Origin of the sequence: Amycolatopsis sp. NPDC005232 (genome assembly GCF_040607795.1) — a bacterium.
GTDB lineage: Bacteria > Actinomycetota > Actinomycetes > Mycobacteriales > Pseudonocardiaceae > Amycolatopsis.
This window is the reverse complement of record NZ_JBEXHL010000025.1, coordinates 1-114,013: the sequence shown is the minus strand read 5'-3', so window position 1 is coordinate 114,013 and position 114,013 is coordinate 1. Positions and strand designations below refer to the sequence as shown.

Below are 114,013 nucleotides of genomic sequence, written 5' to 3'. Positions count from 1 at the left end.
CGGGCGGCGGCTTCGTCGGCGGTGAGCACCGGCATGCCGCCCGGGCGCACCTCGAAGTCGCCGGGTTCGGGGGTGGTCGCGTCGGTGGTCGTTTCGCGGCCTTCGGCGAGCCACGCTGCGTAACCGCCGTCGAGCACCGTCACGTCGGTGTGGCCGGCCCAGCGCAGCAACCACCAGGCCCGCGCGGCGACGGAGCCGTCGGCGTCGTCGTACACGATCACCGGGCGCCCGGCGCTCACGCCGGCTTCGCGCAGCTCACGCTGCAGGTCGGCGGGGTCGGGCAGGGGGTGGCGGCCGCCGCCGCCGGGCGGGGCGGCCAGCGCGGTGTCGAGGTCGACGAACACCGCCCCGGGCACGTGGCCGTCGCGGTAGGACTCGGCGGCGGGCGGCCCGGCCAGGCGCCAGCGGACGTCCAGCACCACGGGGCGCCGCGCTTCGGGCAGGGCGGCGAGCTCGGAGGGGGTGATCAACGGTCCCATACGCCCCATCCTGCAGGTCCGGGCGCTTCGCGCGCACCCGGGCCGGACTTTTCAGCCCGCCCGGCTTGTTATGTCGGCGCGTGCCGTCGCTGTCGGGGCCAACGACTACGATGAGCTACGCGGACGAAGGGGACAGCGTGAACGATCTCATCGACACCACCGAGATGTACTTGCGTACCATCTACGAGCTTGAAGAAGAGGGTGTCGTCCCGCTGCGGGCGCGGATCGCCGAACGCCTGCAGCAGAGCGGGCCGACCGTGAGCCAGACCGTGGCCAGGATGGAACGCGACGGGCTGGTGGTCGTGGCCGACGACCGGCACCTGCAGCTGACCGATCACGGTCGTGAGCTGGCCATCGCCGTCATGCGCAAGCACCGTCTCGCCGAGCGTCTCCTCGTCGACGTCATCGGGCTCGAGTGGGAACACGTGCACACCGAGGCGTGCCGCTGGGAACACGTGATGAGCGAGGCCGTCGAGCGCAAGCTGGTCAAGCTGCTCGACCACCCGACCACCTCGCCCTACGGCAACCCGATCCCGGGCCTCGACAAGCTGGGCGACGGCGACCCCGCGCCGCCCGCCGAGTCCGACCTCGTGCGCCTCGACGAGTTCGCCCGCACCGGCGGCGGCGACGTCGTGGTGCGGCGCATCGCCGAGCACGTGCAACTCGATGAGTCGCTGCTCACCGAGCTCAAGTCCGTCGGCATCGTGCCCGGCGGCCGCGTCACGATCGGCAAGGCCAACGGCGGCACCGTGACCATCGAGGTCACCGGCAGCGACTCCTCGGCACAGGTGTCCACCTCGGCGCTGCACGCCGTGCTGGCGCAGGCCAGGTGAGCGCCGCCGAAGACGCCGAAGGCGCGTTCCACCGGATCCACGGCCGCGCCCCGGCCGGGGTCTGGTCCGCTCCCGGCCGGGTGAACCTGATCGGTGAGCACACCGACTACAACGACGGCTTCGTGCTGCCCTTCGCCCTTCCCCACCGCCTCGCCGTGGCGGCCACGCCGCGTGACGACGGCAAGCTCAACGTCGCCACCCTCGGCGACGACGGCCAGTTCCAATACTCCGATCTCCTCGACATCGCTTCCCTCGAACCGGGTTCGGTCGAGGGCTGGGCCGCCTATCCCGCGGGCGTCGCCTGGGTGCTGCGCGACCACGGCCACGCCGCGGGCGCCGACCTGGTCATCGCCGGCGACGTCCCCTCCGGCGCCGGCCTGTCCTCCTCCCACGCCCTCGAGTGCGCCGTCACGCTCGCGCTGCTCGGCCTCGCCGGCGTCGAACTCGACGGCGAGCTGCCCGGCACCCCGACCCGCCCCGAGATCGCCCGCTGGGTGCAACGTTCCGAAAACGACTTCGTCGGCGCCCCGACCGGCCTGCTGGACCAGACGGCGTCCTTGTGCTGCCAGGACTCCTGCGTGCTGTTCCTCGACGTCCGCTCCGGCGAGATGGAACAGGTGCCGTTCCCGCTCGCCGAGGCCGGCGTCCGCGTGCTGATCATGGACACGCGCACCAAGCACTCCCACGCCGAAGGCGGCTACGGCGAACGCCGCCGCGGCACCGAGCGCGCCGCCGAACTGCTGGGCGTGAAGGCCCTGCGCGACGTCACCCTCGAAGGCCTGGACGCCGCGCTGGCCCAGCTGCCGGACGACCTCGCGCCGCTCGTGCGCCACGTGGTCACCGAGAACCAGCGCGTGCTCGACGTCGTGGCCCTGCTGCGCGAGGGCCGCCTCACCGACATCGGCCCGCACCTGGACGCCTCCCACGCCAGCATGCGCGACGACTACCGCATCTCCACCTCCGAACTCGACCTCGCCGTGGACTCCGCCCGCTCAGCCGGCGCCCTGGGTGCCCGCATGACCGGCGGCGGCTTCGGCGGCTCGGCCATCGCGCTGGTCCGCGACGCCGACCTGGAGCACGTCCGCTCGGCGGTCGAGCAGGCCTTCGAGGCCGCTGGGCTCCGCCGCCCCCGCACGTTCACCGCGGTCCCTTCCCGCGGGGCGGGCCGCGACGCCGTCTGACGCGGTCTCGGTTTCGGGTGCTTTTGGCTTCGGCGGCTTTGGCTTCGGCACTGCCCTCGGGACTTCGGTCTCGGGGGCAGTGCCGTGTCCGGAGCCCGCGCGTTCGCCGGCGGGGCCGGACCGGCCGCGGCAACCCCCGGGCGGCCGGGCGCGGCGCGGTGAGGGGAGACTGTGGCGCACAGTCACCGCCCACACCGGAAAGGCCACACCGTGACGGACCCGCAGAGCCCCCTGAAACTGATCGTCACGGGTGGCGCCGGCTACGTGGGCAGCGTGTGCGCCGCGCGGCTCATCGAAGCCGGTCACCAGGTCACGGTCGTGGACGACCTGTCCACCGGGCACGCCGACGCCGTGCACCCCGACGCGCGCTTCATCGAGGGCGACGCCGCCGCCGTCGCCGCCGACGTCCTCGCCGAGGGCTTCGACGGCGTGCTGCACTTCGCCGCGAAGTCGCTCGTCGGTGAGTCGATGACGGACCCGGCGAAGTACTGGGAAGGCAACGTCGTCACCTCCCTGCGCCTGCTGGAGGCCATGAAGGCCCACGGCACGCCGCGCCTGGTGTTCTCTTCCACCGCGGCCACCTACGGCGAGCCCGAGTCGTCGCCGATCCCGGAGACCGCGCCGACGCAGCCCACCAACACCTACGGCGCGTCCAAGCTCGCGATCGACCACGCCATCACGAGCTTCGCCCGCGCCCACGGGATCGCCGCGGTGAGCCTGCGCTACTTCAACGTCGCCGGCGCCTACCACGCCTTCGGCGAGCGCCACACCACCGAAACCCACCTCATCCCCCTCGTGCTCCAGGTCGCCACCGGCGACCGCGCCCGCATCTCCATCTACGGCGACGACTACCCGACGCCCGACCACACGGCCGTCCGCGACTACATTCACGTCGTCGACCTCGCCGACGCCCACCAGCTCGCCCTCCGCCACGCGACGCCCGGCGAGCACCGCATCTACAACCTCGGCAGCGGCACCGGTTTCTCCGTGCTGGAGGTCGTCGAGTCCTGCCGCCGTGTGACCGGCCACCCGATCCCCGCCGAGATCGCCCCGCGCCGCGCGGGCGACCCGTCGGTCCTCGTGGCCTCCAGCGAAAAGGCCGGCCGCGAACTCGGCTGGAAACCCGACCGCACCGACCTCGACGGCATCGTCTCCGACGCCTGGGCGTTCACGCAGTCGCGCCGCTCCTGACCGACCTCCCTCCGGCGGGTCCGGGCTCCTGGTGAGCCTGGGTCCGCCGGACGCGTTTTCCGTGCTGCGTCACCACGTTCCAGCCCATCGCCCTGCCAGTCGCCCGGGGTTGCGGCTCATGATGCTGCGGGCCGCGGCGACATCCGGGCCACCGCACGGCGCCGAATCCGTCGAAGCCGAGGCAGCCTCACCGTCAGGGCCCAAGGTCAGGCGGCGGATCGTCCACACTCAGTTCCGGTAGCGACAAGCCCAGGTCCACGGCGTCTGGCAGCGAAGCCAACCCGGCGAGTCGCGACGGGTCCATGCCGAGGTTCCAGGCCGCGTGGAGGAGCTGTGCCAGGACGTGCTCGGGGCAGGCGTCCAGGGCGTTGGTCAGGGCCATGCCCGCGAGGGCACCTTCGCTGCGCATGAGGGCGGCGTACGCGACGAGGGCGGCGGCGTCCGCGCGGTGGGGCGCGGGCAGCTCACGCACGAGCTCCAGCCACAGGCTCATCGCGGCCACGGCGACGGGCGACTCCGGCGGCACCGCCGTGGCGAGGCAGGCGTCGCGGACCTTCGGGACGCGCAGGGCGTGGGCGAGGTGCACCGCTTGGTCGTCGGACGGCGGACCTTCGGCCCGGCGGTGGCGGAAGAACGCCGCGCGTACCTCGGCGGCCGCCGCGGGCAGGTCGTCGGGATCCCACGGTGGGGCCGCGCGGGAGAGCAGGGCGCGGCGCCGCACCAGAGCCGAAGGAGAACGGGGCTCAAGCAAGGCCAAGACGTCGTCGCGGCTGGGGAAGGAGACGAAGCCGGCGTTGGTGATCGTCGCGGCCACCACCGTGTCGCGCGGATCCGGCAGAAGGCCGCCGCAGGTGGGTTCGCGGTAGCACGCCCACGGTGCCCCGGCCGCGATCTCCGGTGTCCACAGTGGATGCATCACGGGCAGCTCGTACTCCTTGAGCGCGCGGCTCAGTTCCCCGGCGAACTCGGCGTGGGGCAGCTCGCCGTCGGGACCGGCCCGGCCGCCGACGATCACCACGGTGACGCCCGTGTGGTCGTCCACGCGGAAGCGCGGCGCGAGCGCATCCGCTTGCTCCGCAAGGAGATCGCCGGGTGGCAGGTCCGCGCGCAGCATCAGGCCGATCCGCGTGCCGGGCGGGCGGTGCCCAAGCAGCACCACGGAGTCGGCGGGCTTGAAGCCGAGCAGGTACGGGAGCGCCGCGATGAGCTGCGCCGGGTCGGTGAGCAGGGCCCGGGCCATGCCGGGTGGGGTCGAGGTGGTCACGCACTCCACTGTGCGGCGGAAAACGGGCGGGGGAAGACGACGGCGGAAAAAGGCGGAAATCTGTGGACAACTGCGGCAGTTGTGGAAAACCCGGCCCAGCCGTGCGGGCTGGACCGGGTTCGTGTCGGTGCCGTGTGCTAGGCGCTCACCCGCAGTGCTCGAACGGGCTCGTGTAGGTGTCCGCACCCACCGAACCGCCCCACTTCACGCAGGTGGCGCCCGCGGTCTTCTTCACCGGCCCCGCGTAGTAGGTGAAGTTGCCGGAGTCGGTCGTGCGCGCCTGGCCCTGCACCTCCAGGAACGCCGACGTCGGGCTCGCGGTACCCAGCGAAACGGACTTCAGCGTCGTCACGCAGTTGGCCTTCGTCGAAGCGTTGTACAGCAGGTACGCGGTGCCGGACGAGCCCAGGCCCTGCTGGTCGATCACCGAGAACCCGGAGCCGCACACCTCCGTGGCCGAATAGGGGTTGCCGCCGCAGTTGTTCTTGCTCGTGAAGTCCTTCTTGCCGTAGTAGACGGCCGCGACGCCGTTCAGCACGGCCTTCTGCGTCACGCCGTTGAGGTTCTCCTCGAAGTGCAGGTGCGGTCCCGTCACACCGCCCGTCGCGCCCGCCTTGCCGATTTCGGCGCCCCCGCTCACCTTCTGGCCCACGGACACCTCCTGCGCGGACAAGTGCGCGTAGCGGGTCCGCCAGCCGCCGCCGTGGTCGAGCTCGATCCAGCGGCCGTAGCTGGTGCTGCCCTCGTTCTCGACGCGCGTGACTGTGCCGGCCACCGACGCGACCACGGGCATGCCCGTGATGCCGGTCTTCTGGAAGTCGACGGAGTTGGCGGGGCTGTGCCCGCTGAACGTCGCGGCCGTCACGGTGACCCCGCACTTGAACGGCACCTGGAAGTTCGGCGCGGCGGACGCGGGCGCCTGGGCGGCGAAGGTGAGACCGAGCGCGGGCAACACCGCGGCAGCGGCGAACACGGCGAGCCGTCGCAACCTGGACATGGTGCGTACCTCCTGTTTGGCGTGGATGACGGGAACCAGGAAAGCGACGCGAAGTACATTTTGCGTACATGACGGGCAAACCACCTGGTAGCAACGGCTGTCCCGACGGCGAACGGCCTCGACCGACCCTGTTTTCGACGCCGGCCCCGACGGCGGAAAACCATTCCGTGAAACGCATTCACACCCTGCGCCTGCCCACCACGCGAGGCGTCCTCCCGTACATTCTCCCTACAAGCACCGGGGAGGGACATGACCACCACGACCACCGGGAACCGCCGGCGGCTCGGCTCGCCCGACTGGGTCCGCTGGGGATTCGTGGTGTTCCCGTTGATCATCTCGATCCCGTACCTCACGGGGTGGTGGGCGTGGGTTCTGTTCGGCGTGACGCTGGTGGCGTCGGCGCCGTTGCTGCCCGCGACGCCGGCGTCGAGGCCGGCGTGGGTGTTGCCGGCGGCGATGCCGGTGGTGGTCGCGGCGGCGGGCGCGCTGTGGGTGCTCGAGCCGAACAGCTGGATGTCGGTGGCGATGTTCAGCACGACGTTCTACACGCTGCGGACGTTCGGCCGGGCGCTGACCGCGGTGGTGCTGGTGTCGAGTGCCGGCGCGATCGTCGCGTGGGCCGTGGTGCACCAGCTCGAATGGCTGAACGCGCTCGCGCTGTTCGCCATCCTCATCGTGATGGTGCTGCTCGCCGCGAGCCGGCGCGACCGTGCGGCGCGGCTGGAGCAGACGGAGCTCGCGCTGGCCCGCGCGCAGACCGCCACCGAGGAGCACGCGCGCGCTGCAGCGCTGGCCGAACGCACGCGCATCGCCCGCGAGGTCCACGACGTCCTCGCCCACTCCCTGGCCGGCCTGGCGCTCAACCTGCAGGGCGCCCGGCTGATGCTCGTACGCGACGGCGCCAGCCCCGAAGCCGTCGCCCAGATCGAACGAGCCCAGAAGCTGGCCTCGGACGGGCTGTCCGAGGCGCGCAAGGCCGTCGCCGCGCTGCGGGAAGACGCGGTGCCCGCGCAGCGTGCCGTGGCCGACCTGCTCGCGGGTTACCGCCTCGACACGGGGGCGCGCGCCGACCTGGTCGTGGAGGGCGAGCCGCGGGACCTCGACGCCGGCGTGACCACCGCGCTCGTCCGCGCCGTGCAGGAGGCGCTGTCGAACACGCGCAAGCACGCACCGGGAGCCGATGTGGACGTCAAGCTCGCCTTCGCGGAGTCACACGTCGAGCTGACGGTGCTCGATCGCCAAGGCCGCCGTCCGCCGGACGCGCCTGCGGCGGGATACGGTTTGCGCGGCATGGCCGAGCGGGTCGCGCTGCTCGAAGGAAAGCTGGACAGCGGGCCGGGAGAGGACGGATGGCGGATTCACCTGACGGTGCCGGCGTGAACCTGCGCGTGGTGCTGGCCGACGACCAGGCCGTGGTGCGCGAGGGCCTCGTGACGTTGCTGGGGTTGCTGCCCGGCGTCGAGGTGGTCGGCGCGGCCGCCGACGGCGACGCCGCGCTGGAGCTCGTCGCCGAGCACCACCCGGACGTGCTGCTGGTCGACCTGCGCATGCCCCGCCGCGACGGCGTCTCCACCACCGAGGCCGTCCGCGAGCGCTACCCCGCCACGGAGGTCGTCGTCCTCACCACCTACACCGACGACGAGTCCCTGCTCGGCGCCCTGCGCGCCGGCGCCCGCGGCTTCCTCACGAAGGACGCAGACGCCGAGGCCATCGCGCGTGCACTGCGCTCCGCCGCGGCCGGACAGTCCACAGTGGACGGCGAGCTTCAACGCCGCCTCGTCGACGCCGCCACGCGCCGGGCCCCCGTGCGCGCGGTCGAGGTCGAGGGCCTGACGGCGCGCGAGATCGAGGTGCTGCGCCTCATCGCGGCGGGCCTGTCGAACACGGAGATCGCGCGGGAGCTGGTGGTCAGCGAGGCCACGGTCAAAACGCACGTGAACCACCTGTTCTCCAAGGCCGGCCTGCGGGACCGTGCCCAGGCGGTCGCGTTCGCGTACCGGGCGGGGATCGCGGACTAGCGCCGTACAGCCTCGACGTACGGCCGCAGCGCGGCGGTGAAAGCCGCGTCCGGGACGGAGTCGGGGACGACGGTGTCGCCGACGACGCCGCCCTCCTCGAAGGCGAAGCGCTGACGGACTCCAAGACCGCCCACCAGCACACCCCCGCCCTCCTCGGGGGGCGTCCCCAGTCCCAGTTTACCGAGGTGAGGGGCCAAAATCGGCCGAGCGGAGAACTGTGGACAACTCCGGCAAGGCGGGGTCGGGGTGTGGACAAGTCAGCCGGGACCACCACGTCTCCGCAAAGGTCGCTCAGAACCCCAGCGCCGGCTTCTCACCCGTGACCGGCAGGGTCAGCGACGTGCGCGTGAGGTCCAGCGACAGCCCGGCTCCCGGGCGCGGCCGAAGGGTGTAGTCGTGGTCGCTGGAGGCCACGAGGAATTCCAGGCGGTGCCCGGCTGCCAGCACGTAGTCCTTCGGCATCAGGGAAACCCCGATGCGGTACGAAGTCCCGGGCACGATCGGCGAAGTCACCGAAGGCGAAACACGGTTCTGCGGGTCGGTCCAGCCGCGCGTGATCACGAAGGACTTACCGTCCGGGGCGCGGTCCAGCAGCGCCACCGTGACGTTGGCGGCGGGCCGGTCGAACGACAGTTGCAGGTCGGCCCGCGCGGTGCCCGAGAGGCGCAGCGGCGACTTCACCGCGGGAGTCCCGTATAGCAGGCGGTTGCCCGACGAAGCCGCGTCGGCGAGTTGCTGCACGGTCTTCGAGGCGTCGTCGGCCAAGACCTCCACTGTGGGACGGCCGGGCACGGCGACGGCGGAAAGCGTGCCCTTCGCGCGGCCGCCCGGCCACGGGTGGACCTGCACGTCACGAGTGCCGGGCGCGGGCCAGTCGGCCTCGTCGACCCAGGACTTGTCCTCGCGCTGGATCGTCGCCTTCGGTTCGCGCTCGATGCCGTTGTCGACCCCGTAGAGGTAGTGCGAGAGCCACTTGTTCAAAGTCACGAGCCACACGTCGCGGCGAAGCGACAGAGGGTCCGCGTGGCCCGACTGGTGCAGCCAGATCTTGTGCTCCACGCCGTGCGCCTTCAAGGCTTCGTACCACGAAGCGACTTGGTCGGTCTTCACGTTCCAGTCGTTCAGCCCGTGCACGGCGAGCACGGACGCGTGCACCAGCTCGGCGTCGTTGCGATAGTTCCGCACGTCCCAGAACGGCCCGTAGTCCCCGGTCACCCGGTCCTGGTCGGCGGTGAGCCCGTCGATCACCGGACGGCAGATCTGCCGGTCGGCGCGCGTGTAGACGTACTCGGCCAGCACGTCGGCGTCCTCGCCCTGGAAGCCGCCGGCGGCGACGACCGCGCCGTCGTTGCGGTAGTACTCGTACCAGTTCGAGATCGCGGCAATCGGCACGATCGTCTCGAGGCCCTCAACACCCGTGCTCGCGACGGCGTTGGGCAGGGTTCCGTTGTAGGACACGCCCATCATGCCCGTGTGCCCGGTGCTCCAGCCCGCCGTCACGGGCGCGCCGGCCTCGTCGCGGGCCGGGGCGCGGCCGTTGAGCCAATCGACCACCGACCGCGCGCCGACGGTCTCGTTCACATCACCGGTCGTCGGGCAGCCCGTGGACAGCCCCGTGCCCAGGGATTCCCCGTACACCACGGCGAAGCCGCGCGCGGTGAAGTAGTCCTGGTAGCTCCAGCGGATCGGCGGCGCCGCGTGCGGGCCGACGCCGGTGGCGGCAACCCGCGAGGAATCCGGCGCCGACAGCTCCACGTCCACGTTGTGGTTCGCGACGTCGTTGCCACCCGCGAAATACGGGCTCGCCTCGTAGACCACCGGCACCTTCATCCCGGCGTCCGTCGCGCGTGGTCGCACCACTTGCGCGTGGACGAGGTCGTCCTGCCCGTCGTGGTCGCTGTCCACCGGTGCGGTGACCCAGACGTCCTCGCGCACCACGTCGGCCGGGTCGAACACCGGCTGCGCCTGCCCGTCGGAGAACACCGGCGCGGGTGGTGGATCCGCCTGCGCCACCCCCGTTCCGAGCGGAAGCACGAGCACCGCAGCGAGCACGGACGCGATCCGAGCAGCTCCCACCAGAACCCCCAAGCCGGACGAAGCGGGCGATCACCCCCGACACTTCCGGCAACCGCGGCCGCCGTCAACCGACTAACGTCGGGGTCATGGATGCTCCGATCGTCGCCGTGACCGTCTACCCGCAGCACGCGCGGATCACCCGCCGCGGCCGGGCGAACCTGGCCGAGGGCGCCCGCGTGCGGATCACCGGCCTGCCCCTGGCGCTCGACACGGAATCGGTGCGCGTCACGGGAACCGGCGCCGCGCTGATCACCGGGGTCGACGTCGGTTACGAGCAGCACGCGGGCCCCGCCGACCCCGCGCTCAACGCGCTCGTCGAGCAACGCCGCACCGACCAGGCCGCGATCGACGCCGCCGCCGACGACGAAGCGGCCGAAGCCGCGAAGGTCGAGCTGCTCACGGGCGTGGCGAAACGCAGCGGGGCGAGCTTCGCGAAGGCACTGGCGTCGGGCGTCGCGGGCCCGACGCGCGTCGAGGAGGTCACCGAGGCGCTCGGCGGCCAGCTCGCCGCCGCGCTGCGCACGCGCCGGGCGCTCACCGAACGCCTCGAGCGGATGCGCGAAGACCTCGCGGCTTTGGAACGCCGGATCGCGAACCACAGCGCACAGTCCGAACAGGACAGTGCCGGCGTCACCATCGACCTCGAACCGCAGGAAGACACCGGAGAGATCGAAGTCGAACTGTCCTATGTGGTCCCCGGCGCCAGCTGGGAGCCGGGTTACGACGTGCGCGTGCGCGACACCGACGTCACCGTGACCTCTTTCGGCCTGGTCAGCCAGCACACCGGCGAGGACTGGCCGGAGTGCGAGCTCGCCCTGTCGACCGCGCGCCCCGCGAGCACCGTCGTGGTGCCGGAGCTCGACCCGTGGTTCCTCGACCGCGTGCAGCCGGCCCCGCCGGCCCGACCGATGGCCGCGTTCGCCGCGGCCGCGCCCGGCAGCGCCGCCGTGCGGGACAAGGCCGTTTCGTTGCGCCGCATGGCCCCGGTGTTCGCCGAGGCGGAGCAGGGCACCACCGCGGTCACCTACCGGCCGTCGCGCCCGGTCGCGATCCCGTCGGGCTCGCAGGGGCACCGGACCACGCTGGCACAGCTCGATCTGACGGCCGAGCTCGGCTACGTGTCCGCGCCCGTGCAGGCGACGGAAGCGTACCTGCGCGCAACCGTGGTGAACACCGGCGAGCACACGCTGCGCGCCGGGCGTGCGTCCGTCTTCCACGACACCGAGTTCGTCGGCACCACCCGGCTTGATCTGTGGGCTCCGGGCGAAGAACTCGAACTCGCCCTCGGCGTGGACGACCGCATCCGCGTGGAACGCGACCTCGTGCGGCGCACGGCGAGCAAGGCCACGCTGTCGGGCCAGCGCCGCCGCGAAGCGGAGTACCGCACCACGGTGACCAACCACAGCCCGCGCGAAGCTGTGGTCACCGTGCTCGACCAGGCACCCGTTTCCCGCGACGAAGCCATCACGGTGCGGGACGTGCGCGCGACGCCGGACCCGGTGGAGACCACCGACCTCGGCGAGTTCACGTGGCGGCTCACGCTCGCGCCCGGTGCGACCGGGACGGTCACGCTCGCCTACCGCGTGGACGTCGCCAAGGGGGTGGAGCTCAGCGGCTGGCGGGAATGACCCCGCCGGCCCTGAGAGACTCAGCCCTGCGCGATGTAGGCCTCGAGCTGCTCCTGGCTCTTCTCGAGCTGCTCGATCCGGGACTTCACCACGTCGCCGATGCTGATGATGCCGGCCAGGCGGCCGTCTTCGAGCACGGGCACGTGCCGGATACGGCGTTCGGTCATCAGCACGCTCAGCTCGTCGACCGAGTCGTCGGGCCCGGCGCTGGCAACCATCTTCGTCATGATGTCCGCGACGGGACCGTCGAGGACCATGGGGCCGTGATCGTTGAGCCGACGCACCACATCGCGTTCGGACACGATCCCCGCTATGGCGCCTTCAGGTGTCACCACCACCATGGCACCGACGTTGTGGCGGGCGAGCCCGGCGAGCAGTTCGGTCACCGTGGTCCCCGGAGCCACCGTGGCGACAGCAGCGCCTTTGGACCGGAGCAGATCCGCGATCCGCATGGTGTTCCCCTCTCCTCGTCGAGTTGGGTCACACCAGGTTAGGGCCCGGGTGCCGAGTGCGAAAGTCCGGCGAACCGCGTTCACCCGTGGTATGGAGTGCTCACACCAACCGTTCTGCCAGGCCTTCCAGCGCGGCGCGAATGCCGGCGGCGTAGTCGTCCTCGCCCAGCGCGTCGAGCGTTTCCCGGGCCGACGCGAGATGCCGGCGCGCGGCGTCGAGGTCACCGAGCTTGCGGTAGTCCTCGCCGAGGTTGAGGTGCAGCGACGGGTAGAAGCCGCGCACGGCGAGCGTCGAGTGGTACTGCTGCGCGCGTTCGTCGGTGAGGGAGTCCGCGGCAGCGAGGGCACGAAGGTCCCACTCGAGCTCTTCGGCCGGCTCGTCGCAGACGTCGGCGAGGTGGTGGGCCAGCGCGCAGCGGTGCAGCGGGTCGCCGTCCTCGCCGATCTCCTGCCACAGCGCGAGGAAGGTCTCGCGCGCGCCCGCGCGGTCGCCCGCGATGTGCTTGCGCAGGCCCGCGTCGATCGCCACCATCACGTCGTCGGTCATCGCACTCCCTCGTCGAACACCCGGCGCAGCCGGGCCAGTCCCGGTTCGATGGCCTCGGCCGTGATTGCACCGTAGCCGAACAGCAATCCGTGGCAGGTCCGGGTCATCGAGAAGTCGCCGAGGGACAACAGGCGTACGCCGGCGTCGCGCGCGTTACGGGCCACCAAGCTCAGATCGCGGTCGGCCGAAGCGCCCAGGTGCAGTCCGGCCGCCGCGGGTACGGGGTCGAGCACATCGCCGAATTCGCTGCGCAGACCGTCGACGAGGATGTCGTGGCGTTCGCGGTAGATCTTGCGCATCCGCCGGATGTGGCGCGCGAAGCCGCCTTCGTCGATGAAGTCGGCCAGCACGGCCTGTTCGAGCGCCGGCGTGTGCCAGTCGGCGAGGTACTTCGCCTTGGCGAGCGCGCCCACGAGCGACGGCGGCGCGGCCAGGAACCCCACCCGCAACGCCGGCGAGAGCACCTTCGACATCGACCCCACGTACACCACGCGGCCGCGGGAATCCAGGCTGTGCAACGGTTCCAGCGGCCGTCCGGTGTAGCGGAACTCGCTGTCGTAGTCGTCCTCGATGATCACCGCGCCCGTGCGCTCGGCCCAGTCGAGCAGTTCCTGCCGCCGCGCCAACGACATCGCGACACCGAGCGGGCATTGGTGCGAAAGCGTCACGTACACAACCCGCGTGCCGGCCGGGATCGCCTCGACGACAATCCCCTCGCCGTCCACCGGCACGCCCGCGACGCGCATGCCCAGGGTGCCGAGCAGCAGCCGCGGCGGCGGGTACCCGGGATCCTCCACGGCCACGAGGTCACCGGCCTGCAGCAGGACCCGCGCGACGAGGTCCACGGTCTGCTGGACTCCCGTCGTGACAACGATGTCCTCCGGGCGCACACGGACGTTGCGCGACACCCCGAGGTGGCGCGCGAGCCCCTCGCGCAGCCGGGGATCGCCCTGCGGCGCGCCGTACATGAGCAGATCGGCCTGCGACGCGCGCAACCGCTGCGTCATCAGGCGGCGCCAGGTGTCGAACGGGAACAGGCGCACATCGGGCACGCCGGAGCGGAAGTCGTACTCCGCCACGGGCCCGAACGAGCGCGGCGGGCGCGGCACCGCCGCCCACTCCGGACGCGGGCGCACGGCCTCCTCGGACTGCTCGGCCGCCGGCTCGGCGGGCCACGGCGCCGCACCCGACCGGACGAACGTGCCCGCGCCGGGTCGGGCGTTGAGGAACCCCTCTGCGGCGAGGCGCTCGTAGGCCGCGCTGACCGTGGTGCGCGAGACGGTGAGCCGCTGGGCCAGCTCGCGCGTGGGCGGCAGCGCGTCACCGTCGCGGATCCGGCCGTCGAGCACGGCCTCCCGGATCTGACGGTAGATCTCGTCGCGGTGGCCTCGGCGGCCGGTCAGGTCGATGTGCAGGTCCACCTCGCCAGCCTAGATTGGTCCACCGGAGTTCGGCTGGTTTTGGACCTTCAGCTGGTCCGCTGAGGCGGCTAGCGTCCGGGTATGACCACGTTCGAACTCGACCGCCAGTCTCTGCTCGTCCTCGACAAAATCGTGGCCGGAGCCACCGAGACGGACCTTTCCCGCCCCACCCCCTGCGAAGGCTGGACGCTGGCCGACCTGCTTCGCCACCAGGTCAGTGAAAACCACGCCTTCGCCGAAGCCCTGCGCCGCGGCGAAGCGGCCGACTGGGATGCCGGGCGCCTCGGCGAAGACGCGTACACCTCCTACGCCGCGTCGGTCGACGACTTCCTCGCCGCGTACGGCGAAGACAGTGCCCTGCGCCGCCAGGTGAAGATCCACGAGATCGGGCCGTTCGCCGCCGAGATCGCCGCGGCCATGCACCTCGTCGACACGGTCGTGCACGGCTGGGACCTCGCGAAGACCTTCGGCGTGGCGTACGAGCCCGTGCCGGAAGCTGTGACGGCCGCCCTCGGCTTCGCCGCCATGGTGCCCACCGACCCGGACGAACGCGCGGTGAGCGGCGCGTTCGGCGCGCTGGTCGAGGTGCCCGAGGGCGCCGACGAGCTCGACCGGCTGATCGGGCTGCTGGGACGCGACCCGGCCTGGAAGCTCAGCTGACCTTGTCGGCCGGCGCCGACCACGTGTTGCACGCGGCCGTGTTCTGGGCCGTGAAGCCGGCCTTCGCCCAGGACAGCTGGTGGGCGCGGCTGCCGTGGTCGTCGCTGTCGTCGGCGCGGCCGTAGTCGGCGACGGCCGCGTTGGCCGTGGCGCGGCTGATCGAGCCGCGTCCCTCCGCGGCGGCGATGAACAGCGCGCCGAAGCAGTTGGCCTGCAGCTCGATGCGCCGCACCAGCGCCAGGTCCGTGGGGCTGTCCTGGTCCGGTGAGCTCATGCGGTCGGCCGCCGCGGTCAGAATGCCGCTCTCGCTCTGCACGTGGTGGCCGTACTCGTGCGCAATGGTCGCGAGGTGGCGCGAGCGGTTCAGCCCGGCGTCCGAGAGCATCCAGTCGGTGGGGGCGTAGATCGTGGTGTCGCCGCCGCAGTAGTAGGCCACGGCCTGGTCTTTCGACGGCGCCGCCCCGCACGCGCTCACCTTCGGCAGCGTCACGGAGACGGCGACCTTCACGCTCGGCTCGTCCGCGCGGTCGAGCGCCGGGCGCCACGCCTGCTCCAGGCAGCCGCTGAGCGCTTCGTAGAACGCCGACAGCTGGGGCCCGGTGTCTCCCAGCTGCGGCAGCTCGCACGACACCGCGCCGAGCTTCACGCCGTTCGCCAGGATGGGGTTGGTCTCCAGCTCGGGCACCGCGCGGGGGTCGACGCGGGCTCCGTCGCCCGGCGACGCGTCGGAGCGGTGCACGGAGTTCGGCACGGCGATCGCGTGGCCGGACAGCTCATTCGGGACCACGGCCATGACCCCGGCCGTGGCGACCAGGATGACGAGCGCGATGACTCCGCCGACGACCCCGCCGTTACGGCGGCGCGGCGGACCGGACGAAACCGGTGCCCACGGATTCACGGCGGGTGGCCGGGCCGCCATCGGCGGCGGTGGCGGCGGCCCGGCCGGTTCCCTCGGCGGCACCCCGCCCGCGTTTTCACTCAAGTGCGCTCCCCCTGTCAACCGCGCGCTCCAGCATACGGAGCACCCGGCCGGGCGGGATCACGAAACGGGAACGCCGGACGGGTGGCCGGAACCCCCGCCCGGCGGAGAGACTGGGGCCATGAGTGACGAAGATCCGTACCTGTGGCTGGAAGACGTGACCGGCGACGAGGCACTGGACTGGGTCCGCACGCGCAACGCCGAGACGCTGGACGTGCTCACTTCCGGCGAACGCTTCGCCGCGCTGCGGGACGAGGTCCGCGAAGTGCTCGACGCCGGCGGGCGCATCCCCTACGTGACCCGCCGCGGGCCCAACCTCTACAACTTCTGGCAGGACGCCGAGCACCCGCGCGGGCTGTGGCGGCGCACCACCCTCGAGGAGTACCGCAAGCCCGAACCCGACTGGGAGCTGCTGCTCGACGTCGACGCGCTGGCCGAGGCCGAGGGCGAGAACTGGGTGTGGAAGGGCGCCGCGGTGCTGAGGCCCGGCCACCGGCTCGGGCTCGTTCAGCTCTCGCGCGGCGGCGCCGACGCGACGGTGGTGCGCGAGTTCGACCTGGACGCGCACGAGTTCGTCGAAGGCGGCTACTTCCTGACCGAGGCGAAAAACCGCGTCGGCTGGATCGACGAGGACCGCGTGTACGTGGGCACCGACTTCGGCCCGGACACGCTCACCACGTCCGGCTACCCGCGGCTGACGAAGGAATGGCGCCGAGGCACGCCGGTCGAATCGGCGGAGCTGGTGTTCGAGGGCAAACCGGACGACGTCGCGGTGGTCGCGTTCCACGACCCGACTCCAGCGTTCGAGCGCGACTTCGTGCACCGCTCGATCGACTTCTACCGCACCGAGGTGTTCCTGCGGACGCCGTCCGGGCTGGAGAAGCTCGACCTGCCCGACGACGTGGAGCTGTCGGTGGAGCGCGAATGGCTGTACGTGCAGCCGCGCACGCCGTGGACCGTCGGCGCCACCGTGCATCCAGCCGGCGCGCTGCTCGTGATCGGGTTCGACGCGTTCCTGGCGGGCGAGCGGGACTTCACCGCGCTGTTCACGCCGGACGCGCACACCTCGCTCGAGTACTACACGTTCACCCGCAACCACGTGCTGCTCGCGAAGCTGCGTGACGTGAAGACGGAGCTGGTCGCGCTCACGCCCGGCCCCGACGGCTGGACGGAGGCACCGCTGGGCGGGGCGCCGGAGTTCGGCAGCGCGGACATCGTGGGCACCGACCCGGACGAGAGCGACGAGTACCTCGTGGACTCGTCGAGCTACCTGCAGCCCTCGACCCTGAACCGGGGTGAGGTCGGCGGCGAGGTCGAGGTGCTCAAGCAGGCGCCGGGGTTCTTCGACGCGGCCGGGATCGAGGTCGCGCAGTACTTCGCGACGTCGGAAGACGGCACGAAGATCCCGTACTTCGTGGTGCGCCCGCCCGGTGCGCAGGACGGCCCGACGCTGCTCAACGGCTACGGCGGCTTCGAGGTTTCGCTGACGCCCGCGTACAGCGGCGTGATCGGCCGTGGCTGGGTCGCCCGCGGCGGCACCTACGTGGTCGCGAACATCCGCGGCGGCGGCGAGTACGGGCCGGAGTGGCACGCACAGGCCGTGAAGGAAAACCGGCACAAGGTGTACGAGGACTTCTCCGCCGTCGCGCGTGACCTCGTCACCCGCGGCATCACCACGGCCGCACGGCTCGGCATCCTCGGCGGCAGCAACGGCGGGCTGCTGATGGGAGTGATGCTCACGCGGTACCCGGAGCTGTTCGGCGCCGTGGTGAGCCAGGTGCCGCTGCTCGACATGAAGCGCTACCACCTGCTGCTGGCGGGCGCGTCGTGGATGGCCGAGTGGGGCGACCCGGACGTGCCCGAGGAGTGGGAGTACATCGCGAAGTACTCGCCGTACCACAACGTCCACAAGGGACGGACGTACCCGCCGACCCTGTTCGCCACGTCCACAAGGGACGACCGCGTGCACCCGGGCCACGCCCGCAAGATGATGGCGCGTATGCAGGAGCAGGGCCACGACGTGCGCTACTACGAGAACATCGAAGGCGGCCACGGCGGCGCGGCGGACAACGCGCAGCTGGCGTTCAAGTGGGGGCTGGTGTTCGAGTTCCTGTGGTCGCGGCTGGCCTGACGTGGTGGGGGCGCCGTGACCGGCGCCCCCTTCACCTCCCCGCCCTGCGCCAGATCACGACGGCGCCGATCACCAGTACCACCACCGCGCCGAGGCCGATCAGGCCCTTGACCAGCAGGTCCAGCAGCAGGTGGTGCAGCAGCTCGTCGCCGTTCACCGGTCGTCGAACCGGTTGAGCGCTTCCCTCGCCACGCGGCTCCCACGCCGGGCCGGACGCCGTCCTGCGCCTCGCCGCGCGCGACGGCTTGCCGGCCGTGTCACTGCGCTCGGTGGCCGCGGAGTCCGGCCTGAACATCGGCTCGGTCCGCCACTACTTCGACGGCCAGCGCGACCTCATGCGCTTCGCCACGCGCTCGACGATCGACCGGGTCACCGCCCGCCTGGAGCGCCGCCGCGTCTCGTTGCGGCCCCTTTCGGAGCTGACACCCGACGAGGCGGCCTCACAACTGACCGACTTCCTGGCCGAACTGCTCCCCCTCGACGCCCCCCGCCGCGCCGAAGCCACGGTGCTGGTGGAGTTCCTCGTCGCGGCCCGCGTGGACACCGACCTGACCGCCCTGGCCCACGAGGCGCTGCGAGGCACGCTGACTTTGGCCCGCCGCATCATCGAGGCCATGCGCTTGCCGGCTTCCGCGGCCGACCTGGAAGCCGAGCGCTTGGCCGCTCTGCTGGACGGCCTCACGTTCCGCTCGGCCCTCCAACCGGACGCCACCACGCCCCAGGTCTGCCGCGACGTCCTGCGAGTACACCTCGCCTCACTGGGGTCAGAGCAGACCCCGCGGCCGCGCCCGACGCGTGAACGGCCTCGTCGCCACCGGACACGTCCGTCCACCGTGGACATCCACGACCACCTGCTCGAACCGCCCCAGCACCCCCGCCGCGAAGGCGAGCCGCGTGACTCCGAGCGCCCCCAACGCCTTGCCATGATCGACTGTGACGGCCGCCAACGCCCCCAGCAACAGAATCCGCCACCCGCCGGCGACGATTTTTCCCTTTGCCCCGGGGAAAGCCCCTCTGAGCTGATCACAGTGGAACGGCACATGCCGCTCCTCATCCGCCAAAATCCTCGCCGCGACTTCCTTCGTGAGCGGATCGCCGGTGCCATCCCTCAGCGCCCGGTAGTAGCTCAGCGCCACGACTTCGGCGATCAGGAGCACCATCAACTCCAGCCTGAGCCCGAGCGCCCGCCTGAGCCAGACGAACACGGTGTCAGACCAGTGGTGGTGGATCGTCGCACTCCCCGCGGCCCTGAGGAGTTCGGACAGCAGCCGCGCGTGGTTCTGCTCCTCGGCCACGAACAACTCGACGGCGGGCCGAAACCGCGGGTCCGCCTTGGCGATCAGGTTGGCCCCGTCCCCCGACTCCCCCACCTGGAACCGCTGCACGCTCCGCACCACCAAGGGGTCCAGCCGCGCCCCGCGCCCCCACTCCGGCTCCGGCCGCACTCGCCGCCGTTGTGCTTCTTCCCTGAACTCCCTGAGCCACTCCACGCGCCCGATGCTGTCGCACCGATGTGATCCCCAGCGGGAGGACGTGTGGAGATCCTGTGCGGAAATCCGGTCGCCGGCAAAACAAAGCGGGGAGCCGGAAACCCGGCTCCCCGCTTCACCACTTCACGACAATCAGCTAGCTACAACCCGACGTAGCTCCACACCCTTCACAGGCGTAACACGACCCCGCGGGCCGCATCTTCGTGCCGCACGTCATGCACAACGGCGCGTCGGCGGCTTTGCCGAGGTGGAGTTCCATCAGTTCGGCCGTGGAGTGCGCGTCCGCGGCCGCGGGGGTGGGCGCGGCGGCCGAAGTTGTCGCGGAGGCCGGGGAGGAGTCGACGCTGGTGCGCAGATCTTCGAGGTCCATGCCGCCGTAGCTGGATTCCACTTCGGCCGAGCGTTCGTCGGCGGTGAAGATGCCAAGCTGCGAGCGCTTCTCGTACGGCAGGTAGTCGAGGGCCAGGCGGCGGAAGAGGTAGTCCATCACGCTGGTGGCGATGCGGATGTCCGGGTCGTCCGTCATGCCGGCCGGTTCGAAGCGCAGGTTGGAGAACTTCGAGACGTAGAACTCCAGTGGGATGCCGTGCTGCAGGCCCACGGAGATCGACATCGAGAAGGCGTCCATCACGCCCGCCAGCGTCGAACCCTGCTTGCCGAGCTTGACGAAGATCTCGCCGAGGCCGTCGTCCGGGTAGGAGCCCGCGTGGAGGTAGCCCTCGGCGCCGCCGACGGTGAACGACACAGTCTGGCTCGGGCGCTTCTTCGGCAGGCGGCGGCGCACCGGGCGGTACTCCACGACCTTCTCCGGCTCCGGCTCGGCTTCCTTCTTCTTCGCCGTGGACAGCGGCTGGCCGACCTTGCAGTTGTCGCGGTAGATCGCCAGCGCCTTGAGGCCCAGCTTCCAGCCCTGGAAGTAGATCTCCTCGACCTCTTCGACGGTCGCCGTCTCCGGCATGTTCACCGTCTTCGAGATCGCGCCCGACAGGAACGGCTGCACCGCGGCCATCATCCGCACGTGGCCCATCGGCGCGATGGAGCGCTCGCCCACCGCACAGTCGAAGACCTCGTAGTGCTCGGGACGCAGGCCCGGCGCGTCGACGACGTGGCCGTGCTGCGCCACATACTCGACGATCGCCTCCACCTGCTCGTCCTGGTAGCCCAGCACCCGCAGCGCGCGCGGCACGGTCTGGTTCACGATCTGCATCGACCCGCCGCCGACGAGCTTCTTGAACTTCACCAGCGAGAAGTCCGGCTCGATGCCCGTGGTGTCGCAGTCCATCATGAAACCGATGGTGCCGGTGGGCGCGAGCACCGAAGCCTGCGCGTTGCGCCAGCCGTGACGCGTGCCGAGCTCGATGCCGCGCTGCCACTCCTCGGTGGCCAGCGCGCGGACGGCCGCGTCGTTGGAGTGGTAGGTGCGGACCAGTTCGTTGGCCGCGGCGTGCTTGCGCATCACGCGCTGGTGCGGCTCGGCGTTGCGCGCATATCCCTCGTACGCGCCGACGACCTTGGCCATCTCCGCTGAGCGCCGGTACGACACACCGGTCATGAGCGACGTGATCGCGCCGGCGAGAGCGCGGCCGCCTTCGGAGTCGTACGCGTGGCCCAGCGCCATCAGCAGCGCGCCGAGGTTGGCGTACCCGATGCCCAGCTGGCGGAACTTGCGCGTGGTGTCGGCGATCGGCTCGGTCGGGAAGTCGGCGAAGCAGATGGAGATGTCCATCGCGGTGATCACGAACTCCACGGCCTTCGCGAACAGCGGCGCGTCGAACGTGCCGTCGTCAGCCACGAACTTCAGCAGGTTCAGCGACGCGAGGTTGCAGCTGGAGTTGTCGAGGTGCATGTACTCGCTGCACGGGTTCGACGCGCTGATGCGGCCGGACTCCGGGCAGGTGTGCCAGTCGTTGATCGTGCCGTCGTACTGCACGCCCGGATCGGCGCACTCCCACGCGGCCTGCGCCATGGTGCGGAACAGCTTCTTCGCGTCGGTGCGCTCGATGACCTCGCCCGTGAGGCGGGCACGCAGCCCGAACTCCGTGCCGTTCTCCACGGCCTGCATGAACTCGTCGGACACGCGCACGGAGTTGTTGGCGTTCTGGTACTGCACCGACGCGATGTCCGCGCCGGAGAGGTCCATGTCGAACCCGGCGTCGCGGAGGACCTTAATCTTCTCCTCTTCGCGCGCCTTGGTCTGGATGAACTCCTCGATGTCGGGGTGGTCGACATCGAGCACGACCATCTTCGCCGCGCGCCGCGTGGCGCCGCCGGACTTGATGGTGCCCGCGGACGCGTCGGCGCCGCGCATGAACGAAACCGGGCCGGACGCCGTGCCGCCGGAGGTCAGCAGTTCCTTCGAGGAGCGGATGCGGGAGAGGTTGAGGCCCGCGCCGGAGCCGCCCTTGAAGATCAGGCCCTCCTCGCGATACCAGTTGAGGATCGACTCCATCGTGTCGTCGACCGACAGGATGAAGCACGCCGAGACCTGCTGCTTCGAGGACGTGCCGACGTTGAACCACACGGGCGAGTTGAAGCTGAAGACCTGGTGCAGCAGCATCCAGGTGAGCTCGTGCTCGAAGATCTCCAGGTCGCCTGCACCGGAGAAGTAGCTGTAGTCCGCGGCGGCCTTCACGTACGTCTTCACCACGCGGTCGATGAGCTGCTTCAGGCTGCTCTCGCGCTGCGGGGAGCCGACGGCGCCGCGGAAGTACTTGCTGGTGACGATGTTGGTGGCGTTCACCGACCAGAACTCGGGGAACTCGACGCCCCGCTGCTCGAAGTTGACGCTGCCGTCGCGCCAGTTGGTCATCACGACGTCGCGCTGCTCCCACACGACCTCGTCGTACGGGTGCACGCCTTCGGTCGTGAAGACTCGCTTGACGGCCAGACCACCACTGGCCTTCTTCTTGCTCCGGCCGGCGGCCGCCGCGCCGGTTCCCACGGTTTCGGTCATCGGGTCTCGTCCCTCGCTCCCGCACGGCGCAGGCGACACTCAGTCGTCTCCGGCGCGCTCGCTTCCTTCTTCCGCGGCAGTACCCGCCATGGCTTCCCGCAGGTCGGCGATCTCCTTCTCGAAGTCCTCGACCGAGGAAAACGAGCGGTAGACGCTGGCGAACCGGAGGTAGGCGACCCCGTCGAGCTCCCGCAAGGGACCGAGGATGGCCAGACCGACCTCGTGGCTCGGGATCTCCGCCAGACCGGCGGAGCGGATCGACTCCTCCACGCGCTGCGCGAGCTTTTGCAGCGCGTCGTCGTCGACCGGCCGGCCCTGACAGGCCCGCCGCACGCCGTTGACGACCTTGTCCCGGCTGAACTGCTCGGTGACGCCGGACCGCTTGACGACGGCGAGCACCATCGTCTCCGACGTGGTGAAGCGCCGGCCGCACTGGGCGCACGAGCGCCGCCGCCGGATCGCTTGGCCTTCATCCACCTCTCGGGAGTCGACGACCCGAGAGTCCGCATGCCGGCAGAACGGGCACCTCATCCGCCGATCACCTTCCCCTCCGCGCCGGCCGAGTCCATCCACGCCGGCCCCTGCCGCCACGCTACGGCCTGGACCACGATCACCCCGCACGGACCCGCGCCTGGTGATCGACTTGTGGACAACCGGTGGGTGAACACCGCCCAGCTGTGGACAACTGGTCTCCAGTCTACCCCTACCTGTGGACCAACTACAGCGGTGTAACTACCAGATGTAGGGGTTGACCATAGATTGCCCGGACGGCCCACGCAAGCGACACAAGCGGGTGAAGAAGGCACCGATCCGTGGCGCGATCGAGCGCATCCCGACGGTCACGAACCGAACCCGGCCACCTCCGACGCGACCGGCACGGTGAGCGGCAGACCGGGCACGAGGACGGCGTCGTCGAGGTGGTTGAGCTGTTTGATGCGCTCGACCACGGCGCCCTGGTCCGAGTCGGGCGCGAACCGGGCGGCGATCGCGGTGAGCGTGTCTCCCTGCTGCACGGACACCGACGCCGTGCGCTCGGGCACCGCGCCACCCGGCGTGCCGGAGCCGAAAACACCCAGAACGGTGACCACCAGACAGGCGGCGACGGCGATCGCGGCGAGCCACGGCCACCGGCCGGCGGGCCGGCGCGCCTCGGCGCACGTGGCCGGCGCCGTGCGAGGCCCGGCGACCACCCGGGCGCGCGTCGGCGGCCGCAGCGGCTCGCCACGGCGCTCGCGCGTGCCGCGAACGGGTGCGGCGGGACCCGAGGGAACCCGAGCCGGAGCGGCGGCCTGCCGGACGGGCCGGAGCGGGCGGACGATCCCGCGGTCTGCCAGAATCGACATGGCGAACCTCCTTCTGACCTGCTGATCGGTTCGATCCGAGCCCGGTCCGGTGCTCTCACCGGCGACAATGCGGTTCAGGTCGAACAGGCGTTCTATCGAACGTCCGTGCGAAGGTCTACCACCCCGCACCGACAAAATCGAGAGGACACGGCGTGTCGATCGAACAGATGTTTGAAATCGTCACGCTCGGTGGGCTAACGTCGGTGACCAGGACATCTGCCGGGCAGATGTCGCCGGCGAGGGCACCCGCGTCCGTGGGAGCCGGCCGGCGCACGCGGGAACGCGCGGGATGCCGGCGAGGCGACCGCGAACGGCTGGGAGGCGACACACAGTGGCGAAGGAGAGCAAGGCGGGCACCACGCCCGGTGGCTCGGGCAAGGTGACGGCCCTGCCCGAGGTCTACGACGTGGACGAGACGCTGACCGTGCGGCAACAGCAGGTGCTGGACGTGATTCGCACCTGGGTGGCCCGGTTCGGCTACCCGCCGAGCGTCCGCGAGATCGGCGAGGCCGTGGGGCTCACGTCGACCTCGTCGGTTTCCCACCAGCTGAAGGCGCTGCAGCGCAAGGGTTACCTGCGCCGCGACGCGAACCGGCCGCGGGCCGTGGGCGTCCTCTCGACGACGGACGACAACCCGATGGGCATCGACATCGACCAGCAGCCGTCCATGCCGAAGGCGGCGTACGTGCCGCTGGTCGGCCGGATCGCGGCCGGTGGCCCGGTGCTGGCCGAGCAGGCGATCGAGGACGTCTTCCCGCTGCCGCGCGAGATCGTCGGCGAGGGTGAGCTCTTCCTGCTCAGCGTCACCGGCGACTCGATGATCGACGCCGCGATCACCGACGGCGACTGGGTCGTGGTCCGCCAGCAGCCCGCCGCGGAGAACGGCGACATCGTGGCCGCCATGATCGACGGCGAAGCCACGGTGAAGACGTTCAAGCGCAAGGACGGCCACGTCTGGCTGATGCCGCACAACGAGGCGTACGAGCCGATCCCCGGCGACGACGCCACCATCCTCGGCAAGGTCGTCGCGGTCCTGCGGCGCCTCTAGCCCCGGGAGCCCACCCACGCGGCCGCGGGCCGGCGACGAGGATGCCCGGCCTCGATCGCCCCCGCGCCGCGGGTGGGAGCTTCCCGGTGTCCGGTGTGGACGGTGCCGTGCGGTCCGCTGCGTGGTCCGTGTGCTGAGTGGTCTTGCGTTGTGGTCTTCCCGCTGTGCGCGCCGCGCCCCGGTTGCCTCCCCGGAGCGGACCTCAGCGGTCAGAACTCAGCGATCAGGACTCGGCTGTCAGAAAATCGGCTGTCAGAAATCAGCGGCGCGGGCGGCGACGCAGCCGGCTGAGCAGGAACCAGCCGATCAGCACCACGACCACCGCGATGCCGACCACCGGCAGCAGCGGCAAGCCGGACGAGTCGTCCGAGCCGCCGGTCGCGCCGGAAGCGGCGGGCTTGGCCGCTTCGCGCTGAGGGGCGGCGGCACCCGCCACCAGAGCCGTCGCGTTTTTCACCGCTCGGATGGGCTGGCCGACGCCCTCACCGCCCGACAGCAGCGTGCCGTCGGGTTCGAAGGCGAGCGCTTCGCCCTGCTTCTCGTTCGGCAGCGGGATCCGCACGGGGTTGCGTTTGAGCGCCTCGAGCACGTTGCCGTCCGGGGCCGGGTACAGGTACGCGTCGGTGTAGGTGCGCAGGGCCACGACGCTGCCGTCGGCGCTGGTGGCACCACCCGTGACCAGCACGGATCCGAACGCGCCCACCGGCCCGCCCACCGTGTCGGTGTCGTGGATGGTCAGCGAACCGACCTTCTCCAGTTTCGTCGGCCCCGGCGTGGCCAAAGGACCGGTCGGCCGGTAGACGGCGGCGTCGCCCAGCACTTCCTTGGTGATCAGGTACGGCGTGCCCGACCGGTCGAGCAGCAGGGCCTCGGTGTCGTGCGGCCCGTCGGGATAGGTCAGGCGGTGCAGCGTCACGTTGCCGCCCGAGGGTTTCATCTCCATCAGCGCCACGGTCGTGCGCTTGTGGCTGTTGTCGCCGGTGTCCGAGAGCCACAGGGTGCCGTCGGCCGCGCGCGCGAGGTCCTCGACGTCGTACGGGTCGGTGCTCGCGGAGAGCACCTTCTGCACCTTGCACGAGTGGTCGAGGACGAAGACCTGCACTTTCGTGCCGCCGTCGTTGATCGCGTACCAGTGCTCGCCGTCGGAGACGAGGCCGGAGAGCTCCCCCAGCCGCGAGTCGGTGACCTTGCACAGCGATTCGGGCGCCGGTGGTGGCGCCGCGGCAGCAGCGGGCACAGCGCCCAGCACCAGCAAAACCGCCGTCACCGCGAGGACGACCCGCACCAGCTCACCTCCGTAGTGTGCGGCCGGGTCCGGCCGCACACTACGGAAGACGTTCAGAGCGCCGAGGAGTTGGTTTCGTACCGGCGCAAAGCCGCCGCGAGGTCCGGGTGGACCCGCACGAGGAGCCTCGTACCGTCGGCGACGTGCTCTTCCTCGAGCACCTCGCCGTCCGAGTGGGCGCGGGCCACGAGCTCGCCCCGCGAGTACGGGACCAGCGCCTCGACCACGACCTGCGGCCGCGGCAGCCGGTCGGCGAGCACCTCGGCCAGCTCCGGGATACCGGCGCCGGTCCGGGCGGACACCAGCACGGAACCCGCCAGCTGGTGGCGCAGCCGCGCCAGCGTGACCTGGTCGGCCGCGTCGGCCTTGTTGATCACGAGCAGCTCGGGCGGCAGCGGCTCCTTGCGGGTGCGGGTGATCTCGCCGAGCACCTCGCGCACGGCGTTCACCTGCTCCTCGGGCGCCGGGTCGGCCCCGTCGACGACGTGCAGCAGCAGGTCGGCATCGGCCGCCTCCTCCAGCGTCGAGCGGAACGCGTCCACCAGCTGGTGCGGCAGGTGCCGCACGAACCCGACGGTGTCGGTGAGGGTGAACGTGCGCCCGTCGGCCGTCTGGGCCCGGCGCGTGGTCGGGTCCAGGGTGGCGAACAGTGCGTCCTCCACCAGCACGCCCGCGCCGGTCAGCGCGTTGAGCAGGCTCGACTTGCCGGCGTTGGTGTAGCCGACGATCGCGATGCTGGGCACCTCGTTGGCCACCCGCCGGCCGCGCTTGGTCTCGCGAATGGTGTCCATCGCGGCGATCTCGCGGCGCAGCTTGGACACGCGCTTGTTGATCCGCCGGCGGTCGGTCTCGAGCTTCGTCTCACCGGGACCGCGCAGGCCCACACCGCCGTTGGCGCCACCGGCGCGACCACCGGCCTGCCGGGACAGCGACGCACCCCAACCGCGAAGCCGCGGGATGAGGTACTGCAGCTGGGCCAGCTCGACCTGGGCCTTGCCCTCCTTGGAACGGGCGTGCTGCGCGAAGATGTCGAGGATCAGGGCGGTCCGGTCGATCACCTTGACCTTGACCTTCTCCTCGAGCTGGCGCAGCTGGCCGGGCGAGAGCTCGCCGTCGCAGATCACCGTGTCGGCGCCGGTCGCCACGACCACGTCGCGCAGCTCCCGCACCTTGCCGGAGCCGACGTAGGTCGCCGGATCGGGCTTGGCGCGCCGCTGGACGAGGCCCTCGAGCACCTCGGAACCGGCGGTCTCGGCCAGCCTCGCCAGCTCGGCGAGGGAGGCTTCCGACTGCTCGGCGGTGCCTTCGGTCCACACGCCGACCAGCACGACGCGCTCCAGCCGCAGCTGGCGGTATTCGACCTCGGTGACGTCCGTGAGTTCGGTCGACAGGCCTGCGACGCGGCGGAGCGAGGCGCGGTCCTCGAGCTCCATCTCACCGGTCGACGGGTCGTCGTCGTACAGGTCTTCGTGTGTCAGTTCTGTCATCGTGCCTCCATGCTCCCACGATTCGGCGCGGGAGCCGAGTGATTACCTGCTGGGATAGATCGATACGTAGATGGCGGTGCGTTCGGCGCCGACCTGGGCGGGCCGTTCGCGGAACTCCTCGAGCAGCTGCGTGAGCCGGTCCTTGAACTCGGCGACCTCGGCCGGCGCGACCTGGAAGACGAGCCGGCTGGAGTCGACCTCGGCGGCGTCGGCCTCCCCCATCTCGGCGAGGTAGGCCTCGAGCATGGCCTCGCCGACGGACGCGACCGCCGTGCCGTTGTCGAGCTGCCAGGACAGCCCGGTGGACCGGTACGGGATCTCCTTGGCCCCGCGAGCGCCGCGGCGCTCTTCCAGCGGAGTGAGAAAACCCGTCTCGACCAACCGCCGCACGTGGTGCAGCGTGGTGGCCGGGTCGCGGCCGAGCCGCTCGGCCAGCTCCTTGTTGGTCATCGCCTCGAAAGAGGTCAACCGGATGATGCGCAGGCGTATTCCGGACGCGAGCGCGGCGGCCTCGGCCTCCGTCGAAGGGCGTCGTGGGGTCGGCACCCGCACAGCCTAGGCACGGCAAAGTGATTGACACTTTCCAATCACTCGCCGACACTCAATCGGGTGAACCGGGACTCCCTCCTTTTCCACGCCGACTTCCGCCGGCTGTTCGCCGGCGACACGGCGAGCCAGCTCGGCACGTTCGTCGGCGTCACGGCGATCCCGCTGCTGGCGGCGGTGACGCTCGCGGCGACGCCGTTCGAGATGGGTCTGCTGACCACAGCCGAGACGCTGGGCTTCCTGCTCATCGGCCTGCCGGCGGGTGTGTGGGTGGATCGGTTGCGCAAGCGGCCGGTGATGCTCGCGGCCGACCTGGCCCGCGCGGCGCTGATCCTCAGCATCCCGCTGACGTGGTGGGCGGGCGGGCTGACGATGGTCCAGCTGATCGTGGTCGTGCTGTTCGTGGGCATCGGCACGGTGTTCTTCGACGTCTCCTACCAGGCCTACCTGCCCGCGCTCGTGGGCCGCGACCGGCTGCTGGAGGGCAACGCGAAGCTGCAGGGCGTGCAGTCCTCGGCCCAGATCGCGGGGCCGAGCGCGGCGGGCGTGCTGGTGCAGTTCGTCGGCGCGGCGAGCACGGTGCTGGTCACCGGTCTCGGCTACCTCGCCTCCGCGTTGTGCCTCTGGCGGATCCGCACGGTCGAGCAGTTGCCCGAGAAGACCGGGCACGAACGCCTGGTGCCGCAAATGCTCGAAGGCCTGAAGTTCGTGTTCACCGACAAGCCGCTGCGCGCCATCGTCGCCTGCACCGCCACCGCGAACCTGTTCGGCGCCGCCGCGCAGGCCGTGCAGGTGCTGTTCCTGACGCGCACGGCCGGGCTCCCGCCCGCGGCGGTCGGCGGGCTGCTGGCCGTCGGCGGCATCGGCGGGATCCTCGGCGCGCTGTTCGCCGGCGCGATCATCCGGCGCGTCGGGCAGGCGCGCTCGATCTGGCTCCTGCCGATGCTCGTGTGGCCGGGCAACCTCCTCGTGCCGCTCGCGGGGCCCGGCTGGCGTGTACCGCTCGCCGGTTTCGGCCTGGCGCTGGCCGGGTTCGGCGTGATCCTCTACAACGTCGCGCAGGTCTCCTACCGCCAGGCGATCACCCCCGACCGGCTGCTGGGTCGGATGAACGCGAGCGTGCGGTTCGTCGTGTGGGGCACGATGCCGCTCGGCGGGCTGGTGGGCGGCGCGCTCGGCGAGGGCCTCGGGCTCACCGGCGCGTTGTGGACCGCCGTGATCGGCCAGCTCGCCGCGGCGCTGTGGGTGGTCTGCTCGCCGCTGCGCCACATGCGTGACCTGCCGGTGGGCGAGAAAGCGGTGGCGGCGCCCGCCTAGAGTCTGGTTCATGAACGCTACCCCGCAGCCCAGCCCTCGTGTCCCGGACAAGGTCGGTGTCGACGGCCTGGAGGACAAGTGGGTAGCGGTATGGGAGCGCGACGGCGTCCACACCTTCGACCGCACGAAGCCGCGCGAAGCGATCTACTCGATCGACACGCCGCCACTCACGGCGAGCGGTTCGCTGCACATCGGGCACGTGTTCTCCTACACGCACACCGACGTCCTCGCGCGCTACCAGCGCATGCGCGGGCGTGAAGTGTTCTACCCCGTCGGCTGGGACGACAACGGCCTGCCCACCGAGCGTCGCGTGCAGAACCACTACGGCGTGCGCTGCGAGCCGGCCCTGCCCTACGACCCGTCGTTCACGCCGCCGGCCAAGCCCGGCAAGGACGTGATCCCGGTGTCGCGCCGCAACTTCGTGGAGCTGTGCCGCACGCTGTCCGAACAGGACGAGAAGGTCTTCGAGGACGTCTGGCGCCGCGTCGGGCTGTCGGTGGACTGGACGCTGGCGTACCAGACCATCGACCCGGCCACCACGGAGATCTCCCAGCGCGCCTTCCTGCGCAACCTCGCGCGCGGCGAGGCCTACCAGGCCGAGGCGCCGACGTTGTGGGACACCACGTTCCGCACCGCCGTCGCGCAGGCCGAGCTGGAGGACCGCGAGCGCCCCGGCGCGTACCACGACCTCGTGTTCCGCACGGGCGAAGGCGCCGAGGTGCTGATCTCCACCACACGGCCGGAGCTGCTGCCCGCGTGCGTCGCGCTCGTCGCGCACCCGGACGACGAGCGGTACCGCGACCTCGTCGGGAAAACGGTGCGCACGCCCGTGTTCGGCGTCGAGGTGCCGGTGCACGCGCACCACCTCGCCGACCCCGAGAAGGGCACCGGCATCGCGATGGTCTGCACCTTCGGCGACACCACCGACGTCACGTGGTGGCGGGCGCTGCGGCTGGAGACCCGCCCGGTGCTGGGCCGCGACGGGCGGTTCCTGCCCGAGCCGCCGCGCGGGGTGCCCGCCGAGGCGTACGCCCCGCTGGCCGGCAAGACCGTCCACACGGGACGCCAGCTCCTCGTCGAGGCGCTGCGGGCCGACGGGTCGCTGCGCGGTGAGCCGCGGACGATCACGCACGCGGTGAAGTTCTACGAGAAGGGCGACCGGCCGCTCGAGATCGTCACGAGCCGTCAGTGGTACCTCACCAACGGCGGGCGCGACGAAGAGCTGCGCGCGAAGCTGCTCGAACGCGGCGGCGAGCTGAACTGGGTGCCGCCGCACATGGAGGTCCGCTTCCGCGCGTGGACCGAGGGCCTCACGTCCGACTGGCTCGTGAGCCGCCAGCGGTTCTTCGGCGTGCCGATTCCGGTCTGGTACCCGCTCGACGAGCACGGCGAGCCCGACCACGAAGCCGTGCTGATGGCTTCGGACTCGGCCCTGCCCGTGGACCCGAGCACCGACGTGCCGCCGGGCTACACCGAGGACCAGCGCGGGAAGCCGGGCGGGTTCGCGGGCGAGGTGGACGTGATGGACACGTGGGCCACGTCGTCGCTGACACCGCAGATCGCCGGGCGCTGGAGCCTCGACGACGACCTGTTCCGCCGCGTGTTCCCGTACTCCCTGCGGCCGCAGGCGCACGAGATCATCCGCACCTGGTTGTTCTCCACCACCGTGCGGGCCGAACTGGAAGAGCACGTGCTGCCGTGGCGCGACGCCGTGATCTCCGGCTGGGTGCTCGACCCGGACCGCAAGAAGATGTCGAAGTCCACGGGCAACGTCGTCACGCCCGCGGCGCTGCTGGACCAGTTCGGCCCTGACGCCGTGCGCTACTGGGCGGCGAGCGCGCGCCCCGGCGTCGACACGGCCGAGGACCAGGGCCAGATGAAGGTCGGGCGGCGCCTGGCGACGAAGCTGCTCAACGTGAGCCGGTTCGTGCTCGGCCTCGGCCTGCCCACGCCAGGCGCTTCAGTGACGGAACCGCTGGACCGGTCGGTACTCGCCGCGCTCGCGCGCGTGGTCACCGAGGCGACGGCGGCGTTCGAGGGCCTGGACCAGGCACGGGCGCTGCAGGTCACGGAGACGTTCTTCTGGACCTTCTGCGACGACTACGTCGAACTGGTCAAGGCGCGCGCGTACGGCGATCGCGGCGAGGCGGCCGCGGACTCGGCCCGCGCGGCGCTGACGACCGCGCTTTCGGTGCTGGTGCGGTTGTTCGCGCCGGTGCTGCCTTACACGGCCGAGGAGGTCTGGTCGTGGTGGCAGGAGGGTTCGGTGCACCGCGCGCCGTGGCCGGAGGCGCCGGGGATCGACGGTGACGTCGCCCTGCTGCCGCTGGCCGGCTCGGTGATCGCGGCCGTGCGGCGGGCCAAGACGGACGCGAAGGTCTCGATGCGCTCGGCCGTCGAAACCCTGACGGTGAGCGCGTCCGACGAACTGCTCAGCGGGTTCGCCGCGGTATCGGACGATGTGCGCGCGGCCGGGGTGATCTCCGCCGTGACCACGCGTCCGGGTGACGGCGAGCTGGCTGTCGAGGTGTCGGTGGTCTGAGCACTCCCCCAAATGTGGCGTTGGTTGCGTTGAGCGCACCGAACGCCACATTGGGGTGCTTCACGCCCCGGCGGCGGCCCACCAGGCTTCGTCGAGCTCGCCGCGCGCGACGATCTCCGCCGGGCCGGTGAGCGTGGCGGCGCCGCGTTCGACGGTCACGACCACGCGGCCGCCGCGGATGTCCACTGTGGACTCCCCCGTGTCGGTGCCGGCGAGGTGCAGCGCGGCGGCGACGGCGGCCACCGTGCCGGTGCCGCACGAGCGCGTCTCCCCCACGCCGCGCTCGTGGACGCGCATGCGCAGCGCGCCCTCGCCGAGCAGGTTCACGAACTCGAGGTTCACGCCGGTCGGGAACACGTCGTGGTCGAAGTCGGGCTGGTCGCGCAGGTCGAGGTCGGCGACGTCGTCGTCGAGCACGGACACCAGGTGCGGGTTGCCGACGTCCACGGCCACGCCGGAGAACGGGCTCCCCGCCACCACCGTGACGGAGGTGCCGGTGATCGTCGCCGGGCCCATGCCCACCGTCACGGAGCGGTCGGGGTGGACCACCACCGGCCGGTCGCCTGCGCGGGTGCCGATGGTGAAGCGGCCGTCGCCCGCCAGGCCGGCGTCGACGAGGTAGCGGGCGAACACGCGCACGCCGTTGCCACACATCTCGGCGATCGAGCCGTCGGCGTTGCGGTAGTCCATGAACCACTCGCCCTCGGACGCCTCACCCAGCGCGTTGGCGCGCACCACGCGCAGCACGCCGTCGGCGCCCAGGCCGCGCCGGCGGTCGCACAGCGCCGCCACGTGCTCCGCCGTGAGGTCGAGGCGGCCGGACGCGTCGGGCAGCAGCACGAAGTCGTTCTGCGTGCCGTGGCCCTTGAGAAACTCGATGCCGCCCATGGGGACAAGATTACTGGGCCAGGGCGTCGTGCACGCGCGCGGCCAGGTCGGGGGAAGCGCCGTCGAACCACTGGATGCGCTTGTCGCGGCGGAACCAGGAGCGTTGCCGCCGGACGAAGCGGCGGGTGGCCTGTGCGGTCGCCGCGGCGGCCGCCGCGAAGTCGCCTTCGCCGTCGAACTCGGCGAGCACCTGCTGGTAACCCAGCGCCCGGGACGCCGTCTTGCCGTCGCGCAGACCGCGGGCTTCGAGCTCCCGCACCTCGTCGACGAGCCCGGCCTCGAACATGCGCGCCACGCGCAGGTCGACGCGCTCGTCGAGCTCGGCGGCTTCGCGGTCGATGCCGATCAGCAGCGTGCCGTAGCGGGCGGGGCCGGGCTTGGGCAGGTTCGCGGAGAAGGGCTCTCCGGTGAGCTCCATGACCTCCAGCGCGCGCACGATCCGGCGGGTGTTCGTGGCCAGGATGGCGGCGGCCGCGACGGGGTCTTTTTCGGCCAGCCGCGCGTAGAGGGTCGCCGTGCCGCGTTCGGTGGCCTCGGCTTCGAGCCGGGCCCGGACGGCGGGGTCGGTGCCGGGGAATTTCAGGTCGTCGAGCACGGCCTGCACGTAGAGGCCCGAGCCGCCGGTCAGGACGGGTACGCGGCCGGCGGCGAGGAGGTCTTCGATCACGCGGCGGGCGTCTCGCTGGTAGGCGGCGACGGACGCGGTCTCGGTGACCTCGAGGACGTCGAGCAGGTGGTGGGGCACGCCGCGCCGCTCGGCTTCGGTGGCCTTGGCCGTGCCGAGGTCCATGCCGCGGTAGAGCTGGAGCGCGTCGGCGTTCACGACCTCACCGCCGAGGGCGAGGGCGAGCTCCACGGCCAGCGCCGTCTTCCCGGTGGCCGTGGGACCGACGACGGCCACCGGACGAGGCTGCTGAGCAGGGCTGATCACGCTGGCCGAGGGTACCTGGACGGGGAGGACTGCCGACACGGAGCGTCAAGGAGAAGTAGGATCACTGGCTTCAGGTGGCTCATCCAGTACCACAGCAGGCGCTGAGCTGCTTGAATGCCGCTGGGGCCCCATGCCCCCGGAAGCAACACCGCGTAACCCGGCCCCGCAGCACGCGGGGCGCCCGCACCAGCGGGCGTACAGGCGATAAGGAGCCTGCGATGGCCCAGGAGAACACGTCCAGCGGCACCCCGGCACCGCACCCGGTGCCCCACGCGCCCGGCAGCGCCCAGACCGCACCTCCGGTGCCGGCCGCCGAGCCCAGCCCGTCCACCTGGGGCCGGGTCGACGCCGAGGGCACTGTCTTCGTTTTCACCGCCGACGGCGAGCGCGCGGTCGGGGTCTGGCAGGCGGGCACGCCGGACGAGGGGCTGCTGCACTACGCCCGCCGCTTCGACGACGTGCGCACCGAGGTCGAGCTGCTGGAAACGCGGCTGAGTTCGGGCGTCGGCGACCCGAAGCACGCGCTGTCGAACGCCACGCAGATCCGCGACGGGCTGGCCGAGTCGGCGGTGGTCGGTGACCTCGCCGCGCTGGCCGCGCGCGTCGAGTACGTGATCGCCGCCGCCGAGAAGGCGCTGGGCAAGGTCAAGCAGGAGCGCGAGGAGGCCCGCGCGGCCGCCGTTTCGCGCAAGCAGGAGCTGGCCGAGGAGGCGGAGAAGATCGCCGCCGACTCGACCCAGTGGAAGGTCGCGGGCGACCGGCTGCGCACGATCCTGGACGAGTGGAAGACCGTCAAGGGCGTCGACCGCAAGACCGACGACGAGCTGTGGAAGCGGTTCTCCAAGGCCCGCGAGGCGTTCAACCGCCGCCGCGGCTCGCATTTCGCGGAGCTGGACAAGCAGCGCGCGAGCGCCAAGCACCGCAAGGAAGAGCTCATCACCGAGGCCGAGTCGCTCGCCGAGTCCGACGACTGGGGCGCCACCGCCGGCCGCTACAAGGAGCTCATGGCCGAGTGGCGCGCGGCCGGCCGCGCACCCAAGGACAGCGACGAGGCCCTGTGGCAGCGCTTCCGCGCGGCCCAGGACGCCTTCTTCGCCCGCCGCTCGGCGGTGTTCACCGAGCGCGACACCGAGTTCGCCGGCAACGCCGCCCGCAAGGAAGAGCTGCTGGTCGAGGCGGAGAAGATCGACGTCGCCGCCAACCTCGACGCCGCCAAGTCCGCGCTGCGCCGCATCCAGGAACAGTGGGACGAGATCGGCAAGGTCCCGCGCGAACGCATCCGCGAGCTCGACGGCCGGCTCAAGACGGTCCAGGACTCCGTCAAGTCCGCCGAGGACAGCCGCTGGCGCCGCACCGACCCGGAGGCCCAGGCCCGCGCCGCCCAGTTCCGCGAGCGCGTCGAACAGTTCGAGTCGCAGGCCGCCAAGGCCCGCGCCGCGGGCGACGAGCGCCGTGCCCGCAAGGCCGACGAGCAGGCCGCCCAGTGGCGCGAGTGGATGGAAGCGGCGGAGGCCGCTGTGGCGGACCGCTGATCGCTGGTTCTTCGACGAGGGCCGCTCCCGGATTTCCACCGGGGGCGGCCCTTTTCGATCGTTCGGGTGGGTTGTGGTCGCGATGGGTGAACCTCACGCCCGCGAGAAAGCCGTCCTCATCCACATCGTCGCCAGGACGATCGTGGCGATCCACGCGACGATCATCCCGATCCCCGGCCCGCCGCCGACGGCGCCGTTCGCGTGGGCCGACTGCTGGGACCACACCGACAGCAGCCCGTCCACCGAGGCGAACCAGCCGCCGGCCGCGCAGCACCAGGCGACCCACCAGCGGCGCGTGGCCACGCCCACCGCGCCGGCGAGGACGCCGATGCCCGTGGACGTCGCGGCGAACAGCTGCGGGATGCCGCCGCCGGCGCCTTGGAGGACCTGGTAGCCCGCGTGGTCGCCGACCCACGGCAGGAACTGCGCCACGAGCAGCACGACGATGAACACGGCGATGTAGAAGCCGCGGCGGCCCAGCTCGACCGTGCGGGACGCGTGCGCTCCCGCCTGGTCGATCTGGTCGGTCAGCTCCTCGTCGACCTCGGCCGGCGTTCCTGGCTCGCTCACAGCGCACACCCACTCACCGGGGCCGGCTCGACGGCCGGGGCTCCGAAGCCCGGCAGTCCCAGCGTGACCCCGCTCGTCTTGGGCCGAAGACCGGCTTCGGCGTTGTCGCCCGCCGTGGTGCGGCGGTGCGTCAGGAGATCGCCGTCGGCGACCAGGTGGTGCGGAGCGCCGTAGGTGATCACCGTCTCGACGACGTCGCCCGGGCGCACCGCACGGTCCACAACGGACCCGGCGGGCGTGAAGTGCACGAGCCGCCCGTCGCGGGCGCGGCCGCTCATGCGGTGCGTCTCGGCGTCCTTGCGGCCCTCGCCCGCGGCCACGAGCAGCTCGACCTTGGTCCCGACCAGCTTCTTGTTCTCCGCCCAGGAGATCTCGTTCTGCAGCTGCACGAGCCGGTCGTAGCGCTCCTGCACGACCTCCTTCGGCAGCTGGTCGGCCATCGTCGCAGCCGGCGTGCCGGGGCGCTTCGAATACTGGAACGTGAACGCGCTGGAGAACCGCGCCTCGCTCACCACGTCGAGCGTCGCCTGGAAGTCTTCCTCGGTCTCGCCGGGGAAGCCGACGATGATGTCCGTGGTGATGGCCGCGTCGGGCATCGCCGCGCGCACCTCGTCGAGGATTTTCAGGTAGCGCCCGGAGCGGTACGAACGCCGCATCTCGCGCAGCACCCGGTCCGAACCCGACTGCAGCGGCATGTGCAGCTGGTGGCAGACGTTGGCGGTCTCGGCCATCGCGTCGATCACGTCGGACGTGAACGCCGCGGGGTGCGGCGAGGTGAACCGCACGCGCTCCAGGCCGCTGATCCCGCCGGTCGCGCGCAACAGCTTGCCGAACGCCAGCCGGTCGCCGAACTCGACGCCGTAGGAGTTCACGTTCTGCCCCAGCAGCGTCACCTCCAGCACGCCCTCGGCCACGAGCGCCTCGACCTCGGCGAGGATCTCGCCCGGGCGGCGGTCTCGTTCCTTGCCTCGCAACGACGGCACGATGCAGAACGTGCAGGTGTTGTTGCACCCCACCGAAACCGACACCCAGCTCGCGTACGACGACTCGCGGCGCGCGGGCAGCGTGGAGGGGAACGTCTCGAGCGACTCGAGGATCTCCACCTCGGCCTCGGCGTTGTGCCGGGCGCGCTCCAGCAGCGTCGGCAGCGAGCCGATGTTGTGGGTGCCGAACACGACGTCGACCCACGGGGCGCGCTTGACGATGTCCCCGCGGTCCTTCTGCGCCAGGCACCCGCCGACCGCGATCTGCATGTCGGGGTTGGCGATCTTGTCCGGGCGCAGGTGGCCCAGAGTGCCGTACAGCTTGTTGTCCGCGTTCTCCCGCACCGCGCAGGTGTTGAACACGACCAGGTCCGGCTTCGCCTCCGCGCTCGCGGGGACGTACCCGGCCTCCTCGAGCTGACCGGCGAGCCGTTCCGAGTCGTGCACGTTCATCTGGCAGCCGAAGGTGCGGATCTGGAAGGTCTTGCGATTCTCGGTCATCAGGTAGCCAGGGTAACCCCCGCCGACCTCGGTGAAGACGCCGCCCACCTGGTTGAACACGGTCCCGGCCGGATCTCGCTCCGCTCGTCCCGCGCGCGGTTTTTGTCGGTGTGCGCTGTGATGATCCCTCCGTGACCGCATGGAGAGAGCCTCACGGCCATCGCCCGTGAGCACCTGCCCGCCGACGCCGTCGACGCGTGGCTGGGGCTGCTGCGCCCCGGTGCACCTCGTCGCGGAGGGGCACCACCACGACGGCGGAGGTTCCGCCGCTCAAAGCGGTCCGCCCGGGGCTGCTCGGCGAGCTCGCCTGGGCCGAGACCGAGCAGACCACCCGGCACCAGATCGGCGGTTACGGCACCGCGATCCAGGACGCCGCGGAGACGGAGGTCGCCGTGATGGCGCTCGGCGGCGGCCGCCGCAACCCCGCCCTGGCCGAGGAAGGCGCGAGCTGGGTGCTGCTCGCCCAGTTCGCAGCGACGACGACGTCGACATGATGTGGGGCGACGTCGGCACGATCTACTGGGTGATCCGGTCCGACGACCTCGCGGCGGGGAGGGTCGACGCGGCCCGGTTCACGATGCAGTGCACCTGAGCCGCGAACGCGCGGGGCGCTCGTCTGGCACGATCGCCCCATGCGTGCGAGGCGGAGGCTCACGGCGGTGCTCGTCGCGGTTCTCGTGGCGGGGCTCACGGCCGCGTGCGGCCCGAGCTTCGAGGGCCTGCACCTGCGGATCGCGACCGGCGCGGTCGGCGGCGTGTACAACGACCTGGCCCGGCCGCTCGCCGACGCGTGGGCCAGGGACCTGGGCATCGCCCGGCCGGAGGTCCTGGCCACGCAGGGCTCGCGCGACAACCTCAACCGCGTGCTGGCCGGGGGCGCCGATGTGGCCTTTGTCGCGGCCGACCTCGCCGCCGAGGCCGCCACGCAGCACCCAGGCCAGCTGACCGCGCTGGCGCGCATCCACGACGACTACCTGCACATCGTCGTGCGCGCCGACTCGCCTTACACGTCGGTGTCGATGCTCAAGGGCCGCCACATCGCGGTCGGCTCGCCCGAGTCCGGGGTCGAGTACATCGCCAACCGCGTGCTGGCCGTCGCCGGGCTGACCGATTCCGTGAGCGTGCAGCAGCTGGGCCTCGAAGACTCCCTCAAGGCCCTCGAAAACCACCAGCTCGACGCCTTGTTCTGGTCGGGCGGCCTGCCGACACCGCTGATCACGCAGTACACGCAGAAAGTCGGCCTGCGCCTGCTCGACATGGCCAGCCTGCAGGAGGGCATGCAGGCCTACAGCCCCGTCTACAGCACCGCCACCATCCCCGGCAGCACCTACAACCAGGCCGGCCCCGTGACCACGCTCGTGGTCCCCAACTTCCTCGTCGTCCCCGCGAAAATGGCCGACGACGTCGCCGAAGCCCTCACCCGCGGCCTCTACGACGCTCGCCCCGCCCTCGCGGCGGCCAACAGCGCGGCCCTGTCGATCGACGTCCACCCGGGCATCGAGACGGAGCCGCTCCCCCTGCACCCGGGCGCGCTCAGTTATTACCGAAGCCTCAAGGTCTAGGGCGCGACCCGCAGGTCCAGCTCGATCCGCAGCCCGCCGCCGTCCGGCAGGGACAGGCGCATGTCGCCGCCGGAGTGGCGGACGATCTCGCGCACGATCGCGAGCCCCAGGCCCGAGCCGGGCACGTTCTGGTGCGCGCTGCTGCGCCAGAAGCGGTCCACGGCGCGTTCCAGCTCGTCTTCGCGCAGGCCCGGCCCGTGGTCCCGCACCGCCAAGGTCACCCCGTCCCCACCGTGCACGGCCGAAACGTGCACCGAAGTGCCCTGGCCGGTGAACTTGAGCGCGTTGTCGATCAGTGCGTCCAGGATCACCTCGAGCCCCCGCGGCGGCAGCAGCACCCGGGCGCCGTTGACGTCGGCCTCGGTTTCCAGCGCGACGTCACGCGCCGCACCCACCACGCTCCAGTCGGCGACACGGTCGGCGACCACGGCACCGAGGTCCTCCGCCACGAGCTCACCGCCCGCCGCCTCGGCTCGGGCCATCGACAGCAGCTCGTCGAGGATCTGGTTGAGCCGGCCGGCGTCCACGCGGGCGGCGTCGAGGTCGGCGGCCGCCGTTTCGTCGTCCACGTGGCCTTCGAGGTTGCCCAGCCGCAGCTTCAACGCCGTCAGCGGGTTGCGCAGCTGGTGGGAGGCATCGGCGACGAACGCCCGTTGCGCGGCCAGCGCCTCCGACACGCTCGCCGCCATCCGGTCGAACGAACGGCCGAGTTTCCGCAGCTCAGGCGGCCCGCCGCTCTCCCCCACCGGTTCCGCCTCGCGCCCGCTCACCACGGCCGCGACCAGCGCGCCCGTCGCTTCGTCGAGCCGGCGCACGGGCCGCAGCGTCCAGCGCACCACCGGGATCGCGACCAGCAGCGCGAGCCCGAACGCCACCACCGCGCCCGCCGCCAGCACGAGCCACTGCCACAACAGCCGCGTGCGCACGTGGTCGGTCGAGGACTCCGTGACGACGACCCCGCGCACCTCGCCGTCGATGAGGATCGGCTCGGCCAGCACCAGCGGGGCCGTCGTCCAGGGCATCAGCAGCGGGCCGGGCTCCGGGTGCCGGCCGGCGAGGGCCTCGTTCACGGGGGCCGCGATGGCCGAGCGGTCGATCCGCGCCGCGTCGGTGCCGCCCAGCGAGCTGAGCACCGCGACGCCGTCCTGGTTCACCACCACGACCTTCACGCCGTAGACCTCGGTGTAGCGGCGCAGCTCCGGCTCCAGCAGCGCGGGCCGGTTGTCGATCAGCGGCCGTTGCGCTAGCGACGCGAACCGCGCGGTGTCGGTGAGGCGGTCGAGGAACAGGTTCTGCTGCAGGCTGCCCGCCATCGTCAGCGCCAGGGGGATGCCGAGCCCGAACACCAGCAGCGCGACGAGCGTGACCACGATCCCCTGGAGGCGGACGCGCACAGCTCAGCCCCGCCCGCCGCCGAGGCGGTACCCGACGCCGCGGACGGTCTCGATCAGCGCCGGGCGCCCGAGTTTCGTGCGCAACGTGGCCACGTGGACGTCGAGCGAACGGCTCTCCGCCGCTCCCCGATGGCCCCACACCTCGGTGAGCACGTGCTCGCGCGAGCACACCGAGCCACGCGCGCCCGCGACGAGCGCGAGGACCTGGAACTCCTTGCGGGACAAGGCGATCGACTGCCCGGCCACGAGCACCTCGTGGCGCGCGAGGTCGATGGTCACGTCGCCGACCTCGATCACCGGCGCGGGCCCATCGGTGCGCTCGCCACGACGGCGGCGCACGGCCTCGACGCGCGCGAGCAGCTCCTCCACGTCGTAGGGCTTCACGAGGTAGTCGTCGGCGCCCGCGCGCAGCCCCTGCACCCGGTCGTCGACCTCGCCTCGCGCCGACACCACGATCACGGCGACGTCGCTGACCGCGCGGATGCGCCGGCACAGCACCACGCCGTCGACGTCGGGCAGCCCGAGGTCGAGCAGCACCACGTCCACGTCGTGTACGCGGTCCAGCACGCCGGCGCCCGAGGCCAGCCGTTGCATTTCCAGGCCGCGCCGCGTCAGCGCGGGCACGAGGGCGCCCGCGACCCGGTCGTCGTCCTCCACCAGCAGCACCCGCACCGCTCGCCTCCCCCGGTGATCCAGCCCACGGTAGCGAGGAACTCTAGGGGGCACCCGACGGCGACCACGACAGGGCACGAAGGATCACTCTCCGTCACCCTTCTGGTTCGCATCGCGTGATCGCCTGATGCGGTCGTGGCTAGGCTGAGCAGGGCGGAAGGCCGCCGACCAGCCCTGACGGCGCCGGAAGTCGATACGTACTTGAAACCCTAAGTATTGCTCAAGCCGCCTTTACAAAGGGTCCGACGGGAGTAGGTTTCCGCCATCGACGTGGGATCCGGTCCCGCAGATGCCGGTTGTGAAGGAGCTCTGGAGGCCAAGATGACCGCGGAGGTGGCGGCGCCGATGATCAAGGCGACCGCCGTGAACAAGTTCTTCGGCGACCTGCACGTGCTGAAGGAGATCAACCTCGAGGTGCCTCGCGGCCAGGTCGTGGTCGTGCTCGGGCCGTCCGGGTCGGGCAAGTCGACGCTGTGCCGCGCCATCAACCGGCTGGAGCCGATCAACGCGGGCGAGATCGCCGTCGACGGCCTGCCCCTGCCTGCCGAGGGCAAGGCGCTCGCGGCGCTGCGCGCGGACGTCGGCATGGTCTTCCAGTCGTTCAACCTGTTCGCGCACAAGACGATCCTCGAGAACGTGATGCTCGCGCCGGTGAAGGTCCGCAAGATGTCCTCGGCCGACGCGCGCAAGACCGCAATGGAACTGCTCGAGCGGGTCGGCATCGCGAACCAGGCGGACAAGTACCCGGCCCAGCTCTCGGGCGGCCAACAGCAGCGCGTGGCCATCGCCCGGGCGCTCGCGATGCGCCCCAAGGTGATGCTGTTCGACGAGCCGACCTCGGCACTGGACCCGGAGATGGTCCAGGAGGTGCTCGACGTGATGACCGGCCTGGCCAAGGACGGCATGACCATGCTCGTGGTCACCCACGAAATGGGCTTCGCCCGCCGGGCAGCCGATCGGGTGATCTTCATGGCCGACGGCGAGATCGTCGAGGACACCACGCCGAACGAGTTCTTCACTCAGCCGAAGAGCGACCGGGCGAAGGACTTCCTCGGCAAGATCCTCACCCACTGACGATTACCGGATTTTCCCCGGCACCTGCCGTACCCGGTGGCCGCACCGGCCATACCGACGACAGATACAGGAGACACGTTATGAGGATCCGTACCCTCGCGGCAGGGCTGCTCGCCGGCGGCCTGCTGCTGACCGCTTGCGGCAAGGAAGGCACACCCGCGACCCCCGGTGGCGACGCCAGTGGCGCGAACACCGCCGCCCTGCCGACCTACACCGTGGCGCAGAACGTCGATCTGGCCGGCTCGCCCACCTTCGCGAAGATCAAGTCGGCCGGCACCGTCACCGTCGGCGTCAAGGACGACCAGCCGGGCCTCGGCCAGAAGGACCCGACGACGGGCCAGTTCCAGGGCTTCGACATCGAGATCGCCCGGATGGTGGCCGCCGGTCTCGGCATCGCCCCGGACAAGATCAAGTTCACCACGGTCGACTCGGCCGCGCGTGAGCAGGCCATCGCCAACGGCCAGGTCGACTACTACGTCGGCACCTACACGATCACCGACAAGCGCAAGAACCTGGTCTCGTTCGCCGGGCCGTACTTCCAGGCCGGTCAGGACTTGCTGGTGCGCAAGGACGACACGTCGATCACCGGCCCGGAAACGTTGAAGGGCAAGAAGGTCTGCTCGGCGACGGGGTCGACCCCGATCCAGCGCGTGCGTGACCAGGGCCTGACGGAGCCGGGCAACATCGTCGAGTTCCAGAAGTACTCGCAGTGCGTGGACAAGCTGCTGACCAAGGAGGTCGACGCCGTCACCACGGACGACGCGATCCTCAAGGGCTACGCGGCGCAGGACAAGGCGAACCTGAAGGTCGTCGGCAAGCCGTTCTCGCAGGAGCCCTACGGCATCGGCCTGAACAAGGACGACAAGGTGCTGCGCACGAAGATCGACGACCTGCTGCAGGCCAGCCTCGACGACGGCACGTGGCAGAAGATCTACGACGCCACCCTCGGCCAGTCCGGCGCGACCGCGACGAAGCCGACCATCCAGCGCTACTGATCCGGTTTCACGGCCGGTGGACGGGATCTGTCGTCCACCGGCCGCTCCACGTAATCTTCCGGCCCACGGACGCGGGGAAGGCTCCATGGACGTCCTGCTCGACAATCTGGACCTCTTCGGTCCGTTCTTCCTGCGCACGATCGAACTGTTCCTCATCTCCGCCGTCGGCAGCCTCGTGTTCGGCACGATCCTGGCGATGCTGCGGGTGAGCCCGGTTCCGGTGTTCCGCGCGATCGGCACGGTCTACGTCACCATCGTGCGCAACACACCGCTCACGCTGGTGTTCGCGTTCTTCGTGTTCGCCTACCCGCTGCTGGACATCGTCAGGATCGACTACTTCACCGCCGCGGTGGTGTCGCTGACGGTGTACACGTCCGCGTTCATCTGCGAGGTCGTGCGCTCGGGCATCAACACCGTGCCGGTCGGCCAAGCGGAGGCGGGCCGTGCACTCGGCCTCACCTTCGGCCAGATCCTCGGCCAGCTGGTGCTGCCGCAGGCACTGCGGTCGGTGGTCCCCCCGCTGATCAGCACCCTCATCGCGCTGCTCAAGAACAGCACGATCGCCGGCGGGTTCTCCGTCGCCGAGGCGGGTGCGATCCGTCAGTACATCTCCGAGCGCGGCGACGACCAGCTGATCGCCCTCCTGTGGGTGGCGCTCGGGTTCATCATCCTGGTCGCAGTGCTGTCGTTCGTTCAGCGCAGCCTGGAGAAGCGCTGGAGTGTGGCCCGATGAGCAGTGTCCTGTTCGACCTCCCCGGCCCGAAGTCGCGGGTGCGGCACCGGATCTACGCCGGGATCGGCATTCTCCTGGTGATCGCCCTGATCGCTTTCGTGGTCTACAGCTTCGCCGAAAGCGGTCAGTTCGCGCCGCAGAAGTGGGCGTGGCTGGAGTACTCGCAGGTGCAGTCGGACCTCGCCGACGCCGTGGTCGCGACGCTCGAGGCGTTCGCGCTCGGCGCGGTGTTCGCGCTGATCTTCGGTGCGGTGTTCGCGGCGGGGCGGCTGTCCGAGCACAAATGGGTTCGCGGGATCTCCACGTTCATCGTGGAGTTCTTCCGCGCGATCCCGCTGCTGATCCTGATGTTCCTCTTCTACTACGGCCTGCCGACGCTCGGCGTCGACACCTCGCCGCTGTTCGCCGTGGTCCTGGGCTTGACGCTGTACAACGGTTCCGTGCTCGCGGAGATCTTCCGCGCCGGCATCAACGCGCTGCCGAAGGGACAGTCGGAAGCGGCGTACGCGCTGGGCATGCGCAAGACGCAGGTCATGTTCACGGTGCTGCTCCCGCAGGCGATCCGGGCGATGCTGCCGACGATCATCAGCCAGCTCGTGGTGCTGCTCAAGGACACCGCGCTCGGCTTCCTGGTCACGTACCCCGAGCTGCTGTACTACGCGCGCTACATCGGCTCGCAGGGTGCGTTCGGGCGCCCGATCGTGCCGTCGACCATCGTGGCGGCCGGCATCTACATCGTGCTGTGCCTGCTGCTGACCCTGCTCGCGACGTGGGTCGAGAAGCGCAACCGGCGGAGCAAGAAGCACATCGAAACGACGAACAACAAGGCGGATCAGGTCATGCTCGGCCACGCCTCCGCCGGTGGTGTCGCCGGCGGCGGCATCTGACGAACGAGGTACCCGGAAAGGCCCCCGCACCTGCGGGGGCTTTTTTCGTGCGCTGCTCCGGACGCACCTGTCGGGACGCCGGGCCGCGGGTTAGCGTCGAAGGGCAGCCGCCGCCAGGCAGGAGCCCGCCCGTGCCCGAATCTCCCGAACCGGCCCACTGGACCCCCGCCGACCGCGCCGAGACCGACGCCGTGCTGACGGCCGCCGGTCCCCCGGCCGGCCGCTGGGTTCTGGTGGTGGGCAGCGGCACCGGTGTTCACGCCCGGCTGTTCCGCTCGGCCGGCGCTTCCCGCGTGGTCGGGGTCGACGCGGACCGCTCGCTGATCGCGCAGGCCCAGCGGCAGGAGGAACGCGACCCGCTGGGGATCTCCTACGAGGTGCACGAGCCGCTGAAACTGCCGGTGATCGGTGACTTCGACGTGGTGGTCGCCTTCGGCGTCACTGGTCCGCTCGACGCGTTGCTCGCGCGTCTGGCCGCGAACCTGCGGAGTGGCGCGTTGCTCGTCCTGTCGTACTTCGGTGCCGCCGATCCGGCGGTGGAGGCCGTCGCCGACGCGGGGTTGCACTCGGTCGGGCAACAGCCGGTTCCCGGTGATCCGCCGTTCGTGGTGCTGACCGCCCGGCGTCCCTAGCCGTTGTCGAAGGGGCCGAGGTCCCGCATCCACTCAGGACGGCCGAGGACGTCGGTGCTGTCCGCCCACTGGTCGATCGCCCCGACGGCGCCCGGGTGGAGGGCGTCGGCGAAGCGGGCGGCGTCCAGGACTCGGTAGGGGCGCTCGTGGAAGCCGCGGACCTGGGGGTCGAGGGGTTCGGTGAGGCCGAGCTGATTGTGGTGCGCGGCAACGGTTTCATACGCCTCGACCAGGTGGGTCTCGCGCCGGCGCCAGTCGAGGGCGGCCAGGGCGCCCGTGAGGTGCGGAGTCAGGACCGGCGCGAGGGGCAACCGAGCGAACGCGCTGCCGAGCCATTTCGAGTACGGCGGGTACCGGCGCACCATCAGCAGGCACAGGCGCATGAGGTCCCGCACCAGCCGGGCGGTGACGACGGCCGAGCCGAGCTCGTCGCCGACCTCGCCGCAGCGGCCGACGAAGGGCTCTTCCTGGGCGATGCGGCGCCACTGTCCGGCGAGGACCTCGCGCCACACGTCGTCGGGGTACCAGGCCAGAACGGCCCTGAGCGCGTCGAGGCGACCGAGGCCGTCGTGGAACACGGCGCCGCCGGTGAGCTCGGCGAGGGTCTGCGTGGGGGTGGTGAGCCACTCACGCCGGGACAAGGTTTTCCCGGGGACGAAGCCGAGGAAAGCGCTGAACCACGTGTCGATGTCGGCGATCTCCACGGCGTGGCGGACCGGGCCGTCGGCGGGGGCCATGCGGGTCGTCGGGTCGCCTTCGTTGTCCGCGAAGTGCGTGGAGTAGCCGAGGAACTCCCGCGGCAGCTCGTGGGCGAGCAGTTCGGTGAGCCCGGCCGGTTCGTCGACGAACAGTTGCAGGCGCGGACCCCAGTCGTGGTCGGTGGAGCGCGCGGTGTCGAAGCCGAGGACGTCGGAGCCGCGGCCGAGGAGGGCCGCTGAGTAGGTGACACCGCGCCGTTCGAGGATCGGGCGCACGGCGTCGGCATGGAAGCGGCGGGCAAGCTCGAGACCGGGCAGGAAGTCCACGCTGGCGAGTGTGTCGCGCCCGGCTGCCGCGCGGCGAGGGGTTTTCAGAGCACTCGTCGTCCGGCTTGCCAGACAGCACGGATGCGACCGGCGAGGTCGGTGACGTCCACGGCGGGGCCGTCGAGCAGCACGAGATCCGCGCGCAGGCCCGGGGCGACGCGGCCGCGGTCGTCGAGGCGCAGGAGGCGGGCGGCGTCGCTCGTGGCGGCGCGCAGGGCGCCCGCGGCGCCGAGGCCGGCGGCGGCGAGGAGGCGCAGCTCGGTCAGCAAGTCGACATGAGGACGCGGCGCGAGGTCCGAGCCGGCGGCGATCGGGAGGCCCGCTTCGACCGCCAGGGCGAGGGAGCGGCGGTGGGCTTTGCCGTGTTCGGCCGGGATCGGAGCAAGGGTGGGCACGTACCAGCAGCCGTGTTCACTCATCACGGCGACGGCTTGTTCTTCGAGGAACACCCCGTGTTCGATGCTGCGCACGCCGGCACGGGCGGCGGCTGTTGCTGCGGCGGCCGTGTGCGCGTGGGCCATCACGTCGCGACCGGCGCGGCGGGCTTCGTCGGCGACGGCGTGGAGCTCTTCGTCGGTGGGGCGAACGTCGCGCCCTTCGGCGAGCGCGGCCATGGAACCGCCGGCGCCGAGCTTCACCCAGTCGGCGCCCGCGCGCACCATCCGCCGCACGGCCGCGCGCGCCTGGTCCGGGCCGTCGAACACCGCGTCGGGCAGGGCGGGATCGTCGATGCGATCGAGGCGGCCCGTGTCCGCGTCCCACCAGTCCCCGAGCCCACCCGTCGGCGACAGCTGGCGGAGGCTGACGAGCAGGTCGGGGCCTTCGATCCAGCCTTCTTCCAACGCGTGCTTGAAACCGATGTCGGCACCCCAGGCGTCGCGGACGGTCGTGATGCCTCTCGTCCGTAGTCGGCGCAGTGTGGCGACCGCTTCGAGGATCCGCGTGCTGCGGGGAAGTCCTGCGTTGCCGGGGAAAGCGACGTGGCCGTGGCAGTCGATCAGGCCGGGGATGAGGAGTCCGCCGTCGCCGTCGTAGGGATTCGGGCCGTCCACGTCGAACCCTACTGCGGTGATTCGCTCGTCTGTGAGCACGTTCGCCGCTTCGGTGGAGCCCGAGTCGGGGTCGAACACCCGGACGTTCTTGATGAGCACGCCACCGACCTCAAGCACCGAGTTCCGCCGCGGCCAACGCGATCGTCTCCTCAGCCAACGGCGCGAGGTCCGGTTCGCAGGCGGCGGCAGCGCGGGAGAGCCGCGTAACGTCCTCGACCCACCGTCCCGTGGCCGTGTCCGGTTCGCCGATTCGCGCGAAACCCCGCTCCAGCAGGCCGGTCGCGTCGGCCGACCGGCCGCGGGCGACGGCTTTGATCGCGCCGAGGGCGTTGGCCAGGGCGCTCGCCGGGCGGGACCACTCGCCTTCGTGGGCGTGCACGGCGGGGTCGCCCGGCCCGGGATCGGCGACCGCCGACGTTTCCCGCAGCGCCAGGTCGAGGCGCCAGAACAGCGGCACCCCCGTGAACCGCACGAACAGCAGCCGCCGTTGCGACGAGTGGAAGAAGTCCGGCGAAGTGCGCACGGCGGCGACCGGGCGCACGCGTTCCAGAACCGCCCGGACGTCGGCCGCGCAGGCGGGCACGCGCCCGTCGGGCACGACCCACTCCACGTCGATGTCGCTGAACGCGTCGGAGGTGCCCGCGGCGAGCGAACCCCGCAACCGGGCCCGCGAGCCCGGGCACGCAGCGGCCAGCGCGGTGACGACGGCGCCGGCCAACTGCGCGCGGGTCACCTGCGGAAGAGCTTGTTGCCCAGCCACACGATCGGGTCGTACTTCCGGTCGGCGACTCGTTCCTTCATCGGGATCAGCGCGTTGTCCGTGATGTGGATGCCTTCCGGGCAGACCTCGCTGCAGCACTTCGTGATGTTGCAGTACCCGAGGCCGTGCTCCTCCTGCGCCGCGTCACGACGGTCCGCGACGTCGAGCGGGTGCATTTCCAGCTCGGCGATGCGCATCAGGTACCGAGGCCCCGCGAACGACTCCTTGTTCTCCTCGTGGTCGCGCACCACGTGGCAGGTGTTCTGGCACAGGAAGCACTCGATGCACTTGCGGAACTCCTGCGAGCGCTCGACGTCCACCTGCTGCATCCGGTACTCCCCCGGCTTCAAATCCGGGGGCGGCGTGAACGAGGGGATCTCGCGCGCCTTGGTGTAGTTGAAGGACACGTCCGTCACGAGGTCGCGGATCACGGGGAACGTGCGCATCGGCGTGACCGTGATGACCTCCTCCTCGGTGAACGTCGACATGCGCGTCATGCACATCAGGCGCGGTTTGCCGTTCACCTCGGCCGAGCAGGAGCCGCACTTGCCCGCCTTGCAGTTCCAGCGCACGGCGAGATCCGAGGCCTGCGTGGCCTGCAAGCGGTGGATGATGTCGAGGACGACCTCGCCCTCGTTCACCTCCACCTTGAAGTCCTGCAGCTCGCCGCCGGTCGCGTCGCCGCGCCACACCCGGAAACTGGCCTTGTAGCTCACGCGTTCCTCCCGGAGTGGTTCTCCAGCTCGGCGTCGGTGAAGTACTTGCCGAGCTCGTCGAGCTCGAACAGCTCGAGCAGGTCCTCCCGGAGCGGGACCTGCTCCTTCTCCACCACGTCGACGTCCGGTACCACGGGATTGTCCCCCGCCCGCGCCGCGCACACCAGCAGCTTGTGCCGCCAATCGGCGTCCATGCTGGGGTAATCGTCGCGCGTGTGGCCGCCGCGGCTCTCGGTGCGCAGCAGCGCCGCGCGGGCGACGCACTCGCTCACCAGCAGCATGTTCCGCAGGTCCACGGCGAGGTGCCAGCCGGGGTTGAACTGCCGGTGGCCCTCCACGGTCACCTGCGCCATGCGCTGCCGGATCTCGCCGAGCTTCTCCAGCGCCTGGCGGATCTCGCCGGCCTTGCGGATGATGCCGACGAGGTCGTTCATCGACTGCTGAAGCTCGGTGTGCAGCGTGTACGGGTTCTCGGCCACGCCCTTGGCCGGCGGGTCGAACGGCTCCAGCGCCATCTTCGCGGCGGCGTCCACATCGGACTCGGCGACCTGAGGCCGCCCGTCGCCGAGACCATCCACATAAGACGCGGCGCCGAGACCCGCGCGGCGGCCGAACACCAGCAGGTCCGACAGCGAGTTGCCGCCGAGGCGGTTGGAGCCGTGCATCCCGCCGGAGCACTCCCCCGCCGCGAACAGGCCGGGCACGCTCGCCGCGCCCGTGTCCGGCTCGACCTCGATGCCGCCCATCACGTAGTGACAGGTGGGCCCGACCTCCATGGCCTCCTTGGTGATGTCGACGTCGGCCAGTTCCTTGAACTGGTGGTACATCGACGGCAGCCGGCGCCGGATCTCCTCCGCGGGCAAGCGGCTCGCGATGTCGAGGTAGACGCCGCCGTGCGGGGAGCCGCGGCCCTCCTTGACCTCGGAGTTGATCGCGCGCGCCACCTCGTCGCGCGGCAGCAGGTCGGGCGTGCGGCGGTTGTTGTCGGCGTCGGCGTACCAGCGGTCGGCCTCGTCCTCGCTGTCCGCGTACTGGCCCTTGAACACGTCGGGCACGTACTCGAACATGAACCGCTTGTCCTCGGAGTTCTTGAGCACGCCGCCGTCGCCGCGCACGCCTTCGGTGACGAGGATGCCCTTCACGCTCGGCGGCCAGACCATCCCCGTGGGGTGGAACTGCACGAACTCCATGTTGATCAGCTTCGCGCCCGCGCGCAGGGCCAGCGCGTGGCCGTCGCCGGTGTACTCCCACGAGTTCGACGTGACCTTGAACGACTTGCCGATGCCCCCCGTCGCGAGCACCACAGCGGGTGCGTCGAACAGGATGAACCGCCCGCTCTCGCGCCAGTAGCCGAACGCGCCGGCGATCTTGCCGTCGGTCAGGAGCAGCTCCGTGACGGTGCACTCGGCGAAGACCTTGATCCGCGCCTCGTAGTCACCGTACTTCGCGAAATCCTCCTGCTGCAGCGAAACGATCTTCTGCTGCATCGTGCGGATCAGCTCGAGCCCCGTGCGGTCACCGACGTGCGCGAGGCGCGGGTAGGTGTGGCCGCCGAAGTTGCGCTGGCTGATGCGCCCGTCGGCCGTGCGGTCGAACAGCGCGCCGTAGCTCTCCAGCTCCCAGACGCGGTCCGGGGCCTCCTTGGCGTGCAGCTCGGCCATGCGCCAGTTGTTGAGGAACTTGCCGCCGCGCATGGTGTCGCGGAAGTGCACCTGCCAGTTGTCGTTCGGGTTCGCGTTGCCCATCGACGCCGCGCAGCCGCCTTCGGCCATCACGGTGTGGGCCTTGCCGAACAGGGACTTGCACACCACAGCGACGCTGAAACCGCGTTCGCGCGCCTCGATCACCGCGCGCAGACCGGCGCCGCCGGCACCGATCACCACCACGTCGTAGCTGTGCCGTTCGACTTCGGTCATGAATAGAGCCACCTCGGAGCTGGGACGCCGTTGTCTTGAAGTACTGCCGGAGATGAGGGTGCCGACGCTAGCCGACGAAACGCAGATCCGCGATGGCACCGCTTGCCACGAGCATCACGTAGAGGTCGGTCAGCACCAGCGTGCCGAGCGTGGTCCACGCGAGGTTCATGTGCCGGGTGTTGAGCTTCGAGACCTGCGTCCAGACCCAGTACCGGACGGGGTGTTTCGAGAAGTGCTTCAGCCTGCCGCCGGTGACGTGCCGGCACGAGTGGCAGGAGAGCGTGTACGCCCAGAGCAGCACCACGTTGGCGACGATGATGATGTTGCCCAGCCCGAAGCCGAACCCGCTGGGGCTCTGGAACGCGACCACGGCGTCGTAGGTGTTGACCAGCGACACGATCACCGCGACGTAGAAGAAGTAGCGGTGCACGTTCTGGATGATCAGCGGCAGCTTCGTCTCGCCGGTGTACTTCCCGTGCGGCTCGGCCACGGCGCACGCGGGCGGCGAGAACCAGACCGAGCGGTAGTACGCCTTGCGGTAGTAGTAGCAGGTCAGGCGGAAGCCGAGCAGGAACGGCAGGACCAGCGCCCCGAGCGGGATCCAGCTCGGGAAGTCGCCGAACCAGTGCCCGAAGTGGCTCGAGCCTTCGACGCAGGAGGTGGACACGCACGGCGAGTAGAACGGCGTCAGGTAGTGGTAGTCGGGCACCCAGTACGCGGTGCGCACGAAGGCGCGAACGGTCGCGTAGATGATGAAGGTCGCCAACCCCAGCACGGTGAGCAGGGGTTGCAGCCACCACCGGTCGGTGCGCAACGTCCGGTCGGCCAAAAGCGCCCGCCCCGGGGAGCGGACGCCGGTGCCGGCCCGGCTGACGTCGTTGTCAGCGGGAGCGCTCACCGCTGGTCGCGCTTGTAGCCGCCGACACCCTCGTCATCGGCGCCTTGCCACAACGCCGGATCGTAAGGAGTGTCCGGGACGGGCACGCGGTCCACGGGTTTCGCCTGCGCCGGCACGGCGTGCGGATGGCCGTCCAGCTCCGCGGTGTCGATGTCGAGGCGCTCGACATCGTTGGCCAGCCGGCGCACCGCCGACGCGTCGCCGTACCGAGAGCGCAGGGCGCCCACGCACTGCCGCAACTGGCCGATGGTGCGCCGCAGTTCGGCGAGCTCTGTGGTGGACATCGGGTGCCTCCCTGTTCGGTGGGGCTGGCAGGAACCGGGTGACGATCACTTTCGCCACGTACGACTCTGCCTCGCGTTGTGCTGTGTGACAAGTAGCACATTCCTTAGCGTATTGCCTCTTGACCTTGGGAGTCGACCCCTCTCGGGGCATGTCTTGGAGTGCAGGCCGTGAGTGGGCCGTGGGGACGCTGGTCAGGCGGCGGACGGCGAGGCGAGTTGCAGTCCGGACACGTCGGCGAGCACGGCTCCGACTGCGGTGTCAGAGCGGTGTCAGGGCCGTGTCAGCTGAGGCCGCCAGAGTGGTGCCCACGACCACCACGAGAGGAAGTCCCATGAGCCAGACGGTGTCCGTCCCGCAGGGGTTGCCGATGGAGCGCGACGCGGGGCCGTTCGATCCGCCGCGGGAGATCACGCGGTTGCGGGAGGCGCGGCCGGTCAGTCCGATGCTGTTCCCGGACGGGCACGAGGGCTGGCTGGTCACCGGGTACGACGAGGTGCGGCAGCTGCTGGCCGACACGCGGTTCAGCTCGCGGCAGGACCTGGGGGTCATGCACGTGCCCTACGAGACGCCCGGGATGCCGGCCGCCACGGAGCCGTCGCCGCAGGTGCCCGGGTTGTTCATCGCCATGGATCCGCCGGATCACACGCGGCTGCGGCGCAAGCTGACGGGCGCGTTCACCGTCAAGCGGATGAAGCAGCTGGAGGACCACATCGCCGAGGTCGTGGAGCGGCAGCTGGACGCGATGGCGCAGCTGACGCCGACGGTGGATCTCGTCAAGGAATTCGCGTTGCCGGTGCCGTCGCTGGTGATCTGCGAGCTGCTGGGCGTGCCGTACGAGGATCGGGCCGATTTCCAGGCCAACTCCGCGAAGTTCCTGGTCAAGGAGCAGGAGCTCGAGGAGAAGATGGCGGCGTACGGTGCGCTGACCACGTACCTCGGCAATCTGGTGGCGGGTAAACGCGCCGAGCCCGGTGAGGACATCCTTTCGGATCTGGCCCGGCAGGACGACCTCAGCATCGAGGAGCTGACCGGCATCGCGTTCCTGCTGCTGCTCGCCGGCCACGAGACCACCGCGAACATGCTGGCGCTCGGCACGTTCGCGCTGCTGGAGCACCCCGAGCAGCTGGCCGAGCTGCGCGCCGACCCGGAGCTGCTGCCCGGGGCCGTCGAGGAGCTCATGCGGTACCTGTCGGTGGTCGACATCAACTTCCGCTACGCCACCGAAGACCTCGAACTCGGCGGCGAGACGATCCCGGCCGGCTCGACCGTCGTCGTCTCGACGCTGGCCGCCAACCACGACCCGCGGCGCTTCGAGAACCCCGACACGCTGGACATCCGCCGCAACTCGCGCGGCCAGCTGGCCTTCGGCCACGGCGTGCACCAGTGCCTCGGCCAGCAGCTGGCCCGCATCGAGATGCGCGCCGGGTTCGCGGCGCTGCTGCGGCGCTTCCCGACGCTGCAGCTCGCCATCCCCGCTGACCAGGTGAAACTCCGGACGGACATGAACATCTACGGCGTTCACGAGCTGCCTGTCACCTGGACGACCACGGCCCTGTGAACCGGAAACAAGCGAGCCGCACCCGACGCGCGGGTGCGGCTCGCTGTTTCCCAGTGGTTTACTGAATCGATTTTGATAACCCGGCCCACACCGGCTACCGTGGTGGCCGTCACGTTCCTGAGACGCCAGTGCTGCCGTCCCGCGGACCCCACCACCCAGTGAGCCGGGAGCCGGACATGAGCAGCACACCCGACACGACGGTGCATCCCGTCGTCGCCGAGGTCACCGCCCGCATCGTCGAACGCAGCGCGGAAACGCGCGCCGCCCACCTCGCGCGCAGCGCCGCCGCCCACGAAGAAGGCCCGGTGCGCCGCGGTCTCGCGTGCAGCAACCTCGCCCACGGGTTCGCCGCGATGGAGGGCGTGGACAAGGCGGCGCTGCGCGAGCTGCGCGCGCCGGGCGTCGCGATCGTGTCGTCCTACAACGATCTGCTGTCGGCGCACCAGCCGATGCAGGAGTACCCCGCGTGGCTGAAGAAATCGGTGCGTGCGGCGGGCGGAGTCGCGCAGTTCGCGGGCGGCGTGCCCGCGATGTGCGACGGGGTCACGCAGGGGCGGCCGGGCATGGAGCTGTCGCTGTTCAGCCGCGAGGTGATCGCGATGGCGACGGCGATCGCGCTGTCCCACGACCTGTTCGACGCTTCGCTGCTGCTGGGCGTGTGCGACAAGATCGTGCCCGGGCTGCTGATCGGCGCGCTGTCGTTCGGCCACCTGCCGGCGATCCTCGTGCCGGCCGGGCCGATGAACTCCGGCTTGCCCAACAAGGAAAAAGCCCGCGTGCGCCAGCTCTACGCCGAAGGTCTCGCGACACGTGAGGACCTGCTCGACGCGGAGGCGGCGTCGTACCACTCGGCCGGCACGTGCACCTTCTACGGCACCGCGAACTCGAACCAGATGGTCGTCGAGGTGATGGGCCTGCACCTGCCGGGCGCGAGCTTCGTGCCGCCCAACACGCCGCTGCGCCAAGCCCTCACCGCAGAGGCCGGCCGGCGCGTGGTCGAGCTGTCGCGCGGAGAGTCGTACACGCCGGTTTCCCTGGTGCTGGACGAAAAAGCGTTCGTCAACGGCATCGTGGCGCTGCTCGCCACGGGTGGTTCGACCAACCACACGATGCACCTCGTCGCGATCGCCGCGGCGGCGGGCATCCTGCTGACGTGGGACGACTTCTCGGACCTCTCGGCCGTCGTGCCGCTGCTGGCGCGCGTGTACCCGAACGGCAGCGCGGACATCAACCACTTCCACGCCGCCGGCGGCATCCAGTTCCTGGTCGGCACACTGCTCGACGCCGGGTTCCTGCACGAGGACGTGCACACCGTCGCCGGGTTCGGGCTGCGCCGCTACACGCAGGAGCCGATCCTGTCCGACGGCGAACTGGTGTGGCGCGACGTGCCCACCCGCAGCCTCGACGAGGACGTGCTGCGCCCGGTGTGGCGGCCATTCGCGCCGGACGGCGGGCTGCGCATGGTCGCCGGCAACCTCGGCCGGGCCGTGACGAAGGTGTCGGCGGTGGCGCCGGAGCACCGCGTGGTGCAGGCGCCGGCGCGGGTGTTCACCTCGCAGGAGGCATTCGCGGTCGCGTTCGAGGCCGGCGAGCTGGATCGCGACGTCGTGGTGGTGCTGCGGCAGCAGGGGCCGCAGGCCAACGGCATGCCGGAGCTGCACGGCCTCACCCCGGCGCTGGGTGTGCTGATGGACCGCGGTTTCCAGGTCGCGCTGCTCACCGACGGGCGCATGTCGGGCGCGTCGGGCAAGATCCCGGCGGCCATCCAGGTCACGCCGGAGGCCGCGGTGGGCGGGCCGATCGCCCGGATCGCCGACGGTGACGTCGTCCGCTTCGACGCGCGCTCCGGCACGCTCGACGTGCTGGTCGACGCCGACGAGTTCGCACGCCGTGATCTTCTGGACGCACCGCCGGCTTTCGTGGAAGGCACCGGACGGGAGCTGTTCGCCGCGCTGCGCCGCGCGGTGGGTCCCGCCGACCAGGGCGCGAGCGTGTTCGGCCCGCTGACGGCGGAGCTGGACCTGCTCCGCGACGCCCCCGCCGGGCGGGGCACACTCGGACTGCCGTTGCACACCTTGGAAACCCAGGAGGTCGGTCAGTGACCACCGGTTCGGACCTGCTCGCCCTTTCGCCCGTGATGCCCGTGGTCGTGATCGACGATGTCGACGACGCCGTGCCCACCGCGCGCGCGTTGCTCGCCGGCGGGATCGGGGTGATCGAGCTGACCCTGCGCACGCCGGTCGCGCTCGCCGCGATCGAGCGCGTGGCCGCGGAGGTGCCGGACATCGTCGTGGGCGCGGGGACCGTGACGTCGCCGGCGCAGGCCGCGCAGGCGGCCGACGCCGGCGCGAAGTTCCTGGTGACGCCGGGCTGCACCGACGCCGTCCTCGACGCCTGTTTCGCCACGGGCCTGCCGTTCCTGCCGGGCGCCGCGACGGTGTCCGAGGCGATGCGCTTGGCCGAGCGTGGGCTGAACGCGTTGAAGTTCTTCCCGGCGGAGGCCAGCGGCGGGGTGGCTTTCCTGAAGTCGCTGACGGGTCCGTTGCCGGACTTGCGCTTCTGCCCGACCGGCGGGATCACCGTGGACTCGGCGCCGTCGTACCTGGCGCTGCCGAACGTCGGCTGCCTCGGCGGCTCGTGGCTGACGCCGGCGAAGCTGTTGGCCGCCAAGGACTTCGGGACGGTCGAGAAGCTGGCCGCGGAGGCCGCCGCGCTGCGCGGCTGAGGTTCGCTCTGCCGTTCTCTGCGCAGGGCGGGGAACGGCAGGGCCGCGCTTCGGAACAAGCAGCTCCGGGGCGGTTCAGTCGATGGTGGCGTCGTCCAGCAGGCTGGATTCGGCGCCGAACTCGCGGAGCTCGTCGCGAATGACGGTGTAGGCGAGGCCCTGCGGGTAGCCCTTGCGGCCGAGGAAGCCGAGGAGGCGGCGGATGGCCGTCTGCTCGTCGACGTTGCCAAGGGAGCCCAGGCGTTTGCGGACGAGTTCGCGGGCCCGCTGCTCCTCCGCCTCGCGGTCGACCTCGCCGGCGGCCTGCGTGGCGATCTCGTCGTCGACGCCCTTGCGGCGCAGCTCGGCGACGAGCGCCGTGCGGGAGAGGCCCTGGCCGGCGTGGCGGGCCTTGACCCACATCTCGGCGAACTCGGCGTCGTTGACGAGGCCGGCGCGGTCGAGTTTGCCGAGCAGGGTTTCAATGGTGTCGTCGTCGAAACCCTTGCGCCGCAACGTCTGCCGCAGTTCATCGACAGTTCGCGGGCGCGCCGCCAGGAGATCGAAGCAGATCTCCTTGGCTTTCTTGGCCCGTTCCTCCGGCGGCAGCTCCGCCGGCTCCACCTTCGGTGCCCTCGCCACTACGCCCTTCCTCCCTCACACACCCTCACACGCTCCGCCCCGCCGCGCCCTCTCCGCCCGACGCCGCGCCACCACTCCCCCACCCACGGGCCGACCCACCCACTGCAAGCCGCCCCACCGTCACGCCTGCGTACGCGGCCCACAAACACACCGCGCACTTCCGTCGCCCGGCCATCTCACCCGGGCGACTTCACCTCACCAACGCAACCCCGCCGGGGGTTCAGGGGGCTTGCCCCCTGGCGGGGGTGTGGGGGTTCGACCCCCACAAGACACACTTCTGATTCCGTCCGGCGAGCGCTCTTCGCGAGCACACTCCACCCGGAATCAGAAGTCGACCGGCGCCGGAACCGCAGCTTCGGCGACCTCGGCGTCGACCTGCGCGCCGATGCCCAGCTTCTCCTTGATGCGCTTCTCGATCTCGTTGGCGATGTCCGGGTTGTCGCGCAGGAACTTCCGCGCGTTTTCCTTGCCTTGGCCGAGCTGGTCGCCCTCGTAGGTGTACCAGGCGCCGGACTTGCGCAGGATGCCCTGGTCGACGCCCATGTCGATGAGCGAGCCTTCGCGGGAGACGCCGTGGCCGTAGAGGATGTCGAACTCGGCCTGCTTGAAGGGCGGGGCCATCTTGTTCTTCACGACCTTGACGCGGGTGCGGTTGCCGACCGGCTCGCCGCCGTCCTTGAGCGTCTCGATGCGGCGCACGTCGAGGCGGATCGAGGCGTAGAACTTCAGCGCCTTACCACCGGTCGTGGTCTCCGGGGAGCCGAACATGACGCCGATCTTCTCGCGCAGCTGGTTGATGAAGATCGCGGTGGTGCCGGAGTTGTTCATCGCACCGGTCATCTTGCGCAGCGCCTGGCTCATCAGGCGGGCCTGGAGGCCGACGTGCGAGTCGCCCATCTCGCCCTCGATCTCGGCGCGCGGCACGAGCGCGGCCACGGAGTCGATGACCAGGATGTCGAGCGCGCCGGAGCGGATCAGCATGTCCGCGATCTCCAGCGCCTGCTCACCGGTGTCCGGCTGGGAAACGAGCAGCGCGTCGGTGTCCACGCCGAGCTTCTTGGCGTACTCCGGGTCCAGCGCGTGCTCCGCGTCGATGAACGCCGCGATGCCGCCGTTCTTCTGCGCGTTCGCCACCGCGTGCAGGGCGACCGTCGTCTTACCGGAGGACTCCGGGCCGTAGATCTCGACGACGCGGCCGCGGGGCAGCCCCCCGATGCCGAGCGCGACGTCGAGGGCGATCGCACCGGTGGGGATCACGGCGATGGGCGCGCGACCCTCTTCGCCGAGGCGCATCACCGAGCCCTTGCCGTACTGCTTGTCGATCTGCGCAAGGGCAAGCTCGAGCGCCTTGTCCTTGTCGGGTGCTGCTGGCATTGGGGTCCACCTCGCTGGTTGGCCTGTGTGGCTTGTTCGGTTGTCCAGATCAAGCTCTGTCCGGTCCGACGCTACGGGGAGGGACCGACAATTCCCGGCACGGCGACCGATCTGTGGATCGCCGGCCCCCGGTGTGCACAACACTGTAGACGAACAGGTGTTCGAGGGTTGTGGCGACACGCCCGTCCGCTAGGGTTTTTCGCCCTGCCGAGCTCCCCTTCCCCGGGGCGAACCAGGAAACCGCAGGTCAGCGCCGCTCCGACGGGATGTCGAAGGCTTCGCACACCTCGCGCCAGATCTGCTTCGCCGAGATCCCCGCAGCCAGAGCCTGGTCGACGGTCTTCCCGCCGAGCCCGCTGAGCACGTGGTCCTGGGCCAGGACCTCGGCTCGCCCGGGGCCGAACTCGTCCGCCATGAGCCGCCGGAACACCGTGATACGCATCGACCGAATGCTAGCTCGCGGCCTCGCCGGCGGCGCGAACGGGCCGTTCGCGCCGCGGCAGCGAACGAAACCCTCTCACTCGCCGGGCTGCACGCTCTGCTCGAAGTAGTCCGCCAGCGTCCCCGGGGTCGGCGCGGCGCCCTGACCTGCGGAATTGACCTGGTAGATGAACCCGACGAGCGGCCGGTCGGACACTGTGAACACCAGCACCGCCGCGTTCTGCCCGGCCGCCGACGAGTAGTGGCCCTCCAGCCCGTTGCCCTTCCACGCGGCCTCGACGCGGTCGCCGCCGGCGGAGGCGAGCAGCCCGTCGGTGTACTGCTTCAGCACCGCGGCCGACGTGCCTTGCACGTACGTCACCTGCGAGCCGGCGCGGCCCGGCGCCGCGCACGTCGAGGTGGCGCCGAGGCTCTGCGCGGGCGCGGCGGGGCCGTTGCCCATGCCCGGGCGGCAGCCCCCGGTGTCGGCGATCTTCCCCGCGAGCTGGCGCAGGCACCCGGTGAGGCCTTGGGCGTCGGCCTGCCCGGGCGTGCGGCACTGGTCCGCGGTGTAGGTCTGCGCCGAAGAAGACGACGTCAGGAACACCGTCAGCCCCGCCGCGAGAACCACGACCACCGCCGCCGCGACGCCGATCCACAGCTTCGCGCGGCTCTTCTTCTTCGCCGGGGCAGTGGCGGCGGTGGCGGGCGAGTACGTCGGGAAGTTCGACGGCGCGGGCCCCGCCGGGAACGACGGCTGCGCGTACCCAGCCGGAGGCTGCCGCGGAGGCGGCGGCGGATACCCACCCGGCGCATACGCGGGCGCACCCGCCGCGACCTGGCCTTCCACGTTCTGCGTCCGCATCGACAGCCCGTCGCGCGCCACGTGCTGCGCGCCCAGTGCCACGGCCGTCTCCGGCTGGTCGAGGCTCGCGGGTACGACGCCGAGCTTCTCCGCGATCATCGAGCCGACCAGCGGCAGCCGGCTCGACCCGCCGACCAGGTAAATGCCCGCGAGACGATCCGGCGTCAGCCCGGCCGTCCGCAGCGTGCGCGCGAGCAGCTCCACGCTGCGCAGCATCGCCGGGCGCACCAGGCCTTCGAGTTCTCCGCGCGTGACCAGCACGTCCTTGAACGGCTCCGGCATCGGCACCTCGGTCTGCGGGTGCCGTGACAGCGCCTCCTTGGCCGCCTTCACGTCCTCCTGCAACGCGCGCCGCGTGCGCCGGTCCGCCGTGGACTCCGGCCGCAGAAGGCGTTGCCAGCGCTGGGGATCCGAGTGCGAGACCTCGCGCCCGACGTGCACCATCAGCGCCTGGTCGACGTCGAGGCCGCCGAGGTCGGGCAGGCCGTCCTCGGCGAGCACGACGTAGCCGTTCTGCGTCGCGCCGACCACGGCGACGTCGAACGTGCCGGCGCCCAGGTCGTACACCGCGAGCGCCTGCCCGGGCGCGAGCCCCTTGCCCGGGAACGACGCGAAGTGCGCGGCCGCGGCGACGGGTTCGGGCACCAGGACCACGCTCGCGCCGATGCCCGCGAGCCGCGCCGAGGACAGCAGGACGTTGCGGCGCACCGGCCCCCACTGCGCGGGGTGCGTGAGGCGGACCTCGTCGGGCTGCTCGCCGCCGAGCTGGCGCGTGGTCTCGTCGAGCACGCGGCGCAGGATCGCGGCGAGCGCTTCGTTGACGGGCACGACGTCGGTGCCCAGCAGCAGCGTCTGCTCGTCGATGCGGCGTTTCGGGTTGGGCTCGAAGCGGGTGGGGTCCAGGCGCGCGCGGCGTTCGGCGTCGCGGCCCACCATGATCGTGCCGTCCTCGCCGGCGAAGATCGCCGAGGGCATGTTGGCCGAGCCGTCCACCTCGACAACCCGCGGCGGCCGACCGTGTGCCGAAAGGACGGCGACGGTGTTGGACGTCCCCAGGTCCACCGACAGGATCCGCACTTCCACTCCCCTATGACGTAGCTGCTGCTCGGCCGTGATGCTCCCACGTGGAAGGCCTCGGTGTCTTTGGCCCCGGCTTCGCCGGGGCGTGCGAGATCGCCTTGGAGCCGGCTTCCGGATGGGGCGGTCGGATCGGCCGGGGGCCGATCGCACCGCCCCAATCCGGAAACCGGCGCGATCTCGCGTGTGGGTCGGCTTTGGCGGGTGCGCTTGCCGTGGCTCTCTGACCTTCCGGGAAAGGGACCCATTCCTGGGCTGCGTGGCCGAGGCGAGGAGGCCGCTTGGTTCAGAGGCGGTGGTGGCGGTGTTCACGTGCCGCAGAAATCCACCATATGGGCTGAAAGGGACTTAACGTCGCTAGGTGCTTTGGTCCTTATATCCGATTTCATCGGTTTTTGGTTGAAGTCCTGGTGAATTCCCGGCGGGAGGTGGTCTCGACCCCCTGTTTCTTCACGTTCCGCACGCATAATTCCCTCCCGGTAGTCCGATCGAGTGGCAGGAGTGTGCGCGTGCCGGGGTCTGTACGTGCCCGTTGGGTAGTGGGGGCCGCGGGTGTCGTGGTCGCCGCCGCTGCCGTGGGAATCGCCTTCGCGGTCTGGCCCGACGGGGCCTCCGCGCAGGATCCGGAGATCCAGATCTCCCGCTCCGCCTGTGGTCAGGGCTGGACGGACCCCAAGCCGGGCCCGCAAATCTTCAACCTCCACAACACCGGCGCCGTCACGTCGGAGGTCGATCTGATCGACCCGAAGACCGGCGTGATCTACGGCGAGGTCGAGGGTCTCGGCACGGGGACGATCAGGCCGATGTCAGTGACGCTCGGTAATGGACCGTACGCCTTCCGGTGCCTTCCGGAGGACTCCTCCGCGATCGTGGGCCCGACGACGACCGTCAGTGGCGGCGCCGAGCGCGGCCCGGGTGTCGCGGCGGTGACGCAGAACGACCTCCTGCAGCCGCTCAAGGTCTACGAGGCCAAGGTGACGCAGGGGCTCGACACGCTGGTCACCGACGTCGGCGCGCTCAAGGACGCCGTGCACCGCGGCGACCGCGGCGCCGCTGAGTCCACCTGGCTCACCGCGCACCTGACCTACGAGCGCCTCGGCGCCGCGTACGACGCGTTCGGCGACTCCGACGGTGCCATCAACGGCACGACCGCCGGCCTGCCCGGCGGCACCTCCGACCCGGACTTCACCGGCTTCCACCGCCTCGAGTACGGCCTCTGGCACAACGAGGACATGGGCTCGCTCGGCGGCGTCGTCGACCAGTTGGCCTCCGACGTGCAGAACCTGCGCACGGCCTTCCCCCAGAGCCAGGTCGACTCGAACGACCTCGGCCTGCGCGCCCACGAGATCGTGGAGAACGCCCTGCAGTTCGAGCTCACCGCCAAGACCGACTACGGCAGCGGCACCAACCTCGCCACCACGCGGGCGAACCTCGACGGCGTGCAGACCGTGCTCGACGTCCTGCGCCCGGTGCTCGCCCCGCGCTACCCCGAACTGTCCGGTGTGGACAGTTGGATGAAGCGGACCGAAGCGACCCTCGACGGCGCCCGCAAGCCCGACGGTTCGTGGACGCCCGTGTCCGCGCTCACCGCGCCGCAACGCCAGAAGATCAACGCCGACGTCAGCGAGCTCACCGAGCGGCTCGCCCCGATCGCGGCCATCGCCGAACCCAGGAGGGTTTCGTGACCGCCAAGCCCGCCCAGCCGGGGGAGTCCTCCCGCCGGACGTTCCTGCGCCGCACCGTCGTCGGTGCCGGCCTGACCGCCGCCGCGGGCGTGGGGGTCGGCTCGGTCGCCGCGAGCGCCGCCGACTCCGGCTCCGGTTCCGTCGCGTTCCACGGCGACCGCCAGGCCGCGATCGTGCGCCGGCCGCCCGCGCAGAGCGTGGTGGCGTCGTTCGACGTCGTCGCCGACAACAAGGCCGAGCTCACGGATCTGTTCAAGGAGATCACCGACCGGGCCCGCTTCCTCACCACCGGCGGCGCCCCCGCGGCGCTCGGCATCACCGCGCCGCCCGCCGACTCCGGCGTGCTGGGCCCGGTCGTGCCGGCGGGCAACCTCGGCGTGGTGCTCGGCGTGGGCTCGTCGTTGTTCGACGACCGCTACGGTCTCGCGGCGCTCAAGCCGAAGAAGCTCAAGCCGATGACGATGTTCCCCAACGACGCGCTCGACGCCGCGCAGTGCCACGGGGACCTGTCGCTCGTGCTTTCGGCGGACAACACCGACACCGTGCTGCACGCGCTGCGCGACATCGCCCGCGCCACCCGCGGCGGGATGCAGCTGCGCTGGAAGATCAACGGCTTCGCCTCGCAGCCACGGCCTTCCGGCACTCCGCGCAACCTCATGGGCTTCAAGGACGGCATCTCGAACCCGACCGACGCCGAGTACGACAAGCTGGTCTGGCTCGGCGAGGGCGGCGGCGAGCCCGCGTGGACCAAGGGCGGCAGCTACCAGGTCGTGCGGCTGATCCGGATGCTCGTCGAGTTCTGGGACCGCGTGTCGCTGACCGAGCAGGAGAACATGTTCGGCCGCCGCCGCGACACCGGCGCGCCCCTCGACGGCGCGAACGAGCAGGACGTGCCGAAGTACGCCGACGACCCCGTCGGCACCGTCATCCCCCTCACGAGCCACATCCGCATGGCGAACCCTCGCAAGCCGGAGACGGATTCCAGCCGGATCCTGCGCCGCGCGGTCAACTACGACCGCGGCGTGGACACCAACGGCAACCTGGACATGGGCCTGATCTTCGCCTGCTACCAGCAGGACCTCGAGCGTCAGTTCGAGGCGGTCCAGAAGCGGCTCATCGACGAGCCGCTGGTCGATTACATCTCCCCGTTCGGTGGTGGCTACTTCCTGGCGCTGCCGGGGGTGACCGGTCCCGACGACCACTACGGCCGGGCTTTGCTGGCCTGACCGTGTTCCCGCAGTTGCAGTTCCCACCACGAAGTCATCGAAATCAGGAGGATTCCCCAGTGGACAAAGGAATCGGCAGACGGCGTCGCCGTTCACGCGGGCTGATCGGCGCGGGTGCGCTGGCTTCGGCCGCCGTGTTGGCGATCGTCACCGGCTCCGCGGCGTCGACCGCAGACGCCCAGGCGCTGCACACGCTGCCGGCGTCGTGGCTGCCGACGCTCACCCCGATCAAGCACGTCGTGGTGATCTTCGGCGAGAACATCTCGTTCGACCACTACTTCGGCACCTACCCCAACGCGACCAACCAGGACGGCACGCCGTTCAAGGCCGCGAAGAACACCCCGAAGGTCAACGGCCTCGACAAGAAGCTGCTGAACAACAACCCCAACGCCTACGACCCTCAGCGCCTGTCCCCGAGCCAGGCGCTGACCTGCGACCAGAACCACTCCTACGGTGCTGAGCAGGCCGCGTTCAACGGCGGCAAGATGGACAAGTTCGTCGAGAAGACCGAGACCGACAAGTGCACGGGGCAGCCGATCCTCTACGGCGCGCCGGGCCTGGTCATGGACTACTACGACGGCAACACCGTCACGGGCATGTGGAACTACGCTCAGAACTACGCGATGAGCGACAACTCCTACAACACGAACTTCGGCCCGTCGACCCCCGGTGCGCTCAACCTGATCTCCGGCCAGACGGGCGGGGCGCAGGCGCTCACCTCGGTGACGCACCAGCCGACCACCGACTCGTACGCCGTCGTTTCCCCCGACAAGAAGGGGATCGGCACGGTCATCAACGACCCGGACCCGGCGTACGACGACTGTTCGGACAAGAACCACACTGCCACCGAGAACCTCGCCTCGATGCAGGGCAAGAACATCGGTGACATGCTGAACCAGCGCCACGTGACCTGGGGCTGGTTCCAGGGTGGCTTCAAGCCGACCGGCACCCAGAACGGGTTCGCGGTCTGCGGTGCGTCGCACAACAACGTCGGCGGCATCCCGGTGACGGACTACAGCCCGCACCACAACGCGTTCTCGTACTACAAGTCGACGTCGAACCCGCACCACCTGCCGCCGTCCTCGGTGCAGGCCATCGGTCAGACCGACCAGGCCAACCACCAGTACGACATCAGCGACTTCGACGCTTCTCTGAAGGCCGGCTCGATGCCCGCCGTGAGCTACCTCAAGGCCCCGGCCTACGAGGACGCCCACGCGGCCAACTCCGACCCGCTCGACGAGCAGCAGTTCGTGGTCAGCGAGATCAACAAGATCCAGCAGTCGCCGGAGTGGAAGTCCACCGCGATCGTCCTCGCCTACGACGACTCGGACGGCTGGTACGACCACCAGAAGTCCACGATCATCAACGGGTCGAACGACGCCGCGCAGGACCAGTCGGTCTGCACCGGCACCAACACCAAGCTGGGCACGACCGCGGACCGCTGCGGTTACGGCCCGCGTCTGCCGCTGCAGGTCATCTCGCCCTACAGCAAGGTGAACTTCGTCGACCACACCCGCACCGACCAAACCTCGGTGCTGCAGTTCGTGGAGGACAACTGGTTCACCGGTCGCGTCGGGGGGTCGTCGTTCGACTCCCGCGCCGGCGGGCTGTGGAACATGTTCAACTTCTGGTACCCGCAGGCGAGCAAGCTGCCGCTGGACCCGAAGACTGGTGCGGTAGTCAAGAACGGGCACCACTGAACACCGCGTAGTACCCAGTAACACCAGCAGTACCCAGCACCACTCCGAAGGCCACCGGGTTCGTCGAACCCGGTGGCCTTCGGCCGTTTCCGGGCTCGCTCGCTGTGGCCGACGAGACAGCGGGCGGCGGTAGCGAATCAGGTAACCAACTGGTTGGATAGTACATGGAGGTACAAATCATGTCCGGTCCGTTCGTTTTCATCGCCACCAACAGCGTGGTCCCCGGCAGGTTCGACGCCGAGAAGGGTCGCGCGCCCGGCTGGGCCCGGTTCGTCGAGGACCACGAGCCGCGGCTGATCGCGTTCCACGAGTACGCGAGCGCCGACGGCACCGAGGTCGAATTCGTGCAGATCCACCCGGACACCGACTCGTTCGAGCACCACATGCGCGTGCTCACCGAGCACGCCGACCCGGCATTCCGCGAGAACCTCACGGCCACCACGAACATCCGCGTCCACGGCGCACCCACCGAGGCGATCTTGACGATGCTGCGCGACCTGGCCGGCGCGGGCGTCCCGATCACTGTCTTCCCGCACCACCTGGGCGGCTTCACGCGCGGCTGAGCACATTTTCGCGGCGATTTTCCGGCAGGGAGCAACAGTTCGGAAATGCCCCTTGCGCTCGGACGGCCGCACTGGTCCAATCCCCGCCATGGCCACGTGGACCGAAACGCCGCGACTGCGGCTGCGCCGGTTCACGCCCGCCGATGCCGGCGTGCTCGCGGATCTCCACGGTGAGCCCGAGGTGATGCGCTTCGTCGACGACGGCCGTCCGGTGTCGCGTGAAGTCGTCGAGGACACGACACTTCCGGGTTTCCTCGCGGAATACCGGGAGCTGCCCGCGGGACTCGGGTGTTTCGCCGCCGTGAATTCGGGGGCGGACCAATTCGCCGGGTGGTTCTCGGTGCGGCCGGCGGCGAGCCGCGGACTCGGGGGAGGCGGTACCGAAGTCGGCTACCGCCTGCTGCCGGCGGTGTGGGGGCGCGGGTTCGCGACGGAAGGGCTGCAAGCGGTGCTCCGCAAGGCATTCGCGGAACTCGGTGCCGAGCGGGTCGTCGCGACGACGATGACGGTCAACACCCGTTCCCGTCGCGTGCTCGAGAAGGCGGGGCTCAAGCTCGTGCGCACCTTCTTCCTCGAGTGGCCGGAATACCTGGAAGGCGCGGAACACGGCGATGTCGAGTACGCGCTGTCCAGAGAGGAATGGGTGTCCAGCACCGCGCGACATTAGTCGACACGATAGGGTTCCCCCAGGCACGTCCTGTAGAAGGTGAAGGAACGACGAACCATGGCGCAGAAGGTTCACGTCGAGATGGTGGACGACATCGACGGCAGCATTGCCGATCAGACCGTCCCCTTCAGCCTCGACGGTGTGAGTTACGAGATCGATCTGTCCGAAGACAACGCCGCCGCGCTTCGTGATGAGCTCGCGCGCTACGTCACCGCTTCCCGCCGTGTCGGGGGCCGCAAGGTGCGCATGGCCGCCGGGCAGGCGCCGCGGGCGACGTCGTCCGCCGCCGATCGGGAGCGCAACCGCCTCATGCGGGAGTGGGCCGAGGCCAACGGCTTCAAGGTGTCCGATCGGGGCCGGCTCCCCGCGGAGATCGTGAAGGCGTTCGAAGAGCGTGAAGAAGAGATCGACGAGGTCGAAGAGGCTCCCGCCAAGCCGGCCCGCAAGCGTGCGCCGCGCAAGAAGGCCAACGCCTGAGCTGAGCTTTCCGTCAAAGGGGTCCGTCACCGCGGTGACGGACCCCTTTCGGCTTTTGCGGGGTGCTTCGCCCGCTATGGCGGAATCACCAGGCGGTGTAGCGGTGATGACACGGGACGACCGTGGTGATGGCCACACGACGGCGGCGCCACGCGCGGGGTAGGGTAGCCAAGCCTAAATGTCCTGTGAGTGAAGGTAACCGACTGTGGCCGAGAGAGCCCGCCCGAGAACACTCTCGCTGACGGCGGGGCTCGTGGTGCTCCTGGTGGCGCTCGTGCTCGCCGCCGCGCTGAGCATCGCCGTCGGATCGCGCGGGCTGTCGTTCGCCACCGTCCTCGACTCCTTGTTCCACTACGACGCCTCGAATCCCGATCACCTCGTGGTGCACGAGCTGCGCCTGCCGCGCACGCTCGTGGGCGTGCTCGCGGGTGTCGCACTGGGACTGTCCGGCGCCGTGATCCAAGGCGCCACGCGCAATCCGCTCGCCGACCCGGGTCTGCTGGGCGTGAACGCGGGCGCCGCGCTGTTCGTGGTGCTGGGCATCAGCACGCTCGGTATCACCACCGTCACCGGATACGTCTGGTTCGGCTTCGCCGGCGCGGCCGCCGCGGCCGTGGTCGTCTACGGGATCAGCGCGCTCGGGCGAGTCGGTGCCACGCCGGTGAAACTTGCGCTCGCGGGTGCCGCGGTGACGGCGGCGCTGCAATCGGTGACGAGCGGACTGCTGCTCACCGACACCACCACGTTCGACCAGTTCCGCTTCTGGCAGGTGGGCTCGTTGACCGGGCGCGACGCGTCGACGATCACGCAGGCCGTGCCGTTCATCGTGGTCGGCGTGGTGCTCGCGCTGGTGGCCGCGCGGATGCTCAACGCGCTGGCGCTGGGTGAGGACGTCGCCCGCGCGCTCGGGCAGAACGTCGCCGTGGCGCGGGCGGTCTGCGCGCTCGCCGTGGTCGTCCTCTGTGGATCGGCGACGGCCATCGCCGGGCCGATCGCCTTCGTGGGGCTGACCGTGCCGCACGTCGCGCGGCTGATCACCGGGCCCGACCACCGGTGGCTCCTGCCGTACTCCGCTTTGCTGGCGCCGTTGCTGCTGCTCGTGGCCGACGTGATCGGCCGCGTGATCGCGCGCCCGGCAGAGGTGCAGGTGGGCATCGTGACCGCCGTGATCGGCGCGCCCGTGTTCATCGTGCTGGTGCGGCGGCGGAAACTGGTGAAGGTGTGAAGCCGCCGCAGGCGCTCCCCGACGCGCTGAAGGCGGTCTCGGCCGCCCGCCGCCAGGGCTCGGCGCGGGTGTGGCTCGTGTCGATCGTGCTCTTCGTGCTGTTGGTCGGAGTTTTCGCGCTGTCCCTGGCTGTCGGCGACTTCGACGTCCCCTTGGGACAGCTGCCCGGCATCCTCTTCGGCGACGGCACGGGCGGCGGCGCCTACGTCGTCACGCAGCTGCGGCTCCCGCGCGCCGTGGCAGCCGTGCTCGTGGGTGTCGCGTTCGGACTCGGGGGCGCGCTTTTCCAGCGCCTGCTGCGCAATCCGCTCGCCAGCCCCGACGTGATCGGCGTGACGCAGGGTGCCAGCGCCGCCGCGGTGATCTGCCTGGTCCTGTTCGGAGTGTCCGGTCCGGTGCTCTCGGCCGCCGCGTTCGGCGGCGCGCTGCTCACCGGCGTGATCATCTACGTGCTCTCCCGCCGCGGCGGCGTGAACGGCTACCGGCTCGTGCTCATCGGCGTCGGGGTCGGCGCGGTGCTCGCCAGCATCGTGTCGTACCTGATGACCTGGGCCGACGTGACGCTGGCGCAGCAGGCGCTGGTGTGGCTCACCGGCAACCTCAACGGCGCGAGCTGGGACAAGGTGGTGCCGCTCGCGCTCGCCCTCGTGGTGCTCGGGCCGGCGGCGCTGCTCCTCAGCCGCGCGCTCACAGGGCTGCAGCTGGGTGACGACACCGCGGCCGGGCTCGGCCTGCGCGTGGAACGCATGCGCCTGCTGCTGCTCCTCGTCGCCACCGCGCTCGCCGCGTTCGCCACGGCGGCGGCCGGGCCCGTGAGTTTCGTGGCGTTCGTGGCGAATCCCGTGGCGACGCGGCTCGTGGGCGGCGCCCGCGTCGGCCTCGTCGCGCCCGCCCTCACCGGCGCACTCGTGACGTTGCTCGGCGACTTCGTCGCGCAGCACCTGCTCGGCACGCAGCTGCCGGTCGGCGTCGTGACCGGGGCCGTCGGCGCGCCATACCTGCTGTACCTCCTCGCCACGGCGAACCGGGCCGGCCGAGTCTGAGAGAGAAGGCGCGTGAAACCGACGACACCCACCCTGCACACCGAAGGTCTCGAGCTCGGCTACGGGCCCGTGACCGTGGTGAAGGACCTCTCGGTGCGCATCCCCGAGGGCAAGGTCACCATGATCGTGGGGACCAACGCGTGCGGTAAGTCGACACTGCTGCGCGGACTGGCGCGCCTGCTCGCGCCCTCGGCCGGTGCGGTGTTCCTCGACGGCGAACGCATTTCCTCCTTGCGCAGCAAGGACGTCGCCCGGGTGCTCGGCCTGCTGCCGCAGTCGCCGACCGCGCCGGAGGGCATCACGGTCGCCGACCTCGTCGGCCGCGGCCGCTACCCGCACCAGGGCGTGTTCCGCCGCTGGAACGACGAGGACGACGACGCCGTGGCGCGCGCGATGCTGGCCACCGACACCGTGGAGCTGGCCGACCGGCCCGTCGACGAGTTGTCGGGCGGGCAGCGCCAGCGCGTGTGGATCGCGATGGCGCTCGCGCAGCGCACGCCGTTGCTGCTGCTCGACGAGCCCACCACGTTCCTCGACATCAGCCACCAGGTCGAGGTGCTCGACCTGCTCGCGGACCTCAACCACAACGACGGCACCACCGTCGTGATCGTGCTGCACGACCTCAACCTCGCGGCCCGCTACGGCGACCACCTCATCGCCATGAAGAACGGGTCGATCGCCGCCGAGGGAGCTCCCGGCGACATCCTCACCGCCGAGCTCGTCGAGGACGTGTTCGGCATGCCCTGCCGGATCATCGCCGATCCCGTGTCCGGCACCCCCATGGTCGTCCCGATCGGCCGCCACCGCGCCGGTATTCCCACCACACAGCCCTAGGAAGGAACACCCCACGATGGCCAGATGGACCAAGGTGGTCGGCCTCCTCGCCGCAGCCACGCTCCTGGGCGCGTGCAGCCAGCCCGCCAACACCACCACCTCGGGAGTCGGCGACTCCGACGTCGCCACCGGCGGCCGCTTGTTCTCCACCGCCGACACCGAGACCGCCAAGCTCAAGGCCGACGTCGGCCCCGGCGTCTTCCCGCGCACGGTCACCCACGCGCTGGGCCAGACGAAGATTGAGAAGGCGCCCACCCGCGTGGTCGTGCTCGACAGCGGTGAGCTCGACGACGTGCTGGCGCTGGGCGTCACGCCCGTCGGCATGGCCACCACGGCCGGCCAGACCGGTGTGCCCAGCTACCTCGCCGACCGCGTCAAGGGCATCCCGACCGTCGGCGACGTCAGCAACCTGAACCTCGAGAAGATCGCTTCGCTGCAGCCGGACCTGATCCTGGGCAGCAAGCTGCGCGCCAACGACCTGTACCCGCAGCTGTCGAAGATCGGGCCGACGGTGTTCAGCATCCGCCCGGGCTTCCCGTGGAAGGAGAACCTGCTGCTGGTGGGGGCGGCGCTGGGCCAGGAGAACAAGGCCGTGGCGGCGCTGAACGCGTACCAGAAGAAGGCCGACGAGGTGAAGGCCGGGATCAAGGGCAACCCCAAGATCTCGTTGCTGCGCTTCCACTCCACGGGCATCCGGATCTACGGCGACCTGTCGTTCATCGGCGTGATCTTCAAGGATGTCGGCCTGCAGCGGCCGGACAACCAGCACATCAACGAGCTGGCCAAGCAGATCTCGCGCGAGCGCATCGACGAGGCGAACGGCGACTGGATCTTCTACTCCAGCTACGGCGCGGGCCCGAACGCGGACGAGAAGGCCGTGACGAGCAGCGGTCTGTGGGCCGGCCTGAGCGCCGTGAAGTCGCAGCACGCCATCCGCGTCTCCGACGAGGTGTGGTTCCTCGGGCTCGGCCCGATCGGCGCCGACCACGTGCTCGACGACCTGAAGAAGTACCTCGGCTGACCGCTTCTCCGTTGTAGCAGCGGGCAGGCCTCCCCGGGTGATCCCGGGGAGGCCTGCCCGGTTGTGGCGTCAGGCGCCGCGGTAGATCGTCTTGAACTGCTGGTAGTTGCCCAGCGCCTCCGGGCCCAGCTCGCGGCCGATGCCGCTGGCCTTCACGCCGCCGAACGGCGCGACCGGGTCGGGCAGGTAGGTGTTGACGCCGATCGTGCCCGTCTCGACGCGCCGGGCCACGGCCATGCCGCGGTCGGGGTCGGTGGTCCAGACGGTGCCGCCGAGCCCGAAGTCGGAGTCGTTGGCGATGGCGATCGCATCGGCCTCGTCGGCGTAGGGGATCACCGACAGCACGGGCCCGAAGATCTCCTCGCGCGAGATCGTGGCGGAGTTGTCCACGTCCGCGAAGATCGTCGGCTCCACGAACCAGCCGACGTCCCGGCCGTTCGGGCGGCCGCCGCCGGTGGTCACCCGGCCGCCTTCGGCCTTGCCCTTCGCGATGTAGCCCTCCACGCGGGCACGGTGCGCGGAGCTGGCCATCGGGCCGATCGTGGTGCTTTCGTCGAGCGAGTCGCCGATCACGGCGCCCGACGCCATGTCCGTGAGCACGTCCACGACCTCGCCGTAGCGGCTGCGCGGCGCGAGCACGCGGGTGCCGAGGAAGCAGGTCTGGCCGTTGTTCATCATCGTGGCCACGAACAGGCCCTCGACGCTGCCGGCGACGTCCGCGTCGTCGAGGATGATCGCCGCCGACTTGCCGCCCAGCTCCAGCGTGACCGGGCGCAGCAGCTCGGCGCAGGCTGACGCGATCGCGCGGCCGGCCACCGTCGAGCCGGTGAACGTGACCTTGTCCACGCCGGGGTGCTTCACGAGGTACGCGCCGAGCTCGCGGCCACCCGGCACGATGCTCACGACGCCCGGCGGCAGGCCCAGGTCTTTGAGGACCTCGGCGAGCAGGAACGTGTCGAGCACCGTCTCCGGCGAGGGCTTGATGACGATCGAGCAGCCGGCCGCGAGCGCCGGGGCGAGCTTGAAGAACAGCAGCGTCTGCGGGAAGTTCCACGGAACGATCGCCGCGACGACCCCGACCGGTTCGCGGCGGACCACGGCGTTGCCGCCGAAGGCGCCCTGGCGGATCTCCTCCGCGGGCTGCTCGCGGACGATCCCGCCGTACATCTGCAGGAGCCCGGCCGGGTAGCCGGTCTCCGCCTGCATCGCGGCGCTGCCGATCGGCATGCCGTTCTGGGCGCTCACCAGCTGCGCGAACTCCGAGCTGCGCTCCGCCATCACGGCGGCGAAGCGGTCGAGGACCTCGGCTCGGTTCGCCGGCTCCCAGTGGGCCCAGCCCTGCGGATCGCGCAGTGCCGCGCGTGCCGCGGCCACGGCCTTGTCGACGTCCGCGGGTCCCGCTTCCGGAACCTGCCCGATGGCTTCTTCCGTGCTCGCCGACAGCACGGTGATGGTGGCGTCGGTGGACGGTGCGGTCCATTCGCCGCCGATGAACAGCGCGTCGTGTACGTGCTTCACCTGCAAAACTCCTCGGCCACTTCGGCGCCGCCCCGTTGCGGCGCGAACCACAGGGTGGACCGAAGCTCTACACAACAGTTGTCGCAGCGCGCCAGACTTGTTGTTCCTCGGCGTATGCTCGCTCGACCGCACCCAGAACGACCTGGGAGATGCTGATGGGGCGAAGTCAGCCGGCCGACGCTTGGAGCCACGAGCTCGCGCGGGCCTTCGCCGGGCTGCACGCCGAACGGCACGACGGCCTGCTTCCGCTCGGCACCCTCGACGCGGTGCAGCTGGACGACGTCGGAATCTACGATGTTCGCGGCACCACGCAGATCGTGCGCCGCACCTCCCGCACGGCGCGGACGGACACCGCCGAGCAGCTGAAGATCTGCCTGATCGAACGCGGGGGCGCGCTCGTCGAGCAGGGCCGGCGGCGCGTGGCGCTGGAGGTCGGCGACCTCGCGCTCTACGACTTGCGGCGGCCGTACCAGCTGACGTTGCAGGGCACGTTCCGCTGCGCTGTGATGACGTTCCCGCGCGAGGCGCTCGGCCTGCCCGACTCCGCGCTCGAGGCGATGATGGAGCGCCGGTTCGTGACCGGCACCGGCGTGGGCCAGGTCTTCGCCTCCTGCCTGCGCAGCGCGCTCGACCAGCGCGAGACGTTGTCCGACGGCTCACCGGTGCGTCTGCGCGAAGCCGCCGTGGCGCTGCTCGCGGCCACACTCGGCAGTGCCTTCTCCTGGGGCGCCGGCCTCCCGGCAGGGCACGCGAACCTGGCGCTGCGCGAGCGCGTGCTCGACCACGTCCGCGGGCACCTGGCCGACCCGCACCTGTCGCCGGCGACGGTGGCCGCGGCGCTGCACATGTCGCCGCGCTCGCTGCACCGGCTGTTCGAGGACTCCGGCGAGACGTTCGGCGGCACCGTCCGCAAACTGCGGCTCGAGGCCGTGCGCCGGGATCTCACCGATCCGCTGCTGGCAGGGCGAAGCATCGCGGCCGTCGCGGCGCGCTGGGGGATCACGGACCAGCCTTGGCTTTCGCGGGCGTTCCGGGCTGAGTACGGGGTGACGCCTTCGGGGCTGCGGCGGCGGATGACCCGGCCTTAGAGGCCCAGTCGCGCGTCGAGGTCGATCTTGCCGCCCACCGCGTCGAGGATCGCGCGCAGCGCCGTCTTCTCCTGCAGCGGCCTGCCGTGCTGGTCGGCGTGCGCGCGCATGAGGTTGCCGATGTGGCGCTCGGGGTTGCTCCAGTTCGGCCAGCGGCGGCGCGCGATCGTGGCCAGCTCGGCGAAGTCGGGGGTTTCCGGGGTGGTCGCGTCGAGCAGCCAGTTGAGGTACGTGCGCAGCACGGCGACCGGGAAGCTGCCGGGGTGGCTGAGAGCGCCGTGGCCGGGCACGAACGTGCGGACGGTCGGGAAAGTCTTGTCCAGCCAGTAAAGCGCGTCGAGCCAGCCGGGGATCGAGCCGTGCAGCGCCATCGGCGTGGAGCCGACGGAGAGCAGGTCGCCCGTGAACAGGGTGCCGGTCTTGGGCTCGAACACGACCAGGTCGCCGTCGGTGTGCGCCACGCCGGGGAACGGCACGACCTCCACGACCACCCCGCCGAGATCGACCTCGCGCGGCGTGGTCACGGCGTGCACGGCCTCGGGTTTCGGCGCTTCGAGCGTGCCCCAGTTCTTGCAGTCGAACGTGTCCTCGTACCGCTGCGGCCCCGCCCGCACCGCGGACACGGCCGACTCGGCGGCGAGGATGCGCCCGCCGTTGCGCAACGCCACGCCGGCGCCGTTGTGGTGCGCGCCGTGGGCGTGGGTGAGCACGAGCGTGAGCGGCATTTCGACGGTCGAGTACTTGCGGACGTCCTTGACCAGATCGAGCGTGTCCCGCTCAGTGCCGCACGTGTCGACCAGCATCACGCCGGACCGGCCGCGGATCCAGCCGCAGTTGGACACGAGCCAGTCGGTCGGGCTGCGGACGTAGGCAACCACGCTCGGGTCGGAGTACCTGAGCGGCACGATGTTTCGCCTGATGGCGGGCATGGGGTCCCCCTCGTGGGCTGCGCCGCCGTGATCCCGGACCACTGCATGGTAGTGGATCACTGACCTTTGAATGGTATAGACCAAGTGGGCGTATGTCAGCAGGCTGCGAGCCCACCGTGTGCTACGTCGCACAGCCCAGGCTGATTCCTCCCTACGCCGACGGGCAGACCATACCTCCGGTTCGGACTTCCCTCAGGTCGGCGACTTGTGGTAACGGTGTGGTCACTTCTCGTGACGTCGACCCGGACCAGCTCGTCGGCGCGGTCCAGAACTTTGGCACTGCTTCCGGCGCTTGACCCGCCTTTGTCCGCTTCGTGCGTTGACTCCCCGGTGACCAGCCGCCTACAGTCCGTTCATTCTGTTGAACCCCGTTCATATCTGTGAATGACGAGGTGTGTCGTGCGGCGCTGGTTGCCCGTGGTGTTGGCCGTGGCTCTGAGTGTGGCGTTCACGCCGGCGGTTTCGAGTGCCGCGAAAGACGCGGGGCGGGTGCAGACGGACCTCGACGCGGGGTGGCGGTTCGTGCGGGCCGACGTGCCCGGGGCGGAGAAGCCCGGGTTCGCCGACGGGTCGTGGGAGCGCACGAGCGTGCCGCACACGTGGAACGCGCTCGACGGACAGGATGGCGGCGGCAACTACTATCGGGGCGCCGGCTGGTACCGCAAGCACGTCACGCCGCCGCGAACCGCGCAGGGCAAGCGGCTGTGGCTGCAGTTCGACGGCGTGAACACCGTCGCCGACGTGTGGGTCAACGGGGTGCACCTCGGGCAGCACCGCGGGGGCTACGCGACGTTCCGCTTCGACGCCACCGACGCCCTGAAACCCGGGCGCGACAACGTGATCGCGGTGCGCGTGGACAACTCGGCGCAGGCCGACGTCGCCCCGCTCAGCGCGGACTACACGTTCTTCGGCGGCATCTACCGCGACGTCTCGCTGGTGGCCGTCGACCCGCTCGCCGTGCGGATGGACGATTTCGGCGGCCCGGGTTTTTACCTCACGCCGAGCGCAGTGACGGCGGAGGCCGCGAGCGTCGACGTGGTCACCAAGGTGCGCAACAGTTCCGGCGCCGGCCGCGAGGCATCCGTGCGCACGACCGTCGCCGACGCCCGGGGTCGCGTCGTCGCGCAGGCCACGTCGGAGCCGCGGCAGCTCATCGGCGACGCCGACATCAAGCAGCCGCTGAGTATCACCAAGCCCCACCTCTGGCAGGGCAAAGCCGACCCGTACCTCTACCACGCGACCGTCGACGTCCTGGACGCGCGCACCGGTCGCGTCACCGACACCGTGAGCCAACCGCTGGGACTCCGGGAATCCACAGTGGATCCCGACGAAGGCTTCTTCCTCAACGGACAGCACATCGCCCTCCACGGCGTCAACGCGCACCAGGACCGCCTCGACGAGGGCTGGGCCGTGGCCGACCGGCAGCGCGACCAGGACTTCGACCTCATGGACGAGATGGGCGTCAACGCGCTGCGGACCGCGCACTACCAGCAGTCGCAGCACGTCTACGACCTCGCTGACCAGCGCGGGTACGTGGTGTGGGCGGAGATCCCGCTGGTCAACGGCATCACCGACAGCGCCGCGTTCCGCGCCAACGCGACGCAGCAGATGTCCGAGCTCATCCGCCAGAACTACAACCACCCGTCCATCGCGTTCTGGGGCATCGGCAACGAGCAGGCCAAGAACGACGACGTCACCAACGGCATCCTCCAAAGCCTCGCCGACCAGGTGAAGGCCGAGGACCCGGCGCGGCTTTCCGTGTACGCCAACCACAAGGGCGGCCAGGACGCCGTCTCCGGCCACGCGGACCTCGCGGCCTACAACAAGTACTACGGCTGGTACGACCTGTCCGCGCCCGGCCCCGGCCCGTGGACCGACCAGCTGCACGCGGCCGATCCCGCGCGCAAGATCGCGATCAGCGAGTACGGCGCCGGCGGCAGCATCTACGACCACGTCGAGAACTCCACGGTGAAGCCGCCGGTGATCCCGTCGCGCGTGCATCCGGAGGAGTACGAGACCTTCGTGCACGAGAACTCGTGGAAGCAGATCGAAACGCGGCCCTACCTGTGGGGCACGTTCGTGTGGAACATGTTCGACTTCGCCTCCGACGGCCGCACCGAAGGCGACACCCTGGGCCGCAACGACAAGGGCCTGGTCACCTACGACCGCCAGGTCCGCAAGGACGCGTTCTACTGGTACAAGGCCAACTGGACCACCACGCCGTTCGTCTACCTGACCAGCCGTCGCTGGACCGACCGCACGACCGCGGCCACCACGGTGAAGGCGTACGGCAACGGAGTGGACACGGTTTCGCTCACCCTGAACGGAAAGCCGGTCGGCACGCCCGCCGCGTCACCCGATCACATCTACACCTGGCCGGTCACCCTCGAGCCCGGCAAGAACGTCGTGAAGGTGACCGGAGTCCGCAATGGACACTCCTATACGGACACCGTCACTTGGACGCTGACGTCGTGACGCCGGAACCGGTCCCGGCCGGCTGCCCCAGGGGCGGGTCATGGCCAGGCGAAGGAACAAACTCAGAGCTGCACTCGCGACTGCGCACCGGCCGCCTGGGTGAGCCGGGGAAGACTTACGTCGTCAGGTTTCCGGCGGAAGCGAGGGTGGACCGGTCCGACGTCGTGGTCGAGGGCCGGAAATCCGTGCGGTAGCGGCTGGGCGCGACGCCGACGTGGCGGGTGAAGTGCTGCCGGAACGACACCGGTGAGCCGAACCCGCAACAGCCCGCGATCTCGGCGACGGGCAGGTCGGAACTTTCCAGCAGCTGCTGCGCCCGGGCGATGCGCTGGTCCAGCAGCCAGCGCACGGGCGTGGTGCCCGTCTCGGCCACGAACCGGCGCGCGAACGTGCGCTCGGACATCGACGCCCAGCCCGCCAGCTCCGCGACCGTCAACGGCCGCCGCAGTTCCCGCAACGCGCGTTCCCGCACGGCGGCCAGCGGTTCCTCGTCGCTAGGCGGCGTGGGAACCGTGATGAACTGCGCCTGCCCGCCCGAGCGGAACGGCGCCGTGACCATGGCCCGCGCGATCCCCGCCGCGACGTCCGCGCCCTGCGTGATCCGCACGAGGTGCAGGCAGAGGTCGATGCCGGCCGCGACGCCCGCCGACGTCCACACGCCGTCGCCGCCCGCGTACAGCACGCCGGGGTCGACCCGCGCGGACGGATGCCGCCGCGCGAGCTCGGTCGTGAAGCGCCAGTGCGTGGCGGCCGGTCGCCCGTCCAGCAACCCGGCCGCACCCAGCACGAACGCGCCCAGGCACAGCCCCGCCACCTGCGCGCCGGCCCGATGCGCGGCGCGCAACGCGGCCAGCAGTTCCGGCGCGGGCTCGGCATCGACGTTCGCCAGGCCCGGCACCACGACGACGTCCGCCGTGCGCAACCAGGCGAACGTCCGTTCGGGCTTCAGCACGGCCCCGCCCGCCAGCTCCACCGGCTCCTTCGTGGCCGCGCACCGGCGCAGCTCCGCACCGGGCCCGCTGCGCGCGCCCCACACCTCGTCGACCACCGCTGTGTCAAACAGCCGGGCCCCGTCGAACAGCACCAGCGCGATCTTCTGCACGGCTCCACAGTAGCTGGCAGGATCTCATCGGTGAACGACTTCACTGCCACTCACCGCTCGCCGGCGCATCGGGGCAGGATGGCGGCATGACCACTTTCTCGCTGCGCCACCTGGGCGGACCGACGTCGTTGATCACCTACGGCGGGGTGCGGTTCCTGACCGACCCGACGTTCGACCAGCCGGGGGAGTACCCGATCGGCAACCGCGTGCTCGTGAAGACGACCGCTCCGGTCGCGAGCCCCGCCGAGGTCGGCGCCGTGAACGCCGTGCTGCTGTCGCACGACCAGCACGCGGACAACCTCGACCGCGGCGGGCGCGAGTACCTCGCGACGGCGCCGCTCACCCTCACGACGACGTCGGGCGCCGAGCGGCTGGGCGGCACGGCGCGGGCGCTGCCGAACTGGACGCACGCGGATGTCGGGGGAGTGCGCGTGACCGGACTGCCCGCTCTGCACGGGCCGGAAGGCGCCGAGGCCAAGGTCGGTGAGGTCACGGGGTTCCTGCTGTCGAAAGACGGCCTGCCGACCGTCTACGTCAGTGGCGACAACGCCTCGCTCGACCGTGTCCGCGAAATCGCCGGCCGTTTCGGGCCTGTGCCCATCGCTGTCCTCTTCGCCGGTGCCGCGCGCACGCCGCTCATCGACGCCTACCTGACCCTGGAGTCCACGGCCGCCGCCGAAGCCGCGGAGATCCTGGGCGCCGAAGACGTGGTGCCGCTGCACTTCGAGGGCTGGGGCCACTTCACGCAGGGACCGGACACGCTGGCGGAAGCCTTTGCCGCCGACGGCAAGATCCGGCTGCACCTGCTCAAGCCAGGCGCCGAAGTCACCCTCGGCTGAACGTCGATCGCGCGAGGGCGACCGCACCCAGCGCGACCGCCTTGGCGCCACCCGGTATCGCGACGGCCGTGGTCGGTGGCTCCGTGACGAACTCGTGGGCACTGCTGGAGAAGCCGATGCAGGAGGCGCTGACCGAGCACCCCCTGCTGTCGGGCTCTCCGGTGGACGTGCGGCCGGCCCGAGCGAGGAAGCCGGACTCCAGGTGGTACGGCTTGCGCCGCGGCGTACAGAGTGGTGAGTGCGGAGTCCGCAATGGCCGGCGTGCGCAGGAGGACGTCGAGGCTCCAGGCGGTGTCTCCGGCGCCACCGGCGGTCGGGTTGTCGCCGGAGTCGCTGACGAAGAACGGCCGCGCGGCCGAGGCGACGGCTTGCTCCAGGCATTCGGTCAGGGTTCGTGCCGGTGATCACGGAGAACGACGTGAACGCGTTCCTGCTGGGCGAACTGTCCACAACGGACCGGCAGGTGATCAGCGTCGTGCTGGGCACGGGTGTCGGCGGCGCCTCGGCCTGCGCCCGCGTGAAGCCGACGTGGTGATCGTGAAAATCGGTTACCTCGAACCGGAGCTGTACGACATGGCCGCCGACTGGCTGCTCGCCCTCACACCCGGGGGCGTCGACCAAGACCTGCTGCGCCTCGGGCACGCCGGGATCGAGCGGCCGATGTTCCCCTTCGACGCGGAGATGGCGGACCCGGCGCTGAAGCCCGAGCTGCTCTGAGCGCCACAGCCGTCAGCGCGCCGAAAGCCAGGTGGTCGAGCCACTGAGCCCCGCGCGGCAACGCCCGGATCGCCGCGTTGTGCCGCCCGACGATCTCGAGGTCCAGCACCGCGATGGCCGCTCCCGCGGCCACCCCGTCGGCGACCGAGAGCGGCCGGCGGCGGTCCACGTAGGCGAGCGCGGCCGTCCAGCCGGCGGACACGAGCCCGTGGACCAGGGCGCCGCGGACCAGCCCGGCCTTGCCGCCGGGTGCCAGCGTGCCCGCCGCGCGCGTCGCCGCCAGCGGATCACCACGCGTGATCACCGCGTGCAGGGTCGACGGCAGCCCGCTTCCGGTCGCTGCCACAGTCCAGGCCTTGACCACGCTCTTCACCAGGCCAGTATGCCTGAGGGCTTGACATGCAGTCATTTGACTGCCTTACTGTGGGTGTGCAATCGGAGCTGGACAAGGGTTTTTTGAACGCGGTGTTCAAGGCGCTGGCCGATCCGACCAGGCGCCACCTGCTCGACCAGCTGCACGAGGACAACGGACAGACGCTCAACGAGCTGTGCGCCCGCCTGGACATGACGCGCCAGACGGTCACGCAGCACCTGTCCGTCCTCGAAGCGGCGAACCTGGTCAGCACGGTGCGCCACGGGCGGGAGAAGCTGCACTACCTCAATCCGGTCCCGTTGCACGAGATGCAGGAACGCTGGGTGGACAAGTTCGAGCGCCCCCGGCTGCGCGCGCTGAGCGCCGTCAAACGCCGAGCAGAGGAAGCCATGACCGACAAGCCGAGTTACGTCTACATCACTTACATCGAGAGCACGCCGGAGAAGGTGTGGGAGGCGCTCACCGACGCCGAGCTCACCGGGCAGTACTGGGGGCACCGCAACGAGTCCGACTGGCAGCCCGGCTCGAGCTGGAAGCATGTGCGCACGGACGGTTCCGGCGTCACCGACGTCTACGGCGACGTCGTGGAGGCCGTGCCGCCGAAGCGGCTCGTGACGCGCTGGTTCGACCCGAACAAGGAGGACACCCAGCAGCCTTCGCGCGTGACGTTCGACATCGAGCAGTACGAGGCGATCGTCCGGCTCACCGTGACCCACGAGGACCTCGCGGACGAGCAGGCGCACCGGGACATCAGCCGCGGCTGGCCGTCGGTGCTCGCGAACCTCAAGTCGCTGCTGGAGACCGGCCACGTGCTGCCGAACGCGCCGTGGGCGATGCCGTAATCGATCGGGCCTTGGCTACTTGTCGACACCCTCGTACGTGCCTCGTGTGAAGCGCTTCGAGAAGACGAAGTACACGATCGCCACCGGCACCGTCATCAGCAGCGCGGCGGCGAGCTTGAGCGGGAACTGGTTGCCCTGCCCGAGTTCGCCGGACACGAGCGAGGCGACGCCGGTGGTGAGCGTGTTCAGCGCCGGGTCCTGCCGTGACACGATGTAGTGCGGCAGCTCGTTCCAGGACCCCTGGAACGCCAGGATCGTCATGGTGATGAGCGCCGGCTTCGACATCGGCAGCACCACGGACCAGAACGTGCGCAGCGGTCCGGCGCCGTCGATGCGAGCCGCCTCTTCCACACTCAGCGGCACGCTCTCGAAGAACTGCTTCATGATGAACACGCCCGACGCGTCGGCCAGCAGCGGGATGATCATCGCCGCGTACGTGTCGTACATGCCGAACTGGTTGAGCACCAGGAACTTCGGGATGAGCAGGACCACACTCGGCACGGCGAGCACGGCCACGATCGCGCCGAACACCGCGCTCCGGCCGCGGAACCGCAGCCGCGCCAGCGCGTAACCGGCCATCGAGTTGAACACCACCCGGCCGACGGTGATCGTGACCGAGATGAAGATCGAGTTCAGCGCCCAGCGCGGGAAGTCCTGCTGGGCGAGCGTGCTGAAGACGGCCACGGACCACTCGTGCGGCCAGGGGGTGAGCGGGTGGGCCGTGGCGTCGGCGTCGGTCTTGAACGCAGTGGCCAGCTGGATCAGGAACGGGTAGATGTAGGCGACGGCGACCAGCAGCAGCACGCCGAGTCCGACCCAGCGCAGATATCCGCGTCGCTTCACCGCCGGCTCCTCCGTTTTCCGTCTTTCTCCTTCAGCAGCCAGCGCTGCACGAGCGTGAGCACCACGATCACCAAGAACAACAGGAACGCGATCGCCGAGCCCTGGCCCCATTCCTTGCCGATGAACGACGTCGAGTACGACAGGTACGCGGGGGTGAGCGTCGTGTTGGCGGGGGCGCCGCGGCTGAGCACGTAGATCTGGTCGAAGACCTGCCACGTGCCGATCAGGCCGAGGGTGAGCACGAGGAACAACGTCGGGCGCAGTTGCGGCAGGGTCACGCGCCAGAAGCGCTGCCACCCGTTGGCACCGTCGATCAACGCGGCCTCGTCGATGCCCGGTGGCAGGTTCTGCAGCGCCGCGTAGAACATCAGCATGAAGCCGCCGGTGGTCGTCCACACCACGAGCACGATGATCGAGCACATCGCCACGCTCGGGCCCGAGAGCCAGTCCCACCAGGTCAGTCCGAGGAAACCGTGCGACGTCAGCGCGGCCGGGTTCTTCGGCACCCCGAGTCCGTTGAGGACGATCTGGAAGACGCCGCGCGGGTCGGCGAACCAGCTGGGACCGTCCACTCCGAACAGTTTCAGCGCGGCGTTCACCGTGCCGGTACTGGAGAAGAGGAACAGGAACACCACCGAGATCGCGACGGAGCTGGTCACGGTGGGGAAGTAGAACGCCGTGCGGAAGAACTGCTTGCCCTTGAGCCGGCGCTGGTTGAGCACCATCGCGAGGAACAGTGCGAGCGCCGTCTGCAGCGGCACCACGAACAGCACGAAGTAGCCGTTGTTGCGGATGCTCGTGGCGAAGTTGCGTTGCGTGAGGCCGGGTTCGGTGAGCAGCGCGGCGTAGTTGTCGCCGCCGACGAAGTGCACGCGCGACGAGAACGGACTGCCGTTGCCGGTCCAGTCGCTCACGCTCACCCACAGCGCCATCCCGATGGGCAGCACGAAGAACAGCGCGAGCACCACCAGTGTCGGCGCGAGGAACAGCCAGCCCACGCGGCCTTCACGCCGGCTCGGGCCCTTCCCCCGCCGCGCCGGGGATGGTGGCGCGGCGGGGGTCCTCGTGGTGGTGAGCAGGGTCGTCATGCCCAGCTCACTGACCGAGCGCGGCGGTGGTGTTGGTCTGCAGCTGCTTCAGGATCTGCTTGGGGTCCGCGCCGGGCAGCTGCTGGATCTGGGCGTCGAAGTCGGTGAGCACCGGGTCCATCTTCGTGAGCGTCACCGGGCCGTGCGCCGAGTCGGCCCCGGCGAGGAACGCCGCCTGCTGCGGGAACTCCTGCTGGTACTGCGGGCGCGCCGACTGCCGCGAGGGCATCACGCCGAACGTCTTCGCGAACGCCAGCTCCTGCTGCGGCTGCATCAGCGCGTCCACGAGCTGCTTGGCCTGGTCCTGGAACTTGCTCTTCGCGGCGATGCCCCAGCACTGCGTGAACGAGAGCGTGCCCGCGCCCGCCGGGCCGGCCGGCAGCGGCACGACGCGGTACTTCACGTTGGGGTAGTCCTTGGTCATCCCGCCGACCATCCAGTTGCCGTCGACGCTCATCGCGGCCTTACCCTGGCCGAACGCCTCACCCGAGTCGCCCGCGCCGATCTGCTTCGGGTACTTGGCGACACCGGAGGCCAGCAGGTCGCGCACGAAGGTGAGCCCCTGCAGGTTCTGCGGGGTGTCGGCCGTGGCCTTCTTCTGGTCCGCGTCGAGCGGCCAGCCGCCGGCCTGGACCAGGAACGCGCCGACGCGGTCGCGGGTGTCGTTGAACACGAGCCCGGTGTGCCCGCCGGTGGTCAGCTTCTGCGCGGCGGCTTTGAGCTGGTCCCAGTTCTTCGGGATGTCGTTGTCCGTCAGTCCAGCCGCCGCCCACTGGTCGGTGTTGATCGCCAGCGCCAGCGTGGAGAAGTCCTTGGGGACGCAGTAGAGCTTGCCGTCCTTGGTGAACGTGGTGCGCAGCGTCGGGTAGAGATCGTCCTTGTAGGACACCGAATCGCCGTAGGGCAGCATCTCGTCGGCGTAGCTCTGGAACTTGGTGGCGTCCACCGCGAACACGTCGGGCGGGCTGCCCGCGGCGAAGCCCTGGCTCAGCTGCTGCGGCAGGTCGTTGGCGGCGATCACCTGCACCTTCGAGCCGCCGGAGCCCGCCGCCCACTTCGCGGTGGCGTCCTGAACTGCCGTGAGCTCGGCGCCGCCGCTGGAGGCGATCATCAGCTTGAGCGACGCCGGGCCGGACTGCTGGGTGGCGGGCGCCGTCGAATCGTCGAAGCCGCCGCCACACGCGGTGAGCGTGAGCAACAGGCCGGCAGCGGCGACAGCCGTGCGCGGGAGGGAACGGGGGTGACGCATCGATCCTCCTTGATCGTGCAGGTGGGGAGAGGTCAGGTCGTGCGGTCAGGTTGTGCGCAGCACGAGCCGGGGGGCGAACAGGGTCGAGGCGGGTTCGGGACCGGCGGCGCCGCGAAGGGTCGCGCGCAGCTGGCGCACGCATTCGGCGGCGACTTCGACGATGGGCTGCGCCACGGAGCTCAAGCCGAGCACGGCGGCGGTCGGGGTGTCGTCGAAACCGATCACGGACGCGTCGGCGCCGGGGCGCAGGCCGCGGTCGCGCAGCTCGCCGACCACACCGAGCGCGAGGGAGTCGCTGGCGCACACGAACGCGGTGGGCGCGGCGGGCTCGTCGAGCAGCCGGGCGGCGGCCGAGCGCCCGCCCTCCACACCGTCGAACACGGGAATCTGCGGCCGGTCCGCCAGTCCGGCGGCGGTGAGCCCGGCCTCCCAGCCGGCGCGCCGGTCGTCACCGGTCTCGGACCCCGCGGGCCAGCCGACGAACGCGATGCGCCGGTGGCCCTGGCGCACGAGGTGCTCGGTGGCCAGGCGGGTGCCGCGGGCGCCGTCGACGTCGACCCAGCCGTGCGCCCGCTCGTCGCCCCACGGCCGCCCGAAGGTGACGAACGGGAGCTCGCGCTCCTTGAGCCAGTGCGTGCGCAGGTCGTCGTGGTGGGTGTGGGTGAGCACGAATCCGTCGACGCCGACCGACGCGATGAGATCGGCGTACGCGCGCGTCTCGGCTTCGTCGTCGGCGGCGGTGAAGAGCATGATCCGGTGGTCGTACTCCTCGGCCGTGGCCGTGAGCGAGTGCAGGAACTGGTCGAGGACCACGCCGCTCACGCCGTTGCCCACCGGGGCGATGCGCATGCCGATGATCTGCGAGCGCGCGGTGCGCAGCTGGCGGGCCGCGGTGGACGGGCGGTAGCCGAGGCGGTCGATGGCCTCGAGCACACGTTCGCGGGTCTCCGGGCTCACGAGCTCGGGCGAGTTGATCACGTTCGACACGGTCTGGCGGGAGACGGAGGCGGCTTCCGCGACCGAGTTCAGCGTGGCCCGCTGCGCCATCCCGCCTCCTGGTGACCTGGTCCCGCACCTCGATCGAGGTGCAGATTTGAACGTTCAATCTGGCGGCTACTCTGAACGTTGGCCGCTGACCTGTCAAGACTTCAAACCAACTTGACACGAAGCCGGTTTGATCGATCCAATCGGGGGACACCCGACCCCACCGGAGGACGTTTCCATGCAGCCGCTGCTCCACGACCTCGCGATCGCCCTGCGCGCGCCGACCGTCGTCCTCTCCGGTCGCGACGGGCAGATCCGCGGCAACGGCACGCAGGGTCTGCTGCACGGTGACCTGCGGTTGGTGAGCGAAGCGGTGGTGACGGTCGACGGGCACGAGCCCGAACCGATCGGCTTCGAGGAGCCAGCGGCGGACCGTGGCACCTTCACCGGACTGGTGCGCCACCTCGGCAACCCCGGTCCGGACCCGACGGTGTGGCTGCGCCGCCACCGCCGCGTCACGGCGAGCGGGGTGACGGAGAAGCTGGAGCTGGTGTCCTCGGCGTCCGAGGCCGTGGAGTGCGTGGTCGAGCTCGTGCTGGCGGCTGACTTCGCGTCGATCGAGGTGATCAAGTCCGGCGGCTCGGCGGTCCCGCTGGAGCCGGTGCGCGTCGACGGTGGCGTGCGGTGGGAGCAGGGCCTGGTCAAGGCCGTGGTCGCCACCGACGGCGGGACCACTGTGGACGGTGCTCGCGTGCTGGTGAAGTGGCGTGTGCGCGTCGAGGACCGCGTGGAGCTGCACTGGACGCTGACCGCCACGGACCCGGAAGCGCCCTTCGTGCCGGGCTCGGCCGCGCGGCTGCCGAGGCCCGTGGTGGAGGCCGACGACCGGCGGTTCACCGCGTTGCTCAACCGTTCGCTCGACGACCTCGACGCGTTGCTGCTGGCCGAACGCGAGCACCCGGGTGACGTGTTCGCCGGTGCGGGTGCGCCGTGGTTCTTCACGCTCTTCGGCCGCGACAGCCTGTGGGCCGCGCGCCTGGCGTTGCCGCTGTCGCTTTCGCTGGCGGGCGGCACGCTGCGCACGCTCGCCCGGGCCCAGGGCGAGCGCCACGACCCGGCGACCGGCGAGGCGCCCGGCAAGATCCTGCACGAACGCCGTCGGGCCGGCTTCGAGGTCCACGGCATGTCGCTGCCCGCGCGCTACTACGGCACCGTCGACGCGACCGCCCTGTGGGTCGGCCTGCTGTACGACGCCTGGCGCTGGGGCCTGCCCGAGGCCGAGGTCCGCGCGCTGCTGCCGAACCTGCGCGCCGCGTTGTTCTGGATCACCGGCCTGTCCGACACCGACGGCGACGGCTTCGCTGAGTACCTCGACGAAAGCGGCCGCGGCCTGGCCAACCAGGGCTGGAAGGACTCGGGCGACGCCGTGCGCTTCGCCGACGGCACGATCGCCAAACCGCCCGTCGCGCTGTCCGAGGTGCAGGGCTACCAGTACGAGGCTGCCGTCCACGCCGCCGAGCTGCTCGCCGCGCTCGGCGAACCGGCCGACGGGCTGCTTTTGTGGGCCGAGGCCTTGCGCTCGCGCTTCCGCTCGCACTTCTGGGTGTCCACTTCGGACGGCCACTTTCCGGCCCTGGCCCTGGACGGCGCGAAGCAACCGGTGGATTCGCTAACGAGCAACATCGGCCACCTCCTGGGCACGGGCATCCTGGACCCGGCCGAGAGCGCTTCGGTCGGCGAGTTGCTGCTCCACCCGTCGATGGCCGCCGGCTTCGGCCTGCGCACCATGTCCTCGACCGCGGGCGGCTTCTCGCCGCTGAGCTACCACTGCGGCTCCGTCTGGCCCCACGACACGGCCGTCGTCGTCCGCGGCCTGCACGCGGCGGGCCAGTCATCGCGCGCCGCTTCGCTCGGGCTGCAGCTCGTGCACGCGGCCGGCGGCTTCGACAACCGCCTGCCGGAGCTGTTCTCGGGCTACGGCTCGGACGACGTGTCGTCCCCGCTGCCGTACCCCGCGTCGTGCCGCCCCCAGGCCTGGGCGGCGGCGTCCGCGGTGACGTTGCTGGTCACGTTCCTGGGCCTGCGCGTCGACGTCCCCGCCGGCGTGGTCACCCTCGACCCGCCGCGGCCGAGCCCGGTGGGCGCCCTGCGCGTGACGGACCTACCACTGGCCGGGGGCACGCTGGACGTCACCGTGGCCGCCGACGGAACGGTGACGGACCTGCGACTGCCGCCGGGCCTGCGGCTGGGCTGATCCCTACCTCGTCATCAACTGCGCCCACAACTCGTCTTCCGCGTTGCTCGACACTTCGGAAATACGCTGTTGCACGCGCGATTCCCGCTCCGCGACGCACGCTTCGAGTGCTGCAACTGAGTCTTCGTGCGAAAGTGCTCGCGCATCGAGGTTCTCGGCGGCGCTTCGATAGAGGCCGCGCTTGTCGACGAGGAAGACCGAGGTGTCATAGGCGTCGCACCGCACGATGGGATCGCCTTCCGGCATCGTGAACAAGGTGAACGCGCCCGCCAGCCCGGGGTGGAAACCAACGTCGCTCGGCACGAGCCGAATGGTCACGGCGGCGTTGATGGCCGCGGTGTCACCGAGGAACCGGAGCTGGCGCACCATCGTGTCGTCGTTGTCGACGGTCTCTTGCAACGCGGCCGCCCCGACGAACACGTCGACAGGCACGCGGGTTCCTGCCGGAGAAGACGCCCGTCGTTCGAGGAATTCGGTGAGGTAGGACTCACGGGCGGCGACGGTCGGCAGCGCGGCCTTCACCGTTGCGCGGAGGTAATCGGGGATCTGCAACAGAGACGGGATGAGCAGGGGGCTCCAGATCGTCATCGCGGTTGCGACGGCCTCGTGCGCGGTCTCGGCCAGGTGGTGGCCCAGGGCGGCCTTCGACCCGAAGGTGATCGAGTTCGGGTCGGAGAGTCCGCGTGCGAGGTTGAGGATGTGCCGTGCCTGGTCGCGTCGCACGCCGAGGGCGCCGAGCACCCGTGACACCTCTTCCGAATCGGGAGTTCGGGTGCCGTGCTCCCAGTGCGCGAGGATCGAAGGATTCACGTCCAGGCGGCGCGCGAGTTCACGCAGGCCGAATCGGGCAGCCTGGCGAGCTTCGCGCAGGCTGGCGCCGAGGATCCTGACCCGTGGGCTGAGAGTTTGCGTGTCCCGCACGACGAACCTTCTTTCTACACACGGCGCGGCCGCACATTCCAGCCGGTCAACCTGTGGGCGGCGTAGTCTTTCGCCGCGAAACTGAGCTCGGTGGAGCCGGTGAAGGGACTTGTGACACCGCGGTAGGTCCACAAACCAGCGACGTAGCACGCGAACGCCGTCAAGGCTTCTTTCGTCGCGGTCTTCCAGCTCGGCACGGCGGTCGCCCATTGTTCTGCGTCAGCTGGTCGGTGGCCTGCGGCGATGAGACGGATGACCAGGAAGGCGACATCCACCCAGGCCGCTCCGGAAGCGGGCCGACCCCAGTCGATCACTCGGACCCGGCCGGTCTTGTCGTCGATCATGAACTGGTGCTCGTGGAGATCCGTGTGCAGCAACGCGCTTCCGCTGACGAACCGGGCCGCTCGCCGGCTCCACTCCGTCACCTCGTCGAGATCCCAGCCGACGACGTCCTGCCGAGCGACCTCAGCCAGTTTGGTCCACCAGTCCGCCGCCGCCCAGCGCGCGCTGAGCGGTTGAGCGGCGCCGCCGTCGAACTCGCTGATCCTGGTCACACTCTTCGCGATCAGCGGCAGATCGGCAGAGCCGGGAGCCAGAACGGCCGGGCGGCCGGAAAGGTACTCGAAGCCCACGACGAGCCAGTCCGGATCGACGTCCTCACAGAACCGGGTCGCCGGGGCGAGCCCGGTGGCCAGCTCGCCGGCCGTGGCCTCGTTGCGTAGCCACCGCATCCTGGGACTGACACCCCGCACGCCCTTGAGGAAAGCGGTCCCGCGGTCGTCCTTGACGACGAGCGCCAGATTGCAGTTCTGCCCCTGCTCGACTTCGCGAAGAACCGTTGGCTGCCCGAGGTGCTGCCGGATCGCACCTCGAACAGCATCCGGCAGGTCGTCCCAGCCGTACCGTTCGATCATGCGGTGATTGTGTCCGTTCGCACCGGGTGGTGGTGACATCCGGTGTTGCCCCCGGAGTGAGTGCAACCCTGCTGGCACTGGGAGCACTTCGCCGAGACATCCCACAGCGCCAGGTCGACCGCGAATCCGGCGTCACGCATTGCCCTGATCGAGCGGTCGACGTTCTTCTGCGGAGACGAATCGTTCGATGTCACGCCGAGCGGGGGCGGGTCGTGGTGCAGGAAGTGCCCGGCGATCCCGTCGCAGAAATCCGCGTATTCCTTCGTGTAGAGGATGAACGCGTGCCATCCGATGTCGACGGTGCTGCTCGGCGAGAGCGGCTCCTCCGACCGGGCGCAGGCCGCGAGGAACGCCAAGGCCTGGTCGACGATGCGAGCCGCGAACTCGGCGGACATCCCCTGTTCCTTGACGATCCGTCGCGTGAGCTGTTCGAACAGCTCCCCGGACACCAAGCCCTGGCCCGTGTAGTCGTCCACGGAGATGGTCATGCGTTGTCCCTTCCCACGCTGCTCGTCGAGTGGTCGGGCAGGCGAGGCCCAGCTGATGAACAGAGCTGGACCCCGCCTGCCGTCGGCTGGCCGGTGACGATGAAGAGCTGCCCTTCACTGCCGGGATCGGAGACACCTCTTCACGGGCGGTGACCGGACCAACACGTGCACATTAAACACGTGCATGTTCACACGTGCAAGCTTTGTGCGTGACCGGTCGCCACCGGGCGATATGCTGCGCGGATGGCTCAAACTCGCACCCGCGCGAGGCGCCTTCTTGGCGCCTACCTGGCGTTTCTGCGCAAGGACGTGGGCAAGCGCACGGTTGTGGAGGTCGCTGAGTATCTCGGCATGTCAGCACCGTCTGTGACCAGGTACGAGAACGGCGATGTCCTCATGAAGGTCTCCGTCGTACGCGACCTGTGCCGGTACTACGGGGCTGGCGACGACCAGAGCGCCGAAGCAGAGCGGCTGTTCAGGATCGCCGACGAAGAGCCGCCGCCGGCTCGGCTGCCTGCGGACGCGCCGAACGAGTTCCGCCGCTACCTGGCCGCCGAACGCGATGGCGTCGAGTTGTGGGCGTGTGAGCGAAGCCTCTGGCCAGGCCTGCTTCAGACTCGAGAATACAGCGCTGCGATGTTCGATGCCGCCCCGCATTTCAATGACACAAAGGCGAGAGTCGAGAACGTGATCAAGGGTCGTTTGGAGCGGCAGGAACGCTTGTCTCCCGACGACCCGAGGCCGCTCAAAGCTGAATTCCTGATTGATGAGGCCGTCGTCAACGGTTACATCGGTGGGCCTCAGGTGATGGCGGCACAGCTTCGTCATGTGCTCGCGGTGATGAAGTATCCGAATGTCACGGTCAGGGTCATCGAGCACCAGCAGGGCGCATACGGGCTGCTCACCGGCGGCTACAACATCATCTATTACGCGGAACATGACGCTCCTCCCGGCCTGTATCTCGAATTCCCGGGTGGTGGACGATGGTACGAGAACCCCAAGGACACCGGGCGCTTCACTGCCAGTCACGAGGACGCCCGGAAACTCGCGTTGTCGACCGATGGCACGAGGGACCTTCTCCATCGACGAATAAGGGCGTTAGAGGGCAATGGACGAGCGAAAGTGGAAAAAGAGTAGGTATTCCGGCGGGGAGACAAACAACTGTGTCGAGGTCGCCGAAGAAGCCGGTCGGCGGCTCATCCGGGACAGCAAGGATCCCGACAGCGGTTTCTTCGAAGTCCCGTCCCGCAGCTTCGCTGCGTTTCTCGTCCGGCTGAAGGCCGACCCCTCGGCCGGCTAGAGCCAGGTGGGATGGGCCGCTGGCGTCAAGACGGCGCCAGCGGCTCGGCCCTACCGGTTGAGCACCATCCGCTCGACCACCGTCCACGTCGTGGTCGTCAGCAGGTACAGCGAAGCGGCCAAGGGAACAAAAGCGGTGACCGCGACTGTTCCATAAGGCAGGAGGCGCAGGAACCGAGCGCCGGGAGTGGTGAGGTCGCGCTGGCGGTCCTGCCACCGGATCGAGAACCACGCCACCACGGCGAGCAGGCCGGCCACCACGAACACGACCGGTGCCGCCGCCAGCCCATGGGCTCCGAGGGTGATGCCGAACAACGTGCTGCCGAGCAGGGCGTTGGGTGCGCCGGAGATCACGGCCGTGCTGAAGAGGTGGTACATCACCCAGAAGAACGGCAGCTGCGCCAGCATCGGCAGGCACCCGACGAACATCGACGTGCCCGACTCCTGCTGGAGTTTCGCCATCTCCGCCGCGAGCTTTTCGCGGTTCTTGCCGTGCTTCTCCTGCAGTTTGCGGATTTCCGGGGCCAACGCGGTGCGGGCCTGCTGACCGCGCGCCGCGGCCCGGGCGAACGGTACGAGCAGCAGCCGCACGGCGACGGTGAACAGCACGATCGCGGCGGCGGCCGCGAACGAGCCGGTGAGTGGTTCGGTCGCCGAGGCGAGCGAGTGGACGAGGTGGTACGCGCCGGCGACGGGCACGTCGAAGATTTCGGGCATGACAGCACTCCAGGGGAAAGTCGTTTCAGGGCACGCGGAACCGGCTGCGGACCGTCCTGATCGGACTGACCTGGAAAGGGGTTACGCAGCCGGGGAGTACCACCCGGGTGCGCGGGGCCGGCTTCGGCCGGGGGTGCCGGGATCGCGCAGCCGCAGGAAAGCCGCGCGACGTGCGCGCTGGTTCAGCGCGGTGCGGCGGGCGCGGACCGGGATGGTCCACGCGGCCAGCTCGCCGCGGTTGGCGTTGCTGACGACCAGGACCACGAGCAGGCTCGCGGCCACCACGGAGGCGAACGCGAGGATCGCGGCCGGGCCGGCTTGGTCGAAGACGTGCACGGCGGGGAACGCCAGCAGCAGTGGTGAAGCAAGATGCAGCAGCGTGTGCATGGTGACGTCCCCCTTTCTCCGTCGCCGCGATTATAGCGTGTTGTGGTCCTCGGCGCCCTTGCGCTATGCTCACCTCGATCCCCATGGATGCCGGCACGGCCGCCCGGGGGAGTTCTCAACTTTCACGAAAGCTGCGTCGCCTCGATGCGGCGTTCGTTCGTTTCGCGATCTCACCGAGAGACGCTTTCCATCCTTCAAGGAGTCAAAACCATGTCATACCAAGGAATTCTCGACATCCACGGCAAGACCGCCACCCTCGGCTACACGCCGGGCGGCCCTTCCGTCCCCTTTGGACTGATCCGCAAGCACGACCTGCGGCGCGGCGACGAGATCGTCGTCGACGGCGAGCAGGTCGTCTCGGTCAACGGTGCTCCTCCGGCGCAGAACCGCCCGGAGTTCGAACGGCTCACGCCGGTGCACCCCGACCAGCGGCTCGTCCTCGAAACCACCCGCCACCAGCTCACCACCCGCGTGCTCGACCTCGTCGCGCCCGTCGGCAAGGGGCAGCGCGCGCTGATCGTGGCGCCGCCCCGGACCGGGAAAACGTCGGTGCTGCAGGCGATCGCGCAAGCGGTGGCCGTGAACCACCCCGACGTGCACCTCATGGTGCTGCTCGCCGACGAGCGGCCCGAGGAGGTCACCGACATGCAGCGGTCGGTGCGCGGTGAAGTCGTCGCGTCGACGTTCGACCGCAAGCCGTCCGAGCACGTGGCCGTGGCCGAGCTGGCCGTCGAGCGCGCCAAGCGGCTCGTGGAAAGCGGCCGCGACGTCGTGCTGCTGCTCGATTCGCTTACCCGCCTCGGCCGCGCCTACAACCTCGCCGCTCGCACGTCGGGCCGGGTCCTCTCGGGTGGTGTCGACGCCAGTGCGCTGCACCCGATGAAGAAGATCCTCGGCGCCGCGCGCAACATCGAGGACGGCGGTTCGCTCACGATCATCGCCACGGCGCTCGTCGGCACCGGCTCGCTCGCCGACACCGTGTTCTTCGAGGAGCTCAAGAGCACCGGCAACTCCGAGTTGCGCCTCGACCGCCTGCTGGCCGACAACCGCGTGTTCCCCGCCGTCGAGCTCTTCGGCTCCGGCACCCGCCGCGACGAGCTGCTCGTGCCGGCCGCGGAGCTCCAGGTCATGAACGAGGTCCGCCGCGCCCTGTCCGGCCAGGACCCCAAGCGCGCGACCGAGCAGTTCCTCGACCAGGTCCGCACCACGAAGTCCAACGCCGAGTTCGTCGCCCGGGTCGCCGCGTCACTCGGCACGCCGGGCGCGCTCGCCGCGTGAGCGCGGGAGGTGCTCTACAGGTTTCGAGCGAGGCGCGCGAACGAGAGCACGAAGATGGACGAGAGTAGCCACCCGAGAATCGTTGCGACGTTCAGGAACGTCTCGAGCATGGAACCTGTCGGAGTGTGACTGTCCGGGTACCAGACGCTTCGTTGGTTGAACGCGATCAACGGTACGACCGTGTCCACTGCGTAGAAGAACGAGTCGAAGCAACGAACTTGGCCATCACCGCAAGCGTCGCTGCCGGCTGAGGTCGGTGCGACCGTTGCGAAGTCTCCTCTTCTGTCATCGGTCGCAGCCGGTGCGCCAGAGCCGGGTGCCAGAGGAGCGTCGGCGACTGTGAGGAGTCGGCCATCGGGTGTGGAGCGTTGCCTCGGGTCAGTGGCGCGAACTCGGCCCGACCTGCTTGCACACTGATCACGACCGCGATGAGGAGCTCGACGATCGCCTAGATCGTGCGTGCGGGGCGGAAGCCGCGATCAAGAATGACTCAGCCTCTGCTTATGGTGGTCATCCGGTTTCGTGCGCTGTCGCGTTGGCGAACCTGGACCTCATCGAGCGAGAGGGCATTTATGGCCAGGTCCTCGCTCGGGAATCGGCTTTCCGCTCCACTCTCAACCGCGTGCTGAATGTCGTCGCGTATCTCCCAAAGGATGCCTGGGCGGCGGAACCAGTGCAGCAGTTCGACTGTGTCTTTCCCCGATCGGCGCCGTACTGGATACCGAAGCCGTACATCAACTCGTTACAGGCTGCTGTCGAAATTCAGATAGTTCGGACGCTGTTCACTCTGGTGCGAAGCTGCTGGCGACGGTGGGTGATGTTGAATGAAGGCATGCAAACGATCATCGTCCAGACGGCGCAGGGCGCTGTGCGAGGCAGGATGGATGAGGGTGTCGGCGCCTTCCTGGGCATCCCCTACGCCGCGCCCCTCAACGGCATCCGGCGCTTCCAGGCGCCCCAGCAGCCGCAGCCGTGGGACGGCACCCGCGACGCCATCGCGTTCAGCGCTGCGCCACCGCAGGCCGCAATGCCCCCGATCCCGCCGCTGTGGCATCCGGCCGACGACGCCGATTGCCTCACCGTCAATGTCTGGACGCCCGATCCCGGAGCGAGCGGACTCCCGGTGATGGTCTGGTTCTACGGCGGGGCGTTCATTTTCGGCGCCGCGAGCCAGCCCGAATTCGACGGCGCGAATCTGGCCCGCGCGGGCGTCGTGATGGTGAGCCTGAACTACCGCACCGGCTTCGAGGGCTTGGGCTGGCTGCCCGACGCGCCGCAGAATCGGGCACTGCTCGACCAGCTCGCGGCCCTGCGCTGGGTGCAGGAGAATATTGCGCGCTTCGGCGGCGACCCGGGCAACGTGACGATCTTCGGTCAGTCGGCAGGTGCCAGCGCCGTGGCTGCGCTGACTGCCGCTGAGGCCGGCCGTGGGCTGTTTCGCCGGGCCATCGGGCAGAGCGTCACGGCAGCGTTCCTGCCCGAGGAACGAGCGCGCGGCACGGCGGAGCGGATCGCCGGGGCACTCGGCGTGCCGCTCACCTCCGAGGCCTTCGCGGACCTGGCGCCCGAGGCGATCCACGCCGTGCAGTCGACGCCTGGCGAGGTCACCCCGTATGGGCCGGTGATCGACGGGAATCTGGTGCGTGACCAGCCCTGGCGCGGCCTGCGCGCAGAGGTCGACCTCATGACCGGGTTCGCCCGTGACGAGTACCGGTTCTTCGCCATGGCGATGAACGAGGATCTGTCCGCCGTGGACGTCGCCGGTGTCGCGGCGGCGCACGCTGTGCCGCTCGATGCCTACCGGGCTGCGTACCCGGGCGCCTCCGACGCCGATCTGTACCTCCTCATTCAGTCCGACGCGTTTTTCCGCATTCCGTCGATGTGGTGCGCTCAGGAGCACCGCGGGCGCAGTTGGTGCTACGAGCTGACCTGGCCGACCCCGGTGTTCGGCGGAGCGCTCGGCGCCTGCCACCTCCTCGACGTGCCGCTGATGTTCGGCAACTTCCGCGGCCCGATGGCGGCCATGCTCTTCGGCGACTCAGTCCCGCGCGAGGCTCTCGAGCTGGCGCAGGAGTTCAGCAAGTCGTTGACGGACTTCGCTTCCACCGGCAACCCCGGCTGGCCGGAGTACCGGAAAGGTGAGGCGCTCACGCGGATCTGGGACGTCCCTGGCTCGGTCGCAGCCGACCCCGTGTCGGCATCTCGGGAGATCTGGGAACAAAAGGTGTGATCACACCTTTCCGTCGCCGGAGGAGTCGGGTTGTGGAGGGCGAATGCGCCCTCCACCGCCCAGCGGTAGACCCCGATCCCGGAGCCGTGTTCGGTACTGCGGCGGGCGATGACCGGCGTGATGCCAAACCGACGGACCTGTTCGCGGTACACGTCGTGGTCGAAGCCGCGGTCGGCTGGGCCCTTCGTAGACGGCGAATCGGGCGGCCACGCTTGCCGCGGATAGGGGGAACAGCCCGGTCTTGTCCCCGCCCTTCATCGCGCACAGCCGCGAGCCGTCGATCGCGGCGCATAAAAATCGAGCGAACCGGCCCACCGCAATTCGGCCATCATCGACCTCCCGCGGCTTGCGCCCACCACGAGTCTCGGCCGCAGCCAGCCCCTCCGTTCGTGTCAAAGAAAGGCTGACGAGCCGTCAGTCCCGAGCGGGAACCCTCATTCTGAACCCCGCCCTAAGCCGTCTTGGGTTCGTACGTCAGGACCACCGCACCGGAGCCGAACTCGTAGCGGTTCACCAGACGCAGGTCGAGCGGGACGGGCAGGCCTTCGAGCAGCTTCGGGCCGTGGCCGGCGATCCTGGGGTGCACGACGAACTCGTACTCGTCGATCAGTCCCAGCTCGGCCAAGGCCAGTGGCAAGGTCACGCCGCCGACGTAGAGGCTCTCGCCTGGCTCGGCTTTCAGGCGGCGCACGGATTCGGCGAGGTCGCCAGTGATCAGTTCGGCGTTCCAGTCCACCGCGGGCAGAGTGCTTGACACGACGTACTTCTTCGCCGGGTCGATCACCTCGCGGAAGGGCCGCGTCCACGCCGGCATCGCCTCCGCGTCCGCGTGCGGGCCCCACGCCGCTTCCATCATTTCGTAGGTGACGCGGCCGAAGATCAGGGCGTCGGCGCGGCGCAATGTGGCCGTCGCGTGCTGGTGGGTGTCGGTGTCGGGCTCGATGGCGCGGTGGTCGACGCATCCGTCGAGGGTGACGTTGATCGTGTACCGCAGGGATCGCATGGCGTCAGAATAACGGCGGACGGTCTTGTCGAACTACGCAAAATGGATATTTTGCGCAAGGTGAGCCGCGTGTGCCCGCGTTCACTACGCTTCCCCTGTTCACTCACGAAACGGAGGAAGCCGCGTGGCGGGATGGGCCGATCTGGTCGCGTTCATGAGGCAGGAGTACCGGGTGATCCGGGAGGAGCCCGACGAGGTGCGGATTCGCATGGCGTTCGGGGAGGATGCGGAGACGACCGGGCGCGCGCAGGTGGTGGTGGTCGCGCACGAGGTCTTCGACAAGAAGGAAGACTGGGTGCAGATCGCGACGCCGTTCGCGCGGGTGGACGAGGTGGACCTGCTCGACGTGCTGACCGAGGTGGGGCACACGCTCGTGGTCGGGGGGATCGTGGTGATGGGCGAGCACGTTGTCCTGCGGCATTCGTTGCCGTTGGTGAACCTCGACATCAACGAGTTCACGGACCCGCTGGAGCTGGTGGCCGGGTCGGCGGAGTTGCTGGAGCAGCAGTTCACCGGACGTGACGATTACTGACCTGTAAACGAAGAAGGGCCTCCCTGGGAAACCTGGGAGGCCCTTCTTCGTTCAGTAGGTGGGTCCGTCCATTCTGGACTTCGACGCACCAGGAGTCACGGCGGCACAGTGGGTTCCGCGGGCGGGAAGCACACCGTCGATGAGGAACTTGTCCGTGGTGGACACCATGCAGTCGCTGTTCTTGAAGTACGCGCTGTGGCCCCAGCCGTCGTAGGTCAGGAGGGGTGCGCCGGTTTGGCGGGCGACGTGCTGGGCCCAGGAGTAGGGCGTGGCGGGGTCGTAGCGGCTGTTCAGGAGCAGCACGGGCAGGTTGCCCAGGAAGCCGGGTGTGCGCTGCGGGTCGCGGACGGTGCCGGGCCAGCCGAGGCAGCCGGTGGCGGAGGTCCAGGCCAGGGGTGAGAACCGGATGTCCGGGGCGATCGCGCCCAGCGAGCGGCGGAAGGTTTCGAGCTCGCCGTAGCCGCTGACGGGCAGGCGCCAGTCGGAGCAGAAGATGCTGCTGAACGAGGTGGGCACGGTGATGTCGCCGAACGCGGACTCGGCGGGTTTGCCGTCGCGCAGGTTGACCATGCTCGTGGCGAGGCCGGACCAGTCGGGGCCGTAGAAGGCGTGGGTGATCATGCCCATCAGCGAGACCGGGTCGAGCGTGTCGTCGGGAGTGCCGAGGGTGCCGTGTTCGGCGCGGGAGTAGAGCTGGGCCATGACCGAGCGGACGTCCTGGCCGTGCAAGGCGCACGTCGTGGTGGTGGCGCACCAGTGGACGAACTGGCCGAACATCTCCTGCGTCGCGCGAGTCTGCGAGCTCAGGAACTCCCACGTGCTGCGCACGGAGTGGTCCATCGTCCCGTCGAGCACCAGCGCCCGGACGTGGTCCGGGTAGGCCTCGGCGTACTCCTGGCCCATGAGCGTGCCGTAGGAAGTGCCGTAGTACGTCAGCTTGCTTTCGCCGAGCGCGGCGCGGATGGCGTCGATGTCGTGGGCCACGCTGGTGGTATCGACGTGCGAGGCGAGCGGTCCGGTGGTTTTCGCGCAGCTCGTGCCAAGGGCCTGGTTGCGCGCGGCCAGCTGGCGGAACTCGGCGACGCTCTTCGGCAGCTGCGGGTTCGGGGCCGTCACTTCGGTGAGGCCGCAGCGCACGGGGCTGCTCTGCCCGACGCCGCGCGGGTCGAAGCCCACGGTGTCGAAGCGGGCGGTGATGGCGGGCGACAGGGTCCAGCCGTCCTGCACCTCACCCGCGCCCTCGCCGCCCGGGCCGCCGGGGTCCATGAGGATGGAGCCGATGCGGTGGGCGGGGTCGGTGGCCTTGCGCCGCGCGAGGGCGAGCTGGATCGTGCCGTCGCCGGGATTCGCCCAGTCGATCGGGACGGTGACCGTGCCGCAGTCGACGCCGGCGGCGGTGGGGCACGGTTTCCAGACGACGGTCTCGCGCGCGGCGCCGGCCGGGGCGGCGAGCAGGGCCGCGAGTGTGGTGGCCGCCGCGGTGACGACGGTCAGTTTCCGGCCCAGGGCCATGCGCCACGCCTTCCGGTGGTGAAGATCAACCGTTCGGGCGTGGATCTTGCCAGAAGAACGTCGTCCCGGCCTGGTGAGGGCGCGGCGGCGTCTGATGTGGACTTCTGGGAAACCGAACGGGGTTCGGTCCTGGCTGTCGTACGTCCGGGCTAATCCGGGCAGCCCCACCGGTAGAAACCGAATGAGATTCTTGACATGGCCGACTAAGCGGGCGTTCACTGGCTGGCGCCGGAAAGAGGCTGTCACCCTCGTGAAGGGACGTACATGTCCGGAAACCGCACTCAACGAAGACTGCGAACCACCATCCTCCTGGCACCGCTCACCCTCTTGCTCGCCGCGACACCGGCGCTCGCCGCTCCCGCCGCTCCCGCCGCGAAGGCCCCGCCGTCGAAGCTCCCGACCTCCGCCCCGGGCAACGGCCCGGCGAAGATCACCGGTCCCATCCCCGCGCAGGGCAAACCCGGGGATCCCGCGCACGACTACGTCTTCTACTCGACGCCGTACGACCTGAAGAAGGCCGGCTACGAGGAGGAAGAGTTCTTCATCTCCGGCACCGCCACGCGATACAACCCGAACCCGACCGTCGACGAGCAGAAGCAGGTCGCCACCACGCTGGGCACCACGCCGTACACGACCCGGATCGTGGTACGGCGCCCGGTGAAGCCCGCGAAATCGGCCGGCGTCGCGGTGGTCGACTGGCAGAACGTGACCGCCGGGCACGACATCGACACCGAGTGGGGCACGAGCGCCGACTACTACGTCCGCAACGGCTGGACGTGGGTGGGTGCTTCGGTGCAGCGCGTCGGCGTCAACGGCGCAACCGCAGGCGGGACGGCCGGCCTCGGCCTCACACAGTGGAGCCCGCAGCGCTACGGCTCGCTCGACGTCACCAACGGCGGCGCCGTGCTCGACGACTCGCAGTCGTTCGACATCTACACGCAGATCGCGCAGCTGCTCAAGGGCCGCGGCAAGAAGAACCCGCTGGCGGACCTCGGCATCGACCGCGTGTACGCCGGCGGCGCGTCGCAGTCCGGCCGCTATCTCGGCGTGTACTACAACACGGTGCAGCCCCTGCGCCACGTCTACGACGGCTTCCTGTTCGCCCTCTCCGACAGTTCCCTGCCCCCGCGCGACGGCGTCGGCACCAAGGCCATCCGCGTCTACACCGAAAACGACGTCTACCGCGGCGCCGGCGTGCCGAGCAAGACCGCGCCCGACAGCGATTCCCTGCGCACATGGGAAATCGCCGGCGCCTCGCACGTGCCCGCCTACTCGACCGGCACCGACCCGAACGACTTCCGCACCACGCTCGGCGCCATCCAGTCCCGCGAGTTCGGCGAGCAGGCCCCCTTCTCCTGCACCAACCCCGGCCCGAGCCAGGTCGAATCCTGGACGGTCTTCCACGCCGCCTACGACGCGCTCGACAAGTGGGTCAGCCGCGGCATCGCGCCGCGCCGCGCTGCGCCGCTGGCTTTGATCGACCCTGGCCCACCCGCTGACATCGCCCGCGACGCCAACGGCATCGCCCAGGGCGGCATCCGCCTGCCCGACGTGGAGGCCCCGACGGGCCTCAACGACGGCATCAATTCCCCCGCCAACCTCGACAACCCGTTGTCCTCGTTCTGCGTCCTCTACGGCACCCACCGCGACTTCGACGCCGCTCAGCTGAAGTCGTTGTACTACAACAATAATGACTACCGGCAGCAGGTGGCCGATGTCGTGCAACGGCTGGAGACCCAGCACTTCCTCCTCCCGGAGGACGGTCGCACGCTGATCAACCAGGCTGCGAAGCGCAAGCTGTTCTGACGGACGTTTCCCGGTGGTAGCCTGGCCCCGCGCGACTGGCGAGGGTGGGTCACCACCGGGGAGCGCGAGCAGTGGGAGCGTCGTCCGCCTGGGGGCTCCTCGGTGTCCGCCACTGAGGAGCGCTTCGCGTGATCGACCTTCGTTACGGCATGAACCCCCACCAACCCGCCCGGGTGCTGGACGACGGACCACTGCGGGTCCGCGCAGGCACACCGTCCTTCATCAACCTGCTCGACGCGCTCAACGCGTGGCAGCTCGTTCACACGGCCTCGGCCGCCACCGGGGCCGTGGTCGCGGCGTCGTTCAAACACGTGTCTCCAGCGGGCGTGGCCACGGCCGGCCCGCTGGATGACGTGATGCGGGAAACCTGGCGCGTCACCGAACCCGGCCCGCTCACCGGCGCGTACGTGCGCGCCCGCGACGCCGATCCGAAGTCCAGCTTCGGTGACGTCGTCGCTGTTTCCGCACCTGTCGACGCGGAGCTGGCCGACCTGCTGTCGCAGGTGATCTCCGACGCCGTGATCGCGCCTGGCTTCGAACCCGGGACGCTGGAAGTGCTCGCGCGTAAGAAATCTGGCACTTTCCTGGTCCTGGAGACAGATCCGGCATACGAGCCACCTGAGTGTGAGCGCCGCGACGTCTACGGTGTCGTCGTCGAGCAGCGCCGCGACCGTGCCCCGTTCCCGCCTGGGCTCCCGAGCGACGCCCTGCTCGGCCTGGCCACCCTTCGCCACACGCAGTCCAACTCCGTGGCGGTCGTCGGCGACGGGATGACTCTCGGCGTCGCCGCCGGGCAGCAGAATCGCGTCGACTGCGCCCGCCTCGCGGTCGGCAAGGCCCGCACGTGGTGGCTGCGCCGGCACTCCGTGGTACGCACGCTGCCCCGGGTTGCCGGAATGTCCCGCCAGGATCGCCTCAACTGGCAGATCCGCCTCGCCGAGGGCAGTCTCACCCCGGCCCAGGAAGTGGAGTTCACCGAGCTTTTCCCGGATGTCCCACCGGTTCTGCCCGACCCTCGGCCGTGGGCCAGCCGTGCGACGCTCGTGTCCGACGGGTTCCTGCCGTTCCGCGACAACATCGAGCACGCCGCCACGATCGGCATCAGTCACGTCGTCGAGCCTGGCGGCTCCGCGCGCTCCCCGGATGTCGTCAACGCGTGCGCACAGCACGGCATGAGCGTGACCCACACCGGTTTGCGCCTCTTCCACCACTGACGAAAACAGCTCCTCGCCACGGCGTGAACCTTGGCGAGGAGCCGTCTTCGAGCAGTACCTACGCGCGGCTGCCGTAGTTCCGCCACACGCCGGCGGGCTCGCGCTCGCCGACGCCGTCGCGGTGGTAATCACAAACCCCCGTCGGGAAGGTCTTCTTCAGTGAAGCCTTCTCGGCCGCCGTGAACTTGACCGGGTAGGAGCCGAAGTCCAGCGGGCGTGTCTGGCACTTCAGTACATCCATGGCCAGACCTTCACCGGCCGCCATCCGGGTGTTCTCCGCCACCGGGTACAGCGCGCCGCACTGGCCCGACGACGGGTCGGTCAGCTTTTCCTGCACGCGCTGGGTTGCGGAGAGGTAGCAACCGTCCGAAAGGTCGTGCGGCCGGTTGGCAATGACGCGAGAAGCAGCACTCCGACCCGAGTGATCCTGGTCGATCGCCGTCAGCCAGCGGTCCATCGCGTCCAGCTCATACGCGCTCGCCGCGGCCTGCTCCGCACCAGTGGGGTGGTTGGCGATGATCACCTGGTTGGCCGCGGTCCCATTCGCGGCGAGCAACCGCTGCCGCAGCACGAACGACCACTCCGACGTGTGGATGTCGTTCCCGGCGCCCGCCAGGTCGAGGTCCGTGCGCTGGTCGATGATCGGCGTGGAAGCCAAGCCCTGCGACGCCGTGTTGAAGATGTCGTCGCGGTACAAAGCATCCAGGGCCTTCGGGTCGGCCGACGACCGGGCGGCCACCGGCTTACCCGTGTAGTCCAACCCGCCGATCGACGCGTTCAACGACACGAACTGCGCCGCCGAGATCTCCCCGGCCTTCAAAGCGTCCAGCCCGTACTGCACACCGACGTTGTCCAGCGTGTTCCGCACGAAACCCGTGCGCGGGTCACGGCCCAGCTGGTTCGCGAACTGCTCGTTCGAATTGCAGATCACGCCGTGCGGGTTCGTCACCGGGTCCCAGCGCACGTCGACGGGGATGGCCGAGTTGCAGCTGTCCGTGGCGGTCGTGCGGCTGGCGAAGGTGGCGTCCCACGAGAGGCAGCTCGAGTACGAGTTCCAGCCCGCCACGGCGAGCTTCTGCGCATCGGTAAACGCGGCAGACGCGAAGTACCGGTTCAGCAGCCGGCAGTCCGCCACCGGGCCGGCCGTCGTGATCGGGTCCGGGAAGGACACACCGGGGATGATGCCGTCGACGATGCCGGGGTAGTTCTCGGCGATGTCGTACTGCTGGATCGCCCCGCCGGAACCGCCCCAGCCGATGGTGTGCTGCACGGGCCCGTACGTCTCGATGAAGTGTTCCTTCACCATCATCGCGGCCTCGGCCGAGATGATCGGGCTGCAGTTGTTGTCGAGCACGTTCAGGCTCGACGACGCGACCGCGTAGCCCTGCGAGAGGAACAGGTCGTTGACGACACCACCGGTGCCATTGCCCTGGTGGTAGCCGGAGTTGCAGCCGCCGCCGAAGGTGTAGACGAGTTTGTCGTTCCAGCCCGGAGTGGCAACAAACGGTGACGGCGCGGCCGGCCCCGAGGTCAGTGCTGCGATCTCGTACACCGCGCGGTCGATCGTGCCGCGTTCGATCCGCACGATGTAGGGCGCGCCGCCGGCCGCGGTGGCGAGGTCGGCCGGGCGGCTCGCCGGGTCGGCCAGCGCCACGAACTTGCCCGCGGTGTTCTTGTACTGGTAGGTAACCTGCGTTGGCGCGCTGCACAGCGGCATGGTCGCCGGCGGCAGGCCGAACGCCGTGGTCTCGCAGTAGAACGGCTTCTGCTGCGCCCCGGAGAACACCGGGCCGGTGATCGAGTGGTTCACCACGCGCACGCTCGCGCGATCATGCCCTGCCGTCGCGACCAGGTCGGTCGAGCCGTCGCGCAGTCCGGTGACGAGCCCGAGCAGGCTCCCGTCGGGCTCGGCGTGGAACGACCGCGTGACGTCGTGGCCACCGGCGGACACGCGAACAGCCGCGCGAGCGTCCGGCGGCGTGACTCTGACCAGGACCTGGCCTCCGCTGACCAGATCGGGCCGCGGGTTCGAGACGGTCGTGATTCCCAACCGGGAGTGGTGATCCGGTTGCGCGGCGGCCGAGGTCGCCGCTGTCGTGAGGAGGATCGGTACGGCCAGAGCGGCCACTACCGCGGTCGAGCGCCAAGTACGGTTTCTCAACTTCGCACCTCGTTGCTCACGGCACCGCTCGGGTGCGGTGCCACGCAAGTGCCGGGTATAGCACGCGTTCCTTAGCCAGAACAACATTCGGCCACCCGAGTTGATCAAGCGAGCCGGATCAAGCTTCGGTAACCGCGAACTCGGCCCGATAACAGGTCTGGGCAAGCAAGGGAGATGACTGTACTGTTCGTCGCGTCCGAATCGGATTCTGCTTTGCCGGTGTCACTGCAACGAGGCGGTGGGGTGAGCGTGGTCGAGGATCCCGTACTCCTGCGCGCTGAGGGACTCTGTGTCTCCTTCGGCGGGCTCGAGGTGCTCAGGCAGGTTTCGCTGGAGGTTGACGCCGGGTGCGTGCTCGGCATCATCGGCCCGAACGGCGCGGGCAAGACCACGCTGTTCAACGCGATCTGCGGGTTCGTGCGGCCCGATTCCGGCACGATCACCTTCGCCGGCCACGCCCTCGAACGGCCCAGGCCGGAGCGGCTCACGAGTCACGGCATCGCCCGCACGTTGCAAGGACTCGGTCTGTTCGCGGGATTGACGGTGCTGGACAACGTGGTCGCGGGCGCCACGCACCGCTCGCGCACGAGCCTTGGCGGCGCGCTGCTCGCGTCGCCCTGGGCCGACCGCGACGAACGAGCTCTCGCCGGCCGCGCGAGGGAGGTACTGCGCGAGCTCGGGATCGACGGTGACGCGGGCCGGATCTGCGCCGGGTTGCCCTACGGGGTGCGCAAACGCGTCGCCCTCGCGCGCGCCCTGGTGAGCGAGCCCCGGTTGCTGCTGCTCGACGAACCGGCGGCCGGCCTGTCGGCGACGGAGGTCGGGGAGCTGGCCGACATCGTCCGAGGCCTGGCGCCGACCACCACGGTGATGCTCGTCGAGCACCACATGGACTTCGTGATGAACCTGTGCGACCGGCTGGTGGTGCTCGACTTCGGCGAGGTCATCGCTCGAGGTACGCCGGCGCAGGTGCGGGCCGACCCGCAGGTGCAGCGGGCCTATCTGGGCGACCCCGTGACGGCCGTCGCGGGAGAGGGCGGTGCGCATGCTTGACGTCAGCGGGCTCGTAGTGGACTACGGGCCGGTGCGGGCGATCGACCACGTCGACCTGGTGGTGGAGCAGGGATCCATCACCGCCGTGCTGGGCTCCAACGGCGCCGGCAAGACCACGCTGCTGCGGGCGCTCAGTGGTCTGCACCGCCCGCGTGACGGCGCCGTGCAGCTCGACGGCCGCGACATCACCCGCCTGGCACCCGAAGATCTCGTGCGCCTCGGGGTCGCGCACGTGCCCGAGGGCCGCGGCGTGATCGCCGAGCTGACGGTGGAGGAGAACCTGCGCCTCGGCGGGCTCTGGCGACGTGAGCGCCAGTGGCTCAAGGCGGGCACCGGCGAGATGTACGACCTGTTCCCCCCGTTGGCCGAACGCCGCCACCAGCGTGCGGAAGCGCTTTCCGGCGGTGAGCGACAGATGCTCGCCATCGGCCGCGCGCTGATGAGCCGGCCCGAGCTGCTCCTGCTCGACGAACCCTCACTCGGCCTCGCGCCACGGGTTTCGGCCCGGATCGTGGCCGTGCTGCGGACGCTGCGCGAGGAGAACGGTCTCACGCTGCTGCTCGTGGAGCAGAACGCGGCGACCGCCCTGTCGGTCGCCGACCGGGCCGTCGTCCTGCACCTCGGCCGCAAGGTCGCCGACGACACCGCAGACACCCTCGCGGCCGACGACCGCGTGCGCCGCGCCTACCTGGAGGTGTGATGGGCCGCTTCCTCGACCTGACTCTCGCCGGGCTCACCAGCGGGGCCGTGTACTCGGCCGTCGCGCTGGCGCTCGTGCTGATCTGGCGCTCCACGCGGATCGTGAACTTCGCGCAGGGCGGCATGCTGATGATCACCACGTTCATCGCCTACACGATCGTCTCCCACGGCGGCTCGTACTGGCTGGCGCTGATCGTGGCCGTCCTCAGTGGACTGATTCTCGGCGCCGTGGTGGAACGGGTGCTCGTGCGGCCGGTGGAGAAGAGATCGCCGCTCGACGCGGTGGTGGTCACCTTCGGCCTGCTCGTGCTGCTGCAGGGTGTGGCCGGGATGCTCTTCGGTGGCACCCCGCGGTCGTACCCGCCGGCGTTCGGCATCGCCGGGTTCAAGGCGGGCGATCGGCAGCTGCTGTTCGCGCCCAACGACCTGTGGATCGTGCTCGTCGTCCTGGTCATGATGGCCGTGCTGGCGCTGGTGTTCCGCAAGACGAACCTCGGCCTGCGGATGCGGGCCTCGGCCTTCGCGCCGGAAGTCGCGCGCCTGCTGGGCGTGCGCGTCGGGCGGATGCTCACGGTCGGCTGGGCCCTGGCCGCGGCGGTCGGCGCGATCGCCGGTGTGCTCGTGGCGCCCAGCACGTTCGTGAGCCCCACGGCGTTCGACGCCGTGCTGGTGTTCGGCTTCACCGCGGCGGTGATCGGCGGCCTCGACAGCCCGCCGGGCGCCGTCGTCGGCGGGCTCGCGCTCGGCATCGTGCTCAGCTACGTGGCCGGCTACCTCGGGTCCGACATCGTCACGCTGGCCTCGCTCGTCGTCCTCATCGGGGTGCTGATGCTGCGTCCGCAAGGGCTGTTCGGTTCGACGAAGGGAAGGCGGGTATGACGGCGCTCGCCGCGGCGGCACCGGTCCGCTTCTGGCAGCGGTCCACCCTGGTCCGCCACCTCACGCTCTCGGTGCTGGGCCTGATCGTGCTGTACTTCGTGACGACCTCGCTCGACTCGTTCGCGAACCTGCAGTTCGCCCAGATCTGCTACACCGCCATCGCGACGGCGGGCCTGACCGTCCTTTCCGGACTGTCCGGCCAGATCTCCCTGGGGCACGGCGCGTTCGTGGCCGTCGGGGCCTACACCACGGCGCTGCTGCTGGAGCACCTCGACTGGCCGCTCGTGCTCGTGCTGCTCGGTTCGGTGGTCGTCGGCGGCGCGCTGGGTTCGCTCGTCGGCGTGGCGGCGGCGCGGTTGCGCGGCCCGTACCTGGCGGGTGCGACGCTCGCGCTCGCCGTCGGCCTGCCGTCGCTGGCCGACTACCACGGCCTGCGCGATCTGCTCGGCGGCGCCAACGGCCTCATCGTGACCTCCGACCCGCCGCCGCTTTCCCTTGGCGAGACCTTCCCGCTCGAACGCTGGCAGGCCTGGATCTGCGGCCTCTGCCTGGTGGTCACGTTGTTCCTGCTCGCCAACCTCACGCGCAGCCGCATCGGCCGGGACATGCGCCTGGTGCGCGAAGACGAACAGGCCGCCGCACTGTCGGGCGTGCACGTGGCCCGCACGCAGATCGTCACGTTCGGCATCAGCGCGGCGTTCGCGGGCTTGGCGGGCGGGCTGTTCGCGATCGTCAACAGCCTCGCCGCGCCCGGTGCGTTCACGCTGTCGCTTTCCCTGTCCCTGCTCACCGCGGCCGTGCTCGGCGGGCTCGGCAGCCTCGCCGGCGCGGTGTACGGCGCGGTGATCGTGACCCTGCTGCCCAACTGGACCGCCGACCTCGCGCAGCAGGCCGACCTACCCCGCGCGATCTACGCGAACATCCCGCTCGTGCTCTACGGGCTGGTGCTGATCGTGGTGATCATCGCGTTCCCCGGTGGCATCCAGTCGGGGGTCCGCAAACTCGGCGCCTTGCTCAAGGCTCGTTTCGTCCGTCCACTCCAGACCCGTCAGGAGACGAGAAGATGACCGTACGCCGACCAGTATCCGTCGCGGTCGCCTTGGCCGCGGTGGTCGCCCTCACGGCCACCGCCTGTGCCTCGGGTGACGACGCCGCGGAGTCCACGCCCGGGATCACCGCCGACACCGTCACCATCGGGTCCACCATTCCGCTCACGGGCACGGCCGCGCCGGGTTACAGCGAGCAGGGTCCGGCCGCGAAGGCGTTCTTCGACTACATCAACGCCAACGGCGGTATCAACGGCCGCAAGATCACCCTCAAGTACCTCGACGACGCCTACAACCCGGCCCAGACCGTCACGCTGACCAAGCAGCTCGTGTTGCAGGACAAGGTGTTCGCGATCGTCGGCTCGCTCGGCACGCCGACGCACACGAAGGTCGTGGACTTCCTCAACTCCTCGCGCGTGCCCGACCTGTTCGTCGCGTCCGGCTGCACGTGCTGGGACCAGCCGCAGAAGAACCCCTACACGTTCGGCTGGCAGCCGGACTACACGGTGGAGGGCAAGATCCTCGGCGACTACGTGAAGAAGAACCTGGCCGGCAAGAAGGTCGCGTATTTCTACCAGGACGACGACTTCGGCCGCGACGGCATGAAGGGCCTCGACAAGTACATCGACCAGAGCCTCGTCGTCTCGCGTCAGCCGTACCAGCCGGGCAACACCGACGTGGCCGCGCAGGTGTCGGCGATCGCGGCGTCGAAGGCCGACGTCGTGGTGCTCGAGGCGATCCCGGCCTACACCGCGTTGTTCAAGTTGACGTCGCTGAAGCTCGGTTACTCGCCGACGCTCGTCGCGTCCAGCGTGGGCGCCGACCCGATCACGGTGTCGGGGCTGCTGGAGAACTTCGCCAAGCAGGCGGGTTCGTCGGTGAAAGGTCAGGACCTCATCGAAGGGCTGGTGACGTCGGCCTACCTGCCGCCGCTCGACGACACGAGCAACTCGTGGACCGCGCTGTTCAAGAAGATCCACGACCAGTACATCCCGAATGTGCCCTTCGACGGCAACGTCTACTACGCCATGGCCTACGCCTACACCTTCACGCAGGCGCTCGCCCGCGCCGGGCAGAACCCGACGCGCCAGGGCGTGGTCGACGCGCTGAAGAAGGGCGGCCTCACCGGGCCGGGCCTGGTGCCGTTCCGCTACGGCGCGGATTCGCACGCCGGCTACACCGGCGGGCAGATCGCGACCATCAAGGACGGCAAGCAGGTGTCGTCCGGTACGCCGCTCACGACGGACGACGGTGACGGTCCCGTGACCCCCTACACACAACCGCAACCTCCGGCTCCGGCCAACGGCATCCCCGCGGCGTGAGTCCGTCCGGCACAATCACGCCATGACGGAGGCGACAGGGAGCAAGCGGGCGCAAGCGACCCGCGCGGCACTGCTCGAGGCGGCCGGTGAGGTCTTCACCGCGTCGGGGTACGAGCAGGCGAGCATGGCCGCCATCGCCGAACGGGCCGGCGCCAGCATCGGCAGTCTGTATCACCACTTCGTCGCGAAGTCCGATCTGTACATCACGCTCTACAACGAATACAACCGCCGCCAGCAGCACCGGTCCGCCAAGGCGTTCCGCACGGCGCTGGCGCAGGGCGAGGAGGACGCGCTCCGGCTCTACATCTCCGGAGCGCGCGCCTACCTCGAAGGGTGCTGGCAGGAGCGCAAGCTCGCCCGGCTGTTCCTGTCGGGCAACGGCCCGGCGGGCTTCGGCCTGCTCACGCGCGAGCGGTTCCGGGAGTGGCTCACGGCCAACGCCACGCTGGTCAACGGCCACACCCGGCCGCTTTCGGACATGCTCGTGCTCTCGCTCACCGCGATGTCGACGGAGGCGGGCCGCGAGGTCGCGGCCGCCGGGTCGAAGGCGAAGGCGGGGCAGATGATCGAGGAGGTCCTCGAGCTGATGGGCCGCCTCTACCCCACTTCGTGACGCAGGTCACCCCTCTCGGTTCCGCGCTCGCTCCAGCGGCGCAAACGTCGGCGCCTCGGCCGGATCGGCACGCGCAAGTCCGGTTCGTCCGGGTGGCGCCCGCACCCGTAAACCAGTTTCATTCCCTATGAATGTTTCTCTCTGAAGATGCTCCGGGGGCTGGACATGTGCGGGATCACGGGATGGGTGGACTACGGCCGCGACCTGGCGGCCGAGCGGGAGACGGTGGCGGCCATGACGGCCACCATGGCGTGCCGCGGGCCGGACGCGAGCGGGATGTGGTTCGACCGTCACGTGGCGTTCGGCCACCGGCGCCTGGCCATCATCGACCTCGAGCTGGGCACGCAGCCGATGACGGCCGAGGCCGGCGGCACGGTCGCGCTGACCTACAGCGGTGAGGTCTACAACTTCGCCGAGCTGCGCGCGGAGCTGCAGGCGCGCGGGCACCGCTTCACCACGAACAGCGACACCGAGGTGGTCCTGCGCGGCTACCTGGAATGGGGCACCGGCCTGGCCGAACGCCTCAACGGCATGTACGCGTTCGGGATCTGGGACCCGCGTGAGGAGCGCCTGGTCCTGATCCGTGACCGGATGGGCATCAAGCCGCTGTACTACTCGCCGCACGGCGACGGGCTGCTGTTCGGCTCCGAGCCCAAGGCGATCCTCGCGCATCCCGAAATCCGTCCCGTCGTGGAGACGGACGGCCTGCGTGAGCTCTTGTCGTTCACCAAGAACCCGGGCCAGGCCGTGTGGGCGGGCATGCGCGAGGTCGAGCCCGGCACCGTCGTGACGCTGGACCGCACCGGCCTGAAGGTGCGCCGCTACTGGCAGCTGCGGCCGGCCGAGCACACCGACGACATCGGCGTGACCGTGCAGCACGTGCGCGAGCTGCTCGACGACATCGTGCGCCGTCAGCTCGTGGCCGACGTGCCGCGCTGCGTGCTGCTCTCGGGCGGGCTCGACTCCAGCGTCATCACCGCGCTGGCCGCGCGGCAGCTGGCCGATCAGGACGAGCGGGTGCGCAGCTTCGCGGTGGATTTCGTGGGGCAGGAAGACAACTTCGTGCCGGACGCGTTGCGGTCCACTCCGGACGCGCCGTATGTGCGTGACGTCCACCAGCATGTCGGTTCGATGCACCAGGACATCGTGCTCGACTCGGCGGAGCTCGCCGACCCGGCCGTGCGCCGCGCCGTGGTGCGCGCTCGCGACCTGCCGACGGGGCTGGGCGACATGGACGGCTCGCTGTACCTGCTGTTCCGCGCGATCCGCGAGCGCTCCACCGTCGCGTTGTCCGGCGAGTCGGCCGACGAGGTCTTCGGTGGTTACGCGTGGTTCCACGATCCGAAGGTGCAGCAGGCCGACACCTTCCCGTGGCTCGCGCGGCGGCTGCAGGCGGGCGAACGCGGGGTGAGCCGGATCTTCGCCGAGGGTGTGCGGTCCTCTTTGGACCTTGCGACGCACCTGCGGGACTCGTACTCGGCGGCGGTCGCGGAGGCCGGCACACGGCCCGGCGAGACCGAGCACGAGCGTCGCATGCGCGTGATCGGCTACCTGCACCTCACGCGGTTCGTGCGCATCCTGCTCGACCGCAAGGACCGCCTGAGCATGGCCACCGGCCTCGAGGTGCGCGTGCCGTTCTGCGACCACCGGCTCGTGGAGTACGTCTACAACACGCCGTGGACGACGAAGACGTTCGACGGTCGCGAGAAGAGCCTGCTTCGCGCGGCGGCCCGCGACGTGCTGCCGGTGTCGGTGGCCGAACGGGTGAAAAGCCCCTACCCGTCGACGCAGGACCCGAAGTACCTCGAAGCCCTGCGCGACCAGGTCGGCGACCTGCTGGCCGCGCCGGCGCACCCCGTGTTCGACCTGTTCGACCGCGGCCTGCTCGTGGGCCTGCTTGCCCGGGAGGACACCGTGCCCTTCCTCCGGCCACTCGTGGAACGTGTGCTGAACTTCGCGACCTGGTTCGATCTGTACTCACCGGAGCTGCGCGTCCGGTGAGGTGACCACGAGGGTGAGGAGCGGGCCATGGTGGGCGAGTCGCCGGACGTCGACGCCGACGAAGCGTTCCAGTTCGTGCTGTCGCTGCACCGGCTGCTGCGCGAGCTGCACCGGGCGGCGCCACCCGACAACCTGCCGCGCACGCAGCTGCTGGTGCTCGCCAAGCTGGCCCGCTCCGGACCCCTGCGCATCGGGACGCTCGCCGAGGAGGTCGGCTGTTCCCAGCCCACGGCCACGAAGGTCGTGCACGCCATGGAGGAGGCCGGCTTCGTCGCGCGTGCGGCCGACGCCGGCGACAAGCGCGTGAGCTACGTGCACCTCACCGAGCTGGGCCGGCGTCGGCTCGGCGCGGTGGTGCGCGACGAGTCGCGGGTGCTCGTGGAGCGGTTCGGCGACCTCGAGCAGGACGAGGTCGAGCTGCTGCTCAAGGCGGGCGCCGTGCTGCGCCGGATGACCGACGGCGCGGAAACTGACATTCGACAAATTCCTCGCGACCCGCGATAGTTATGAAGTCGACTAAAAGTAGGCGGGCACTCACCGGCGGTCGCCTTGTCTGGCGGCCGTTCCCGCCATGGCTGTGGTCGGCTTCATAACCAGCAGCACAGATGGAGACACAGCGGGTCTCGAGGAGGAGCCGGTCGAATGTTCGCTGAACCCGACGTCGAACGCGAGGACCGGCCGGACGGGAGCGTCGTCTTCCGCTCCCGTGACCCGCTGGGCGCCTACCCGCGCAGCGTGGCTGCGATGCTGCGGGACTGGGCCGGAGTCGACCCGGACTACCCGCTGGTGGCCGAGCGCGACGGCGACGGCTGGGCGATGCTGACCTACGGCGAGGTCCGCCGTCGTGCCGACGCCCTCGGACAGGCACTGCTCGACCGCGGTCTGGGGCCGGACCGGCCGGTGATGATCCTTTCGGGCAACTCCGTCGCGCACTTCGTGCTCACGCTCGGCGCGCTGACGGCGGGCGTGCCGGTGGCGCCGATCAGCGTCGCGTACTCCCTGCTCAGCAGCGACCACGCGCGGATCCGGGAGATCGCGAAGGTGCTGAAGCCGGGGCTGGTGTTCGCCGAGGCCGGTGGTCCGTTCGCGAAGGCGCTCGCCGCCGTCGAGGAGCCCGGTGTTGATCGACCCAGCGTGGTGCTCTCGCGCGAGGTCGACACTGTGCCGGGCGCGGAATCCCTCGACGACCTGCTGGCCACTTCGCCGGGCCCGGAGCTCGAAGCCGCGTACGCCGCGACGGGGCCGGACACGCTCGCGAAGGTGCTGTTCACATCGGGCTCGACCGGTTCGCCGAAGGGTGTGCTCAACACGCACCGGATGCTGTGCGCGAACCAGCAGTCGATCCGGCAGGCGTGGCCGTTCCTGGGCGAGGAGCGGCCCGTGCTCGTCGACTGGCTGCCGTGGAGCCACACCTTCGGCGGCAACCACAACGTGGACCTGGTGCTGCACAACGGCGGCACGCTCTACGTGGACGACGGCAAGCCGGCGCCGCAGCTGTTCGGCCGCAGCCTGGAGAACCTGCGTTCGGCGCAGCCCACGCTCTACTTCAACGTGCCCGCCGGCTACGCACAGCTCGTACCCGTGCTGGAGCAGGACCCCGACTTCGCGCGCGTGTTCTTCTCGCGGCTGCGGTTGCTGTTCAACGCGGCGGCCGCGTTGCCGGCGGCGTTGCGCACGCGACTGGCGGACGCGGCCAGGGCAGCCGGCGTCGACGTGCCGCTGACGAGCTCGTGGGGCGCGACCGAGACGGCGCCCGCGGTGACGAGCGCGCACTTCCCGTTCGAGGACGCGCGGTGCATCGGCGTGCCGCTGCCGGGGCTCGAGGTGAAGCTCGCGCCCGTGGGCGAGGCGCGGGAGATCCGCGTGCGCGGCGCCTCCGTGACGCCCGGCTACCTGCGCCGGCCCGACCTCACGGACGCGGCGTTCGACGAGGAAGGCTTCTACCGCACCGGCGACGCCGCCGTGCCGGCCTCGGCCGACCCGAACGCCGGCCTGCTGTTCGGTGGCCGCATCGCGGAGGACTTCAAGCTCGACACGGGCACGTTCGTCCGCGTCGGCGCGCTGCGCACGGCGCTGCTCTCGGCCGTGCCGCTACTGTCCGACGCGGTGATCGCGGGGGAGAACCGCTCGTACGTCAGCGCGCTGGCCTGGCTCAACCAGGCCGAAGCGCGGGCGTTGTTCGCGGGTGCGCTCGATGCCCCGGGCGGGTGTGTGGTCCACGCCGAGCTGCGCGCGCACGTCGGGAAGCGGCTGGCCGCGATGAACGCGGCGGCCGGGTCGGCGGGCCGAGTCGAGCGGCTCGTGGTGCTGGCCGAGCCGCCGGACCTCGACGCGGGCGAGATCACGGACAAGGGCTACCTCAACCAGCGCCGCGTGCTGGCCCGGCGCATGGCGTTCGTCGAGCGCCTTTACGCTGACAGTCCGGACGTCGCCGTCATCGTCGCGGGCTGACCGCCCGGCAACCCGCCAGATCGCGCCGGTGTCTCGATCGGGCGTCGCGGGCTGACCGCCCCTCACTGCTTGAGGCAACCCCCTGCGAGATCGCGCCGGTGTCTCGATCGGGCGTCGCGGGCTGACCGCCCCTCACCGCTTGAGGCAACCCGCGAGATCGCGCCGGCGTCTCGATCGGGCGGTGCGATCGGCCCCCGGCCGATCCGACCGCCCCTTTAAAAATAACGCTCA

General features: G+C 70.2%; 105 protein-coding genes and 2 pseudogenes (1 of these 107 cut by a window edge). 57 read left to right on the top strand and 50 right to left on the bottom strand.

The features are described 5' to 3' along the window. On the bottom strand, window positions 1-479 hold the 5' portion of the coding sequence (locus tag ABZU76_RS35835) for a sulfurtransferase (RefSeq protein ID WP_354877793.1). The gene continues 361 nt to the left of window position 1, outside the view; only the first 479 of its 840 coding nucleotides appear in the window; the start codon lies at window positions 477-479; its stop codon lies off the left edge, out of view. 110 nt (window positions 480-589) lie between these two features. On the opposite strand from ABZU76_RS35835, the gene ABZU76_RS35830 reads away from it, so the two are divergent. From ABZU76_RS35830 to galE, 3 genes are all read left to right on the top strand, one after another. After that, a complete protein-coding gene (locus ABZU76_RS35830) occupies window positions 590-1,312 on the top strand; it encodes a metal-dependent transcriptional regulator (protein ID WP_354877790.1) in 723 nt (240 codons plus the stop codon). After that, complete coding sequence (galK, locus tag ABZU76_RS35825) at window positions 1,309-2,493, top strand: galactokinase (RefSeq protein ID WP_354877787.1); 1,185 nt, start codon at window positions 1,309-1,311, stop codon at window positions 2,491-2,493. The genes ABZU76_RS35830 and galK overlap by 4 nt, the downstream gene beginning before the upstream one ends. A 210-nt stretch (window positions 2,494-2,703) precedes the next feature. Then, complete coding sequence (gene galE / locus ABZU76_RS35820) at window positions 2,704-3,684, top strand: UDP-glucose 4-epimerase GalE (protein WP_354877784.1); 981 nt, start codon at window positions 2,704-2,706, stop codon at window positions 3,682-3,684. A 193-nt stretch (window positions 3,685-3,877) separates the two neighbouring features. Here the strand turns inward: galE and ABZU76_RS35815 are convergent, their stop codons facing one another. Beyond that, on the bottom strand, window positions 3,878-4,948 hold the full coding sequence (locus tag ABZU76_RS35815) for a DUF4192 domain-containing protein (protein WP_354877782.1): 1,071 nt from the start codon (window positions 4,946-4,948) through the stop codon (window positions 3,878-3,880). Window positions 4,949-5,093: 145 nt separating this feature from the next. Then, window positions 5,094-5,945: a M23 family metallopeptidase gene (locus tag ABZU76_RS35810; protein ID WP_220238125.1), complete on the bottom strand. Its 852-nt coding sequence runs from the start codon at window positions 5,943-5,945 to the stop codon at window positions 5,094-5,096. Between the two features lie 249 nt (window positions 5,946-6,194). Between ABZU76_RS35810 and ABZU76_RS35805 the strand changes: the two genes are divergently transcribed. Together ABZU76_RS35805 and ABZU76_RS35800 are read left to right on the top strand one after the other, a co-directional pair. Then, window positions 6,195-7,325, top strand: coding sequence for a sensor histidine kinase (locus ABZU76_RS35805; protein ID WP_354877779.1), 1,131 nt, complete (start codon window positions 6,195-6,197; stop codon window positions 7,323-7,325). Continuing rightward, window positions 7,322-7,963, top strand: coding sequence for a response regulator transcription factor (locus ABZU76_RS35800; protein WP_354877889.1), 642 nt, complete (start codon window positions 7,322-7,324; stop codon window positions 7,961-7,963). The genes ABZU76_RS35805 and ABZU76_RS35800 overlap by 4 nt, the downstream gene beginning before the upstream one ends. On the opposite strand, the gene ABZU76_RS35795 is transcribed toward ABZU76_RS35800, so the two are convergent. Next, window positions 7,960-8,097: a hypothetical protein gene (locus tag ABZU76_RS35795; RefSeq protein ID WP_354877776.1), complete on the bottom strand. Its 138-nt coding sequence runs from the start codon at window positions 8,095-8,097 to the stop codon at window positions 7,960-7,962. The genes ABZU76_RS35800 and ABZU76_RS35795 overlap by 4 nt on opposite strands. Window positions 8,098-8,254: 157 nt before the next feature. Next, window positions 8,255-10,039: a Xaa-Pro dipeptidyl-peptidase gene (locus ABZU76_RS35790; protein ID WP_354877773.1), complete on the bottom strand. Its 1,785-nt coding sequence runs from the start codon at window positions 10,037-10,039 to the stop codon at window positions 8,255-8,257. Between the two features lie 86 nt (window positions 10,040-10,125). On the opposite strand from ABZU76_RS35790, the gene ABZU76_RS35785 reads away from it, so the two are divergent. Then, window positions 10,126-11,667 carry a DUF4139 domain-containing protein gene (locus tag ABZU76_RS35785; protein ID WP_354877770.1) on the top strand — a complete coding sequence of 514 codons (1,542 nt, stop codon included), beginning with the start codon at window positions 10,126-10,128 and terminating at the stop codon, window positions 11,665-11,667. Between the two features lie 20 nt (window positions 11,668-11,687). On the opposite strand, the gene ABZU76_RS35780 is transcribed toward ABZU76_RS35785, so the two are convergent. The 3 genes from ABZU76_RS35780 to ABZU76_RS35770 all read right to left on the bottom strand — a co-directional run bounded on the left by ABZU76_RS35780 (window position 11,688) and on the right by ABZU76_RS35770 (window position 14,087). Beyond that, window positions 11,688-12,119: a CBS domain-containing protein gene (locus ABZU76_RS35780; protein ID WP_220238120.1), complete on the bottom strand. Its 432-nt coding sequence runs from the start codon at window positions 12,117-12,119 to the stop codon at window positions 11,688-11,690. A gap of 100 nt (window positions 12,120-12,219) precedes the next feature. Beyond that, window positions 12,220-12,666, bottom strand: coding sequence for a hypothetical protein (locus tag ABZU76_RS35775; RefSeq protein WP_354877767.1), 447 nt, complete (start codon window positions 12,664-12,666; stop codon window positions 12,220-12,222). Beyond that, window positions 12,663-14,087, bottom strand: coding sequence for a PLP-dependent aminotransferase family protein (locus tag ABZU76_RS35770; protein WP_354877764.1), 1,425 nt, complete (start codon window positions 14,085-14,087; stop codon window positions 12,663-12,665). Before ABZU76_RS35770 ends, ABZU76_RS35775 begins: the two co-directional genes overlap by 4 nt. 81 nt (window positions 14,088-14,168) lie before the next feature. Here ABZU76_RS35770 and ABZU76_RS35765 point away from each other — a divergent pair, with 81 nt between their 5' ends. Then, window positions 14,169-14,747 (top strand): TIGR03086 family metal-binding protein, encoded by a 579-nt coding sequence (locus tag ABZU76_RS35765; protein WP_354877761.1) that lies wholly within the window; start codon window positions 14,169-14,171, stop codon window positions 14,745-14,747. Here ABZU76_RS35765 and ABZU76_RS35760 read toward each other — a convergent pair. Beyond that, window positions 14,740-15,666, bottom strand: a complete 927-nt coding sequence (locus tag ABZU76_RS35760) for a neutral zinc metallopeptidase (RefSeq protein ID WP_354877886.1) — start codon at window positions 15,664-15,666, stop codon at window positions 14,740-14,742. The genes ABZU76_RS35765 and ABZU76_RS35760 overlap by 8 nt on opposite strands. A 181-nt stretch (window positions 15,667-15,847) precedes the next feature. Between ABZU76_RS35760 and ABZU76_RS35755 the strand changes: the two genes are divergently transcribed. Continuing rightward, the gene (locus ABZU76_RS35755) at window positions 15,848-17,857 is read left to right on the top strand and encodes a prolyl oligopeptidase family serine peptidase (protein WP_354877758.1); all 2,010 of its coding nucleotides are present in this window, start codon (window positions 15,848-15,850) and stop codon (window positions 17,855-17,857) included. Window positions 17,858-17,888: 31 nt separating this feature from the next. Here ABZU76_RS35755 and ABZU76_RS35750 read toward each other — a convergent pair whose 3' ends face one another. Beyond that, window positions 17,889-18,014, bottom strand: coding sequence for a hypothetical protein (locus ABZU76_RS35750; RefSeq protein WP_354877755.1), 126 nt, complete (start codon window positions 18,012-18,014; stop codon window positions 17,889-17,891). A 112-nt stretch (window positions 18,015-18,126) separates the two neighbouring features. Here ABZU76_RS35750 and ABZU76_RS35745 point away from each other — a divergent pair, with 112 nt between their 5' ends. Next, window positions 18,127-19,374 (top strand): TetR family transcriptional regulator C-terminal domain-containing protein, encoded by a 1,248-nt coding sequence (locus tag ABZU76_RS35745; protein WP_354877752.1) that lies wholly within the window; start codon window positions 18,127-18,129, stop codon window positions 19,372-19,374. A 109-nt stretch (window positions 19,375-19,483) separates the two neighbouring features. Here ABZU76_RS35745 and ABZU76_RS35740 read toward each other — a convergent pair whose 3' ends face one another. The 3 genes from ABZU76_RS35740 to ABZU76_RS35730 form a co-directional block, all read right to left on the bottom strand. Continuing rightward, complete coding sequence (locus ABZU76_RS35740) at window positions 19,484-22,300, bottom strand: vitamin B12-dependent ribonucleotide reductase (protein ID WP_354877749.1); 2,817 nt, start codon at window positions 22,298-22,300, stop codon at window positions 19,484-19,486. A 39-nt stretch (window positions 22,301-22,339) separates the two neighbouring features. After that, on the bottom strand, window positions 22,340-22,831 hold the full coding sequence (nrdR, locus tag ABZU76_RS35735; RefSeq protein ID WP_220238112.1) for a transcriptional regulator NrdR: 492 nt from the start codon (window positions 22,829-22,831) through the stop codon (window positions 22,340-22,342). A gap of 308 nt (window positions 22,832-23,139) precedes the next feature. After that, entirely contained in the window at window positions 23,140-23,643 is a 504-nt protein-coding gene (locus ABZU76_RS35730) for a LysM peptidoglycan-binding domain-containing protein (RefSeq protein WP_354877746.1), read from the bottom strand. Window positions 23,644-23,974: 331 nt separating this feature from the next. Between ABZU76_RS35730 and lexA the strand changes: the two genes are divergently transcribed. Then, window positions 23,975-24,691, top strand: coding sequence for a transcriptional repressor LexA (lexA, locus tag ABZU76_RS35725; RefSeq protein ID WP_220238110.1), 717 nt, complete (start codon window positions 23,975-23,977; stop codon window positions 24,689-24,691). A gap of 259 nt (window positions 24,692-24,950) precedes the next feature. On the opposite strand, the gene ABZU76_RS35720 is transcribed toward lexA, so the two are convergent. The 3 genes from ABZU76_RS35720 to ABZU76_RS35710 are packed head-to-tail and all read right to left on the bottom strand — an operon-like array spanning window position 24,951 to window position 28,009. Then, a complete protein-coding gene (locus tag ABZU76_RS35720) occupies window positions 24,951-25,976 on the bottom strand; it encodes a hypothetical protein (RefSeq protein WP_354877743.1) in 1,026 nt (341 codons plus the stop codon). 53 nt (window positions 25,977-26,029) lie between these two features. Continuing rightward, entirely contained in the window at window positions 26,030-27,463 is a 1,434-nt protein-coding gene (gene hflX, locus ABZU76_RS35715; protein ID WP_354877740.1) for a GTPase HflX, read from the bottom strand. Window positions 27,464-27,505: 42 nt separating this feature from the next. Then, a complete protein-coding gene (locus tag ABZU76_RS35710) occupies window positions 27,506-28,009 on the bottom strand; it encodes a winged helix-turn-helix domain-containing protein (RefSeq protein WP_354877737.1) in 504 nt (167 codons plus the stop codon). A gap of 63 nt (window positions 28,010-28,072) precedes the next feature. Here ABZU76_RS35710 and ABZU76_RS35705 point away from each other — a divergent pair, with 63 nt between their 5' ends. Beyond that, window positions 28,073-29,326, top strand: coding sequence for an MFS transporter (locus tag ABZU76_RS35705; RefSeq protein WP_354877734.1), 1,254 nt, complete (start codon window positions 28,073-28,075; stop codon window positions 29,324-29,326). A 10-nt stretch (window positions 29,327-29,336) separates the two neighbouring features. After that, a complete protein-coding gene (gene valS / locus ABZU76_RS35700; protein ID WP_354877731.1) occupies window positions 29,337-31,868 on the top strand; it encodes a valine--tRNA ligase in 2,532 nt (843 codons plus the stop codon). A 60-nt stretch (window positions 31,869-31,928) separates the two neighbouring features. Here valS and dapF read toward each other — a convergent pair whose 3' ends face one another. Next, on the bottom strand, window positions 31,929-32,756 hold the full coding sequence (dapF, locus tag ABZU76_RS35695) for a diaminopimelate epimerase (protein ID WP_354877728.1): 828 nt from the start codon (window positions 32,754-32,756) through the stop codon (window positions 31,929-31,931). A 10-nt stretch (window positions 32,757-32,766) separates the two neighbouring features. After that, a complete protein-coding gene (miaA, locus tag ABZU76_RS35690; RefSeq protein ID WP_354877725.1) occupies window positions 32,767-33,657 on the bottom strand; it encodes a tRNA (adenosine(37)-N6)-dimethylallyltransferase MiaA in 891 nt (296 codons plus the stop codon). Window positions 33,658-33,905: 248 nt separating this feature from the next. Between miaA and ABZU76_RS35685 the strand changes: the two genes are divergently transcribed. Next, a complete protein-coding gene (locus tag ABZU76_RS35685) occupies window positions 33,906-35,219 on the top strand; it encodes a DUF349 domain-containing protein (RefSeq protein ID WP_220238103.1) in 1,314 nt (437 codons plus the stop codon). 93 nt (window positions 35,220-35,312) lie between these two features. On the opposite strand, the gene ABZU76_RS35680 is transcribed toward ABZU76_RS35685, so the two are convergent. Further along, window positions 35,313-35,789 (bottom strand): hypothetical protein, encoded by a 477-nt coding sequence (locus tag ABZU76_RS35680; RefSeq protein ID WP_354877722.1) that lies wholly within the window; start codon window positions 35,787-35,789, stop codon window positions 35,313-35,315. Then, a complete protein-coding gene (miaB, locus tag ABZU76_RS35675) occupies window positions 35,786-37,273 on the bottom strand; it encodes a tRNA (N6-isopentenyl adenosine(37)-C2)-methylthiotransferase MiaB (RefSeq protein WP_220238101.1) in 1,488 nt (495 codons plus the stop codon). The genes ABZU76_RS35680 and miaB overlap by 4 nt, the downstream gene beginning before the upstream one ends. Before the next feature lie 197 nt (window positions 37,274-37,470). Here miaB and ABZU76_RS35670 point away from each other — a divergent pair, with 197 nt between their 5' ends. From ABZU76_RS35670 to ABZU76_RS35660, 3 genes are read left to right on the top strand one after another with little or no spacing between them, the layout of a single operon-like run. Further along, window positions 37,471-37,767, top strand: a complete 297-nt coding sequence (locus tag ABZU76_RS35670) for a hypothetical protein (RefSeq protein ID WP_354877719.1) — start codon at window positions 37,471-37,473, stop codon at window positions 37,765-37,767. Next, entirely contained in the window at window positions 37,764-37,865 is a 102-nt protein-coding gene (locus ABZU76_RS35665) for a DUF1963 domain-containing protein (RefSeq protein WP_354877716.1), read from the top strand. The genes ABZU76_RS35670 and ABZU76_RS35665 overlap by 4 nt, the downstream gene beginning before the upstream one ends. 40 nt (window positions 37,866-37,905) lie before the next feature. Beyond that, window positions 37,906-38,835, top strand: coding sequence for a TAXI family TRAP transporter solute-binding subunit (locus ABZU76_RS35660; protein ID WP_354877713.1), 930 nt, complete (start codon window positions 37,906-37,908; stop codon window positions 38,833-38,835). Here ABZU76_RS35660 and ABZU76_RS35655 read toward each other — a convergent pair. Beyond that, window positions 38,832-40,229 carry a HAMP domain-containing sensor histidine kinase gene (locus tag ABZU76_RS35655; RefSeq protein WP_220238099.1) on the bottom strand — a complete coding sequence of 466 codons (1,398 nt, stop codon included), beginning with the start codon at window positions 40,227-40,229 and terminating at the stop codon, window positions 38,832-38,834. The two genes, ABZU76_RS35660 and ABZU76_RS35655, sit on opposite strands and share 4 nt — an antisense overlap. A gap of 3 nt (window positions 40,230-40,232) precedes the next feature. Further along, window positions 40,233-40,901, bottom strand: a complete 669-nt coding sequence (locus ABZU76_RS35650) for a response regulator transcription factor (RefSeq protein WP_354877710.1) — start codon at window positions 40,899-40,901, stop codon at window positions 40,233-40,235. Window positions 40,902-41,246: 345 nt separating this feature from the next. On the opposite strand from ABZU76_RS35650, the gene ABZU76_RS35645 reads away from it, so the two are divergent. The 5 genes from ABZU76_RS35645 to ABZU76_RS35625 all read left to right on the top strand — a co-directional run bounded on the left by ABZU76_RS35645 (window position 41,247) and on the right by ABZU76_RS35625 (window position 45,222). Next, a complete protein-coding gene (locus ABZU76_RS35645) occupies window positions 41,247-41,975 on the top strand; it encodes an amino acid ABC transporter ATP-binding protein (protein WP_354877883.1) in 729 nt (242 codons plus the stop codon). A gap of 80 nt (window positions 41,976-42,055) precedes the next feature. Continuing rightward, complete coding sequence (locus ABZU76_RS35640; protein WP_354877707.1) at window positions 42,056-42,970, top strand: glutamate ABC transporter substrate-binding protein; 915 nt, start codon at window positions 42,056-42,058, stop codon at window positions 42,968-42,970. A gap of 85 nt (window positions 42,971-43,055) precedes the next feature. Further along, complete coding sequence (locus ABZU76_RS35635) at window positions 43,056-43,703, top strand: amino acid ABC transporter permease (RefSeq protein ID WP_354877704.1); 648 nt, start codon at window positions 43,056-43,058, stop codon at window positions 43,701-43,703. After that, window positions 43,700-44,590 (top strand): amino acid ABC transporter permease, encoded by an 891-nt coding sequence (locus tag ABZU76_RS35630; protein WP_354877701.1) that lies wholly within the window; start codon window positions 43,700-43,702, stop codon window positions 44,588-44,590. The genes ABZU76_RS35635 and ABZU76_RS35630 overlap by 4 nt, the downstream gene beginning before the upstream one ends. 131 nt (window positions 44,591-44,721) lie before the next feature. After that, window positions 44,722-45,222 (top strand): class I SAM-dependent methyltransferase, encoded by a 501-nt coding sequence (locus ABZU76_RS35625; RefSeq protein WP_354877698.1) that lies wholly within the window; start codon window positions 44,722-44,724, stop codon window positions 45,220-45,222. Here the strand turns inward: ABZU76_RS35625 and ABZU76_RS35620 are convergent. From ABZU76_RS35620 to ABZU76_RS35590, 7 genes are all read right to left on the bottom strand, one after another. Continuing rightward, window positions 45,219-46,247, bottom strand: coding sequence for a DUF4037 domain-containing protein (locus ABZU76_RS35620; protein WP_354877695.1), 1,029 nt, complete (start codon window positions 46,245-46,247; stop codon window positions 45,219-45,221). The genes ABZU76_RS35625 and ABZU76_RS35620 overlap by 4 nt on opposite strands. A gap of 44 nt (window positions 46,248-46,291) precedes the next feature. Beyond that, window positions 46,292-47,416 carry an amidohydrolase family protein gene (locus ABZU76_RS35615; protein ID WP_354877692.1) on the bottom strand — a complete coding sequence of 375 codons (1,125 nt, stop codon included), beginning with the start codon at window positions 47,414-47,416 and terminating at the stop codon, window positions 46,292-46,294. Then, complete coding sequence (locus tag ABZU76_RS35610) at window positions 47,409-48,032, bottom strand: hypothetical protein (protein ID WP_354877689.1); 624 nt, start codon at window positions 48,030-48,032, stop codon at window positions 47,409-47,411. The genes ABZU76_RS35615 and ABZU76_RS35610 overlap by 8 nt, the downstream gene beginning before the upstream one ends. Further along, window positions 48,029-48,775: a succinate dehydrogenase/fumarate reductase iron-sulfur subunit gene (locus ABZU76_RS35605; protein ID WP_354877686.1), complete on the bottom strand. Its 747-nt coding sequence runs from the start codon at window positions 48,773-48,775 to the stop codon at window positions 48,029-48,031. The genes ABZU76_RS35610 and ABZU76_RS35605 overlap by 4 nt, the downstream gene beginning before the upstream one ends. Beyond that, window positions 48,772-50,691, bottom strand: a complete 1,920-nt coding sequence (locus tag ABZU76_RS35600; protein ID WP_354877683.1) for a fumarate reductase/succinate dehydrogenase flavoprotein subunit — start codon at window positions 50,689-50,691, stop codon at window positions 48,772-48,774. Before ABZU76_RS35600 ends, ABZU76_RS35605 begins: the two co-directional genes overlap by 4 nt. A 67-nt stretch (window positions 50,692-50,758) precedes the next feature. Further along, window positions 50,759-51,589, bottom strand: a complete 831-nt coding sequence (locus ABZU76_RS35595) for a hypothetical protein (RefSeq protein ID WP_220238088.1) — start codon at window positions 51,587-51,589, stop codon at window positions 50,759-50,761. Continuing rightward, entirely contained in the window at window positions 51,586-51,873 is a 288-nt protein-coding gene (locus ABZU76_RS35590; RefSeq protein ID WP_220238087.1) for a hypothetical protein, read from the bottom strand. Before ABZU76_RS35590 ends, ABZU76_RS35595 begins: the two co-directional genes overlap by 4 nt. 332 nt (window positions 51,874-52,205) lie before the next feature. Between ABZU76_RS35590 and ABZU76_RS35585 the strand changes: the two genes are divergently transcribed. The 3 genes from ABZU76_RS35585 (at window position 52,206) to eda (ending at window position 56,157) form a co-directional block, all read left to right on the top strand. Then, on the top strand, window positions 52,206-53,432 hold the full coding sequence (locus tag ABZU76_RS35585) for a cytochrome P450 (protein WP_354877680.1): 1,227 nt from the start codon (window positions 52,206-52,208) through the stop codon (window positions 53,430-53,432). Window positions 53,433-53,608: 176 nt separating this feature from the next. Beyond that, entirely contained in the window at window positions 53,609-55,534 is a 1,926-nt protein-coding gene (gene edd / locus ABZU76_RS35580; protein ID WP_354877677.1) for a phosphogluconate dehydratase, read from the top strand. Further along, window positions 55,531-56,157 carry a bifunctional 4-hydroxy-2-oxoglutarate aldolase/2-dehydro-3-deoxy-phosphogluconate aldolase gene (gene eda, locus ABZU76_RS35575; protein WP_354877674.1) on the top strand — a complete coding sequence of 209 codons (627 nt, stop codon included), beginning with the start codon at window positions 55,531-55,533 and terminating at the stop codon, window positions 56,155-56,157. The genes edd and eda overlap by 4 nt, the downstream gene beginning before the upstream one ends. Window positions 56,158-56,232: 75 nt before the next feature. Here eda and ABZU76_RS35570 read toward each other — a convergent pair whose 3' ends face one another. From ABZU76_RS35570 to ABZU76_RS35555, 4 genes are all read right to left on the bottom strand, one after another. After that, on the bottom strand, window positions 56,233-56,760 hold the full coding sequence (locus tag ABZU76_RS35570) for a regulatory protein RecX (protein ID WP_220247485.1): 528 nt from the start codon (window positions 56,758-56,760) through the stop codon (window positions 56,233-56,235). A 342-nt stretch (window positions 56,761-57,102) separates the two neighbouring features. Next, window positions 57,103-58,152 carry a recombinase RecA gene (recA, locus tag ABZU76_RS35565; protein ID WP_220238083.1) on the bottom strand — a complete coding sequence of 350 codons (1,050 nt, stop codon included), beginning with the start codon at window positions 58,150-58,152 and terminating at the stop codon, window positions 57,103-57,105. A 247-nt stretch (window positions 58,153-58,399) separates the two neighbouring features. After that, window positions 58,400-58,594: a DUF3046 domain-containing protein gene (locus tag ABZU76_RS35560; protein ID WP_354877671.1), complete on the bottom strand. Its 195-nt coding sequence runs from the start codon at window positions 58,592-58,594 to the stop codon at window positions 58,400-58,402. Between the two features lie 75 nt (window positions 58,595-58,669). Further along, entirely contained in the window at window positions 58,670-60,514 is a 1,845-nt protein-coding gene (locus ABZU76_RS35555; RefSeq protein WP_354877668.1) for an Hsp70 family protein, read from the bottom strand. A 509-nt stretch (window positions 60,515-61,023) separates the two neighbouring features. On the opposite strand from ABZU76_RS35555, the gene ABZU76_RS35550 reads away from it, so the two are divergent. The 10 genes from ABZU76_RS35550 to ABZU76_RS35505 all read left to right on the top strand — a co-directional run bounded on the left by ABZU76_RS35550 (window position 61,024) and on the right by ABZU76_RS35505 (window position 70,955). Further along, a complete protein-coding gene (locus tag ABZU76_RS35550; RefSeq protein WP_220243631.1) occupies window positions 61,024-62,199 on the top strand; it encodes an EfeM/EfeO family lipoprotein in 1,176 nt (391 codons plus the stop codon). Then, entirely contained in the window at window positions 62,196-63,425 is a 1,230-nt protein-coding gene (locus ABZU76_RS35545) for a Dyp-type peroxidase (RefSeq protein WP_354877665.1), read from the top strand. The genes ABZU76_RS35550 and ABZU76_RS35545 overlap by 4 nt, the downstream gene beginning before the upstream one ends. Window positions 63,426-63,484: 59 nt before the next feature. Further along, window positions 63,485-65,125 (top strand): alkaline phosphatase family protein, encoded by a 1,641-nt coding sequence (locus ABZU76_RS35540; protein WP_354877663.1) that lies wholly within the window; start codon window positions 63,485-63,487, stop codon window positions 65,123-65,125. A 179-nt stretch (window positions 65,126-65,304) separates the two neighbouring features. Beyond that, on the top strand, window positions 65,305-65,688 hold the full coding sequence (locus tag ABZU76_RS35535) for a hypothetical protein (protein WP_354877661.1): 384 nt from the start codon (window positions 65,305-65,307) through the stop codon (window positions 65,686-65,688). Between the two features lie 88 nt (window positions 65,689-65,776). After that, the gene (locus tag ABZU76_RS35530) at window positions 65,777-66,355 is read left to right on the top strand and encodes a GNAT family N-acetyltransferase (RefSeq protein WP_354877658.1); all 579 of its coding nucleotides are present in this window, start codon (window positions 65,777-65,779) and stop codon (window positions 66,353-66,355) included. A gap of 57 nt (window positions 66,356-66,412) precedes the next feature. Then, the gene (locus tag ABZU76_RS35525) at window positions 66,413-66,832 is read left to right on the top strand and encodes an Lsr2 family protein (protein WP_354877655.1); all 420 of its coding nucleotides are present in this window, start codon (window positions 66,413-66,415) and stop codon (window positions 66,830-66,832) included. Window positions 66,833-67,037: 205 nt separating this feature from the next. After that, entirely contained in the window at window positions 67,038-68,057 is a 1,020-nt protein-coding gene (locus ABZU76_RS35520) for an iron chelate uptake ABC transporter family permease subunit (protein WP_354877652.1), read from the top strand. Further along, entirely contained in the window at window positions 68,054-69,100 is a 1,047-nt protein-coding gene (locus ABZU76_RS35515) for an iron chelate uptake ABC transporter family permease subunit (protein WP_354877649.1), read from the top strand. The genes ABZU76_RS35520 and ABZU76_RS35515 overlap by 4 nt, the downstream gene beginning before the upstream one ends. A gap of 33 nt (window positions 69,101-69,133) precedes the next feature. After that, window positions 69,134-69,934: an ABC transporter ATP-binding protein gene (locus tag ABZU76_RS35510; RefSeq protein WP_354877879.1), complete on the top strand. Its 801-nt coding sequence runs from the start codon at window positions 69,134-69,136 to the stop codon at window positions 69,932-69,934. 16 nt (window positions 69,935-69,950) lie between these two features. Further along, on the top strand, window positions 69,951-70,955 hold the full coding sequence (locus ABZU76_RS35505) for an iron-siderophore ABC transporter substrate-binding protein (protein WP_354877646.1): 1,005 nt from the start codon (window positions 69,951-69,953) through the stop codon (window positions 70,953-70,955). 69 nt (window positions 70,956-71,024) lie between these two features. Here ABZU76_RS35505 and ABZU76_RS35500 read toward each other — a convergent pair whose 3' ends face one another. Beyond that, window positions 71,025-72,473: an aldehyde dehydrogenase gene (locus ABZU76_RS35500; RefSeq protein ID WP_354877644.1), complete on the bottom strand. Its 1,449-nt coding sequence runs from the start codon at window positions 72,471-72,473 to the stop codon at window positions 71,025-71,027. Window positions 72,474-72,628: 155 nt separating this feature from the next. Between ABZU76_RS35500 and ABZU76_RS35495 the strand changes: the two genes are divergently transcribed. Then, window positions 72,629-73,561 (top strand): helix-turn-helix domain-containing protein, encoded by a 933-nt coding sequence (locus ABZU76_RS35495; protein WP_354877641.1) that lies wholly within the window; start codon window positions 72,629-72,631, stop codon window positions 73,559-73,561. Here the strand turns inward: ABZU76_RS35495 and ABZU76_RS35490 are convergent. Continuing rightward, the gene (locus tag ABZU76_RS35490) at window positions 73,558-74,490 is read right to left on the bottom strand and encodes an MBL fold metallo-hydrolase (RefSeq protein ID WP_220243620.1); all 933 of its coding nucleotides are present in this window, start codon (window positions 74,488-74,490) and stop codon (window positions 73,558-73,560) included. The genes ABZU76_RS35495 and ABZU76_RS35490 overlap by 4 nt on opposite strands. A 429-nt stretch (window positions 74,491-74,919) precedes the next feature. On the opposite strand from ABZU76_RS35490, the gene ABZU76_RS35485 reads away from it, so the two are divergent. After that, window positions 74,920-76,965, top strand: coding sequence for a glycoside hydrolase family 2 TIM barrel-domain containing protein (locus ABZU76_RS35485; protein WP_354877638.1), 2,046 nt, complete (start codon window positions 74,920-74,922; stop codon window positions 76,963-76,965). A gap of 115 nt (window positions 76,966-77,080) precedes the next feature. Here ABZU76_RS35485 and ABZU76_RS35480 read toward each other — a convergent pair whose 3' ends face one another. Beyond that, entirely contained in the window at window positions 77,081-78,067 is a 987-nt protein-coding gene (locus ABZU76_RS35480) for a helix-turn-helix domain-containing protein (protein ID WP_354877635.1), read from the bottom strand. An 86-nt stretch (window positions 78,068-78,153) separates the two neighbouring features. Here ABZU76_RS35480 and ABZU76_RS35475 point away from each other — a divergent pair, with 86 nt between their 5' ends. After that, window positions 78,154-78,906, top strand: coding sequence for an MBL fold metallo-hydrolase (locus ABZU76_RS35475; protein WP_354877632.1), 753 nt, complete (start codon window positions 78,154-78,156; stop codon window positions 78,904-78,906). 233 nt (window positions 78,907-79,139) lie between these two features. On the opposite strand, the pseudogene ABZU76_RS35470 reads toward ABZU76_RS35475, so the two are convergent. Continuing rightward, window positions 79,140-79,283, bottom strand: a pseudogene (locus tag ABZU76_RS35470) (MlrC C-terminal domain-containing protein); the annotation flags it as partial. A 23-nt stretch (window positions 79,284-79,306) separates the two neighbouring features. On the opposite strand from ABZU76_RS35470, the gene ABZU76_RS35465 reads away from it, so the two are divergent. The 3 genes from ABZU76_RS35465 (at window position 79,307) to ABZU76_RS35455 (ending at window position 80,838) form a co-directional block, all read left to right on the top strand. Beyond that, window positions 79,307-79,441: a hypothetical protein gene (locus ABZU76_RS35465; RefSeq protein ID WP_354877629.1), complete on the top strand. Its 135-nt coding sequence runs from the start codon at window positions 79,307-79,309 to the stop codon at window positions 79,439-79,441. Then, the gene (locus ABZU76_RS35460) at window positions 79,435-79,623 is read left to right on the top strand and encodes an MlrC C-terminal domain-containing protein (RefSeq protein ID WP_354877626.1); all 189 of its coding nucleotides are present in this window, start codon (window positions 79,435-79,437) and stop codon (window positions 79,621-79,623) included. The genes ABZU76_RS35465 and ABZU76_RS35460 overlap by 7 nt, the downstream gene beginning before the upstream one ends. Before the next feature lie 429 nt (window positions 79,624-80,052). Beyond that, a complete protein-coding gene (locus ABZU76_RS35455; protein ID WP_354877876.1) occupies window positions 80,053-80,838 on the top strand; it encodes a metalloregulator ArsR/SmtB family transcription factor in 786 nt (261 codons plus the stop codon). Between the two features lie 15 nt (window positions 80,839-80,853). Here the strand turns inward: ABZU76_RS35455 and ABZU76_RS35450 are convergent, their stop codons facing one another. From ABZU76_RS35450 to ABZU76_RS35435, 4 genes are read right to left on the bottom strand one after another with little or no spacing between them, the layout of a single operon-like run. After that, complete coding sequence (locus ABZU76_RS35450) at window positions 80,854-81,681, bottom strand: carbohydrate ABC transporter permease (RefSeq protein ID WP_255638388.1); 828 nt, start codon at window positions 81,679-81,681, stop codon at window positions 80,854-80,856. Further along, window positions 81,678-82,769, bottom strand: coding sequence for a sugar ABC transporter permease (locus ABZU76_RS35445; RefSeq protein WP_354877622.1), 1,092 nt, complete (start codon window positions 82,767-82,769; stop codon window positions 81,678-81,680). Before ABZU76_RS35445 ends, ABZU76_RS35450 begins: the two co-directional genes overlap by 4 nt. 7 nt (window positions 82,770-82,776) lie before the next feature. Beyond that, on the bottom strand, window positions 82,777-84,018 hold the full coding sequence (locus ABZU76_RS35440; protein ID WP_354877619.1) for an extracellular solute-binding protein: 1,242 nt from the start codon (window positions 84,016-84,018) through the stop codon (window positions 82,777-82,779). A gap of 45 nt (window positions 84,019-84,063) precedes the next feature. Then, window positions 84,064-85,065 (bottom strand): LacI family DNA-binding transcriptional regulator, encoded by a 1,002-nt coding sequence (locus ABZU76_RS35435; protein WP_354877616.1) that lies wholly within the window; start codon window positions 85,063-85,065, stop codon window positions 84,064-84,066. 175 nt (window positions 85,066-85,240) lie between these two features. Here ABZU76_RS35435 and ABZU76_RS35430 point away from each other — a divergent pair, with 175 nt between their 5' ends. Beyond that, entirely contained in the window at window positions 85,241-87,256 is a 2,016-nt protein-coding gene (locus ABZU76_RS35430) for a glycogen debranching N-terminal domain-containing protein (protein WP_354877613.1), read from the top strand. 3 nt (window positions 87,257-87,259) lie between these two features. Here the strand turns inward: ABZU76_RS35430 and ABZU76_RS35425 are convergent, their stop codons facing one another. From ABZU76_RS35425 to ABZU76_RS35415, 3 genes are read right to left on the bottom strand one after another with little or no spacing between them, the layout of a single operon-like run. Further along, the gene (locus ABZU76_RS35425; protein WP_354877610.1) at window positions 87,260-88,177 is read right to left on the bottom strand and encodes a Scr1 family TA system antitoxin-like transcriptional regulator; all 918 of its coding nucleotides are present in this window, start codon (window positions 88,175-88,177) and stop codon (window positions 87,260-87,262) included. Between the two features lie 14 nt (window positions 88,178-88,191). Continuing rightward, the gene (locus tag ABZU76_RS35420; protein WP_354877607.1) at window positions 88,192-89,091 is read right to left on the bottom strand and encodes a hypothetical protein; all 900 of its coding nucleotides are present in this window, start codon (window positions 89,089-89,091) and stop codon (window positions 88,192-88,194) included. Then, window positions 89,088-89,579 carry a hypothetical protein gene (locus tag ABZU76_RS35415; protein WP_354877604.1) on the bottom strand — a complete coding sequence of 164 codons (492 nt, stop codon included), beginning with the start codon at window positions 89,577-89,579 and terminating at the stop codon, window positions 89,088-89,090. Before ABZU76_RS35415 ends, ABZU76_RS35420 begins: the two co-directional genes overlap by 4 nt. A gap of 243 nt (window positions 89,580-89,822) precedes the next feature. Between ABZU76_RS35415 and ABZU76_RS35410 the strand changes: the two genes are divergently transcribed. Next, on the top strand, window positions 89,823-90,716 hold the full coding sequence (locus ABZU76_RS35410) for a helix-turn-helix transcriptional regulator (protein WP_354877602.1): 894 nt from the start codon (window positions 89,823-89,825) through the stop codon (window positions 90,714-90,716). Beyond that, window positions 90,688-90,879, top strand: coding sequence for a DUF397 domain-containing protein (locus tag ABZU76_RS35405; protein ID WP_354877599.1), 192 nt, complete (start codon window positions 90,688-90,690; stop codon window positions 90,877-90,879). Before ABZU76_RS35410 ends, ABZU76_RS35405 begins: the two co-directional genes overlap by 29 nt. Window positions 90,880-90,929: 50 nt before the next feature. Here ABZU76_RS35405 and yidC read toward each other — a convergent pair whose 3' ends face one another. Together yidC and ABZU76_RS35395 are read right to left on the bottom strand one after the other, a co-directional pair. Next, the gene (gene yidC / locus ABZU76_RS35400) at window positions 90,930-91,595 is read right to left on the bottom strand and encodes a membrane protein insertase YidC (RefSeq protein ID WP_354877596.1); all 666 of its coding nucleotides are present in this window, start codon (window positions 91,593-91,595) and stop codon (window positions 90,930-90,932) included. Between the two features lie 81 nt (window positions 91,596-91,676). Next, window positions 91,677-91,982 (bottom strand): DUF6412 domain-containing protein, encoded by a 306-nt coding sequence (locus ABZU76_RS35395; protein ID WP_354877593.1) that lies wholly within the window; start codon window positions 91,980-91,982, stop codon window positions 91,677-91,679. A gap of 210 nt (window positions 91,983-92,192) precedes the next feature. On the opposite strand from ABZU76_RS35395, the gene rho reads away from it, so the two are divergent. Together rho and ABZU76_RS35385 are read left to right on the top strand one after the other, a co-directional pair. Continuing rightward, window positions 92,193-93,260, top strand: coding sequence for a transcription termination factor Rho (gene rho, locus ABZU76_RS35390; protein ID WP_354877590.1), 1,068 nt, complete (start codon window positions 92,193-92,195; stop codon window positions 93,258-93,260). 535 nt (window positions 93,261-93,795) lie between these two features. Continuing rightward, entirely contained in the window at window positions 93,796-95,490 is a 1,695-nt protein-coding gene (locus tag ABZU76_RS35385; protein ID WP_354877587.1) for a carboxylesterase family protein, read from the top strand. 32 nt (window positions 95,491-95,522) lie between these two features. On the opposite strand, the pseudogene ABZU76_RS35380 reads toward ABZU76_RS35385, so the two are convergent. Together ABZU76_RS35380 and ABZU76_RS35375 are read right to left on the bottom strand one after the other, a co-directional pair. Next, window positions 95,523-95,725: pseudogene (locus ABZU76_RS35380) on the bottom strand (IS5/IS1182 family transposase); the annotation flags it as partial. Between the two features lie 216 nt (window positions 95,726-95,941). Continuing rightward, window positions 95,942-96,493, bottom strand: a complete 552-nt coding sequence (locus ABZU76_RS35375) for a dihydrofolate reductase family protein (protein ID WP_354877584.1) — start codon at window positions 96,491-96,493, stop codon at window positions 95,942-95,944. Between the two features lie 124 nt (window positions 96,494-96,617). Here ABZU76_RS35375 and ABZU76_RS35370 point away from each other — a divergent pair, with 124 nt between their 5' ends. Next, window positions 96,618-97,025: a YbjN domain-containing protein gene (locus tag ABZU76_RS35370; RefSeq protein WP_220243591.1), complete on the top strand. Its 408-nt coding sequence runs from the start codon at window positions 96,618-96,620 to the stop codon at window positions 97,023-97,025. Between the two features lie 51 nt (window positions 97,026-97,076). Here ABZU76_RS35370 and ABZU76_RS35365 read toward each other — a convergent pair whose 3' ends face one another. Continuing rightward, window positions 97,077-98,537: an alpha/beta hydrolase gene (locus tag ABZU76_RS35365; protein WP_354877581.1), complete on the bottom strand. Its 1,461-nt coding sequence runs from the start codon at window positions 98,535-98,537 to the stop codon at window positions 97,077-97,079. Between the two features lie 264 nt (window positions 98,538-98,801). On the opposite strand from ABZU76_RS35365, the gene ABZU76_RS35360 reads away from it, so the two are divergent. Continuing rightward, window positions 98,802-100,343, top strand: a complete 1,542-nt coding sequence (locus tag ABZU76_RS35360; protein WP_354877578.1) for an alpha/beta hydrolase domain-containing protein — start codon at window positions 98,802-98,804, stop codon at window positions 100,341-100,343. Between the two features lie 128 nt (window positions 100,344-100,471). Then, window positions 100,472-101,557, top strand: coding sequence for a 5-aminoimidazole-4-carboxamide ribonucleotide transformylase (locus tag ABZU76_RS35355; protein WP_354877575.1), 1,086 nt, complete (start codon window positions 100,472-100,474; stop codon window positions 101,555-101,557). Window positions 101,558-101,615: 58 nt separating this feature from the next. On the opposite strand, the gene ABZU76_RS35350 is transcribed toward ABZU76_RS35355, so the two are convergent. Beyond that, entirely contained in the window at window positions 101,616-103,607 is a 1,992-nt protein-coding gene (locus ABZU76_RS35350; protein WP_354877572.1) for a DUF6351 family protein, read from the bottom strand. A gap of 285 nt (window positions 103,608-103,892) precedes the next feature. Here ABZU76_RS35350 and ABZU76_RS35345 point away from each other — a divergent pair, with 285 nt between their 5' ends. The 9 genes from ABZU76_RS35345 (at window position 103,893) to ABZU76_RS35305 (ending at window position 113,782) form a co-directional block, all read left to right on the top strand. Then, complete coding sequence (locus tag ABZU76_RS35345; RefSeq protein ID WP_354877569.1) at window positions 103,893-104,771, top strand: ABC transporter ATP-binding protein; 879 nt, start codon at window positions 103,893-103,895, stop codon at window positions 104,769-104,771. After that, a complete protein-coding gene (locus tag ABZU76_RS35340) occupies window positions 104,764-105,471 on the top strand; it encodes an ABC transporter ATP-binding protein (protein WP_354877566.1) in 708 nt (235 codons plus the stop codon). The genes ABZU76_RS35345 and ABZU76_RS35340 overlap by 8 nt, the downstream gene beginning before the upstream one ends. After that, entirely contained in the window at window positions 105,471-106,349 is an 879-nt protein-coding gene (locus ABZU76_RS35335; RefSeq protein WP_220243585.1) for a branched-chain amino acid ABC transporter permease, read from the top strand. The genes ABZU76_RS35340 and ABZU76_RS35335 overlap by 1 nt, the downstream gene beginning before the upstream one ends. Continuing rightward, the gene (locus ABZU76_RS35330) at window positions 106,346-107,416 is read left to right on the top strand and encodes a branched-chain amino acid ABC transporter permease (protein ID WP_354877562.1); all 1,071 of its coding nucleotides are present in this window, start codon (window positions 106,346-106,348) and stop codon (window positions 107,414-107,416) included. The genes ABZU76_RS35335 and ABZU76_RS35330 overlap by 4 nt, the downstream gene beginning before the upstream one ends. After that, on the top strand, window positions 107,413-108,717 hold the full coding sequence (locus ABZU76_RS35325; RefSeq protein ID WP_354877559.1) for an ABC transporter substrate-binding protein: 1,305 nt from the start codon (window positions 107,413-107,415) through the stop codon (window positions 108,715-108,717). Before ABZU76_RS35330 ends, ABZU76_RS35325 begins: the two co-directional genes overlap by 4 nt. Before the next feature lie 22 nt (window positions 108,718-108,739). Next, window positions 108,740-109,330 (top strand): TetR/AcrR family transcriptional regulator, encoded by a 591-nt coding sequence (locus tag ABZU76_RS35320; RefSeq protein ID WP_220243583.1) that lies wholly within the window; start codon window positions 108,740-108,742, stop codon window positions 109,328-109,330. A 165-nt stretch (window positions 109,331-109,495) separates the two neighbouring features. Beyond that, window positions 109,496-111,331, top strand: coding sequence for an asparagine synthase (glutamine-hydrolyzing) (gene asnB / locus ABZU76_RS35315; protein ID WP_354877873.1), 1,836 nt, complete (start codon window positions 109,496-109,498; stop codon window positions 111,329-111,331). A gap of 27 nt (window positions 111,332-111,358) precedes the next feature. Then, window positions 111,359-111,835, top strand: a complete 477-nt coding sequence (locus ABZU76_RS35310; RefSeq protein WP_354877555.1) for a MarR family transcriptional regulator — start codon at window positions 111,359-111,361, stop codon at window positions 111,833-111,835. Window positions 111,836-111,973: 138 nt separating this feature from the next. Next, window positions 111,974-113,782 (top strand): feruloyl-CoA synthase, encoded by a 1,809-nt coding sequence (locus tag ABZU76_RS35305; RefSeq protein ID WP_354877552.1) that lies wholly within the window; start codon window positions 111,974-111,976, stop codon window positions 113,780-113,782. Window positions 113,783-114,013: the final 231 nt, after the last annotated feature.

Bases quoted from the DNA above. Each gene is read 5' to 3' on its own strand.
- ABZU76_RS35640 (WP_354877707.1), top strand. From the start codon at position 42,056: ATGAGGATCCGTACCCTCGCGGCAGGGCTGCTCGCCGGCGGCCTGCTG.
- ABZU76_RS35340 (WP_354877566.1), top strand. From the start codon at position 104,764: ATGCTTGACGTCAGCGGGCTCGTAGTGGACTACGGGCCGGTGCGGGCG.
- ABZU76_RS35560 (WP_354877671.1), bottom strand. From the start codon at position 58,594: ATGCGTATCACGGTGTTCCGGCGGCTCATGGCGGACGAGTTCGGCCCC.
- ABZU76_RS35430 (WP_354877613.1), top strand. From the start codon at position 85,241: ATGCAGCCGCTGCTCCACGACCTCGCGATCGCCCTGCGCGCGCCGACC.
- ABZU76_RS35685 (WP_220238103.1), top strand. From the start codon at position 33,906: ATGGCCCAGGAGAACACGTCCAGCGGCACCCCGGCACCGCACCCGGTG.
- ABZU76_RS35780 (WP_220238120.1), bottom strand. From the start codon at position 12,119: ATGCGGATCGCGGATCTGCTCCGGTCCAAAGGCGCTGCTGTCGCCACG.
- ABZU76_RS35645 (WP_354877883.1), top strand. From the start codon at position 41,247: ATGATCAAGGCGACCGCCGTGAACAAGTTCTTCGGCGACCTGCACGTG.
- rho (WP_354877590.1), top strand. From the start codon at position 92,193: ATGTCATACCAAGGAATTCTCGACATCCACGGCAAGACCGCCACCCTC.
- ABZU76_RS35760 (WP_354877886.1), bottom strand. From the start codon at position 15,666: ATGGCGGCCCGGCCACCCGCCGTGAATCCGTGGGCACCGGTTTCGTCC.
- ABZU76_RS35775 (WP_354877767.1), bottom strand. From the start codon at position 12,666: ATGACCGACGACGTGATGGTGGCGATCGACGCGGGCCTGCGCAAGCAC.
- ABZU76_RS35475 (WP_354877632.1), top strand. From the start codon at position 78,154: ATGACCACTTTCTCGCTGCGCCACCTGGGCGGACCGACGTCGTTGATC.
- ABZU76_RS35435 (WP_354877616.1), bottom strand. From the start codon at position 85,065: ATGGCGCAGCGGGCCACGCTGAACTCGGTCGCGGAAGCCGCCTCCGTC.
- ABZU76_RS35495 (WP_354877641.1), top strand. From the start codon at position 72,629: ATGGGGCGAAGTCAGCCGGCCGACGCTTGGAGCCACGAGCTCGCGCGG.
- ABZU76_RS35320 (WP_220243583.1), top strand. From the start codon at position 108,740: ATGACGGAGGCGACAGGGAGCAAGCGGGCGCAAGCGACCCGCGCGGCA.
- yidC (WP_354877596.1), bottom strand. From the start codon at position 91,595: ATGCCCGAAATCTTCGACGTGCCCGTCGCCGGCGCGTACCACCTCGTC.
- ABZU76_RS35785 (WP_354877770.1), top strand. From the start codon at position 10,126: ATGGATGCTCCGATCGTCGCCGTGACCGTCTACCCGCAGCACGCGCGG.
- ABZU76_RS35830 (WP_354877790.1), top strand. From the start codon at position 590: ATGAGCTACGCGGACGAAGGGGACAGCGTGAACGATCTCATCGACACC.
- ABZU76_RS35730 (WP_354877746.1), bottom strand. From the start codon at position 23,643: ATGTCGATTCTGGCAGACCGCGGGATCGTCCGCCCGCTCCGGCCCGTC.
- ABZU76_RS35755 (WP_354877758.1), top strand. From the start codon at position 15,848: ATGAGTGACGAAGATCCGTACCTGTGGCTGGAAGACGTGACCGGCGAC.
- ABZU76_RS35310 (WP_354877555.1), top strand. From the start codon at position 111,359: ATGGTGGGCGAGTCGCCGGACGTCGACGCCGACGAAGCGTTCCAGTTC.
- edd (WP_354877677.1), top strand. From the start codon at position 53,609: ATGAGCAGCACACCCGACACGACGGTGCATCCCGTCGTCGCCGAGGTC.
- ABZU76_RS35630 (WP_354877701.1), top strand. From the start codon at position 43,700: ATGAGCAGTGTCCTGTTCGACCTCCCCGGCCCGAAGTCGCGGGTGCGG.
- ABZU76_RS35335 (WP_220243585.1), top strand. From the start codon at position 105,471: ATGGGCCGCTTCCTCGACCTGACTCTCGCCGGGCTCACCAGCGGGGCC.
- ABZU76_RS35420 (WP_354877607.1), bottom strand. From the start codon at position 89,091: ATGATCGAACGGTACGGCTGGGACGACCTGCCGGATGCTGTTCGAGGT.
- ABZU76_RS35445 (WP_354877622.1), bottom strand. From the start codon at position 82,769: ATGACGACCCTGCTCACCACCACGAGGACCCCCGCCGCGCCACCATCC.
- ABZU76_RS35405 (WP_354877599.1), top strand. From the start codon at position 90,688: ATGGACGAGCGAAAGTGGAAAAAGAGTAGGTATTCCGGCGGGGAGACA.
- hflX (WP_354877740.1), bottom strand. From the start codon at position 27,463: ATGACAGAACTGACACACGAAGACCTGTACGACGACGACCCGTCGACC.
- ABZU76_RS35585 (WP_354877680.1), top strand. From the start codon at position 52,206: ATGAGCCAGACGGTGTCCGTCCCGCAGGGGTTGCCGATGGAGCGCGAC.
- ABZU76_RS35360 (WP_354877578.1), top strand. From the start codon at position 98,802: ATGTCCGGAAACCGCACTCAACGAAGACTGCGAACCACCATCCTCCTG.
- asnB (WP_354877873.1), top strand. From the start codon at position 109,496: ATGTGCGGGATCACGGGATGGGTGGACTACGGCCGCGACCTGGCGGCC.
- ABZU76_RS35365 (WP_354877581.1), bottom strand. From the start codon at position 98,537: ATGGCCCTGGGCCGGAAACTGACCGTCGTCACCGCGGCGGCCACCACA.
- ABZU76_RS35535 (WP_354877661.1), top strand. From the start codon at position 65,305: ATGTCCGGTCCGTTCGTTTTCATCGCCACCAACAGCGTGGTCCCCGGC.
- ABZU76_RS35590 (WP_220238087.1), bottom strand. From the start codon at position 51,873: ATGTCCACCACAGAGCTCGCCGAACTGCGGCGCACCATCGGCCAGTTG.
- ABZU76_RS35765 (WP_354877761.1), top strand. From the start codon at position 14,169: ATGACCACGTTCGAACTCGACCGCCAGTCTCTGCTCGTCCTCGACAAA.
- ABZU76_RS35410 (WP_354877602.1), top strand. From the start codon at position 89,823: ATGGCTCAAACTCGCACCCGCGCGAGGCGCCTTCTTGGCGCCTACCTG.
- ABZU76_RS35660 (WP_354877713.1), top strand. From the start codon at position 37,906: ATGCGTGCGAGGCGGAGGCTCACGGCGGTGCTCGTCGCGGTTCTCGTG.
- ABZU76_RS35490 (WP_220243620.1), bottom strand. From the start codon at position 74,490: ATGCCCGCCATCAGGCGAAACATCGTGCCGCTCAGGTACTCCGACCCG.
- ABZU76_RS35525 (WP_354877655.1), top strand. From the start codon at position 66,413: ATGGCGCAGAAGGTTCACGTCGAGATGGTGGACGACATCGACGGCAGC.
- ABZU76_RS35345 (WP_354877569.1), top strand. From the start codon at position 103,893: ATGACTGTACTGTTCGTCGCGTCCGAATCGGATTCTGCTTTGCCGGTG.
- ABZU76_RS35505 (WP_354877646.1), top strand. From the start codon at position 69,951: ATGGCCAGATGGACCAAGGTGGTCGGCCTCCTCGCCGCAGCCACGCTC.
- ABZU76_RS35600 (WP_354877683.1), bottom strand. From the start codon at position 50,691: ATGACCGAAGTCGAACGGCACAGCTACGACGTGGTGGTGATCGGTGCC.
- ABZU76_RS35810 (WP_220238125.1), bottom strand. From the start codon at position 5,945: ATGTCCAGGTTGCGACGGCTCGCCGTGTTCGCCGCTGCCGCGGTGTTG.
- ABZU76_RS35330 (WP_354877562.1), top strand. From the start codon at position 106,346: ATGACGGCGCTCGCCGCGGCGGCACCGGTCCGCTTCTGGCAGCGGTCC.
- ABZU76_RS35395 (WP_354877593.1), bottom strand. From the start codon at position 91,982: ATGCACACGCTGCTGCATCTTGCTTCACCACTGCTGCTGGCGTTCCCC.
- miaB (WP_220238101.1), bottom strand. From the start codon at position 37,273: ATGACCGAGAATCGCAAGACCTTCCAGATCCGCACCTTCGGCTGCCAG.
- dapF (WP_354877728.1), bottom strand. From the start codon at position 32,756: ATGGGCGGCATCGAGTTTCTCAAGGGCCACGGCACGCAGAACGACTTC.
- ABZU76_RS35325 (WP_354877559.1), top strand. From the start codon at position 107,413: ATGACCGTACGCCGACCAGTATCCGTCGCGGTCGCCTTGGCCGCGGTG.
- ABZU76_RS35375 (WP_354877584.1), bottom strand. From the start codon at position 96,493: ATGCGATCCCTGCGGTACACGATCAACGTCACCCTCGACGGATGCGTC.
- ABZU76_RS35305 (WP_354877552.1), top strand. From the start codon at position 111,974: ATGTTCGCTGAACCCGACGTCGAACGCGAGGACCGGCCGGACGGGAGC.
- valS (WP_354877731.1), top strand. From the start codon at position 29,337: ATGAACGCTACCCCGCAGCCCAGCCCTCGTGTCCCGGACAAGGTCGGT.
- nrdR (WP_220238112.1), bottom strand. From the start codon at position 22,831: ATGAGGTGCCCGTTCTGCCGGCATGCGGACTCTCGGGTCGTCGACTCC.
- ABZU76_RS35440 (WP_354877619.1), bottom strand. From the start codon at position 84,018: ATGCGTCACCCCCGTTCCCTCCCGCGCACGGCTGTCGCCGCTGCCGGC.
- ABZU76_RS35665 (WP_354877716.1), top strand. From the start codon at position 37,764: ATGATGTGGGGCGACGTCGGCACGATCTACTGGGTGATCCGGTCCGAC.
- ABZU76_RS35530 (WP_354877658.1), top strand. From the start codon at position 65,777: ATGGCCACGTGGACCGAAACGCCGCGACTGCGGCTGCGCCGGTTCACG.
- ABZU76_RS35635 (WP_354877704.1), top strand. From the start codon at position 43,056: ATGGACGTCCTGCTCGACAATCTGGACCTCTTCGGTCCGTTCTTCCTG.
- ABZU76_RS35740 (WP_354877749.1), bottom strand. From the start codon at position 22,300: ATGACCGAAACCGTGGGAACCGGCGCGGCGGCCGCCGGCCGGAGCAAG.
- ABZU76_RS35415 (WP_354877604.1), bottom strand. From the start codon at position 89,579: ATGACCATCTCCGTGGACGACTACACGGGCCAGGGCTTGGTGTCCGGG.
- recA (WP_220238083.1), bottom strand. From the start codon at position 58,152: ATGCCAGCAGCACCCGACAAGGACAAGGCGCTCGAGCTTGCCCTTGCG.
- ABZU76_RS35805 (WP_354877779.1), top strand. From the start codon at position 6,195: ATGACCACCACGACCACCGGGAACCGCCGGCGGCTCGGCTCGCCCGAC.